Annotated in this window: 102 protein-coding genes, 2 tRNA genes and 1 rRNA gene (1 of these 105 running past the window's edge); 65 read left to right on the top strand and 40 right to left on the bottom strand. The window is 50.7% G+C overall.

The window, feature by feature from the left end; all coding sequences use genetic code 11:
* Positions 1 to 210, top strand: partial view of an Lpp/OprI family alanine-zipper lipoprotein gene (locus ELY33_RS04490; RefSeq protein ID WP_009723517.1) — the 3' portion only. Its footprint begins 54 nt before the window's first position; the window shows 210 of its 264 coding nt (coding positions 55–264); its start codon lies beyond the left edge, outside the window; the stop codon is at positions 208 to 210.
* A gap of 91 nt (positions 211 to 301) precedes the next feature.
* Here the strand turns inward: ELY33_RS04490 and ELY33_RS04485 are convergent, their stop codons facing one another.
* Positions 302 to 1,426: a L,D-transpeptidase family protein gene (locus ELY33_RS04485; protein WP_126944570.1), complete on the bottom strand. Its 1,125-nt coding sequence runs from the start codon at positions 1,424 to 1,426 to the stop codon at positions 302 to 304.
* 105 nt (positions 1,427 to 1,531) lie between these two features.
* Positions 1,532 to 4,981, bottom strand: a complete 3,450-nt coding sequence (gene mfd / locus ELY33_RS04480; RefSeq protein ID WP_208644201.1) for a transcription-repair coupling factor — start codon at positions 4,979 to 4,981, stop codon at positions 1,532 to 1,534.
* A gap of 287 nt (positions 4,982 to 5,268) precedes the next feature.
* On the opposite strand from mfd, the gene ELY33_RS04475 reads away from it, so the two are divergent.
* The 9 genes from ELY33_RS04475 to sthA all read left to right on the top strand — a co-directional run bounded on the left by ELY33_RS04475 (position 5,269) and on the right by sthA (position 14,973).
* The gene (locus tag ELY33_RS04475) at positions 5,269 to 6,732 is read left to right on the top strand and encodes a glyceraldehyde-3-phosphate dehydrogenase (protein ID WP_126944564.1); all 1,464 of its coding nucleotides are present in this window, start codon (positions 5,269 to 5,271) and stop codon (positions 6,730 to 6,732) included.
* A gap of 306 nt (positions 6,733 to 7,038) precedes the next feature.
* Positions 7,039 to 8,388 (top strand): Na(+)-translocating NADH-quinone reductase subunit A, encoded by a 1,350-nt coding sequence (locus tag ELY33_RS04470; RefSeq protein ID WP_126944561.1) that lies wholly within the window; start codon positions 7,039 to 7,041, stop codon positions 8,386 to 8,388.
* A complete protein-coding gene (locus tag ELY33_RS04465) occupies positions 8,388 to 9,614 on the top strand; it encodes an NADH:ubiquinone reductase (Na(+)-transporting) subunit B (protein ID WP_126944558.1) in 1,227 nt (408 codons plus the stop codon). Before ELY33_RS04470 ends, ELY33_RS04465 begins: the two co-directional genes overlap by 1 nt.
* On the top strand, positions 9,614 to 10,435 hold the full coding sequence (locus tag ELY33_RS04460) for a Na(+)-translocating NADH-quinone reductase subunit C (protein WP_126944555.1): 822 nt from the start codon (positions 9,614 to 9,616) through the stop codon (positions 10,433 to 10,435). The genes ELY33_RS04465 and ELY33_RS04460 overlap by 1 nt, the downstream gene beginning before the upstream one ends.
* A gap of 2 nt (positions 10,436 to 10,437) precedes the next feature.
* Complete coding sequence (locus ELY33_RS04455; RefSeq protein ID WP_126944552.1) at positions 10,438 to 11,106, top strand: NADH:ubiquinone reductase (Na(+)-transporting) subunit D; 669 nt, start codon at positions 10,438 to 10,440, stop codon at positions 11,104 to 11,106.
* 1 nt (position 11,107) lies between these two features.
* Positions 11,108 to 11,725 (top strand): NADH:ubiquinone reductase (Na(+)-transporting) subunit E, encoded by a 618-nt coding sequence (gene nqrE / locus ELY33_RS04450; RefSeq protein ID WP_126944549.1) that lies wholly within the window; start codon positions 11,108 to 11,110, stop codon positions 11,723 to 11,725.
* 68 nt (positions 11,726 to 11,793) lie between these two features.
* Positions 11,794 to 13,026: an NADH:ubiquinone reductase (Na(+)-transporting) subunit F gene (gene nqrF / locus ELY33_RS04445; protein WP_126944547.1), complete on the top strand. Its 1,233-nt coding sequence runs from the start codon at positions 11,794 to 11,796 to the stop codon at positions 13,024 to 13,026.
* A 205-nt stretch (positions 13,027 to 13,231) separates the two neighbouring features.
* On the top strand, positions 13,232 to 13,486 hold the full coding sequence (gene nqrM / locus ELY33_RS04440; RefSeq protein WP_009723507.1) for a (Na+)-NQR maturation NqrM: 255 nt from the start codon (positions 13,232 to 13,234) through the stop codon (positions 13,484 to 13,486).
* 95 nt (positions 13,487 to 13,581) lie between these two features.
* Entirely contained in the window at positions 13,582 to 14,973 is a 1,392-nt protein-coding gene (gene sthA / locus ELY33_RS04435; protein ID WP_126944544.1) for a Si-specific NAD(P)(+) transhydrogenase, read from the top strand.
* A 48-nt stretch (positions 14,974 to 15,021) separates the two neighbouring features.
* Here the strand turns inward: sthA and ELY33_RS04430 are convergent, their stop codons facing one another.
* The 5 genes from ELY33_RS04430 to leuS form a co-directional block, all read right to left on the bottom strand.
* Complete coding sequence (locus ELY33_RS04430; RefSeq protein WP_244208558.1) at positions 15,022 to 15,993, bottom strand: PA2778 family cysteine peptidase; 972 nt, start codon at positions 15,991 to 15,993, stop codon at positions 15,022 to 15,024.
* Positions 15,971 to 16,429, bottom strand: coding sequence for a PA2779 family protein (locus ELY33_RS04425; RefSeq protein WP_126944541.1), 459 nt, complete (start codon positions 16,427 to 16,429; stop codon positions 15,971 to 15,973). Before ELY33_RS04425 ends, ELY33_RS04430 begins: the two co-directional genes overlap by 23 nt.
* Before the next feature lie 100 nt (positions 16,430 to 16,529).
* A complete protein-coding gene (holA, locus tag ELY33_RS04420) occupies positions 16,530 to 17,597 on the bottom strand; it encodes a DNA polymerase III subunit delta (protein ID WP_126944538.1) in 1,068 nt (355 codons plus the stop codon).
* A complete protein-coding gene (locus tag ELY33_RS04415) occupies positions 17,594 to 18,106 on the bottom strand; it encodes an LPS-assembly lipoprotein LptE (protein ID WP_126944535.1) in 513 nt (170 codons plus the stop codon). The genes holA and ELY33_RS04415 overlap by 4 nt, the downstream gene beginning before the upstream one ends.
* Positions 18,103 to 20,688 carry a leucine--tRNA ligase gene (gene leuS / locus ELY33_RS04410; protein ID WP_126944532.1) on the bottom strand — a complete coding sequence of 862 codons (2,586 nt, stop codon included), beginning with the start codon at positions 20,686 to 20,688 and terminating at the stop codon, positions 18,103 to 18,105. The genes ELY33_RS04415 and leuS overlap by 4 nt, the downstream gene beginning before the upstream one ends.
* Positions 20,689 to 20,851: 163 nt before the next feature.
* Here leuS and ELY33_RS04405 point away from each other — a divergent pair, with 163 nt between their 5' ends.
* The gene (locus tag ELY33_RS04405) at positions 20,852 to 21,370 is read left to right on the top strand and encodes a zinc ribbon-containing protein (RefSeq protein ID WP_126944529.1); all 519 of its coding nucleotides are present in this window, start codon (positions 20,852 to 20,854) and stop codon (positions 21,368 to 21,370) included.
* Between the two features lie 20 nt (positions 21,371 to 21,390).
* On the opposite strand, the gene ELY33_RS04400 is transcribed toward ELY33_RS04405, so the two are convergent.
* The 3 genes from ELY33_RS04400 to ELY33_RS04390 all read right to left on the bottom strand — a co-directional run bounded on the left by ELY33_RS04400 (position 21,391) and on the right by ELY33_RS04390 (position 24,186).
* Positions 21,391 to 22,704, bottom strand: a complete 1,314-nt coding sequence (locus tag ELY33_RS04400; RefSeq protein WP_126944526.1) for a hypothetical protein — start codon at positions 22,702 to 22,704, stop codon at positions 21,391 to 21,393.
* A 257-nt stretch (positions 22,705 to 22,961) separates the two neighbouring features.
* A complete protein-coding gene (locus ELY33_RS17960; protein ID WP_126944523.1) occupies positions 22,962 to 23,186 on the bottom strand; it encodes a hypothetical protein in 225 nt (74 codons plus the stop codon).
* Between the two features lie 94 nt (positions 23,187 to 23,280).
* On the bottom strand, positions 23,281 to 24,186 hold the full coding sequence (locus ELY33_RS04390; protein WP_126944520.1) for a LysR family transcriptional regulator: 906 nt from the start codon (positions 24,184 to 24,186) through the stop codon (positions 23,281 to 23,283).
* A 158-nt stretch (positions 24,187 to 24,344) separates the two neighbouring features.
* Between ELY33_RS04390 and leuC the strand changes: the two genes are divergently transcribed.
* From leuC to ELY33_RS04300, 18 genes are all read left to right on the top strand, one after another.
* Complete coding sequence (gene leuC / locus ELY33_RS04385; protein ID WP_126944516.1) at positions 24,345 to 25,796, top strand: 3-isopropylmalate dehydratase large subunit; 1,452 nt, start codon at positions 24,345 to 24,347, stop codon at positions 25,794 to 25,796.
* A 3-nt stretch (positions 25,797 to 25,799) separates the two neighbouring features.
* A complete protein-coding gene (gene leuD / locus ELY33_RS04380) occupies positions 25,800 to 26,447 on the top strand; it encodes a 3-isopropylmalate dehydratase small subunit (protein ID WP_126944513.1) in 648 nt (215 codons plus the stop codon).
* Between the two features lie 42 nt (positions 26,448 to 26,489).
* A complete protein-coding gene (gene leuB, locus ELY33_RS04375; protein WP_126944510.1) occupies positions 26,490 to 27,569 on the top strand; it encodes a 3-isopropylmalate dehydrogenase in 1,080 nt (359 codons plus the stop codon).
* A 127-nt stretch (positions 27,570 to 27,696) separates the two neighbouring features.
* Positions 27,697 to 28,809 (top strand): aspartate-semialdehyde dehydrogenase, encoded by a 1,113-nt coding sequence (asd, locus tag ELY33_RS04370; protein ID WP_126944507.1) that lies wholly within the window; start codon positions 27,697 to 27,699, stop codon positions 28,807 to 28,809.
* A 226-nt stretch (positions 28,810 to 29,035) separates the two neighbouring features.
* On the top strand, positions 29,036 to 30,838 hold the full coding sequence (locus ELY33_RS04365; protein WP_126944499.1) for a type IV pilus assembly protein FimV: 1,803 nt from the start codon (positions 29,036 to 29,038) through the stop codon (positions 30,836 to 30,838).
* A gap of 24 nt (positions 30,839 to 30,862) precedes the next feature.
* On the top strand, positions 30,863 to 31,801 hold the full coding sequence (truA, locus tag ELY33_RS04360) for a tRNA pseudouridine(38-40) synthase TruA (RefSeq protein WP_126944496.1): 939 nt from the start codon (positions 30,863 to 30,865) through the stop codon (positions 31,799 to 31,801).
* Positions 31,798 to 32,433, top strand: coding sequence for a phosphoribosylanthranilate isomerase (locus tag ELY33_RS04355; RefSeq protein WP_126944493.1), 636 nt, complete (start codon positions 31,798 to 31,800; stop codon positions 32,431 to 32,433). Before truA ends, ELY33_RS04355 begins: the two co-directional genes overlap by 4 nt.
* An 84-nt stretch (positions 32,434 to 32,517) precedes the next feature.
* Positions 32,518 to 33,756, top strand: coding sequence for a tryptophan synthase subunit beta (trpB, locus tag ELY33_RS04350; RefSeq protein WP_126944490.1), 1,239 nt, complete (start codon positions 32,518 to 32,520; stop codon positions 33,754 to 33,756).
* Positions 33,757 to 33,764: 8 nt separating this feature from the next.
* Entirely contained in the window at positions 33,765 to 34,568 is an 804-nt protein-coding gene (gene trpA, locus ELY33_RS04345; protein ID WP_126944487.1) for a tryptophan synthase subunit alpha, read from the top strand.
* Positions 34,569 to 34,659: 91 nt separating this feature from the next.
* Entirely contained in the window at positions 34,660 to 35,682 is a 1,023-nt protein-coding gene (accD, locus tag ELY33_RS04340; RefSeq protein ID WP_126944484.1) for an acetyl-CoA carboxylase, carboxyltransferase subunit beta, read from the top strand.
* Positions 35,675 to 37,036, top strand: coding sequence for a bifunctional tetrahydrofolate synthase/dihydrofolate synthase (folC, locus tag ELY33_RS04335; RefSeq protein WP_126944481.1), 1,362 nt, complete (start codon positions 35,675 to 35,677; stop codon positions 37,034 to 37,036). Before accD ends, folC begins: the two co-directional genes overlap by 8 nt.
* Positions 37,037 to 37,078: 42 nt before the next feature.
* A complete protein-coding gene (locus ELY33_RS04330) occupies positions 37,079 to 37,717 on the top strand; it encodes an SPOR domain-containing protein (protein ID WP_126944478.1) in 639 nt (212 codons plus the stop codon).
* A 3-nt stretch (positions 37,718 to 37,720) separates the two neighbouring features.
* Positions 37,721 to 38,311, top strand: coding sequence for a CvpA family protein (locus ELY33_RS04325; protein ID WP_126944475.1), 591 nt, complete (start codon positions 37,721 to 37,723; stop codon positions 38,309 to 38,311).
* Between the two features lie 174 nt (positions 38,312 to 38,485).
* A complete protein-coding gene (gene purF / locus ELY33_RS04320; protein WP_126944472.1) occupies positions 38,486 to 40,009 on the top strand; it encodes an amidophosphoribosyltransferase in 1,524 nt (507 codons plus the stop codon).
* 61 nt (positions 40,010 to 40,070) lie between these two features.
* Positions 40,071 to 41,270 (top strand): O-succinylhomoserine sulfhydrylase, encoded by a 1,200-nt coding sequence (locus ELY33_RS04315; protein ID WP_126944469.1) that lies wholly within the window; start codon positions 40,071 to 40,073, stop codon positions 41,268 to 41,270.
* Positions 41,271 to 41,489: 219 nt separating this feature from the next.
* Positions 41,490 to 42,044 carry a cytochrome b gene (locus ELY33_RS04310; RefSeq protein WP_126944466.1) on the top strand — a complete coding sequence of 185 codons (555 nt, stop codon included), beginning with the start codon at positions 41,490 to 41,492 and terminating at the stop codon, positions 42,042 to 42,044.
* Between the two features lie 70 nt (positions 42,045 to 42,114).
* A complete protein-coding gene (locus ELY33_RS04305; protein WP_126944463.1) occupies positions 42,115 to 42,699 on the top strand; it encodes a YceI family protein in 585 nt (194 codons plus the stop codon).
* Between the two features lie 166 nt (positions 42,700 to 42,865).
* Positions 42,866 to 44,200, top strand: coding sequence for an MATE family efflux transporter (locus ELY33_RS04300; protein ID WP_126944796.1), 1,335 nt, complete (start codon positions 42,866 to 42,868; stop codon positions 44,198 to 44,200).
* Between the two features lie 6 nt (positions 44,201 to 44,206).
* Here the strand turns inward: ELY33_RS04300 and ELY33_RS04295 are convergent, their stop codons facing one another.
* The 4 genes from ELY33_RS04295 to ELY33_RS04280 form a co-directional block, all read right to left on the bottom strand.
* Positions 44,207 to 45,691 (bottom strand): NCS2 family permease, encoded by a 1,485-nt coding sequence (locus ELY33_RS04295; RefSeq protein ID WP_126944460.1) that lies wholly within the window; start codon positions 45,689 to 45,691, stop codon positions 44,207 to 44,209.
* 253 nt (positions 45,692 to 45,944) lie between these two features.
* Positions 45,945 to 47,135 (bottom strand): amino acid aminotransferase, encoded by a 1,191-nt coding sequence (locus ELY33_RS04290; RefSeq protein WP_126944457.1) that lies wholly within the window; start codon positions 47,133 to 47,135, stop codon positions 45,945 to 45,947.
* A complete protein-coding gene (locus ELY33_RS04285) occupies positions 47,136 to 47,474 on the bottom strand; it encodes a 4a-hydroxytetrahydrobiopterin dehydratase (protein ID WP_126944454.1) in 339 nt (112 codons plus the stop codon).
* A gap of 87 nt (positions 47,475 to 47,561) precedes the next feature.
* Positions 47,562 to 48,461, bottom strand: coding sequence for a GGDEF domain-containing protein (locus tag ELY33_RS04280; RefSeq protein WP_126944451.1), 900 nt, complete (start codon positions 48,459 to 48,461; stop codon positions 47,562 to 47,564).
* 327 nt (positions 48,462 to 48,788) lie between these two features.
* Between ELY33_RS04280 and cobA the strand changes: the two genes are divergently transcribed.
* The 4 genes from cobA to dcd all read left to right on the top strand — a co-directional run bounded on the left by cobA (position 48,789) and on the right by dcd (position 52,440).
* Positions 48,789 to 49,595, top strand: a complete 807-nt coding sequence (cobA, locus tag ELY33_RS04275; RefSeq protein ID WP_126944793.1) for a uroporphyrinogen-III C-methyltransferase — start codon at positions 48,789 to 48,791, stop codon at positions 49,593 to 49,595.
* 147 nt (positions 49,596 to 49,742) lie between these two features.
* Positions 49,743 to 50,909: a coiled-coil domain-containing protein gene (locus ELY33_RS04270; protein WP_126944447.1), complete on the top strand. Its 1,167-nt coding sequence runs from the start codon at positions 49,743 to 49,745 to the stop codon at positions 50,907 to 50,909.
* 152 nt (positions 50,910 to 51,061) lie between these two features.
* Positions 51,062 to 51,862, top strand: coding sequence for an iron-sulfur cluster carrier protein ApbC (apbC, locus tag ELY33_RS04265; RefSeq protein ID WP_126944444.1), 801 nt, complete (start codon positions 51,062 to 51,064; stop codon positions 51,860 to 51,862).
* A gap of 11 nt (positions 51,863 to 51,873) precedes the next feature.
* Complete coding sequence (gene dcd / locus ELY33_RS04260) at positions 51,874 to 52,440, top strand: dCTP deaminase (protein ID WP_009723443.1); 567 nt, start codon at positions 51,874 to 51,876, stop codon at positions 52,438 to 52,440.
* Between the two features lie 89 nt (positions 52,441 to 52,529).
* On the opposite strand, the gene purN is transcribed toward dcd, so the two are convergent.
* Both purN and purM read right to left on the bottom strand, forming a co-directional pair.
* Positions 52,530 to 53,303 (bottom strand): phosphoribosylglycinamide formyltransferase, encoded by a 774-nt coding sequence (purN, locus tag ELY33_RS04255; RefSeq protein ID WP_126944441.1) that lies wholly within the window; start codon positions 53,301 to 53,303, stop codon positions 52,530 to 52,532.
* Positions 53,300 to 54,367 carry a phosphoribosylformylglycinamidine cyclo-ligase gene (purM, locus tag ELY33_RS04250; RefSeq protein ID WP_126944438.1) on the bottom strand — a complete coding sequence of 356 codons (1,068 nt, stop codon included), beginning with the start codon at positions 54,365 to 54,367 and terminating at the stop codon, positions 53,300 to 53,302. Before purM ends, purN begins: the two co-directional genes overlap by 4 nt.
* 199 nt (positions 54,368 to 54,566) lie before the next feature.
* Between purM and ELY33_RS04245 the strand changes: the two genes are divergently transcribed.
* Together ELY33_RS04245 and hda are read left to right on the top strand one after the other, a co-directional pair.
* Complete coding sequence (locus ELY33_RS04245; RefSeq protein WP_126944435.1) at positions 54,567 to 55,679, top strand: AI-2E family transporter; 1,113 nt, start codon at positions 54,567 to 54,569, stop codon at positions 55,677 to 55,679.
* Positions 55,676 to 56,380, top strand: a complete 705-nt coding sequence (hda, locus tag ELY33_RS04240; protein ID WP_126944432.1) for a DnaA regulatory inactivator Hda — start codon at positions 55,676 to 55,678, stop codon at positions 56,378 to 56,380. Before ELY33_RS04245 ends, hda begins: the two co-directional genes overlap by 4 nt.
* A 79-nt stretch (positions 56,381 to 56,459) precedes the next feature.
* Here hda and ELY33_RS04235 read toward each other — a convergent pair whose 3' ends face one another.
* Entirely contained in the window at positions 56,460 to 56,834 is a 375-nt protein-coding gene (locus ELY33_RS04235) for a phasin family protein (protein WP_126944429.1), read from the bottom strand.
* Between the two features lie 382 nt (positions 56,835 to 57,216).
* Here ELY33_RS04235 and ELY33_RS04230 point away from each other — a divergent pair, with 382 nt between their 5' ends.
* A complete protein-coding gene (locus ELY33_RS04230) occupies positions 57,217 to 58,593 on the top strand; it encodes a class II fumarate hydratase (RefSeq protein WP_126944426.1) in 1,377 nt (458 codons plus the stop codon).
* 141 nt (positions 58,594 to 58,734) lie between these two features.
* Here the strand turns inward: ELY33_RS04230 and ELY33_RS04225 are convergent, their stop codons facing one another.
* On the bottom strand, positions 58,735 to 59,805 hold the full coding sequence (locus ELY33_RS04225; protein ID WP_126944423.1) for an endonuclease/exonuclease/phosphatase family protein: 1,071 nt from the start codon (positions 59,803 to 59,805) through the stop codon (positions 58,735 to 58,737).
* A gap of 182 nt (positions 59,806 to 59,987) precedes the next feature.
* Here ELY33_RS04225 and ELY33_RS04220 point away from each other — a divergent pair.
* Positions 59,988 to 60,064: transfer RNA gene (locus ELY33_RS04220), tRNA-Val, on the top strand.
* Between the two features lie 40 nt (positions 60,065 to 60,104).
* Positions 60,105 to 60,181, top strand: a tRNA-Val gene (locus ELY33_RS04215).
* A 38-nt stretch (positions 60,182 to 60,219) separates the two neighbouring features.
* Here ELY33_RS04215 and ELY33_RS04210 read toward each other — a convergent pair.
* From ELY33_RS04210 to ELY33_RS04195, 4 genes are all read right to left on the bottom strand, one after another.
* On the bottom strand, positions 60,220 to 60,696 hold the full coding sequence (locus tag ELY33_RS04210) for a GAF domain-containing protein (protein ID WP_126944420.1): 477 nt from the start codon (positions 60,694 to 60,696) through the stop codon (positions 60,220 to 60,222).
* 77 nt (positions 60,697 to 60,773) lie between these two features.
* Positions 60,774 to 61,565, bottom strand: a complete 792-nt coding sequence (locus tag ELY33_RS04205) for a MetQ/NlpA family ABC transporter substrate-binding protein (RefSeq protein ID WP_126944417.1) — start codon at positions 61,563 to 61,565, stop codon at positions 60,774 to 60,776.
* Positions 61,566 to 61,678: 113 nt separating this feature from the next.
* Positions 61,679 to 62,332: a methionine ABC transporter permease gene (locus ELY33_RS04200; RefSeq protein WP_126944414.1), complete on the bottom strand. Its 654-nt coding sequence runs from the start codon at positions 62,330 to 62,332 to the stop codon at positions 61,679 to 61,681.
* Positions 62,313 to 63,356, bottom strand: a complete 1,044-nt coding sequence (locus ELY33_RS04195) for a methionine ABC transporter ATP-binding protein (RefSeq protein ID WP_126944411.1) — start codon at positions 63,354 to 63,356, stop codon at positions 62,313 to 62,315. Before ELY33_RS04195 ends, ELY33_RS04200 begins: the two co-directional genes overlap by 20 nt.
* 461 nt (positions 63,357 to 63,817) lie before the next feature.
* Here ELY33_RS04195 and ELY33_RS04190 point away from each other — a divergent pair, with 461 nt between their 5' ends.
* The 10 genes from ELY33_RS04190 (at position 63,818) to moaE (ending at position 71,664) form a co-directional block, all read left to right on the top strand.
* Complete coding sequence (locus ELY33_RS04190) at positions 63,818 to 64,444, top strand: riboflavin synthase subunit alpha (RefSeq protein ID WP_126944408.1); 627 nt, start codon at positions 63,818 to 63,820, stop codon at positions 64,442 to 64,444.
* Positions 64,445 to 64,641: 197 nt separating this feature from the next.
* Entirely contained in the window at positions 64,642 to 65,940 is a 1,299-nt protein-coding gene (locus tag ELY33_RS04185; protein WP_126944405.1) for an NCS2 family permease, read from the top strand.
* A gap of 35 nt (positions 65,941 to 65,975) precedes the next feature.
* A complete protein-coding gene (locus ELY33_RS04180) occupies positions 65,976 to 66,521 on the top strand; it encodes an adenine phosphoribosyltransferase (RefSeq protein ID WP_126944402.1) in 546 nt (181 codons plus the stop codon).
* Between the two features lie 8 nt (positions 66,522 to 66,529).
* Positions 66,530 to 67,009, top strand: a complete 480-nt coding sequence (gpt, locus tag ELY33_RS04175; RefSeq protein ID WP_126944399.1) for a xanthine phosphoribosyltransferase — start codon at positions 66,530 to 66,532, stop codon at positions 67,007 to 67,009.
* A gap of 1 nt (position 67,010) precedes the next feature.
* Positions 67,011 to 67,694: a uracil-DNA glycosylase gene (gene ung, locus ELY33_RS04170; protein WP_126944396.1), complete on the top strand. Its 684-nt coding sequence runs from the start codon at positions 67,011 to 67,013 to the stop codon at positions 67,692 to 67,694.
* A 97-nt stretch (positions 67,695 to 67,791) separates the two neighbouring features.
* Positions 67,792 to 68,421 (top strand): uracil phosphoribosyltransferase, encoded by a 630-nt coding sequence (upp, locus tag ELY33_RS04165; RefSeq protein ID WP_126944393.1) that lies wholly within the window; start codon positions 67,792 to 67,794, stop codon positions 68,419 to 68,421.
* Positions 68,422 to 68,509: 88 nt separating this feature from the next.
* Positions 68,510 to 69,739 (top strand): uracil-xanthine permease family protein, encoded by a 1,230-nt coding sequence (locus ELY33_RS04160; RefSeq protein WP_126944390.1) that lies wholly within the window; start codon positions 68,510 to 68,512, stop codon positions 69,737 to 69,739.
* Between the two features lie 35 nt (positions 69,740 to 69,774).
* Positions 69,775 to 70,326 carry a molybdopterin-guanine dinucleotide biosynthesis protein B gene (mobB, locus tag ELY33_RS04155; RefSeq protein ID WP_126944387.1) on the top strand — a complete coding sequence of 184 codons (552 nt, stop codon included), beginning with the start codon at positions 69,775 to 69,777 and terminating at the stop codon, positions 70,324 to 70,326.
* Between the two features lie 62 nt (positions 70,327 to 70,388).
* Positions 70,389 to 71,183 (top strand): cyclic pyranopterin monophosphate synthase MoaC, encoded by a 795-nt coding sequence (gene moaC / locus ELY33_RS04150; RefSeq protein WP_126944384.1) that lies wholly within the window; start codon positions 70,389 to 70,391, stop codon positions 71,181 to 71,183.
* A 4-nt stretch (positions 71,184 to 71,187) separates the two neighbouring features.
* Positions 71,188 to 71,664: a molybdopterin synthase catalytic subunit MoaE gene (gene moaE, locus ELY33_RS04145; protein ID WP_126944381.1), complete on the top strand. Its 477-nt coding sequence runs from the start codon at positions 71,188 to 71,190 to the stop codon at positions 71,662 to 71,664.
* A 20-nt stretch (positions 71,665 to 71,684) separates the two neighbouring features.
* Here the strand turns inward: moaE and ELY33_RS04140 are convergent, their stop codons facing one another.
* A complete protein-coding gene (locus ELY33_RS04140) occupies positions 71,685 to 73,286 on the bottom strand; it encodes a ribonuclease J (RefSeq protein ID WP_126944790.1) in 1,602 nt (533 codons plus the stop codon).
* Between the two features lie 276 nt (positions 73,287 to 73,562).
* Between ELY33_RS04140 and purU the strand changes: the two genes are divergently transcribed.
* Together purU and ELY33_RS04130 are read left to right on the top strand one after the other, a co-directional pair.
* Complete coding sequence (gene purU / locus ELY33_RS04135; protein ID WP_126944378.1) at positions 73,563 to 74,417, top strand: formyltetrahydrofolate deformylase; 855 nt, start codon at positions 73,563 to 73,565, stop codon at positions 74,415 to 74,417.
* 59 nt (positions 74,418 to 74,476) lie between these two features.
* Entirely contained in the window at positions 74,477 to 75,148 is a 672-nt protein-coding gene (locus ELY33_RS04130) for an energy-coupling factor ABC transporter permease (RefSeq protein WP_126944375.1), read from the top strand.
* A gap of 74 nt (positions 75,149 to 75,222) precedes the next feature.
* On the opposite strand, the gene lexA is transcribed toward ELY33_RS04130, so the two are convergent.
* Entirely contained in the window at positions 75,223 to 75,900 is a 678-nt protein-coding gene (gene lexA / locus ELY33_RS04125; RefSeq protein WP_126944372.1) for a transcriptional repressor LexA, read from the bottom strand.
* A gap of 339 nt (positions 75,901 to 76,239) precedes the next feature.
* On the opposite strand from lexA, the gene ELY33_RS04120 reads away from it, so the two are divergent.
* From ELY33_RS04120 to ELY33_RS04105, 4 genes are all read left to right on the top strand, one after another.
* Positions 76,240 to 76,917 carry a TetR/AcrR family transcriptional regulator gene (locus tag ELY33_RS04120; protein WP_126944369.1) on the top strand — a complete coding sequence of 226 codons (678 nt, stop codon included), beginning with the start codon at positions 76,240 to 76,242 and terminating at the stop codon, positions 76,915 to 76,917.
* Positions 76,895 to 77,416, top strand: a complete 522-nt coding sequence (locus ELY33_RS04115; protein WP_126944366.1) for a L,D-transpeptidase — start codon at positions 76,895 to 76,897, stop codon at positions 77,414 to 77,416. Before ELY33_RS04120 ends, ELY33_RS04115 begins: the two co-directional genes overlap by 23 nt.
* Before the next feature lie 81 nt (positions 77,417 to 77,497).
* Positions 77,498 to 78,508: a beta-N-acetylhexosaminidase gene (nagZ, locus tag ELY33_RS04110; RefSeq protein WP_126944363.1), complete on the top strand. Its 1,011-nt coding sequence runs from the start codon at positions 77,498 to 77,500 to the stop codon at positions 78,506 to 78,508.
* A gap of 70 nt (positions 78,509 to 78,578) precedes the next feature.
* Complete coding sequence (locus ELY33_RS04105) at positions 78,579 to 79,157, top strand: hypoxanthine-guanine phosphoribosyltransferase (RefSeq protein ID WP_126944360.1); 579 nt, start codon at positions 78,579 to 78,581, stop codon at positions 79,155 to 79,157.
* 9 nt (positions 79,158 to 79,166) lie between these two features.
* Here ELY33_RS04105 and ppsR read toward each other — a convergent pair whose 3' ends face one another.
* Positions 79,167 to 80,000, bottom strand: coding sequence for a posphoenolpyruvate synthetase regulatory kinase/phosphorylase PpsR (ppsR, locus tag ELY33_RS04100; RefSeq protein ID WP_126944357.1), 834 nt, complete (start codon positions 79,998 to 80,000; stop codon positions 79,167 to 79,169).
* A 264-nt stretch (positions 80,001 to 80,264) separates the two neighbouring features.
* Here ppsR and ppsA point away from each other — a divergent pair, with 264 nt between their 5' ends.
* Together ppsA and ggt are read left to right on the top strand one after the other, a co-directional pair.
* A complete protein-coding gene (ppsA, locus tag ELY33_RS04095; RefSeq protein ID WP_126944354.1) occupies positions 80,265 to 82,649 on the top strand; it encodes a phosphoenolpyruvate synthase in 2,385 nt (794 codons plus the stop codon).
* A gap of 138 nt (positions 82,650 to 82,787) precedes the next feature.
* A complete protein-coding gene (gene ggt, locus ELY33_RS04090) occupies positions 82,788 to 84,575 on the top strand; it encodes a gamma-glutamyltransferase (protein ID WP_126944351.1) in 1,788 nt (595 codons plus the stop codon).
* A 19-nt stretch (positions 84,576 to 84,594) separates the two neighbouring features.
* Here ggt and ELY33_RS04085 read toward each other — a convergent pair whose 3' ends face one another.
* The 3 genes from ELY33_RS04085 to acnB form a co-directional block, all read right to left on the bottom strand.
* The gene (locus ELY33_RS04085) at positions 84,595 to 86,481 is read right to left on the bottom strand and encodes a glycerophosphodiester phosphodiesterase family protein (RefSeq protein ID WP_126944348.1); all 1,887 of its coding nucleotides are present in this window, start codon (positions 86,479 to 86,481) and stop codon (positions 84,595 to 84,597) included.
* A 103-nt stretch (positions 86,482 to 86,584) separates the two neighbouring features.
* The gene (gene rraA, locus ELY33_RS04080; protein ID WP_126944345.1) at positions 86,585 to 87,079 is read right to left on the bottom strand and encodes a ribonuclease E activity regulator RraA; all 495 of its coding nucleotides are present in this window, start codon (positions 87,077 to 87,079) and stop codon (positions 86,585 to 86,587) included.
* Between the two features lie 206 nt (positions 87,080 to 87,285).
* Positions 87,286 to 89,889, bottom strand: a complete 2,604-nt coding sequence (acnB, locus tag ELY33_RS04075) for a bifunctional aconitate hydratase 2/2-methylisocitrate dehydratase (protein ID WP_126944343.1) — start codon at positions 89,887 to 89,889, stop codon at positions 87,286 to 87,288.
* 519 nt (positions 89,890 to 90,408) lie between these two features.
* Here acnB and ELY33_RS04070 point away from each other — a divergent pair.
* Positions 90,409 to 91,065: a MiaE family protein gene (locus tag ELY33_RS04070; protein ID WP_126944340.1), complete on the top strand. Its 657-nt coding sequence runs from the start codon at positions 90,409 to 90,411 to the stop codon at positions 91,063 to 91,065.
* A gap of 30 nt (positions 91,066 to 91,095) precedes the next feature.
* A complete protein-coding gene (locus ELY33_RS04065) occupies positions 91,096 to 95,001 on the top strand; it encodes an ATP-binding protein (RefSeq protein WP_126944338.1) in 3,906 nt (1,301 codons plus the stop codon).
* 9 nt (positions 95,002 to 95,010) lie between these two features.
* On the opposite strand, the gene ELY33_RS04060 is transcribed toward ELY33_RS04065, so the two are convergent.
* The 4 genes from ELY33_RS04060 to queC are packed head-to-tail and all read right to left on the bottom strand — an operon-like array spanning position 95,011 to position 97,476.
* Complete coding sequence (locus tag ELY33_RS04060) at positions 95,011 to 95,292, bottom strand: YkgJ family cysteine cluster protein (RefSeq protein WP_126944336.1); 282 nt, start codon at positions 95,290 to 95,292, stop codon at positions 95,011 to 95,013.
* A complete protein-coding gene (locus ELY33_RS04055) occupies positions 95,289 to 96,122 on the bottom strand; it encodes a 6-pyruvoyl trahydropterin synthase family protein (protein ID WP_126944334.1) in 834 nt (277 codons plus the stop codon). Before ELY33_RS04055 ends, ELY33_RS04060 begins: the two co-directional genes overlap by 4 nt.
* The gene (gene queE, locus ELY33_RS04050) at positions 96,122 to 96,766 is read right to left on the bottom strand and encodes a 7-carboxy-7-deazaguanine synthase (protein ID WP_126944332.1); all 645 of its coding nucleotides are present in this window, start codon (positions 96,764 to 96,766) and stop codon (positions 96,122 to 96,124) included. The genes ELY33_RS04055 and queE overlap by 1 nt, the downstream gene beginning before the upstream one ends.
* Positions 96,766 to 97,476 carry a 7-cyano-7-deazaguanine synthase QueC gene (gene queC, locus ELY33_RS04045; protein WP_126944331.1) on the bottom strand — a complete coding sequence of 237 codons (711 nt, stop codon included), beginning with the start codon at positions 97,474 to 97,476 and terminating at the stop codon, positions 96,766 to 96,768. The genes queE and queC overlap by 1 nt, the downstream gene beginning before the upstream one ends.
* A 203-nt stretch (positions 97,477 to 97,679) precedes the next feature.
* Between queC and ELY33_RS04040 the strand changes: the two genes are divergently transcribed.
* Positions 97,680 to 98,096, top strand: coding sequence for an SRPBCC family protein (locus ELY33_RS04040; protein WP_126944329.1), 417 nt, complete (start codon positions 97,680 to 97,682; stop codon positions 98,094 to 98,096).
* On the top strand, positions 98,089 to 98,754 hold the full coding sequence (locus ELY33_RS04035; protein ID WP_126944326.1) for a TVP38/TMEM64 family protein: 666 nt from the start codon (positions 98,089 to 98,091) through the stop codon (positions 98,752 to 98,754). Before ELY33_RS04040 ends, ELY33_RS04035 begins: the two co-directional genes overlap by 8 nt.
* A 46-nt stretch (positions 98,755 to 98,800) precedes the next feature.
* Here ELY33_RS04035 and ELY33_RS04030 read toward each other — a convergent pair whose 3' ends face one another.
* The 8 genes from ELY33_RS04030 to ELY33_RS03995 form a co-directional block, all read right to left on the bottom strand.
* On the bottom strand, positions 98,801 to 99,040 hold the full coding sequence (locus ELY33_RS04030) for a DUF2789 domain-containing protein (RefSeq protein WP_126944324.1): 240 nt from the start codon (positions 99,038 to 99,040) through the stop codon (positions 98,801 to 98,803).
* A 90-nt stretch (positions 99,041 to 99,130) separates the two neighbouring features.
* On the bottom strand, positions 99,131 to 100,201 hold the full coding sequence (locus tag ELY33_RS04025; RefSeq protein WP_208644200.1) for an asparaginase: 1,071 nt from the start codon (positions 100,199 to 100,201) through the stop codon (positions 99,131 to 99,133).
* Between the two features lie 150 nt (positions 100,202 to 100,351).
* The gene (locus tag ELY33_RS04020; protein WP_126944319.1) at positions 100,352 to 101,551 is read right to left on the bottom strand and encodes an MFS transporter; all 1,200 of its coding nucleotides are present in this window, start codon (positions 101,549 to 101,551) and stop codon (positions 100,352 to 100,354) included.
* Between the two features lie 8 nt (positions 101,552 to 101,559).
* Positions 101,560 to 102,063: a hypothetical protein gene (locus ELY33_RS04015; RefSeq protein ID WP_126944316.1), complete on the bottom strand. Its 504-nt coding sequence runs from the start codon at positions 102,061 to 102,063 to the stop codon at positions 101,560 to 101,562.
* Positions 102,064 to 102,140: 77 nt separating this feature from the next.
* Positions 102,141 to 103,397, bottom strand: coding sequence for a DEAD/DEAH box helicase (locus ELY33_RS04010; protein ID WP_126944313.1), 1,257 nt, complete (start codon positions 103,395 to 103,397; stop codon positions 102,141 to 102,143).
* A gap of 292 nt (positions 103,398 to 103,689) precedes the next feature.
* Positions 103,690 to 104,277: a PqiC family protein gene (locus tag ELY33_RS04005; protein ID WP_126944310.1), complete on the bottom strand. Its 588-nt coding sequence runs from the start codon at positions 104,275 to 104,277 to the stop codon at positions 103,690 to 103,692.
* Between the two features lie 13 nt (positions 104,278 to 104,290).
* On the bottom strand, positions 104,291 to 105,973 hold the full coding sequence (gene pqiB, locus ELY33_RS04000; RefSeq protein ID WP_126944306.1) for an intermembrane transport protein PqiB: 1,683 nt from the start codon (positions 105,971 to 105,973) through the stop codon (positions 104,291 to 104,293).
* On the bottom strand, positions 105,966 to 107,312 hold the full coding sequence (locus ELY33_RS03995; RefSeq protein WP_422822282.1) for a PqiA/YebS family transporter subunit: 1,347 nt from the start codon (positions 107,310 to 107,312) through the stop codon (positions 105,966 to 105,968). Before ELY33_RS03995 ends, pqiB begins: the two co-directional genes overlap by 8 nt.
* 201 nt (positions 107,313 to 107,513) lie before the next feature.
* Here ELY33_RS03995 and ELY33_RS03990 point away from each other — a divergent pair, with 201 nt between their 5' ends.
* The 5 genes from ELY33_RS03990 (at position 107,514) to ELY33_RS03970 (ending at position 115,324) form a co-directional block, all read left to right on the top strand.
* Positions 107,514 to 108,491: a calcium/sodium antiporter gene (locus tag ELY33_RS03990; RefSeq protein ID WP_126944300.1), complete on the top strand. Its 978-nt coding sequence runs from the start codon at positions 107,514 to 107,516 to the stop codon at positions 108,489 to 108,491.
* Between the two features lie 586 nt (positions 108,492 to 109,077).
* On the top strand, positions 109,078 to 110,757 hold the full coding sequence (cydD, locus tag ELY33_RS03985) for a thiol reductant ABC exporter subunit CydD (protein WP_126944297.1): 1,680 nt from the start codon (positions 109,078 to 109,080) through the stop codon (positions 110,755 to 110,757).
* Positions 110,754 to 112,481, top strand: coding sequence for a thiol reductant ABC exporter subunit CydC (gene cydC, locus ELY33_RS03980; RefSeq protein ID WP_126944294.1), 1,728 nt, complete (start codon positions 110,754 to 110,756; stop codon positions 112,479 to 112,481). Before cydD ends, cydC begins: the two co-directional genes overlap by 4 nt.
* 15 nt (positions 112,482 to 112,496) lie before the next feature.
* Positions 112,497 to 113,489: an adenosine deaminase gene (locus ELY33_RS03975; protein ID WP_126944291.1), complete on the top strand. Its 993-nt coding sequence runs from the start codon at positions 112,497 to 112,499 to the stop codon at positions 113,487 to 113,489.
* Positions 113,490 to 113,791: 302 nt separating this feature from the next.
* Positions 113,792 to 115,324: ribosomal RNA gene (locus tag ELY33_RS03970) — 16S ribosomal RNA — on the top strand.
* Positions 115,325 to 115,343: the final 19 nt, after the last annotated feature.

The following is a 115,343-nucleotide window of genomic DNA, read 5'->3' as shown; positions in this document are numbered from 1 at the left end:
CTAGCTGGCTGTGCTTCTACCAGCGCTCTGGAAGAAGTTCGCATGACTGCTGAATCTGCACAGGCTGATGCCGCAGAAGCACGCAGCATGGCTTCACAAGCAATGAACACTGCTAACCAAGCTCAGCGCGACGCGCAAGCTGCTCTGCAGATGTCTCAGCAGAACCGTGAAGAAATGAACCGTATGTTCCAGCGTTCCATGCAGAAGTAATTCTGCTTGGGCTCTAAGTGTTAAAGCTTAGGGTTGCTGTTGATGTAAAAAAACCCCGCTTTGGCGGGGTTTTTTTATACCTTTGATTTGATTACGCCTTTTCCTCGGCCTGATCTGCTGTCGTCAACTCAATTTCTTCTAATAAACCATCAAGTTTTACAGGTTCTTCAGCGGGCGCTGGTGCCGGTGCTTGGGGGCCATAAAGCGCCACAAAGCGACCATTTGGATTTTCTACCGCTAGTTTCACCTGAGCATAGTCAACGTCTGCCTGATCTTCAGTGAGCTTGCTTACTCGCTCTATAGCGTTCAGCAATGGCTCGAAGTCGCCGACGTTCTCTTCAAGCTGAGGGTAAGATTGCACAAACAAGGTACCGTCAGCTGCCCAGCCTGCTTTAAATGGTGCATCCATCAAGTTGACCTGAGTGCCGCTAGGCAGACGCTCATAGAGTGATTCGATATCTTCCGGGTACATCCGGATGCAGCCACGGCTTACCCGCATGCCAACGCCTTCAGGGCGGTTGGTGCCATGAATCAGGTAACTAGGCATGGCGAGCAAAATAGCATGACGACCCAGGGGGTTATCGGGGCCAGCTGGCACAATAGAGGGCGCTGGCTCGCCACGTGCTGCTGCTTCACGACGCATAGAAGCCGGAGGCGCCCAGGCGGGATCTTTCACTTTCACTGTCGTGCGGGTTATGCCGATGGGCGTGGCAAATTCTTCACGCCCAACGCTGACAGGATAGGTTTCAACAATGCCGGGATTGTCAGCTGGGTAATAGTAAAGTCGTAATTCAGATAGATTAACGACCACTCCTTCACGTGGTGCAGGCGGAAGAATGTAGCGCGTAGGAATAACGACTTCTGTTCCTTCGCCAGGTACCCACAGGCTGACGTCTGGATTGGCCATGCGAATTTCTTCATAACCAATGTTGTGGCGTCGTGCTATGTCGATGAGTGTCTCTTCAGGATCTTCTACAACAACGGTGTAGTGTTCTCCAATAATGTCACCCGTCTCAGGAAGACGGAAATGACCGCGGGGCAATTCCTTTTGCTCTTCAAGCTGGTCAGCACTGGCTAGTGCTTCTTCGGCAAGGATGGCTGCGCCCTCAGCCGTGTCGGCTGACTGCTGTGCATAAACGGGGCTAGCAAGGCTTGCTGCCAGTAAGACAGCGAGGCTAGTCGGGCCCCAAACATTATAAAGCTGACGAATATTCATGAAGATTCCTAATTAAATGATGCGCTGATAACTGCAAGCTAGCGTTGCCATGGGCAGCGGTTAGAGGACCGAGTATTGGGTTTTCAAGCAAGTTTGCCCCAAGGTTCACGCCGCCGCTAGTTTTTGATTGAGTGTAGTCAGTAGCGCTTCGATCTTATCAAAACGCTGTTCGGCAGTTTCCATTGGAAATTCAAATCGTAAGGTGTCTGAGCCATCCAAGCGGTAATGCTGTGGCGATTTTTGAATGAGTGTCACCAGTGTTAATGGATCGACCTGAGTGGCGCTATTAAAAAGCACTCGTCCACGGCTTTCTCCAGCTTCAATGCGCGCCACACCCAGCTGTTCAGCGCGGTGTCGCAGCCTGGTTTGACGAATCAGGTTTTTCAAGGGTTGAGGCAGTAACCCAAAGCGATCGATAAGCTCGACTTGTAGCTCTTTAAGCTCAGCATCGCTTTGGGTGTTGGCGATGCGCTTGTACATAACGAGGCGCTGCTGTACGTCGTGAATATAGTCGTCCGGAATCAGCGCTGACAGGTTAAGACTGATTTCGACGCCGGTGTTGAACGGGGCATCGATGTTAGGCGTTTTGCCCGCCCGGATAGCTTTCACTGCGCGATCCAGCATTTCCATGTAAAGCGTGTAGCCGATGGTTTCCATTTGACCGCTTTGCTCGTCGCCTAACAGTTCGCCTGCGCCGCGAATCTCCATGTCGTGGCTTGCTAGGGTAAAACCGGCACCGAGGTCATCAGATGCGCTAATCGCTTCCAGGCGCTTGACTGCATCTCTTGTCATTGCTTTGGGTGGCGGTGTTAGCAGGTAAGCATATGCTTGATGGTGGCTGCGTCCAACACGCCCCCGTAGTTGGTGGAGCTGGGCCAAACCAAACTTGTCTGCGCGCTCAATTAAAATTGTATTGGCGCTAGGCACGTCAATGCCGGTTTCTATAATGGTTGAGCATACCAGCACGTTAAAGCGACGGTGGTAGAAGTTGGACATTACCCGCTCTAGGCTGCGCTCTGGTAACTGGCCATGGGCAACAGCTACCCGTGCTTCGGGCACCAGCTCGCGAATTTGTTCAGCAGCGTTTTCGATTGTTTTGACTTCATTATGCAAAAAATAGACTTGTCCGCCGCGCAATATTTCCCGTAGCAGCGCCTCTTTAATAATGCTGCTGTCTCTCTGTTGCACAAATGTTTTGACCGATAAGCGTCGCGCTGGTGGGGTGGCGATAATCGAAAGGTCTCGGATGCCACTCATGGCCATATTCAAGGTGCGGGGAATCGGCGTTGCCGTTAGCGTCAGAATATCGATTTCGGCACGCAGTGTTTTGAGTTTCTCTTTTTGCGCGACCCCGAAGCGATGTTCTTCATCGATAATTAAAAGCCCCATCTTAGGCAGCTCAACGCTTTTAGAAAGCAATTTATGGGTGCCGATCACGATGTCGGTTTGGCCATTTTTGATGCTTTCTAGAGTTTGCGTCATCTCTTTACCACTGGTGAAGCGTGAGATAAGGCTAATGTTGACAGCGGTGTCGGCAAAGCGGTCGCGGAAGTTTTCAAAATGCTGGCGAGCGAGCAGCGTCGTAGGCACAAGCACGACTACTTGGCGGCCTGTTTGCACGGCTAGGAATGCAGCACGCATGGCGACTTCGGTCTTGCCAAACCCTACATCCCCGCATACGACGCGATCCATTGGCTGTGGGGAAACCATGTCGTTAATAACCGCTTCAATGGCTGCCTGCTGGTCGGGGGTCTCTTCAAACGGGAAGCTGGCAGAGAAGCGAATGTACTCATCCCCAGGCGTGTCGTAGACAAATCCTTCCTGAGCCTCACGTCGTGCGTAGATGTCGAGTAGCTCGGCGGCAGTGTCGCGGATTTTCTCAGCCGCTTTGCGACGGGCTTTTTCCCACTGATCTGAGCCTAGTTTATGCAGTGGGGCTAGTTCGTCATCAGCGCCGCTATAACGCGAAATAAGATGCAGGCTATCCACAGGAACGTAAAGTTTAGCGCCGTCGGCATAGGAAAGAGCCAAGAATTCGTTTGCCTGACCGCCAGCTTCAAGGGTTTCTAACCCTAGGTAGCGGCCTACACCATGCGCTTGGTGTACAACCGGTGCGCCTTCTCGTAGCTCGGATAGATGACGCACGGCCAGTTCGTTGTCGTCGGTGGCTTTTTCCCGCCGACGACTTTGGCGCACCACATCCCCAAATAATTCGGTTTCGCTGATGACTGCAATATCAGGCTCGGTAAGCCATAAGCCGCTACCCACTAGGCTTTCAGTGATGGCAATGCGGTCGGTGCTGGTTAGAAAGTCTTGGAAGCTGTCGCTGTGAGGCAGTTTTAGCTTAAGCGGTGCCAATATTTCTTCTAATGCTTCTCTGCGCCCCCGTGACTCGGCAACAAACAGTATTCGAGTAGCTTGTTGGGCATCCAGAAAGGTAGCCAATTCGTTAAGGGGTTGCTTGGCGCGAGCGTTAATCGCAAGTGAAGGTAGAGCCTGGGCTTTTGGTGTCAAAGCATGTCGTTGCGTGTCATCTTCGGTTAGTTCAATGCGTGGACGAGCTTTAATTGCTGAGAAAACGTCATTGACGGGAATAAACGCCCGAAGAGGAGGTAATAGTGGGCGTGTTGGGTCAACACCCAAATTTTCGTAGCGTGATTCAATCGACTGCCAGTGTTGCTCTGCTGCTTCGTATACGCCAGGCAGCAGCGCCACGCGGGTGTCATCGGTAACGTGCTCAAATAACGAGGCGGTCTCGTCGAAGAATAGCGGTAGGTATTGTTCCAAGCCTGGTGAGGGTATTGCTTTCAGTGCGTCGTTATAGAGGGGGCATTGGCGTGGATCAACATCAAACAGCGTTTCAAACTGCTCTCGAAAGCAGGCAATGGCACTGCGACTTAGCGAGTACTCATGGGCGGGTAGTAGCTCAATTACATCGACTTTTTTAGTAGAGCGCTGATTGCCAGGATCGAAATGGCGCAGCGTATCAATCTCGTCATCAAATAAATCAATGCGGATGGGCTCATCCATGCCCATTGCAAAAAGATCGATGATGGCGCCGCGCATGGCGTATTCACCTGGCTCATAGACCGTCTCGACGGCGCGATAGCCCGCGCGGGATAGCGACTCGCGAAAGGCATCACGTTTAAGCGTGGCACCTGCTTTTAATGTCATGACGCGCCCGGCGATGTATGACACGGGAGGCAATCGCTGCATCAGCGTATTGATTGGTACCAGCACAATGCCGCGCACACCATCTTGCAACAGACGCAGCGTGCGCAGGCGTGATGAAATTATATCCTGATGGGGAGAAAAGCTGTCGTAAGGTAGCGTTTCCCAGTCCGGGAAAGGCAAAACGGGAACGTTGCTGTAGAACGCTAGATCCTGTTCCAGGCGCTGTGCGCTGGCAGTATTCGGCGTAATAACTAGTAATGGTGCGTTTGACGCAACCTGAGCCAGTGCCAGGGCAGTCGCACTGCCCGGCGGCGCTGTTAGGTAAAGCGTTTCGCGAATCCCTTTTGGTTGGGGCGGTTCGAGCAGAGAGAAAGAAGGCATAGTTACGGTATCGTTTTGTGCTGAAACGGAATCTGGATCATACACGATCAGTACTTTCAGGCAGAGGCCTGAGCAAAGCAACGATAGGTTAAGTCACTCGTTAAGGGGGCTGCTCCAACGTCAAAAGTGTTACTATATTACTTCGAGGCATTATTGCGGCTTGTAGTCAATCCGCTCTTTCTGTAATACCCCTACATGTAGTGCGACTATCCATTCATTGCGGCATGTGGGTAAGCTCAGGATAATGTTTCCAGTATTTTTTTCTTATCTACCCAATGAGGCCGCACGTGAGTCAGCAAGCTCTCGAAAACGTTTTTCAGGAATGGCAAAGCAATGAAGCTCTGGCTGAGCAAATAATTCCATTGGTGGGTCAGCTGTACCGCCAGAATAATGTGGTTGCCACCATGTTTGGTCGTTCCCTGATTAAGCGGTCAGTGATTCGCATCCTCAAAGATCACCGTTTTGTTCGCAAAATTGAAGGTACCGAGCTGTCCGTTGAAGACACGTTCCCCATCGTGAAAGCGATGAGTGAAATGAATCTCGGTCCAGCCCATGTTGACGTTGGGAAGCTGGCGGTTAACTTTAAGCGCCAGGGCGGTGGTTACCTTGATGCCTTCCTGCGTAAAGAGCTTGCTGAGATAATTGACGGCTTCCAGCCGAACGGCAGCAAAGGCGAGCCTCAAGACGTAGTGCTTTATGGTTTTGGCCGTATTGGTCGTTTGCTTGCGCGGGTAATGATCGAAAAAGCGGGCGGTGGTAACCTACTGCGTTTGCGAGCCATTGTTGTTCGTGGCCGTGGCGATGTTGCTAAAGACCTTGAAAAACGCGCCAGCCTACTGCGTCGTGATTCGGTGCACGGGCCTTTTGATGGCACGATTACCGTTGATGTTGAAGCGCGCACACTTATTGTTAACGGCAACGTAATTCAAGTTATTTACGCAGACTCTCCAAGTGAGATCGATTACACAGCCTATGGTATCGACAATGCCGTCATTGTTGATAATACCGGTATCTGGCGTGATGAAGCTGGTCTGGGGCAGCATCTGGAGTGTAAGGGTGCTAAGAAAGCACTGTTAACAGCGCCTGGTAAAGGTGATATCAAAAATATCGTGTTCGGCATTAATCATGAAACAATTGGTGATAATGACCGTATTGTGTCGGCAGCCTCCTGCACCACAAACGCTATTGTACCCGTGCTGAAAGCACTCAATGATGAATATGGCGTAGTAACAGGGCACGTAGAAACCGTACACGCCTACACCAACGACCAAAACCTTATCGATAATTACCATAAAGGCGACCGTCGTGGTCGTAGTGCGGCGCTAAATATGGTGCTGACCGAAACAGGCGCGGCAAAAGCTGTTGCAAAAGCGCTGCCCGAACTTGAGGGTAAGCTGACGGGTAATGCCATTCGCGTACCAACGCCGAACGTTTCCATGGCGATTTTGAACCTGACCTTGGAAAAAGCCACAGACGCCGAGGCGTTAAATGACTACCTGCGTCGCATGTCGATTGATTCTTCTAATCAGAAGCAGATTGATTTTGTAGACTCAGCAGAAGTTGTGTCCTCAGATTTTGTTGGAAATCGACATGCGGGTATTGTCGATGCCAAAGCTACCATCGCAAATGGCAAGCACGCGGTTGTTTATGTGTGGTATGACAATGAATTTGGCTACAGCTGCCAAGTTATTCGTATTCTTCAGCATATGTCTAATGTAAAGTTTTTGAAGCTGCCACATCAAACAATTTGAGCCTTAGTGGCATTTAAGCGGCCGTTAAAGCGCTTTTAAGCGCGAAGATGTACAGAAAAGCCACCTTCGGGTGGTTTTTTTGTTGAAAACAAGTGTGTCTAAAGCGCACATAGCACCTTAGGAGGCTGTTAGGGATGTGGTCATTGGCCGCGCTTGTCTTTATAATACGATAGATTTTTCGGGGTGGTTCAAGCTTGCTTGGGCCTGACTGGCAACAATCTGAACAGACAATAAAAATTCACTGAGCAGAAATAAGCATTCGAACCCCTTACCTTCGTATATCCGATCCATCAACTGGGCGAGACTATGATCGAAGTCAAAAAAGGCCTGGATCTCCCCATCACGGGAGCGCCCGAGCAGCGTATTGAAGATGCGCGACCTGTGCGCCACGTGGCAATCCTGGGCACCGACTACGTTGGCATGAAGCCAACGATGGAAGTTCAGGAAGGGGATAAGGTCAAACTGGGCCAATTACTTTTCACCGATAAGAAAATTGATGGTGTGCGTTTTACAGCGCCCGCTAGCGGTGAAATAGTTGCTATTAACCGTGGCGAAAAGCGACGCTTGTTGTCTGTCGTAATTAAAGTCGATGAAAATGAAGAAGCGATGACATTCGCTTCTCATGATCGTGGCGCTTTAGGGCAGCTCGAGCGCCAGTCTGTTGTCGATCAATTGCTAGAATCAGGCCTTTGGACTGCCTTGCGCACCCGACCTTTCTCTCGCACCCCAGCCATCGACAGTACTCCCACCGATATTTTTGTTACTGCCGTGGATACGCATCCACTTAGCGCTGACCCTGCGGTAGTGATCAACGAAAACCCACAAGCATTTGAAGACGGCCTCAAGGTGCTAACCCGCCTGACCGAGGGCAACGTTTTTCTATGTACGGGTGCTAATGCTTCCCTTCCTGGTGGTGACGTCGCTGGCGTAAAAACTGAGAGTTTTGCTGGCCCGCATCCAGCAGGTTTAGTAGGCACGCACATTCACTACCTTTCGCCGGTAGCCCTGCATAAAAAAGTGTGGCACATCGGTTATCAGGACGTGATTGCATTCGGTAAACTGTTTGTTGAAGGCAAACTTGATACGAGCCGTATCATTGCTGTAGGTGGCCCGCGTGCTGAGAATCCTCGTTTATTGCGTACCCGTGTTGGTGCCAGTACTGAGGAACTCTTAGCTGGTGAAGTCATCAAACCTGATGACACCCGTGTAATTTCAGGCTCTGTCTTCTGTGGCGCTTCTGCTGAAGGTAATCTTACCTATCTGGGGCGTTTCCATAATCAGGTGAGCTTGCTGGAAGAAGGCAATAAGCGCACCTTTATGGGGTGGCTGTCCACTGGCGCAAATCGCCACTCAATTATGGGCATCTACATTTCCAAGATTAAAGGCCTGAGTAACTACGCACCGACAACTTCTACTAATGGCTCTGAACGCGCCATGGTGCCGGTGGGTAATTACGAACGCATTATGCCGTTGGATGTAATGCCAACACAGCTGCTGCGTTCGCTGATTGTGGGCGACATTGAGGTTGCCATGCAGCTTGGGTGTCTTGAGCTGGACGAAGAGGATCTGGCGCTGTGTACCTATGTTTGCCCAGGCAAATATGAGTACGGTCCTATCCTGCGTGACAATCTCACCATGATCGAGAAAGAGGCCTGATGATGGGTATTCGACAAACACTCGATAATATCGAGCCGCACTTCCATAAAGGTGGTAGGTACGAAAAGTTCTATCCGCTCTACGAAGCGATAGATACCGTTTTTTATTCGCCGCCTAGCGTTGCGAAAACCACGTCCCACGTGCGTGATGGTGTTGACCTTAAGCGCATTATGATAACTGTGTGGATGTGTACCTTCCCTGCGATGTTATTCGGCATGTGGAATGCTGGTTGGCAAGCAAACACCGCGATCGAAGCGGGTTACGCTTCGATGAATGGCTGGCGTGAAGCAATCATGATGACTCTTGCGGGTGGTCATGATCCCAGCAGCCTATGGGCTAACTTCGTACTCGGTGCAACTTATTTCTTGCCAATCTATCTCGTTACGTTCGTGGTAGGTGGTTTTTGGGAAGTTATGTTTGCCATTAAGCGTGGGCATGAAGTCAACGAAGGCTTCTTCGTAACTTCTGTACTATTTGCTTTGATTCTTCCGGCAACTATTCCGCTATGGCAGGTTGCTTTAGGTATTACCTTCGGCGTTGTGATTGGTAAAGAAATCTTCGGTGGAACGGGTAAGAACTTCCTGAACCCCGCGTTGACTGGCCGAGCTTTCTTATACTTTGCTTATCCAGCACAAATTTCGGGTGACGCAGTATGGGTAGCCGCAGATGGTTATACAGGCGCAACGGCACTTTCTATGGCCTTCCAAGACGGCATGTCTGCGTTGACCAACACGTATAGCTGGTGGGATGCCTTTTTAGGCTTCGTACCGGGCTCAGTGGGTGAAGTATCAACGCTAGCAATCCTGATCGGTGCTGCCGTACTGCTGTGGACTAAGATCGCAAACTGGCGAATTATGCTGGGCGTTTTCTTGGGTATGGTCATTACCAGCACGCTGTTTAACCTAATCGGTTCTGACAGCAACCCGATGTTTGCAATGCCCTGGTACTGGCACTTAGTCATTGGTGGCTTCGCTTTCGGCATGGTGTTTATGGCAACGGACCCTGTGTCTGCCGCCATGACTAACCAAGGTCGCTTAGTGTTTGGTGCGCTAATTGGTGTGATGACCGTGCTGATTCGCGTAGTGAACCCGGCTTTCCCGGAAGGCATCATGTTGGCCATTTTGTTTGCCAACCTGTTTGCACCGCTGATTGATCACATGTTCGTCCAGGCCAATGTTAAACGCCGTCTCAAGCGGACTGGCGTACCGGCCGAGGAGACTGCCTAATGGCACAAGGTAACAACTCAATCAAAAAGGTCCTAATCGTAGCGTTCTCGCTGTGTATCGTGTGTTCGGTGATTGTGTCGACGGCCGCTGTAGCCCTTCGCCCCGCACAGCAGTTGAATCAGGAACTGGATCGTAAAACCAATATTCTTAACGTGGCAAATCTTTATGAGCCCGGTATGGATGTTGAGGAAGCGTTCCGCACCCAAATCACTGCACGTGTAGTAGAGCTTGATACCGGTGAGTATACCGATCAGTTCAACCCCGATACCTTCGATGGTTTCGAAGCGTCTCGCGATCCAGCAACGGGTCGTACACTTTCCGGCGACCGCGACATTGCAGGTTTGTCGCGGGTTGAGAATTTTGCGACTATCTATCTGATCGGCGACGAAGAGAACCCAGATCAAATTGTCCTGCCTATTCGTGGGCAAGGGCTTTGGGGTCGTATGATGGGCTTCTTAGCTGTTGAAGGTGACGGTAATACCATCGTTAGTATCACCTATTACGACCACAGCGAAACACCTGGTCTTGGTGCTGAGGTGAATAATCCGCGTTGGCAAGCCCAGTGGGAAGGTAAAAAGATTTACGAAGAAGAGGGTGATCTCTCTCCAGAAATCCACCTGACCAAGGGCGGTGCAAGCAACCAGTATGAAGTGGACGCTCTGTCTGGCGCAACGCTCACTAGTAACGGTGTTACCAACATGTTGCAGTTCTGGTTAAGTGAAGAGGCCTTTGCCCTTTACTTAGCCAGGTTCCGCAGCGGTACCGAGCCATCAGACGCCGAAGACACCGACACTAACTTCGACGACGTTGAGGGGGCCTGATCATGGCGGATGCAAATGCAAAAAGCGTCTTAACGGCGCCGATCTTTAAGAACAATCCTATTGCGCTACAGATTTTGGGAATTTGTTCGGCACTAGCGGTGACGACCAGCATGAGCGTTTCGCTGGTAATGGCGCTGGCAGTCATCTTCGTAACATCGTTCTCAAGCATGTTCGTATCGTTGATCCGTAATCAGATTCCATCTTCGATTCGTATTATTGTTCAGATGACGATCATCGCATCACTGGTTATCGTCGTCGACCAGATCCTTAAAGCCTATGCGTATGAAATGTCTAAGCAGCTATCGGTCTTCGTAGGCCTAATCATTACTAACTGTATCGTAATGGGCCGTGCGGAAGGCTTTGCTATGACCAATACACCGGGTATGTCGTTCCTTGACGGTATTGGTAACGGCCTTGGCTATGGCTTTGTCCTGATGGTGGTTGGCTTTTTCCGTGAGTTACTGGGTTCTGGGAGTGTTTTTGGCCTCACGATCCTGCCCACGGTCCAAAACGGTGGTTGGTATGTACCTAACGGTATGATGTTACTGCCGCCTTCTGCCTTCTTCATTATCGGTTTGCTGATTTGGGTACTGCGCTCAGTTAATCCTGAGCAGGTAGAAGAGAGTGAGTTCAAAATGAAGCACAACACCAAGCCGAAGGAGGCCGTGTAATATGGAACACTATCTAAGCCTATTCGTCGCTTCGGTATTCGTTGAGAACTTGGCATTAGCCTTCTTTTTAGGGATGTGTACGTTCCTGGCGGTATCTAAGAAGGTTTCTGCTGCATTTGGCCTTGGAATTGCTGTTATTGTCGTACTGACAATCTCGGTTCCGGTCAATAATCTTGTCTTCAACCTGCTGCTGGCTGAAGGCGCATTGTCCTGGACTGGCGTAAGCGGTACTGAAAACATCGATCTTTCATTCCTCGGGCTTCTGAGCTATATCGGCGTTATTGCCGCACTTGTTCAGATTCTGGAAATGTTTCTCGATAAATATGTTCCGGCGCTTTATAACGCACTGGGCGTATTCCTACCGCTGATTACTGTTAACTGCGCGATTCTCGGTGGCGTACTGTTTATGGTTGAGCGTAACTACAACTTTGGCGAATCCGTAATCTACGGATTTGGTTCTGGTGTCGGCTGGGCGCTCGCTATTACAGCACTGGCTGGTATCCGCGAGAAGCTGAAGTATAGCGACGTGCCTGGCGGCCTTCAGGGTCTTGGCATCACGTTTATTACCGTTGGCTTAATGTCGTTGGGCTTTATGTCCTTCTCAGGCATTCAGCTTTAATCGGAGCCGGTTTTCTCGGCAACTCAGGTTGCCGAGGTACAGAAAACCTTCAGCAATAGGAAACCGACATGGTTGATACATCTGTCATCTTGCTCGGTGTTGTCATGTTTACGATCATCGTTATTAGCTTAACGGCGATCATTCTGGCAGCGCGCAGCAAGCTAGTGAGTAGCGGGGACGTGACAATTGAAGTCAACGGTGACCCCGAGCATACCTTGCAGACTCAGGCTGGTGGTAAGTTGCTTAACACCTTAGCTGCAAACGGCATCTTCCTTTCTTCCGCCTGCGGCGGCGGCGGATCATGCGCACAGTGTAAATGCCGAGTAGAAGAGGGCGGCGGCTCTATTTTGCCGACGGAAGAATCTCACTTTACTATGCGCGAAAAGAAAGATGGCTGGCGTCTGTCTTGTCAGGTTCCTGTGAAACAGGACATGAAAGTAGAAGTGCCTGAAGAAGTCTTTGGTGTTAAAAAGTGGGAAACCGAGGTTACCGCAAACCCCAATGTGGCTACCTTTATTAAAGAGCTGAACTTGAAGTTGCCTGAAGGTGAAGAAGTTGCCTTCCGCGCAGGTGGCTATGTTCAGCTGGTCGCGCCGCCTTATGACATCAAATTCTCTGATTTCGATATTGATGAAGAGTACCGTGGTGACTGGGAAAAGTTTGGTCTATTCGATATCTCGCATAAGAATGAAGAAGAAATCATTCGTGCGTATTCGATGGCAAACTATCCTGATGAGAAAGGCTTGCTTAAGTTTAATATCCGCATTGCAACGCCACCTCCTGGTACCAGTCATCCCCCTGGCCTGATGTCTACCTATGTCTTCAGTCTTAAGCCCGGTGACAAGGTAACTGTGATGGGGCCGTTCGGTGAGTTCTTTGCCAGAGACACTGATGCGGAAATGGTCTTCGTAGGTGGTGGTGCGGGTATGGCACCCATGCGTAGCCACATTTTCGATCAGCTGAAACGCTTGAAGTCGGATCGTAAGATATCTTTCTGGTATGGCGCGCGCTCTTGGCGTGAAACCTTCTACAATGAAGAGTATGACAAGCTAGCGGAAGAATTCCCGAACTTTGAGTGGCACTTGGCGCTTTCTGATCCGCAGCCAGAAGATAACTGGGAAGGGCCGTCAGGCTTTATTCATAACGTACTGTATGAAAACTATCTGAAGGATCACCCTGCGCCTGAAGATTGTGAGTACTACATGTGTGGACCGCCCATGATGAATGCCTCTGTGATCAAGCTTCTGCTTGACCTGGGTGTTGAGCCGGAAAACATCCTATTAGATGACTTCGGCGGTTAATGACGTGGTTGTGTAAATTGCCTGCGGGTATGAGCGGGGCTGGCCTTTTGGTCAGCCCCGTTTTTTATGTAAACGCTTATAAAACGATGAGCAACCTGATCAATGGTGCAGTAGCTGAGGTACAATAGACATTAAAATTTTAGGGCACCTGACGACATGAATGTTGTCGGCAGGTGAGCAGCTAATGCAATGCTCGGAGGTGAATATGACAATCTGGCTACTGGTATTTGGTTTTATGGCGCTGGTGATGACCGCGATGGCTGTCGGCGTATTAATGGGCCGCAAGCCTATTGCTGGTTCCTGTGGTGGCTTAAATCAATTGGGGCTAAAAGAAGGCTGTGACATCTGCGGCGGCAAAGATGAGGTTTGCGAAGAAGAAAATCGCAAGCGTGGAAGTGTTCGCCGTCGTAGCGACGAGAGTCGTGGGGCTGACCTGGGTTATGACGCAACGCGTCGTTAATTTGGTTTTTTGCTTCGTAAACGCTCGCTAATGGCGAGCGTTTATGTAATGCCCTTGAAGCGCTTTTAAGTCAGGAATAAGGAGATACAAGTCGTATGGCAGTTCACAATTACGATGTCGTGGTGATAGGTACTGGCCCAGCTGGGGAAAGCGCTGCCATCAATGCTGCTAAGCACGGCAAACGAGTGGCGATTATTGAGAAGCAAGCCCAAGTAGGTGGCAACTGCACCCACTGGGGCACAATTCCTTCAAAAGCGCTGCGTCATCAGGTCAAACAGATCATGGCGTTCAATACCAACCGCATGTTCCGCGATATCGGTGAGCCTCGCTGGTTTTCTTTTCCTAAAGTAATGGAGCGTTCCCGTGGCACCATTGATAAACAGGTAGAAATGCGCACCACGTTCTACGCGCGGAACCGAATTGATCTGTTTCATGGTGTGGCTCGTTTCAAAGATGAGCATACGGTAGTGGTACGAGACCGACAGGAAGGCGTGGAAGAGCTGACAGCCAAGAAAATCGTCATTTCTACCGGCTCTCGGCCTTACCGTCCGGCGGATATTAACTTCCGTCATCCGCGCATCTACTGCTCTGATACGATTCTCAGCCTTTCCCACACCCCGCGGACATTGGTAATTTTTGGGGCGGGTGTTATCGGCTGCGAGTATGCCTCCATCTTTTCGGGCCTTGGCGTAAAGGTTGATTTGATTAATAACCGAGACAGCCTGCTATCGTTTCTGGATGATGAAATTAGCGATGCGCTTTCCTACCACCTACGTAAACATGGGGTGCTGATTCGTCATAACGAAGACTACGAAAGTGTTGAAGGTGACGATGCCGGGGTAGTTGTGAGCCTAAAATCGGGCAAAAAGATCCGCGCCGATGCATTTCTTTGGGCGAACGGGCGTACCGGCAACACCGACAGTCTTGGGCTTGAGAACATTGGTTTAGAACCGAATGATCGAGGTCAGCTCAGCGTTGATGAGCACTACCGCACCGCGATTCCGCACATTTATGCGGCAGGCGATGTGATTGGTTGGCCGAGTCTCGCCAGTGCCGCTTATGACCAGGGATTAAATTCTTGTAATGAGCTGCTGGACAAAGAGTACCGCTTTGTAAGCGATGTACCGACAGGGATCTATACCATTCCCGAAATCAGTTCTTTTGGCCCTAATGAACGTGAGCTAACTGAAGCTAAAGTGCCCTATGAAGTGGGTAAAGCCTTCTTTAAAGATACTGCTCGTGCGCAAATTACCGGCGATACAGTGGGAATGTTGAAGATCTTATTCCACCAAGACACGTTGGAAATATTAGGAATCCATTGTTTTGGTGACCAGGCTTCGGAAATTCTACACATTGGTCAGGCAATTATGCAGCAGGAAGGTAAAGCGAATACTGTGAAGTACTTTGTTAACACCACCTTCAACTATCCAACAATGGCAGAAGCGTACCGGGTAGCAGCGCAAAACGGTTTAAACCGGGTATTTTAAAACGCCACAAGTGGGGGGGGTAGAACCCCCTTATGTTTACCTCATACCTCACAAACCTTCCAGCAGTCGCTGAGCGCGAGGTTGCCAATCCCCGTTTAAAGTAACAGCTTGTGCGAGTGCTTCGCGGGCGCCGTCACTATTTTCTTGTTGTAGCCTCAAGATGGCTAAATTCAACCATGCGGCACCCATAGCAGGGTCAAGCTGTGTCGCTGACTCAAAGGCTTCCAACGCTGCTTGAGGTTGTTTATTGGCATAGTGCGCGTTCCCAAGCGCGAATTGGCCTAGTGCGTTGTCAGGAAAGCGATCTGCAAAGGCTTGCCAGCTGGAAAGCGTTGCTATAGAGCCATGCTGTTCCTCATAGGCGCTAATGGCCTCTAGCGCGTTGCGAATGGAAACACCTTCGGGCAGGCTGCCAGGTTCACTAACCACAAATCCCCAGCGTTCAGAGCGCGCCCACGTAGCATCAAAACGGCTAAAAGACATCGTATGTCGTTCGATTTCGCCGCTGCGCAAGATCAGCGTTTCGTTTGGAAGATCAAAGCCAATGGCCACTGCGTAATGCCACATTGGAAATGCCGGCAAGGAGAGGTTTTGCATTACTGCTACCGGGTCACCAGCTTCCAGGTGGCCAAGCAACGCATCCATGGTGCCGCGAATTGGAATTGCCAGCTGCTTATAACGGCGAACAGTGGCTAGCATTTCGGGTTGAACGCTACCTCCTCGTCCGGGTAAAAATACCTGAGGGATCAAATTGTTAAGCTCTGCATCTACTCCCTGATGGTTAAGCACCATCGCCAATGTCGCTGGACCACACTGGTACTCTGTCTGTGCGTAAAAAGGCACCTCTGTAAGCTCTGTTTGGGGTGCTAGGCTAGCTTTAGTGCTTTCTAGCAACACTGGGCTTCGAGCACAGCCACTAAGCATAGCGAACAGCAGAGTAAACAGTAAAACGCCCGCAAAGCGGGCATTTAGTAAGTATTTCATCACAGCAGACAAATCAGCGAGTGAACGGATAAACATCGGTCAGGCCAAGAATGTCAGTCACTAGTAGAATCACAAATACTGCAAACAGCGCGCCAATCACACCTGCACCGGCAGGCAGTTGTTCCAGTTGTTCGGCCATTTGCTGTGCTTCAGCGTCGCTTAGGGCTGCTACGCGGGCTTCGACCTCATCTAAACTCACACCCTGCTTGAGTAGCTGGTCTTGTACGTCTGCACTGGCAAGAATTTCATTGATACGCTCGCGGTCGGCACCAGCACGGTCACCTGCTAAAACAGATTGGGTAGAGACTAATTCTTTAGAAGCTAATTCTTTAGAAGCTAACTCTGTAGGAGTTAATTCTACAGAGGCCATGTCCATACCTTGCGAAGCTGTGGGCGCAGCAGCAACGGGGAGACTGGTAATGACTAACGCAGCGATTAGTAAGCTTGAGAGGTAAGCACGCACTTTTTTCATTGTCTTCATCCTTAGACGTCTTGGGGAGCAAGTTGATCAGTAACTTGATTTAATAGTATAGAAACAAACAGCGGCGGATTTAAGGGGCAAGCGCAAAGTGCTAATTGTTTGCACTAATGCGATAAGTCCATGGGCTTTCAGCCAAAAGACCTTTGCCACCGGCCATGGTCATGGCGAGGTCATGAAGTCCGGGCCATAAAGGCACTGTCGAAGCTCCTTTTACTGCAAGGTCTAAGCGTTGGGCCATTAATAGCAGTTTATGTAAACGTTTCATCGAGAGGCGGCTGATCGCCTTTTGGTAAGCGGGGCGGCGTTTATCAAAAATCATCGGTTTCTGGGTTTTGCAGGCGTGTTCAAAGCTTTGACCCTGATCGAGGTGTTGATGCAGTGATAGCAGGGTACGTAGCTCACGACTAAGTGCCCATAACACAATGGGCGCTTCAACACCTTCACTGCGCAGCCCATGGACGATACGCGAAGTCCGGCTTGGCTCACCTTTCAAGCAGGCATCAGCCAAATTAAACACATCAAATCGAGTGCTGTCTTCCACGCCTTGAGCAATGCTTTCGACATTAAGGCGGGTATTAGGTGGATGAATAAGCGCGAGTTTTTGTAGCTCTTGATCGGCAGCCAGTAAGTTACCCTCCGTGCGCTCGCCCAATAAACGTGCTGCTTCTAGGTCAATTTGCAACCCATGCAGCGATGCGCGATCCCGCAGCCAGTAGCCTAAGCGCGAGGCATCGACGGGCCATACGGGCACAAATACACCTTGTTTATCGAGCGCCTTGAACCATGCGCTCTTTTGTTGTTTGGCATCCAGTTTTCCCATACTAATCAGCAGCAGGTCATCGTTGCCAGCCATCATTTCAGCATATTGTGTCAGTGCTTTACTGCCATCTTGGCCCAGCTTGTGGGCACCTAGCCGTAGTTCCAAGAGCTTATTAGAGGCGAACAAAGAGAGGTTGCTGGCGGTTTCCAGAAGGCGTCCCCAAGCAAAGTTGGGCTCTACATCGAGCACTTCCCGTTCTTCGACGCCGGCTTGTCTAGCAGCCAAGCGGACGGCGTCGCAGGCATCGCGATGTTGCAGTGGTTCATCACCGGCTACAATCACAACCTTAGGCAACTTTTTTGCTAAAGCTGCAGGAAGCTGGTCCGAAAAGACTTTCACTGAATGGCCTCAAGATTCGCTAGCTTTTCAATAATGCGCTCTGCTAGCTGCCGCGTTAGCGTTTGTTCGGCTTCTTGAAAAATTGTTTCACGATTGAGCAGGTCATCGTCGCTGACTCGAATACGCGTATTGGTGGTTACTGTCGCATTATTAAGCACATAAGCGTTATTCTCTCGCTGTTGCACGGAGAGAGATGTGCTTAGCGTCAGTTCATGTTCTTGGCTGGCACGCCCTTCACTACCGATACGGTGCTGGCGAAGTACCGGCGAGCCTAGCGTGACCCGCCAGGGGGCGCCACCCGATACTTCTGTGCTTTGTTGCAACAACCTTATGCGAAGCTGTTGGGCCAAAGCGCTAGTGTCGTCACCCTCAAGGGAAAGGGCGGGCAAGCGTGGCATTGAATCAAGACCGCGCAGGCGAAACCCACAGCCACTGAGCAACATCGCCGCAGTCGCGGCGATGCTGTACGTAAGAAAACGACGGCGTGTAACGTGTTGGGATGGTTTCATCCACTCACCACAATGTTAACCAGCTTGCCGGGCACTACGATCACTTTACGCACCGTTTTACCTTCCAGATGGCGCTGGACGTTTTCGTTTTCCATCGCAAGCGTCTCGATGGCCGCTTTATCTGCACTGGCTGGAGCTTCCAGGCGCGCGCGCAGTTTACCGTTAACTTGCACCACTAGCTCAATACTGTCGCGGGCTAGCGCGGCTTCATCCACCTTCGGCCACTGGGCTTCAATGGCGGGCTGCTCATAGCCTAGCTGTTGCCATAGTGCGTGGCATAGGTGCGGTGTAATGGGCGCCAGCAGAAGGACACACGCCTCTAGGGCTTCGCGAGTGACTGCCAAGCCCAACTCAGACGTATCATCGAACTTAGCCACTGCATTAGAAAGCTCCATTACCGCGGCAATAGCGGTATTAAAGGTAGTGCGGCGACCGATGTCGTCACTGGCTTTTTTGATGGTTTCATGGGTTTTACGACGCAGTGCTTTTTGGTCGAGGTTTAATTCTTCAACGGCCAATTCGCAGGGTGTGCCTGCATCAAGATGCTCGGTGACCTGACGCCAAATCCGCTTCAAAAAACGATGGGCACCTTCAACACCAGAATCCGACCACTCCAACGACTGTTCAGGCGGGGCGGCAAACATCATAAACAGGCGGACGGTGTCGGCACCAAACTTGTCGATCATTGACTGAGGGTCGACACCGTTGTTTTTCGACTTAGACATCTTCTCGATGCCGCCCATCTCCACGGGCTGGCCGTCACTCATCAGCGTAGCGCTTAACGGGCGGCCTTTTTCATCGCGTTTTACTTCGACATCGACGGGGTTGAACCACTCCTTGCCGCCGTTATCTTTAAAGCGGTAGAACGTTTCTGCGATAACCATGCCCTGGGTTAGCAATTGCTGAAACGGCTCATCAGAATCCAGCATGCCGAAATCGCGCAGCAGCTTGTGGAAGAAGCGGGCATAAAGCAGGTGCAGAATCGCGTGCTCGATACCGCCAATGTACAAATCAACGGGTAGCCAGTAATTGGCACGCTCGTCCAGCATGGCATCGTGATTATCCGCACAGCAGAAGCGGGCGAAGTACCAGGAAGACTCCATAAAGGTGTCGAAGGTATCCGTTTCACGCACCCAGCCGTCTCCCAGTTCAGAAAATTCGGGCATTCTTTTCAGTGGTGAGCCGGATGCATCGACGGTCACTTCCATGGGTAGCGCCACGGGCAGTTCGTCATCAGATAGCGGCACGGTTTGGCCTTCGGGGCCATACTTCACGGGAATCGGCGCGCCCCAATAACGCTGACGAGCAATACCCCAGTCACGCAGGCGGTAGTTGGTTTTTACCTCGCCACGGCCAAGCTCAGCAAGCTTGGCGGCTATCGCATCAAACGCCGGTTGGAATTCTAGGCCATCAAACTCGCCAGAGTTAATCAGCGTGCCGTGCTCAACGTAAGCACCTTCGGTAATATCCGGCTGGTTGCCGTTGGCGTCGGCCACTACAGGCTTAAGCTCAATGCCGTACTTGGTCGCAAATTCCCAGTCACGTTGGTCGTGGGCAGGGACTGCCATCACCGCACCGGTACCAAACTCCATTAACACGAAGTTGGCCACAAATACGGGCACTTCATCCCCGGTTAACGGGTGAATCGCTTTGTGCCCAGTGAGCATGCCCAGCTTCTCTTTGGTGGCCATTTCGGCTTCCGACGTGCCACCTTTCGCACACTCGTCGCAGAATGCTGCCAACTCACTATTTTGTTTAGCGGCTTGCTTGGCCAGCGGGTGGCCAGCGGCAACCGCCATGTAGGTAACGCCCATCAGCGTATCCGGGCGCGTGGTGTATACCGCCAGCGGTTCGCAGGCGCTGCCATCTTGTGCCTGAATTTCAAAGGTCATTTCAACGCCACGGGATTTACCAATCCAGTTGCGCTGCATGGTTTTGACCTGCTCGGGCCACTCGACGTTTTCCAGGTCCGCCAACAACTCATCGGCGTAGTCGGTAATCTTCAAGAACCACAGTGGAATTTCTTTACGCTCTACCGGAGCGCCGGAACGCCAGCCACAACCGTCGATGACTTGCTCGTTGGCCAGTACAGTTTGATCAACCGGGTCCCAGTTCACCGTGGACATTTTCTTATAAACCAAACCTTTTTCGACTAGCTTGGTAAAGAACCACTGCTCCCAGCGGTAGTAGCTGGTATCACAGGTGGCGAATTCACGGCTCCAATCATAGGCAAAACCAAGCGCCTTCAACTGGTTGCGCATGTAATCAATATTTTGATAAGTCCACTTAGCGGGCGGCACTTGGTTTTGAATCGCAGCATTTTCCGCAGGCATGCCAAACGCATCCCACCCCATGGGCTGCATGACATTTTTACCTCGCATGCGTTGGAAACGAGACACAACGTCACCGATAGTGTAGTTACGCACGTGCCCCATATGCAGCTTGCCGCTGGGGTAAGGGAACATGGATAAGCAGTAGAACTTTTCGCGGTTAGCATCTTCTACTGCTTTGAAGCACTGGTGTTTGTCCCAGTACTGCTGAGCGTCACGTTCAATATCACGGGGGCTGTAATGTGCGTCCATCGGTGTTTTCAATGCCTTGGGGTAATTCGCCCAAAAAGGGCGCAAAGTGAATAGTGTATGACGGCTGTCAGATAAGTAACGTCGATTGTATCCTATGCAGGTGTATCCTTGAACGGTTAGCCGATGATAGGCCGCACCTTGGGTCGACAAAAGGAGAGGTACCATGGAACAAAATAACGATCACCGCTTGCGCGAAGGCTACGAGCGCCTGCTAGAACGCATGCAGGACGGGGCAAATGACCTTACTTGGGATAATCTACAAAAGGATTTGGACGACGCCGTTGCTTTCGAAGCGGAACTTGAAGAGTACACCAAAGACGAGCTAGCACTGCTGCGTGCCTGGGTAGAACGTGACCTGAAAGATATGCGCTACTACATGGCGGATACCGGTAAACAGTTGGCTAGCTGGTTGGGCATCGATATTGAAAACCTCTCGCGGCGGGTAGCAGAATCGCTGCTTTCAATCGCCGACCGCAGTGTGGTCGATCGAGAGCGCTTCGAAGATGATTTGGAAGCCGCTCGTGCAGACTACTGCGAAGGCGAAGTGGCTGCGCCAGGCTTGATGGCATGCGTTCACTGCGATGCCCAAGTCATGCTAGAAGGTGTCTCTCGCTTAGAGCCATGCCACCAGTGTGGCCACCGCTATTTCTATCGTTTTCCCAGTAAAATTATCGAGACCTGAGTGACTAACGCGCTAACGATTTAACTGACCCATATGCTGAGGCCTGCAATCGCACCAAGCGAGAGCAGGCTCATAATCGCCGCATACAACAAATTGTTTTTCATCATGCGATAACCGCTGACGCCATAACGCCCCTGCAGCGAAAGATTAATGCCGGATAACGGCCCGACGCTGGTACCCACCGCCCAAGCGCTCAGCGCGACAAAGGCAAATAGCGTTTGCTCACCACTGGTTAAATTTAAAATAGACGCCAGCACGGAAACGCCAATGATCGGGTGCAAGCCCACCAGCGCACTTAACGTAATGCCCGCAAAACTCACCATGGCCTGCCACATGCCGAAGGTAGCGAATAGCGTCCAGTCTTCACCAGCTGCGGACGTTACCAGGGTTGAAAGCCCCAGCGTTAATAAACCCGCCGCCAAAAATAGCGAAATTTCCCCACGCATAGCGGGTAGTCGTGTGGCGGTGTGCTGGCGAACGCGCCGCAGGGTATAGTGTGCACCTTCTCGCAGGTTGCTTAGCAACGCTACGCTCGGCAATAAAAAGGTAATAATGCTGACAATGGTGAGCGACGGCGTCAGCCAAAAATGAAACAGCATTACCAGCGCCGCCATGCCTGCCGGCATTAGCAGGCTGCGCGGTGAAAGCGAAAAGCCGTCCACCTCGGCTAAATCAAACCGCCGCCGAAGCTCTAAGGTGGTTAGCAGCCCTGACAGCATTGCCAGCGGAAAGCCAATTAACGCAATTTGCCCGTACTGCACCTCTGGCACTAGCGCAATCACCACCCCCATCGAGGCAAAGAAGGGCGACCACAACGCCGCACTACTCAAGCCACGGTTCAGCGCTAGCAGTTGGGGAGTGGTTAAAGGCGAGCGTCTGGCTAAACGGTCGCCCACCATAAATACTGTCGAAAGATTCAAAATCGTGCCGAGAAAGTGCACCCCTAGCCAGGTGCGCAGCACGCCATCGGCCCCGGTCACCCGTTTACCCGGCGGTCGCTTATTGCCTTGGGTGCCAATCAATGAAATAAAGCTAACGCCCACCAGCATTGTGGCCACAAACACATTGCCTTGTAGCATGGCAGGCCAATTTATATCGGCACTGTAAGCGACCTGCGCCACCACTAGCATCAGCACCCCAAGGGCAATCAATACCCCCGCCTGAATGCGTGAACGCCTTGGAATATCCCGCCACAGCAGCGCCACCGCCGCCCACAGTAAATAGCTCACCGCCTGTGCCGTTGGCACCACGCCGATAAAGCCAATAATTTGAGCAACCAGCCCAAGCAGTATCAAAAAACCCGCCAGCCGCTGCCGCGTCGTTGTTTCTTGCATCTCAATCCCTTACTGGTTGAGTTAGCAGGCTAATAGGATTTACGGAAGAAGGCCAGCGGAAGAGAAACGAGGAGGGCATTTGCCGAAAAAAAAGGGACATTTTTGTAGCGCGTGGTAACGAATCTTTGAGGAACGAGCAATGAGGCACTGCGAAAGGGTTCTGATATGTTGAAGAAAACTGAGTAATGTCAAAATGTATTTTCTGCTTAACGTAGCCCAGAAGAGGTATCCGAACTGGTTTGCTATGAGCAATGAATTTAACCAGGCGCACCACTACAACAAGACCAGGTACAGCGACGTCTAGCATCATACAGAGGAGCCAAGTGCGTTGGTTCAGAGAGAGGAAGGGCACTATTTTCAAAGAAAGCACGATAGTGTTGTTCTGAAGCGTGAACCTTGGGCACAATCGCTGAACTGAAGGCTACCGCCGCAGCCAATAGTAACTGCCAGCGCTTTATCCACTGTCGGGTCTTGTAACGCATTACTGCTCGTACTTTGGCTGACCTTAGGGATGGTGGCCTATCGACAACCACGAGCTAACTCTTTGTATTGCAGTGTATGACATTCTTGAAGTGTTCACTGTGAGGTAAGAGAATTTTCACGAGAACCTTCCAGCTCTTCAACCATTTTTTTAGCGGCATTGGAAAGCGTGCGGTTGGTGTGCACCAAGTAACCCAGCGGGCGGTGGATGGGGGCGGTGTCTACGTTGAGTTCGATCAGTTCGCCATCGATCATGTTTTCAGGTAACAGGCTCCAGCCGAGTCCCACGTTGCACATCATTTTCAACGTTTCTAAATAATTCGTTGCCATGCTAACCGGAAGCGTTAGGCCTGCTTCGGCAAAACGCTGGCCGATCAGCGTTCGGGTGAAGGTTTTTGCGCCTGGCAGTACACAATCGAATTTACATAATTCAGCTAAGCTGAGCAGGGTGCGGTTGTGACGGGGGCGCTGGGCCAGTGGGTGGTCGGTGGCGCACACAAAACACAGCCGGTCGCGCCATAGCTCTACCACGTGCAGCTGCCCAACGGGATGAGGGGCGAGGGTGACAATTGCCATTTCTAATGTGCCGTCGACGACACCTTGGTAAGCTAGCTCGGAATCCAGAAAGTGTAGGTCTAGCGCCACTTCTGGATGCCGCTTGGTGTACTGCTTTAATAACGGTGGCAGACGGTGCAGGCCAATGTGATGGCTGGTAGCCAGCGTCAGCTTGCCGCCTACTTGGCCGGAAAGGTTGGCTAATGCGCGGCGGCTGTCTTCCACGGTGAACAGTATGTGCTGGGCTTTGGGAAGCAATACATTTCCTGCCTCGGTGAGCGCGATTCGCCGCCCAATGCGGTCAAACAACCGCGTGCCAAGTTGATCTTCCAGAGTCGCAATGCGTTTGCTGACGGCGGGTTGCGTTAAATACAACTGCTCCGCCGCGCGTGAGAAACTTTGGGTTTCTGCCACAGCTAAAAAGGCTTGTAGGCTTTGGGTATCCACGGTCAGTTCTCTCGATTGCTATTCCATTTTGGAATTTAATCTATGAATAACATGAATTGCTTTTATGCGCGACTCGCGTGACACTGCTTGTATAGCCATATAAGCAGCACGCAGAGGCTGCCATACCGAACTAGCAGGGCAATGCCCAGGAGAGCAACATGTCAGGTCAAACGCTTTACGACAAACTCTGGAATCAGCACTTGGTGAAACAGCGTGACGACGGCACGGCGTTGATTTATATCGACCGCCAACTGCTGCACGAAGTCACCTCGCCCCAGGCGTTTGAAGGCCTACGCTTGGCTAACCGCAAGCCCTGGCGTTTAGATGCTAACCTGGCAACGCCTGACCACAACGTGCCCACGACGGTAAAAGAGCGCGCTGAAGGCAATAGCGGTATCAAAGACCCGGTGTCGTTAATCCAAGTGCAAACTCTGGACGATAATTGTCTTGAGTACGGTATTGAAGAGTTCAAAATTAACGACCCGCGCCAGGGCATCGTGCACGTGGTAGGCCCAGAGCAAGGCGCAACCTTGCCAGGTATGACCGTGGTATGTGGCGATTCACACACCGCGACCCACGGTGCCTTTGGTGCCTTGGCCCACGGTATTGGCACGTCAGAAGTCGAGCACGTTATGGCGACCCAGTGTTTGCTGGCGCAGAAAATGAAGAACATGCAGGTGCGCGTGGAAGGTGAACTTGGCCTGGGCGTGACCGCGAAAGACGTGGTGTTGGCAATAATTGGTCAGATTGGCACCGCTGGTGGCACGGGCTATGCCATTGAGTTTGCGGGCAGTGCGATTGAATCGCTCTCGATGGAAGGCCGCATGACCGTGTGTAATATGGCGATTGAAGCCGGTGCGCGCGTTGGCCTGATTGCCGTCGATGATACGACGATTAATTACCTTGCTGAGCGCCCGTTTGCGCCAACCGCTGAGCAGTGGGAAGGCGCCGTGGCTGACTGGCGCACGCTTGTTTCTGATGCAGATGCCCAGTTCGATAAAGTGGTTACGCTTGAGGCTGAAAAGATAGAGCCGCAGGTTAGTTGGGGTACCAGCCCTGAAATGGTCACCGGGATTTCTGGCCAAGTGCCAGACCCCCAAGCCGCGCTGGATGACACCGTGCAGCGCAGCTATATGCGGGCGCTTGAATACATGGGCTTGCAGGCGAACCAGAAAATTACCGATATCAAACTCGATAAAGTGTTTATCGGTTCCTGCACTAACTCGCGCATTGAAGATTTACGTGAAGCCGCCAAGGTCGCTAAAGGCAATAAAGTCGCTGACTCTATTAAGCTTGCCATGGTAGTGCCAGGTTCTGGCTTGGTGAAACGCCAAGCAGAAGCAGAAGGCTTAGATAAAATCTTTATTGAAGCAGGCTTTGAGTGGCGCGAGCCAGGTTGCTCGATGTGTTTGGCAATGAACGCCGACAAACTGGGTGCCGGTGAGCACTGTGCATCGACATCTAACCGCAATTTCGAAGGTCGTCAGGGTTACGGTGGTCGTACGCATTTGGTGAGCCCCGCAATGGCTGCGGCGGCCGCGATTGCTGGCAACTTTGTTGATGTACGTACCTTACCCGCTAACGATGCTAGCAACGCGCAGGAGGCCTAAGCCATGAAAAAGTTTGAACGTTTAGAAGGAATTGTAGCGCCGCTTGATCGTGCTAACGTCGATACCGATCTGATTATTCCTAAGCAGTTTTTGAAGTCGATAAAGCGCACTGGCTTTGGCGTAAACCTGTTTGATGAACTGCGCTATTTGGATGAAGGCCAGCCGGGACAAGACTGTTCGCAGCGCCCGCTGAACCCTGATTTTGTGTTGAACCAGCCGCGTTACCAAGGCGCTGAAGTGCTGCTGGCGCGCCGCAACTTTGGCTGTGGTAGTTCCCGCGAGCATGCCCCTTGGGCACTGGAAGATTTTGGTTTTAAAGCGGTGATCGCGCCAAGTTTTGCCGATATCTTTTACAATAACGCCTTCAAAAACGGCATCCTGCTCATTACGTTGGAAGAAAACGTCGTTGACCGTCTGTTTGCGGAAGTGGAAAGCCGTGAAGGCTATCAACTCGACATTGATCTTGAAAATCAGCGGGTGATCACGCCCGGTGGAGAAATCCTCGAGTTTGAGGTCGACGAGTTCCGTAAGCACTGCCTGCTGAATGGCTTGGACGATATTGGTATTACGCTGCAGGACGAAGATGCTATTCGCACGTTTGAAGAAAAGCATCGCCAGCAACGTCCGTGGTTGTTCCGTCAGCCTGCGTAAGTGTTAATTCACCTTTAACGTTTGAAATGCTAAGGATATTGCATGACTCATAAGGTATTACTGCTGCCGGGTGATGGTATTGGCCCTGAAATTGCGGCCCAGGCGGCTCGCCTGCTGAAGGCCTGCCAGGAAGCTGGTTTGGATATCGAGGTTGAAGAAGGTCTTGTTGGTGGCTCTGCCTACGATGTTCACGGTGAGCCATTACCTACTGAAACGCTTGAAAAAGCGAAAGCGGCCAGCGCTATTTTGCTGGGAGCCGTGGGTGGCCCTAAGTGGGACAAGCTTGAAGATCTTTCCAAGCGTCCAGAAAAAGGCCTGTTAGGTCTGCGTAAAAATTTGGGTTTGTTCGGTAACCTACGCCCGGCCATGCTTTATCCGCAGTTGGCTAGCGCCTCTAGCTTGAAGCCGGAGCTAGTTGCTGGGTTGGATATTATGATTGTCCGTGAGCTTACCGGTGGTATTTATTTCGGCCAACCGCGTGGTATTGAAGAGCGTAACGGCGAGCGGGTAGGCTTTAACACGTACATCTATTCTGAAAGCGAAATTGAGCGCATTGGCCGCGTCGCCTTTGAAATGGCCCAGAAGCGCAGCAAAAAGCTGTGCTCGGTCGATAAAGCCAACGTACTGGAAGTCACTATTTTGTGGCGTGAAGTGATGGAGCGTTTGGCACCGGAATATCCGGATGTTGAGCTTTCCCACATGTATGTGGATAACGCCGCCATGCAGCTGGTGCGTGCGCCGAAACAGTTTGATGTGGTAGTGACGGGCAACATGTTTGGCGATATTCTTTCTGATGCCGCTGCTATGCTTACTGGCTCTATTGGTATGTTGCCGTCAGCGTCACTAAACGAAAGCGGACAGGGCATGTACGAGCCTTGCCACGGCAGCGCGCCGGATATCGCTGGGCAAAATATTGCTAACCCGCTGGCGATGATGCTTTCTGTCGCGATGATGTTGCGCTATTCACTAAATGAAACCGCTATGGCTGAGCGCATTGAAGCTGCTGTGGGCAGCGTGTTGGATGATGGTTTGCGTACTGCTGATATCGCCTCAGAGGGAACGCGCCGCGTATCTACTGCTGAGATGGGCGATGCAGTGTTGGCAGCGTTCGCGAATTATTAAATTATGTATAGAGAACGCTAACTAACTGATGCTGAAAGGCATTAGCGGTCGGCCACCCTGGGGTGGCCGACGTCGTCTCTAATATTTGTGTATAATACGAATTCTATTCTTAGCTGGAGGACTATACATGTTGAAAGTCGGTTTCGTGGGATGGCGTGGCATGGTTGGCTCAGTGCTGATGCAGCGCATGCAGGAAGATGGTGATTTTAGCGGCATTGAGCCGGTATTTTTCACCACCTCCCAAGTTGGTCAGCCAGGCCCCGATATCGGCGTGGACGTGCCTCCGCTAAAAGATGCGTTCGACATCGATGCGTTGAAAGCACTGGACGTGGTAGTGACCTGTCAAGGCGGCGATTACACCAAGCCGGTTTACAAAGATTTGCGCGAGGCGGGCTGGAAAGGCTATTGGATCGATGCTGCCAGCACGCTGCGTATGGAAGACGACGCCACTATCGTGCTAGATCCGGTTAACCGCAAGGTGATTGATGCCCAGCTAGCGAAGGGTGCTAAAACCTTTGTTGGCGGTAACTGCACAGTCAGCTTAATGCTGATGGGCCTGGGTGGCTTGTTTGAAGCTGACATGGTCGAGTGGATGACTTCCATGACCTACCAAGCAGCTTCCGGTTCAGGCGCTAAACACATGCGCGAACTGCTGAACCAAATGGGTCAACTGCGCGACAGTGTGGGTGAGGAGCTTAAGGATACCTCTAGCGCGATTCTAGACATCGACCGTAAAGTGACTGCCGCCATGCGCAGCGGTGACTTCCCCACGGATAACTTCGGTGCACCGCTAGCGGGTAGCCTGTTGCCATGGATTGATACTAAACTTGATAACGGCCAAAGCCGGGAAGAGTGGAAAGGCAGCGTTGAGACCAACAAGATTTTAGGTCTTGAAAACAATCCGATTCCTATCGATGGCCTTTGCGTGCGCATTGGCGCAATGCGCTCTCACAGCCAAGCATTCACTATCAAGCTGAAGCAAGATGTGCCGCTTGATGAGATCGAAGATCGTATCGCCAAGCATAACGAGTGGGTCAAGCTGATCCCGAATGACAAGGACGCGACGATTGCTGGGCTAACGCCCTCTGCTGTGACTGGCACGCTGCAGGTACCGGTTGGTCGCTTACGCAAACTTAATATGGGCGGCGAGTATTTGTCTGCATTCAGTGTGGGCGATCAGTTGTTATGGGGGGCTGCCGAGCCGCTTAAGCGTATGTTGAAAATCCTGCGCGAGCAGTAAGCAAGCCTTGCATTTAGTATAAGCGTTGAAAATAAACGGGAAGCTGTCCGCAGCTTCCCGTTTTTGTATGCTCAAATTGACTCATGCGTTGTGATGAATTAGTGGAGATAGATCATTAGATAGATGGTGGTAGTCGGCATGTGGTAAAACGGACTACTCGATGATGTTGTGGCCTGATTCGTTTGTATGAACGTGACGCTAACAACAAAAGACAGCAGAGGCGTGAATGAAAAAGAAGTTGGCAGGGTTGTTGTGGCTACTGCTTAGTGCGGTTAGCCCGCCAGCGTTGGCTCTCAGCTTGGGCCAAGCAACGGTGAATTCCCCGTTAGATGCGCCGCTTGAAGCAACTGTGCCACTTCAGCAAAGCGAGCGTTTCGCGCTGAGTGACTTACGTGTTGATGTGGCAAGTGAATCGGCGTTTCAGGCGCTAGGTTTGGAGTGGACACCACTTACGGCAAGTGTCAATGTTCAGATTCAAGCGCAATCTGGCGGGCATCGGCTGGTGCTGCGCTCTTCTCAGGCAGTTCATGAGCCGTGGTTGGATTTGTTGCTAACGATCACCTCACCAGAGGGGCGTCAGACGCGCGCCTTGACGCTGCTGTTTGATCCGCCTGAATACGCGATGGGTGGCCCTGTTGAGGTCATTGGCACGCCTGAAGTGACCACTAGAACTTCTGGCGCTACTACACCAGCAGTGCGCGATATTGCCTACGTAGCCAGTGGCGATACGCTGTGGGGAGTTGCCGCAAGGGTGAAACCAGCCGACGTCACTATTCAACAAATGATGATGGCGCTCTTAGACGCTAATCCTGGCGCCTTTCCCACTGGCAATGTGAATGAACTCCGCGCGGGCCAGACGCTCAATGTCCCCAGTCTTCAGCAGATAACCTTACGTACGCCCAATAATGCCGCCCAGGCGATTCAGGTGATGCGTCAGCCCGCAAGTCGGCAGGTGGCTGAAGAACCCCAAGAAACATTTGAAATCCAAAGTGATTCGAGCCAGGAGCCCGCCATCGCGGATAATGATCAGGGTGTTAATCAATCCCAGGAAATGCCTGATGCTGGCACCGTTGTCGAAGAGCAAGCGCTAGCCGAACAGCTACTGGAGAGCCAGATTAGGTTGCAAGCTGCACTGGATGAGCGTGAGCAAATGCATGAAGAATTAGCCACGCTGCGTCAAGAGGTGGCTTCGCTAACGCAAGCATTGAGCGTTACTCAGCGTGAACTTCAGCAAGCCACTGAAATGTCTAAGATATTGGCGGGGAGTGCTGCGCTCACGGCTAGCAATGCAGGCAATTATGCATCTGGTGAGGTATCTAACCTTAATCGCTTACAGGGCGCCTCTGACACTATCGTAGAGCGCCTTGCGGCGTATCAATGGCCGCTTGCCAGCATCGTCCTGGCGCTTTTGTTAGGAGCGCTAGTATGGTCGCGCAAGCGGCGTGAACGGCAGTGGGAAGACGTTCCTCTAGCTTCTTCGTATACGCCTGCAGATACGCCTCGACCTGATGCCGCTGCTGACACCATTGAGCCTAGCGTACCACTTCAAACCTCAGAGCGAAGCGTCCCGGAACCAGAGACTGTTGAAACTGAGCCTGTTAAAAAGACTGAGCCCGTTGAACAAGACGAGTCAGCACCAGAATCGTTGACGCCGCTGAACGAGATGCAAAATCAAGAAAAACAAGAGCAAGATGAGCAAGACGCGACGGGGCAGGTTGATGATGAAGAGCAGGCGCTTGAAAACGCTTTTTTAGACTCGCCTGAACCCGTCGCAGAGCCTTTAAAAAGCGTCGAGGAGCCACAAACAGGTACGATTGATTATGAACCGCCTTCTATCGAACCTCATGAGCAGCCGGCAGAGACTCCCATGCAGCCAACGGTAGACTTTACCTGGGATTATGTTTCTTCTGAGCAAGAAGGTGAGGCGGCTAAAGCAGCTGCAGAGCAACAGCGAAAAGCGGCTGAAGATGAATGGGAAATCGAAGAGGTGGCATTCGAGCCGCGACGTCGGGATAATGGCGCTCATTAACTATCTTCTATGTGACGTGGCTTCATGACGCTGTTTTACCATTTTGACGAAACAAGGCCCCTAGTGGGACGCCTAGCAATGGGCATTGAATATGATGGTACGCGCTTTAGCGGCTTTCAGCGTTTGAAGCACGCCGCTTCTGTTCAACAAGCGGTGGAAGACGCTCTGGAGAAAGTGGCCAGTGCGCCAGTGCGTATTCATGCCAGTGGTCGAACCGACTCTGGCGTTCATGCCACGCGTCAGGTTATCCATTTTGATCCGCCTGTTCAGCGTTCTGAAAAAGCCTGGATTTTTGGCAGTAACACCTATCTTCCCAGAGATGTTGCTGTGCGCTGGGTGAAACCAGTGTCCGACGACTTCCATTCCCGCCTAGGTGCGCTCGGGCGTCGCTATCGTTATATTTTATTGAATCAAATCAGCCGTCCGGTGCTAGAACGCCACAACGTAACCTGGTGCCGAGACCCGTTAGATGCCGACGTCATGCACCGCGCGGCACAGGCCTTAGTGGGCGAGCATGACTTTAGCAGCTTTCGTGCAGCGGGCTGCCAGTCCAAAACGCCCTGGCGGCAAATGCACTTTGTAGAAGTGAAACGCTATGGGCCAATAGTGGTCATTGATATTCAGGGTAATGCTTTTTTGCACCATATGATTCGCAATATTGCAGGCGCTTTGGCTAGTGTAGGGCGCGGAGCCCAGGACGAAGGGCATATCGAACGTTTGCTTGCGCTGAGAAATCGCCGCAAAGGTGATGTCACCGCACCTGCGTGTGGCCTGCATTTTGTAGACTCACTTTATGATGAACGATTTGACCTGCCCAAAGAGCCGCTAGGCCCTAATCTGCTCGCATTTACCGGTGAATGGACCGGTGAGCGTGCGCTGCCGGATAACCCGCGCATTGCTGCTAGGCGCAAGTTAACATTTAAGAAGCCGGAACCTTTAGAGCAGAAGGAAGCGTCGTCATGAAGGTATATTCAGCCCGCACGCGAATCAAATTTTGTGGCTTAACCCGCCATGAGGACGTAGCGCTGGCGGCGTCGCTTGGCGTTGATGCGCTGGGCTTTGTGATGTGGCCCAAGAGCGCTCGCAGCATAACGCCAGAATTACTAAAAGAATTGGCTGTGCAAGTGCCAGCATTTGTAACACGGGTGGGGTTATTTGTTAATCAGCCCGCCGAACTTATTGAGCAGTGTTTGCCTTACTTGGATTTAATCCAGTTTCATGGTGATGAGGCACCGGCATTCTGCGAGCAGTTCGGGAGGCCTTGGATTAAAGCGCTGCGCATGCGTGACGATATCGATTTGCATCAGGCGGCGGTTGATTATTCACATGCTCAAGCATTGCTTTTAGATGCCTATCGACCTGGAACGCCTGGGGGGACGGGAGAGACCTTTGATTGGTCTAGAATCCCCGCAACTATTGAAAAACCTGTTATCCTGGCTGGTGGGTTGTCGGCTGATAATGTGGTTTCAGCGGTTAACCAAGTAATGCCTTATGCCGTTGATGTTTCTGGTGGTATAGAAATATCCCATGGCATTAAAGATGCCAAGTTAATGGCGTCTTTTGTTAAAAATGTGGCCTTAAGCAGCGCCCATTAAGCTCATTGCGTAGCATGCTCAGAAGCAACTACGCCACATTGTTTGTTCATTTATTGTTTGCCTGTTCTGGCGATCTTGTGAGGTATGACTGTGACTGTCTCAGCGACTGAAACCAAGTTCAGCGACCTGACCCGAATGCCGGATGCCCGTGGTCATTTTGGCCCCTACGGCGGCCGGTTTGTGTCGGAAACCCTGAGCTTTGCTCTGGAAGAGTTGGAGCAGACCTACCTGAGTCTGCGTGATGATCCCGCTTTCCAGGCAGAATTTGACCGTGATCTTGCCCATTATGTGGGGCGTCCATCGCCGCTTTATCATGCGGAGCGATGGTCTCAGTCGCTAGGTGGCGCGCAAATTTGGTTAAAGCGTGAGGACTTGAATCACACCGGCGCCCATAAGGTTAACAACACCATTGGCCAAGCGTTGCTAGCGAAAAAGACCGGCAAGCCCAGGGTTATTGCTGAAACCGGGGCAGGCCAGCATGGTGTTGCCACCGCGACAGTGGCTGCCCGCTTAGGTCTTGAATGCGACGTTTATATGGGCGCAGCAGACGTTCAGCGCCAGAAGCTCAATGTTTATCGTATGCGCCTGCTGGGTGCGCGAGTAATTCCAGTGGAATCGGGCACGCGTACGCTTAAAGACGCGATGAATGAAGCGTTGCGTGACTGGGTCACCAACGTTGATAACACGTTCTATATCATTGGTACTGTGGCTGGCCCGCACCCTTATCCGCAACTGGTGCGCGACTTCAATTCAGTGGTGGGGCGTGAAGCGCGTCAACAGTCATTAGCACAAATTGGGCGTCTGCCAGACGCGCTAATTGCCTGTGTGGGCGGTGGTTCTAACGCCCTAGGCCTATTTTACCCCTTTGTCGAAGATGATGCGGTGGCTATGTACGGTGTTGAAGCCGGTGGCGATGGTATCGAAACAGGCCGACATGCTGCGCCGCTTTCGACGAATGCGCCACGTGGTGTTTTACACGGCAACCGCACCTATTTGATGTCTGATGAAGCAGGGCAGGTGTCGGATACTCACTCGATTTCTGCTGGGCTTGACTACCCAGGTGTTGGCCCTGAGCACGCGCTATGGAAAGATGTTGGCCGCGTTAGCTATGTAGCAGCAAACGATAAAGAGGTGCTGGAAGCGTTCCGTGAGCTAACGCACATGGAGGGTATTATGCCAGCGTTGGAATCTGCCCATGCGCTTGCTCATGCGAAGGTGCTAGCACCTACCATGCGCCCGGACCAACATATCGTGGTCAACCTTTCTGGTCGTGGTGATAAAGATATCATGACCGTTGCGAACATTGATGGCATTGAGTTTTAAGGGCTAGCATGAACCGTATTGACCAGCGTTTTTCCGAACTAAAAGAGCAGGGTCGTAAGGCTCTGATTCCTTATATCACAGCCGGTGATCCAGCGCCTCAGTATACCGTGGGCTTTATGCATGCTCTGGTTGAAGCGGGTGCGGATATTATTGAACTTGGCGTGCCGTTCTCAGACCCGATGGCTGATGGCCCGGTAATTCAAAAAGCCTGTGAGCGTGCACTTAAGCAGGGCACTCGCTTGGTAGACCTGCTGGATATGGTTGCTGAGTTCCGCCAGGTGGATACTAAAACACCGATCGTGCTGATGGGGTACCTCAATCCGGTAGAACGGATTGGCTATGAAACGTTTGCTGATAAAGCAGCAAGCGTCGGCGTCGATGGAGTGCTGGTAGTCGATATGCCGCCTGAAGAGGCTGACGAATTCGGCCCGCTGTTAAAAGCCCGCGGTTTAGCGGCGATTTTCTTGGTTGCGCCTACCACTTCCAATGCTCGTGCAGCTACAATATGCGCCCACGGTGAGGGCTATCTCTACTATGTTTCGCTTAAAGGCGTCACCGGTGCTGCTACACTAAACGCTGACGATGTGGCTGAGCATCTCGCGCCATTGCGTGAAATGACCGATTTACCGCTTTGTGTTGGCTTTGGTATTCGCGATGGCGTAACCGCTGCCGAAGTAGCGAAAGTCGCTGATGGTGTGATTGTAGGAAGTGCGTTAGTCAACCGCATTGCAGAAAGCGTCGACGCGCCTGAGACCATTGCCGGTCAACTTAAAAGCGTGTTGGGCGAAATGCGCACCGCGATGGATGCCTAAGTGCATTCCCTCATCGTCTACACTGATTTGATTGACGACACTCATCAAGCTTGGCGTTGCTAAGCATTGACGTATACGGAAATTTTTTAATATGAGCTGGTTAGACAAGATTGTGCCCTCCATGGGGCGTATCCAGCGTAAAGACCGTCGCGCCAGCGTGCCCGATGGCCTCTGGCGTAAATGTCCCAAATGCGAAGCGGTTCTCTATCTCCCTGAGCTCGAGAAGCATCACAGTGTGTGTCCTAAGTGCGACCACCATTTGCGGTTGACCGCGCGAAAACGCTTGGACTGGTTTTTGGATAAGCAGGGTCGACAAGAAATCTCGGCTGAGCTTGAGCCTAACGATCGGTTGAAATTCCGCGACTCTAAAAAATACAAAGACCGCTTGACGGCTGCTCAAAAAGAAACCGGCGAGAAAGATGCACTTGTCGCTATGCGTGGTGAGCTAGACGGGCTGCCTGTTGTTGCTGTGGCCTTTGAATTTACCTTCATGGGCGGCTCAATGGGGGCAGTGGTGGGCGAGAAATTTGTCCGCGCCGCAGCTATTGCCCTTGAAGAGCGAGTTCCACTAATCTGCTTTGCCGCCTCTGGCGGTGCACGGATGCAGGAAGCGCTGTTTTCACTGATGCAAATGGCTAAAACGTCAGCAGCGCTTGAAAAGCTTAAACAGTCGGGCGTGCCTTACATCTCCGTTCTGACGGACCCGGTATTTGGTGGTGTATCAGCGTCGCTAGCGATGTTGGGCGATCTAAATATCGCCGAGCCCAATGCCTTAATTGGTTTTGCCGGCCCGCGTGTCATTGAGCAAACTGTGCGGGAAACGCTGCCGGAAGGCTTTCAGCGCAGTGAGTTTTTGCTTGAACACGGCACCGTAGACATGATCGTGCATCGCCATGATATGCGTAATCGCGTTGGTGGGATACTGCGTAAACTGACCCACAATATTGCTCTGCCTACCGAAGGTGGTGTCAGTGAAAACGCATCTGTTGACGAGCCGTTGGTTGATGAAGCGCCAATAGCAGATGCGGCAGACATGGCTACACCTGAAACTCTTAGTAACGACAATATTGGAACCAGCACCGTCAAGAGTGATGATTCTACCCGCAATGTCTAAGTCTTCAGCCCCTAAATCTCCGGCCTCTAGGTCTTCGGCACCCAGGTCTTCGGCACCCAGGTCTTTAGCCGAATGGTTGCACCATCTTGAAACCCTGCACCCTGTAGGGATTGATATGAGGCTTGAGCGAGTTTCAGAAGTCGCTAAGCGCATGGGGTTGCTAAACCGCCCGATTGCAACGCAGGTCATTACGGTGGCAGGTACCAATGGCAAGGGGTCCACTCTTGCCATGATGGATGCTGTCGCGCGGGCTCACGGTTTGCGTGTGGGTACTTATACTTCACCCCACTTAGTGCGCTACAACGAACGTGTCACTATCAATGGTGATGATGCCGACGACCAGCAGCTAGTAACGGGCTTTTCTCGTGTAGAGGACGCGCGGCTACAATTACCTGTTGTTAGTTTAACCTATTTCGAAGCAGGAACGCTGTGCGCCCTTTGGTGCCTAGCGCAGGAAAACCTTGACCTAGCGCTGCTCGAAGTTGGTCTTGGTGGGCGGTTAGATGCCGTTAATATCATTGATGCGGACGTTGCTATCGTCACCACCATCGCTCAGGACCACGCCAACTTTCTCGGAACTGATATTATGCAAATTGGTCGAGAGAAAGCGGGTGTCTTTCGTGCGGGAAAGCCCGCGGTGCTTGGCAGTCGATGTCTGCCTGTCAGCGTAGCAGAGTCTGCTAATGCAATTAACGCACCCGTTTACTGCCTTGGTGAAGCGTTTAGCCATTCTGTTGCTGATGACGCTGCCAACCCTTTATGCGGTAATACTCAGCCTGAATGGAATTGGAGCGGGCTGACCTGTCAAGCTGACGTTATTTCTTTGACAAATCTTCCTGATCCCGGCTTGCCGATTGATAATGCGGCAGCAGCCCTCCAGGCTCTGATACTTAGCGGGATGGCGGTAAATGAAGATGCCTGCCGTCGTGCTTTAAACAAGGTGCTCGTGCCAGGGCGTATGCAGTGGATCGGTCAGTGGTGCTTGGATGTCGGGCATAACCCACACGCAGCCGCTTATGTGGCCAAGCGACTCCCATGTGTGCCTGAGGGTGGTCGGCAGTGGGCATTAATCGGCATGTTAAACGACAAAGATGCTGATGGTGTTATTAGCGCTTTGTTACCACGCATTACTGATTGGGTGTGCGTGACACTGGAGGGTGAGCGTGGTCGGTCAGCAGCCGAGCTAGCGTCTCGTATTACGTCTCTCGGTGGGCATGTGCATCATTGCGCCAGTTCCCCAGAGGCCGGTGTGCAAACAATGGCTGAACAGCTGGCACCGACCGATCGAGTATTAGTAACCGGCTCGTTTTATACAGTTGCGGCCCTGTTGGAAATGACACTGCCGCAAGCTTAATCGGCCTAACCGTTGTGCTCGCTAAGCTTGATGGAGAGGGATATGAAATACGGAAAAACGGAACGCATCAGTGGTATTGTCATTCTACTCGCGCTGCTGGCGATTTTCGTGCCGTGGTTAATGAGTGATCCTGCTCCCCGAGAAGAGCGCCCTCAGCCAACGTTTGTTATAGAACAGCCCGTCGATGCAACGCGCCAGGATGTCCCGATTCCCGAAATGCCGCCATCTATCGCCACATCCTCATCTTCGAGTGAAGCGGGTACAGGAAATGGTTCGATTAATAGTGTGCCAATTGACGCCAATCCGAGACAGCCGCAAACAGATCAAGTCAGTAGTTCAAATGCTCAGAGCGGTGAAGTAAATGATCCGATCGCTGAGTTCATGGCTGCCAATAACCGTAACAGTTCTTCTAATGCATCGTCGAATGCCTCTACGCCTGCGTCTTCTTCGCAAGGCGAGTGGGCCGTTCAAGTGGGAAGCTTTGGTGAAGCGGGTAACGCTCAACGATTAAGTGATCGGCTAACCCAAGCAGGATTTAGCACTTATCTACGCGAACGTGACAACAACCTTACCTCTGTTTATGTTGGCCCTTATGCGACGTCTGAAGACGGCGAGTCTGCGATGGCGATTATTAAGCAACGTGTTAATGTTCAGGGTCTGTTAGTGCGGGTAAGAGATTAATCTATGGCGCTTACTTGGATAGATGCGTTGTTCCTGGCGGTGCTAGCACTTTCCATGCTAGCGGGTTTTACGCGTGGGTTTGTCAGGGAAGCACTGGGTCTGGCGGCGTGGGTAGTCGCGTTGATGGTGGCGCGCGTACTGGCAGAGCCGGTGGCGGATCTAATGAGCGGGGTCATCGACAGTTTCGATGCGCGTTTAGTGTTGGCATTTATTTTAGTGATTTTTGCTGTCATTTTACTTTGCGGGATTGTCATTCGCCTCGTACACGCAGCGGTAGAGTGGGTTGGTATGGGCTTGCTTAATCGCTTTGCCGGCGCAGCTTTTGGGCTTGCTCGCGGCGCCGTTATTTTATTGGTGGCAACTGTTCTTATCACGCTAACGCCCCTAGCTGAGCTACAGGCTTGGCAGGGAGCCCAGCTACGGCCAACATTTATTGAGCTGCGCGATTGGGCGGTAAGCCAGCTAGATCAGTGGGAGCGCGAGCTGCCGCAAGCGCCTGATTCGCTTCGCGACATATCGCTACCAGATTTCCGCGCTCAACAAGAGCCGGTTCCACAGCCTTTTACGCGAACATCTGAAAATGGTGGTCAGTGAGCAGCGTGCTGCTCAGGTTGGCTCAGCGCTACGTGATGTTTAGTTAACAATATGGTTAGCCGCTTTCTACTACTGCCCGCTCTTGCTGGCAAGAAATAGAGAGTGGCTCACTTTTTTTTGATGAACGTACGGGTTTGCTGCGGTAAACCATGGCACTAAAGCGAGGTAACTTGAATGTGCGGTATAGTGGGCCTTCTGGCCAAGCAGGCGGTAAATCAGGGAATCTATGATGCTCTGACCGTACTTCAGCATCGGGGCCAGGACGCTGCCGGCATGATGACTTGGAGCGAGGGACGCTTCCTACTGCGCAAGAGTAACGGGCTGGTTCGTGATGTATTTCATACCCGCCACATGGCTCGCCTAAAAGGTAACCTTGGCATTGGTCACGTACGTTATCCAACCGCAGGTTCTTCTAGTGAAGCTGAGTCTCAGCCGTTTTATGTCAACTCGCCCTACGGTATTGCGCTTGCTCACAATGGTAACCTGACGAATTCCGAGCAGTTAAAGCAAGAGCTTTTCTCGACGGACCTTCGTCACATCAACACCAGTTCTGACTCTGAAGTGCTGCTAAACGTATTTGCCCACGAGCTGGGTAAGCAGGGCCTTCACCTGGAAGCCGAGGATATTTTTGACGCCGTTCGTAGAGTGCACCGGCGCTGCAAAGGCGGCTACGCGGCGGTCGCGATCATTAACGGTTTTGGTATGGTAGCTTTTCGAGACCCGCATGGTATTCGTCCTGTTGTTTTTGGTACTCGCCAAGGCGACGAGGGCCAGGATGTGATGATTGCCTCGGAATCCGTTGCGCTAGATGTAGGTGGCTTTGAGCTGGAGCGCGATCTTTCACCAGGCGAAGCAATTTTTGTTGATATGCAGGGGCAGATTCATACCCAGGTGTGTGCCGATCGACCTGTGCTGCGCTCATGCATTTTCGAGCACGTCTACTTGGCTCGCCCTGATTCTATTCTCGATGGTGCCTATGTGTATGGCACGCGCATGCAAATGGGGCGCAAGCTTGGTGACCGCATTCTTAATGAGTGGCCTGATCACGATATTGATGTTGTTATTCCTATCCCCGATACGTCACGTACCTCTGCTCTTGAGATGGCGCAGCATTTGGGTGTGACCTATCGCGAAGGGTTTATGAAAAATCGCTATATAGGCCGCACGTTTATTATGCCGGGCCAGACGCAACGTAAAAAATCGGTGCGTCAAAAATTGAACGCCATTGATGTTGAGTTCAAAGGTAAGAATGTACTGCTGGTGGATGATTCGATTGTCCGCGGAACCACCTGTAAGCAGATTATTCAGATGGCTCGCGATGCGGGTGCTCGTAAAGTGTATTTTGCTTCTGCAGCGCCGCCCGTTCGTTACCCCAATGTTTATGGCATTGATATGCCAGCGGCGACTGAGCTGATCGCCCACGGCCGCACAGAAGAAGAGGTTGGTCAACTGATTGGTGCGGATCGAATTTTCTATCAAGATATAGAAGATTTGAAAGCGGCTTGCCGTGATGTGAACCCTGAAATGGAAGAGTTTGATTGCTCTGTATTCGACGGCAACTACGTGACTGGTGATATTGACGATGCCTATTTGGCGGTACTTGAAGCAAGCCGAAATGACGCGGCGAAAGACCAAAGTGCGGGCGACCATGCGTTAGTCGATATGCATAACCAGGATGATGACGATCTTGATGACTAGCGCCGCGTATTGACGGCTTGTATTACGATTTATATTGACGTTTTCAACAAGGTGCTCAGCCATGCATGATGATAGTCACCAGGATGAGTGGTCGTTAGAGACCCTTGCTATTCGCGCGGGCCATCACCGTACGTTTGAGCAAGAGCACGCCGAGCCCATTTTTCCCACCTCAAGCTTTGTTTACGAAAGCGCGGCTGAGGCCGCACGCAAGTTTGGGGGACAAGAGCCGGGCAATGTCTACTCGCGCTTTACTAACCCCACCGTTCATACATTCGAGCGACGTTTGGCGGCGCTTGAAGGTGGCGAACGGTGTGTGGCGACGAGTTCGGGTATGTCGGCTATTTTGTCGACGGCATTGGGGCTGTTAAGTGCTGGCGATGAAATCGTTGCATCACGCTCGCTATTTGGTTCTACCGTTAGTTTGTTTGACAAGTACTTGGGCAAATTTGGCATCACGACTCGCTATGTCGAGTTGTCTAATGTTTCTGCCTGGGAACAGGCTATCGGCCCAAACACTAAACTGCTGTTTGCGGAGACGCCTTCCAACCCATTATCGGAAGTTGCCGATATTCCAGCATTAGCCGAACTGGCTAAACGGAGCGGCGCATTTTTAGCGATTGATAACTGCTTTTTAACACCCGCGCTTCAGCGGCCAATTGCACTAGGGGCCGATTTGGTCATCCATTCCGCAACGAAGTATTTGGATGGCCAGGGACGTGCTGTTGGCGGAGCAGTTGTTGGTAAACACGATGTGTTAGAAGAAGTGTTTGGGGTGGTGCGCACCTGTGGGCCTTGCCTTAGCCCTTTCAATGCGTGGATTTTTACCAAGGGTCTTGAAACCTTATCGCTGCGTATGAAAGCCCATTGCGAAAATGCGCTGACCTTAGCACGTTGGCTAGATCAGCATCCAGCTGTTAATAAAGTGTACTATAGTGGCCTGGAAACGCACCCGCAGCATGCGCTTGCCAAGCATCAGCAACAAGGGTTTGGTGCCGTGCTAGGCTTCGAAGTGAAAGGTGGCCAAACGGGCGCTTGGCAGGTGATTGATGCCACCAAGATGTTGTCTATTACGGGTAACTTAGGGGATGTTAAAACTACGATTACCCATCCTGCCACCACAACGCATGGGCGTCTTTCGGATGCGCAGAAAGAAGCCGCGGGCATAACACCAGGGTTAATCCGCGTCGCGGTAGGACTGGAAAGCCAAGCTGATATTCAGCGCGATCTTGCCTGTGGGTTAGATACTTTGGCGGCTAGCTGAACGATTAAGCTGTCATTTGACAAGCCGGCCATCCGTGGCCGGTTTTTTGTTGCCTGTTTGGATGGCGGTGATCTAACGAAACTCCTACCACAAACGATTATTACGAATGGTGTGTCCTGCTTTTTTCAGCGGTGTTTCGATCATTTAGGCGGTATGCTCTATAGGAAGATTGCTTACGGTAGACATGTTCTATCGCCGTAAAGAATGAGGAAATCAAGGATGTGGCGGAACACTCGGAGTGGTTGGGGAGTCATTAGTATCGCGCTTCACTGGTTAAGTGCACTAACGATTGTTGGGCTGTTTGTTTTAGGCTGGTGGATGACAGATCTTGGCTACTACGATACTTGGTATAACCAAGCGCCATGGGTGCATCGATCCATAGGTATCTTGCTGTTAATTGTTACCTTTGCTCGTTTAGGATGGCGGCTTATTCAGCCGACCCCCGATGCGCAAGGGAGTCGCTTTGAACGTTTAGCCGCCCATGCTGGCCATTTAATGTTTTATGTTTTGTTGTTGTTGGTTCTTGTGAGTGGCTATTTGATTTCTACCGCCAACGGGCGCGGTATTAGCGTATTCGGTTGGTTTGAAGTGCCTGCGCTGCTGCACGGGCTTCCCAACCAAGCCAGTCTAGCGGGCGATGTTCACTGGTATAGTGCTTTGACACTTATCGTATTGGCCGCTGGGCACGCCCTAGCCGCGATGAAGCATCATTGGTGGGATCGTCATTCAACGCTCGTGCGAATGGTTAATCCTGCTCATAGCCAAAAGCGATAACGGAATTTTTTGTCCACTGCGTAGGTAGTTTAATCGCAGTGTTTTTAGGAAAAGAAAGGAGATTTCCACGATGTTAAAGAAAACCGCTTTTGCTACTGCAATCGCCGCCGCTTCGCTAGTAACGTTCAGCCAAGCGCAAGCAGCAGACTATCAAATTGATATTGAAGGTCAGCATTCCTTTGTTCAATTTAAAATTAGTCACCTTGGTTTCTCTTATATTTTAGGTGCTTTCGAAGAATTTGATGGTCAATTCTCTTATGACCCAGAAGATTTAGAAGCCTCTTCTGTCGAAATGGAAGTGCAGGTGAGTAGCCTGAACACAAACCATGCCGAGCGGGATCGTCACTTCTTGAGCAGCGACTTTCTTGATGCCAGCGAGTATCCTACGGCAACGTTTACTTCAACGGGTTTTGAACCAACTGGTGATAATCAAGGTGTCGTAACCGGCGAGTTAACGCTTCACGGTGAGACACAAGAAATTGAAATGCCTGTTACTTTAATGGGCGAAGGCGACGACCCCTGGGGCAACTACCGTGCAGGCTTTGAAGGTAGTGCTATGCTGACGCTGGGTGACTTCGGTATCGATATGAGTGATTTCCCAGAATCCATGCATGAGCTGGAGCTTTACGTGACGTTTGAAGGCATTCGTCAGTAAACTAGCGCATTCAGGAAAGCGCCATCATCTTTTCACGGGTGATGGCGCTTTTGCGTTGGGACTTATTGCAGGCTGCACCCATCTAGTCGAATAGAAGGTTTCCTTAATGACGTAGCGTGTAGCGCTACACACTTTTTCTGAGAGGTTTTCTTTGGCAGTAGTCGTTATGCAGCAACGCGAGTTGGCAATAACCTTATGGCGTCAAACGTGGCCAATGGCCATTGGGGTGCTGGCGTTATTGGGTTTTCAGCTTGTAGATAGTGCTTTTATAGCCCGTTTGGGAACAGCGCCCTTGGCCGCCCAATCATTCACTTTTCCTTTGTCATTTCTAATTATTGGCATTCAGGTGGGAATGGGGATCGCGATTGCGGCGCTCATTTCACGCGCGTTAGGGGCTGGAGAGGACGTTAGAGCAAAGCGGCTAAGCAGCTTGGTGCTGATTGCTGGTGGGCTTGTTATTGGTGTGTTGGTAGTAGCACTTTGGTTTCTTCAAGTGCCAATATTTAGCCTAATAGGCGCCGATGATAATGCGTTGGTCTATATTCGCGCCTATTGGGGGCCTCAGCTATTGTCAGCTTGGCTCGGCGCGCTGCTCTATTTTATCTATAGCGTGTTTCGCGCCCACGGCGATACACGGTTGCCAGGCAAGATGATGGTGCTCAGCAGCCTTATCAACTTAGGCTTGGACCCGCTGTTTATTTTTGGTGTTGGTTCTTGGCAAGGGTGGGGGCTGCCCGGCGCGGCGTGGGCGACCGCCATTGCTTTTTCGGTCGGGCTTTTATTCAGCAGTATTAAACTAACGCGTCGACAATGGACGACGAATACCGCAATTTGGCAAGAAGCCGGACGCTCATGGCGGCCTTTTGCTGGTATTGCCGCTCCCGCGATGGTTAGCCAATTGATGCCGCCATTGGCCGCGATGCTAGCAATTACGGCTGTTGCTGGTTTGGGGGACACCCAAGTCGCGGCATGGGGGCTTGCCAGCCGTCTTGAAACACTATCATTGATGGTGATATTGGCGTTGACGATGTCACTGCCACCATGGCTTGGACGTTGCTATGGTGCAGGTGACTGGGGGCAGATTCAGCAGTTAGTGCGCTTGGCAGTAAGCGTCGCGGTGATATGGCAGCTCAGTTTGGGTGTGTTGCTGGCACTGGCTTCACCGTGGGTAGCCATGGCGTTGGCCGGGAACCAGGAGGTGCAAAGTGAACTTGCACTTCTTATTCGTTTTTTGTTGCCTAGTTATGCCGCGCTGGGTGTCTGTATGCTGGTGGTTTCTGCAGGTAACGCGCTTGGCTGGCCCCTAAGGGCTATGCTGCTTTCGAGTGCGCGATTGTTTATTTGTTATCTACCTTGCTTGTGGTTGGGAGCGCATCTATTTGGCTGGACGGGTTTAGCCGCTGGCGCAGCCGTGGGTAACGTGTTGGCGGGCATTTTTGCATGGGTAGTGCTTAGGCGCATTTTGTCCCGCCCACATCGGCAGGCGGGGTTTAGTAAGTAATGCAGCTTAATGTTTCTTTGGGGCTTCCTGGAAGGAGAAATACATAAACAGTAGCGCCATGCCCAAATAGCCCATGACAAATTCAGGCGCTGCGTTTAAGGCGAGCTTAGGAGCGTGCATCAGTCCCACGAAAGAGAAGCCTGCGGCGATAGCGGCAAACGCGGCTGCCCGCCGGAACTGATGATCGATCACCGACACGGTCATTGCGCCTAGAAAAATGGCCATAAACATCGCACCTTGCCCCATGACAACAATGGCACTGGAAATATCGCTGACGACATCACCGGCGCCTCGGTTGAAGCGCGTCATCACATAGTTGGCGAAGTAGGGTAGCATCGCCAGCGCAATGGCCGGATAGTAGCGGGTGTCGTTTGCTTGAAACGCAGTGGCAATCATCGACATGCCGACAAATACCAAGATAGGGGCTACTACCGATACCGGAATAATAGCCGCTAAGGCAGCGATCAGACCAAACATAGTGGCGAGCGCATAAACCGCCCCGTTTAGAATGCTGTAGCCTCTACCTGCGCCCATCCATTTCGCGCCTACTGTTGCGATATAGACCGTTGTTGGAAATACGCCGCCAAACAGGGCGCCGATCATGGTGCCTGCCCCATCCACTGCTTGGCATTCGCGTACATCGTACTTATCGCCAGCGGCTTCCATCGCTTCGACGTTGTTCATTGTTTCAATGGCGTTATACAGTGTGATGGGAAGCACCACGGTAAGCACAGCCAACATGCCGGTAAATAGTAAGCCGAGCCCTTCATACCATGCCAAATTAGGTAGCAAAGGATAGAACCCTAGATGCGTAAATGCATCGCTAAAGCGCTCGCTGCCCGCATCGCCAATCAAATAAGCCATAGCAGTACCAATCACAATGGCAAACAGCGATGTCGGGAGCTTAAATGGCATGCTGACGCGTGCGACTAAGCCAACAATGATGATGCCTAATACTAGGAGGCCTACCACCGGCATTTCTAAGGTTTTAAACAACATTTCACCGGCAATAAAGGTCAGCGCTACGCCCGCAACGGCACCGAGCATTGCGGCGCGTGGAAGGTGATACTGAACCCAGCGACCAATAACACTAATCAATGCTTCAATCGCACCGCTGATAAAGCAGGCGGCCACAGCAACTTTCCAGGCTAATTCTGCATCACCGGTCAACTGCTTGGCGGGAAGCAATACGCCGAATAGAAATACGAACATAACTGGGGTAGAAATGCCGTAGGAGAGTGCGGTGACATCACTGCGGTTTTCTTTCCGCGCGAGCCTTGCAGCACTCCATGCGTAATAAAAGTTGCCTGCCATAACAGCCACCGCAGCACCAGGTAACACCTGCCCGTAGACAATGGAGGTGGGGAACCCCATACCAAGCATGGTGATTGCGATAATGACAAAGTTGGCAATATTGTTTTGAAACAACGCGAAAAACGCGTCGGTATCTTCTTTTTTGTACCACGGGTAGTGAGTGCCGGCAGCCGCCATGATAGGCCTCTTAGTTATGGTGTGTTGTATACAAGGCGATGCTGAGTGTGCCGAATATTTGACTAATCGGTCAAGCGTCGCGTTGCAGCGAACGCCGCACGGGCGCCCCAGGCTCTGGCGGCAAGCGCGTAATTGTACATAACAATTGCTTGTGTGTTCAGTTGCTTAACATCAATCCATCAACAAAAACGCCCAGACGATATGTCTGGGCGTTTTTGCAGTTAACACTAATAACATCATTAACTGTTTGGCATTATTCGTTGACGGCAGCGATGGCTTTAGCCAGATATGGGAGATTCTCATGGGAGAAGCCAGCAACGTTAGCGCGGCCAGAGCGCACCATATAAATACCAAACTCGTCACGTAGGCGATCAACTTGCTCCGGTGTTAAGCCGGTGTAAGAGAACATGCCACGCTGTTCTGCTACGCATGCGTACTTTTGGTCAAGGCCATACGGCTTGAGGGCCTCAACAAAATCGCGGCGCAGTGTGTTGATGCGATCACGCATTTCGGTTAGCTCTTCATGCCACATCGCAGACAGTTCGGCGTCGTGAAGAATTTCGCTGACAATTGCACCGCCGTGGGCAGGAGGATTAGAGTAGTTCTCACGGGCAACAATCGCCGCTTGAGAGCGTACGTTTTCCATCTGCTCGGCGTCTTTTGCAATCAGGATCAAGCAGCCAGTGCGTTCGCAGTAGATGCCAAAGTTTTTCGAGCAGGAACTGGTAATGATGACTTCATCAAGGTTCTCGGCCAGCAGACGAACACCATAGGCGTCTTCGTCTAAACCTTCCCCGAAGCCCTGATAGGCGAAGTCAACCAGGGGCAGCAGTTTGCGTTCGCTTAGTACCGCCATCACTTCTTGCCATTGATCTTTAGATAGATCAAAACCTGTCGGGTTGTGGCAGCAGGCGTGAAGCACAACGACGTCGCCTTCAGGAATCTTTTTCAGGGCTGCTAACATGCCATCGAAATCAAGGCGGTTGTCAGCATCAACGTAGGGGTATTTGTGTAGCTCCACGCCGGCAGCAGTGAAAATGCCGTGATGGTTTGGCCAAGTAGGATCAGAGACCCAGATTCCTTTTCCAGGAAGCTGGTTGGCAATGAAGTCAGCTGCTAAGCGCAGTGCACCAGTTCCACCGGGAGACTGGGTAGCGCTCGCTCGGTTAGCTTTAAGTACGGAAGAATCTGCACCTAATACCATAGGCAGTAAAGCTTCACCGTAAGCAGGGGCACCGTGAGAGCCAATATAAGTCTTGGTGGTTTCATTCTTGAGCAGACGAGCTTCTGCTTCCTTGACAGCGCGCATGATCGGCGTATTGCCATTTGCATCGCGGTATACACCAACCCCTAAATCGACTTTCTGGGGATTGGTGTCTTTTTTGAAAGCTTCGATCAGCCCGAGAATGGCATCTCCTGGGACTCGCTCAATTTGCTCAAACATTTATTCGGCTACCTCGTCGGTTCTGGCGGCTAGAATGAAATCGTTAAGATGCAGGCCCTTTATTGAATGGGACCACCACGTCACAGTGGTTTTACCCCATTCTGTAACAATGACGGGGTGGTGCCCAGCCTGCTCTGCTATATTGCCAACGCGCTGGGTAAATGCCAAGGCATCGACAAAATTGCGAAACGTAAATTGTCTCGTCAGCTTCATAATGCCATCGTGGTCGACAATCTGCCACTCTGAAAGCGCTTCAAGATGAGGTTTGCATGCACTATAAGTCAGCGGTATGGCATTGCTACTGCAGGGTTCGCAGACTGTTTGAGCAAGCGTTGTCATGGATTGTCTCCTTTTAATATTGCTTTTATAAACATACTCTTATAGACATTGTTCTTATAGACATCGCTTTTATAAACATCGCTCTTATCAGGGTAGATGGCATACACAGTCGCGACCAATTTCTTTCGCACCGTATAGCGCTTGATCAGCACGTTTAATTAAGCTGACTAGTGGCTCGCCGCAGCGAAACTCGGCGATACCGATACTTATAGTCACGTTGCCTGTACCAATTCCAAAATCGTAGTTTGCGATGGCATGCCGGAGCCGGTCAGCAAGTTTATGGCATTGTTGCAGCGGTGTAAGCGGCAACACGACCATAAACTCTTCTCCGCCAAGCCTTGCCACCATATCTTCGCAGCGCAAGAGCTTCTGAGTGTGAACAGCAAGTTGTTCGAGTACGCTATCGCCCTGTAAATGCCCCCAGCGATCATTGAGTTGTTTAAAATGATCAATATCTACCATCATGATAGACAGCGGTGTCCCGTGCCGGGTGCTTAGCGAGGTTAGATGCGTTAAATGCATCATAAGTTTGCGGCGGTTGGGTAATCCCGTCAAAGGGTCGGTGTTGCTGAGCTTTCTTAGGCGTTCTTCTTCAGCGACTTGATCAGAGATATCCATCATGATGCCGTCCCAGCGTACACCATTGGGTAATGGGGAGGGGTTAGCGCTCACCGCAATCCAGTGTGGGTTTCCTTTTGGGAAGGGGAGTCGGAAGCGGGTGGTCAGCGGTAGCATCCAGCGTGCAGAGCGCTCAATGGAAGACATTATTTTGGGATAATCACAACCGGTTAAATGTTCAATGAGTTGACCAGCATCATGCGCTAGTTGTTGCCTGTCGATGTGCACTAGCGCTTCGCCTCCTCCTTCAAGATAAGGAAAGTGCATACGGCCGCAATGTGTTCGATAGAATTGAAAAATAACCCCGGGTATTCGGGATATAAGGCTGTCAGCACTCTGCAGTACTGGGACTATATTATTCACGGGCATGCGTGAAGCTCCAAAGGATATGCCAAATAAAAATTAATCGTAAAGATTAGCCTTAAAAGCGTCACTAATATGTAAGCTATCGCTTACAAATCGAGTTTTTTTCAAATTAAATAGTATTTATATATAGCTTAGAGTTATTAAAGCGTTTGAGAAACTCCTGTTGAAATATTGGCCCTAAACAGGCGGAAGCTATTGCTTTCGGCATATTGAATTGTTTTCTATTATTGAGGTATTTTTTTGAACGCAACAAAAGAGGTCACTGCAAAGGAGGCCACTATTTCTTCGCCGGACTCTTCGGCTAGTGCTCACGAATTGAGTGGGGGTTTAGTGAGTTTGGTTGGTGCCGGCCCAGGTGACCCAGAGTTATTGACGTTGAAAGCTTACAAGCGACTTCTGACAGCAGACGTGGTGCTCTACGATCGGCTCGTTAGTGATGAAGTGTTAGCCTTGATTGGGCCACAGGCCGAACGATTTTATGTTGGTAAGGCGAAGTCGTCACACAGTGTTCCTCAAACTGAAATCAATCAAACGCTGGTTACTTGGGCTAAGCAAGGTAAGCGAGTTGTGCGCCTCAAGGGGGGAGACCCTTTTATCTTTGGCCGTGGAGGGGAAGAACTCGAGACCCTGGTAGCTGAAAAAGTGGTGGTAGAAGTCATTCCAGGTATTACTGCGGCATCTGGCTGTGCAGCCTATGCGGGCATACCGCTAACACACCGAGATCATGCGCAGTCGGTTCGCTTTGTAACGGGCCACTTGCAGCATGGAGAGTGCAAACTTGACTGGCAAGCGTTAACTTGCTCTGGCCAAACCTTAGTGTTTTATATGGGGTTGAGTAATTTAGAGGCCATTTGTCAGGCGTTGATAGACCACGGACTTGCACCCAACACACCTTTGGCGCTGATTGAGCAGGGGACAACACAGCACCAACGTACGCATATTGGTTCTTTGCAACAGTTGCCCGAGGCATTTCGACAGGGTGTGATTAAGCCACCTTCATTAGTGATTATTGGCAGTGTTGTGTCGCTCCACGCTACGCTATCTTGGTTTGAGGCGAACGGTGCGGATGCGGTAGGCTTTGATGAAGGTAAACATCAACTTCACCAAGATGCGAAAGCATCAAAAAGCCGAGAATAGTACGAATCAATAGTACGAATCGTTTGCTATAACGTTGATTGCTGGCTAGATGTAGCTGAATGTGTATGCTAGTAAAATAATGTCATGTAATGAATACTGATTAACGCTGCTGATATCGGTAGCCTAAAAAAAAGAGAGGGACGCAGTATGTCAGAAGCAAACCACTCGAATAATCAAACGCCGGCAAGCAAGCCGGATATGAAAACGCTTTTCAAAGATAACCGTGTCAAAGGCATTGCTGGTATTGCTGCTATCGCCGTTATCTGGGCAATCATGGCGCAATCTAATTCAGGCACTCGGCAAGAGCGGGTCGAAACATTAGAAAGTCAGCTAGCCAGCGTTGAGCAAGATAATAGTCAGCTCAGCCAACGAATTGCAGAAGTGGAGCAAGCTGAGAGCGACTTGAGTGCAATGCGTGATGAAATGGCGACACTGGAAGAGCAACAAGCCCAAGCGGTGAGTGAGCTTGAGTCAGCCCAGCGCGATACAAGTGCAATTCAGGCGCGCCTTGGCGAGTTAGAAACCCAGCGCGATACCCTTCAGCAAGAAGTTGATACGTTAAGCGAGCAAGTAGCCAGCGCTGAAACCGCCTTGCAGGCGCTTAAAGAAGAACGTGACCAAGTCGCAAGCGCGCGCGACGAGGCTGAGTCTGCTCGCCAAGAAGCAGAAGAAGCCCGTCAAAGTGCAGAAGAGGCTCGCCAAGAAGCTGAGTCAGCACGTCAGCAAGCTGAACAAGAGCGCCAGGAGGCCGTCGAAGAGCTTAACGCTGCGCAAGAAGCGTTGTCTGGTCTAGAGACTCAGGTGAGTGACGCTAACGAACAGCTATCAGGTATCGAGGAAGAAATCTCATCTGTTCAAAGTGAACTGGATAATTTAAACAGCGAACGCGATTCACTCATTAGTGAGCGAGATGAGTTACAGAACGAGGTTGATTCGTTAACGCAATTGCGCGAAGAAGAACAGCAGAGCCTCGATCAAGTGCGCACTGAAATGGACGATCTCATGGTCGCGCTTGATATTGGCCGTGAAGAAGTCGCTAATGTTGAAAGCGATATTGAAACTCGTGAAGAGCAACTTGCGCGCCTGGAAACCCAGCTTAGTGAGTGGCGTGATGAGCTATCTTCGTTGGAGACTCGTTTACATGTAAACGATGCGGCGAATGACGAAGTTCCATCTTTGATAGATGAGCAGAGTGTTAACGCGACGTCTGGCTCTGATTCCGACGCTTCCGATTCTGACGGTTCTGATTCTGACAGCGCTGAGCAAGCCGAAGAAGCTAGCTCTGAAGACCAAGATCAACAAAACAGCAACTGATTGAGACACCTTTAAGCGCTGATTGATTGCGTAAGGAAGCGGATGTAGGCAGCCCCTGCATCCGCTTTTTACGTGTCGGTTTAGAAATAGGCCGCCGAGGAGTATCATTCAAGCCACGTAAAAATTGGTCGCAAAAGACAGGAGTGCCATTGATGGACGGTGTAAAACATATAGTAGCAGTGGCATCTGGGAAAGGTGGGGTCGGTAAATCGACCGTTACAGTTAATCTGGCACTAGCGCTTTCTGCCCAAGGGTATCGTGTGGGCGTACTGGACGCCGATATTTACGGCCCCAGCCAAGCGCAAATGTTGGGTGTTAAAGAAGGTGTAAGGCCTCAGGCGACGGGCGACAACAAGTTTCTGCCGCTAGAGGCGCACGGCCTTCAAGCGATGTCGATGGCCTTTATGGTTAATACCCGTGAGGCGATGGTTTGGCGTGGCCCGATGGTGGTGGGTGCGTTTCAGCAAATGTTGACACAAACTCAATGGGATAATTTGGATTTTCTGTTGATTGATATGCCGCCAGGTACTGGTGATATCCAACTGACGCTGGCGCAAAAAGTGCCCGTCTCAGGTGCCGTGATTGTCACTACCCCCCAGGATATTGCGTTACTAGATGCCCGCAAAGGCATAGAGATGTTCCGTAAGGTTAATGTTCCAGTGCTGGGTGTGGTAGAAAACATGAGCCTTTACCATTGTGAAAACTGCGGCCATGAAGCGTCAATTTTTGGTACCGGCGGCGGTGACCGCATCGCAGAGGAGTACGATACGACAGTTCTCGGGAGGTTACCGTTAACGCTATCTATTCGTGAGCTAGCTGATTCTGGTCGTCCCAGCGTAATTTCCGAGCCAGATAGCTCAGTAAGCCGCACGTTTGCAGAGATTGCCAGCCAAGTGGCGCAATCGGTAAATGCTAGCCAAAGCGACGGCCCAACTATTTCTTTTAGCGAGTGATGACGTAACAAATGAGCATTAAATCTGACAAGTGGATTCGTCGCATGGCACAAAGCGATGCCATGATTGAACCGTTTGAAGCTGAGCAGGTGCGCTATGTGAATGACCAGCGCGTGATTTCTTATGGCACGTCGAGCTACGGTTACGATGTTCGTTGTGCCGATGAATTTAAAGTGTTTACCAACATACATTCCGCTATTGTCGATCCTAAAGCGTTTGACGACAAAAGCTTTGTCGATATTAAGGGCGATGTGTGTATTATTCCGCCAAATTCCTTCGCATTAGCTCGTACGGTTGAGTATTTTCGTATTCCGCGCAGTGTTCTGACGATTTGTCTTGGTAAATCCACCTACGCGCGCTGCGGTATTATTGTCAACGTAACGCCCCTTGAGCCAGAGTGGGAAGGGCACGTGACTCTCGAGTTCTCGAATACCACGAATCTGCCGGCCAAGATTTATGCTCACGAAGGGGTAGCTCAGATGTTGTTCCTTGAATCTGATGAGGTGTGTGAAACATCTTATAAAGATCGCGGTGGCAAATATATGGGGCAGCGAGGAGTCACGCTGCCTCGCACTTAATATCTGCAAGCTAAGAAAAAACGCCCTACACATCAAACGCCCTAAACATTAATGGCGGTAGGGCGTTTTTTTTGATCAGATCATTTTAGTCAAAACGATGGTGTTTGTGGGTTTTCGTCGATCTCTTCGTCTAATTCTTCCGCAGCATCAGTGTGAGAGAGCCGCATACCATGGGGAGGCAGAGGATGGCCATCCATGGTGGCGCTTTCAGTGCTATATTTTAGACGGCCTTGTAAGAACCACTGAACGGCGATGGGGTAGATGAGGTGTTCGCGAGCGTGAACTTTTTCTTTAAGCGTATCAACGGTATCGTCGCTGGAGACGTTCAGCTCGGCCTGTAGCACAACGGGGCCGCCATCTAGCTCTTCAGTCACAAAGTGCACGCTACAGCCATGTTGTTTGACACCATCTGCTAGCGCCCGAGCGTGAGTATTTAAACCTTGGTAAGCCGGTAGTAGTGAGGGATGAATATTGAGCATTTTGCCTAAAAAGCGCTGCACAAAGCGCGGCGTAAGAATGCGCATAAACCCTGCTAAGACAATCAAATCAGGCTCATGACGATCGATGACTTTGATGAGCGCTCCGTCGTAGGCATCGCGGCTATCGTATTCGCGATGAGGTAGCGCGACGGCTTCAATGTCTGCTTCTAAAGCGCGCTTCAAACCATAAGCATCTGGCTCATTGGAAATAACAGCGACGATTTCCCCGCAAAGTCGATCATGGCGTTGTGCATCAATCAGCGCCTGTAAATTACTGCCACTGCCAGATATCAACACCACAATCCGCCGTGCCGCTGCTGGTTCTGGCGCCATGTCGTTTATGGTGTCGTTAAAAGGGCCGCTATTGAAGTCAGTGCTGCTCATGCGCGAAGGTTCTCCAAAACGACCGCTTCCTCCTGGCGCTGAATAATCTGACCAATTTGATAAACGGTCTCTCCCTGAGCTTTTAGATGCGTCATGGCCCTATCGGCATGGGCCTGAGGTACTACGACAACCATGCCGATACCGCAATTCAACACGCGGTGCATTTCAGTTTCACTGACGTTGCCCTGGGCTTGTAGCCAGTTAAATACCTCTGGGCGCTGCCAAGTAGAAAGGTCAACGTGGGCAGCAAGCGTGTCGGGTAGCACACGGGGAATATTTTCCAGTAAACCGCCACCTGTGATATGAGAAAGCGCATGCACAGGAATATCAGTACCGCGCATCATCGATAGCAGTGATTTTACGTAAATACGCGTTGGCGCCATTAATGCGTCGCCAAGCGGCTGGCCATCCACGCTATCGTTGAGGGATGCGTTGCTGACTTCTAGGATTTTGCGAATCAGCGAGTAGCCATTGGAATGTGGACCAGAAGAAGCCAGACCTAGCAGTACGTCGCCCTCGGCTACTTTGCTGCCGTCTAAAATCTCGGCTTTTTCAACAATGCCAACGCAGAAGCCTGCCAAATCGTAATCATTGCCTTCATACATGCCAGGCATTTCTGCTGTTTCGCCGCCTACTAGTGCGCAACCTGCCTGCTCGCAACCAGCACCAATGCCTGTTACAACATCAGTAGCGATATCCACATCTAGCTTACCCGTGGCATAGTAGTCCAGGAATAACAGTGGCTCGGCGCCTGCAACGATCAAATCGTTGACACACATAGCGACAAGGTCAATGCCAATGGTGTCATGCTTACCAAGGTCCATGGCAAGCCGTAGTTTCGTGCCGACACCATCCGTGCCGGATACCAGGACAGGCTGTTTATAACCTGCGGGAAGCTCACACAGTGCGCCAAATCCGCCAAGGCCACCCAGGACTTCAGGGCGTGTCGTGCGTTTGGCAACGTGTTTGATGCGGTTAACCAGCGCGTTGCCGGCATCAATGTCGACACCTGCGTCTTTATAGCTGAGTGAAGGAGTGGCCTGAGAAGTGGAGGTATCGGTCATGACAGATCCTGTGAAGCCTATAGCAGTACGGGTAGTGCTGGCGAATTGGCCAGTGCTGGGGCAATAACGGGATGGATTGTAACACCCAGAGACGTAAGTCGCATCGATGTGCGGCGTTAACCGATGTTCATTACGCTACTTTTGTTACTATTCAGTACGCTAATGCGCTAACCATCTTTCCAGGAGGGATATAGAAAGCATGCGACATTCATGGTGGGGCGTTGTGTTTTTGGTATTGCTGGTGGGCTGCCTCTACTTATTAGATGCGGTATTGATGCCATTTATTGCTGGTTTAATTTTGGCTTATTTGGCTGACCCGCTTACCAATTATTTCCAGCGTTTGGGCATGAAACGAACCTGGGCAGTCAGCAGCGTATTTTTAGTCCTGTTGCTGATACTTATCTTAAGCCTGCTTATTTTAATCCCGCTGGTTGTTCAGCAGACAAAACAGCTGGGAGAGGCGTTGCCGAGTGTTTTTAACTGGGTTGAAAACATATTGGCACCGCAAGTCCAAGAGTGGACGGGTTACGACCTAGGGGCGGAGTTAACGAACGTTAGAGAAACATTGATTGAAAATTGGCGGGATGCTGGTAGCTATGCAGCTCAGGCGCTAAGTCAAATTGGCCGTTCTGGGATGGCATTTGTTTCTTGGGTTACCTACGTTGCACTGATTCCTGTGGTGACGTTTTATTTATTACTTGATTGGGACAGGCTGATTTCTAGCCTTGCTGACTTGGTTCCTCGCCAATGGACAAACGATGTTTCCCGATTGGCTGCGCGCTGTGATGAGGTTCTTTCAGCTTTCTTACGTGGGCAGCTACTGGTCATGTTGTGTTTGGGCATTATTTATGCAGCTGGCTTAACAATAATGGGGTTAAATTTTGGCTTACTGATTGGTGTTGTATCTGGGTTTGTCAGTATTGTGCCGTTTCTTGGGTTTATTGTGGGATTAGTAATAGCGCTCATCGTGGCGTTATTCCAATTTGATACGTGGTGGGCGGTGCTGGGTGTGGTCGCGGTATTCGGTATCGGCCAAGCGGCAGAAAGTGTCATACTCCAGCCTAAATTATTAGGCGATAAGATCGGTCTACATCCCGTTGCCGTTATTTTTGCGGTACTTGCCGGGGGCAATCTTTTCGGCTTAACGGGCGTATTATTAGCACTGCCGGCCGCAGCGGTTATTATGGTGCTTTTAAGGGAAATTAAAGACCGTTATAAAGACAGTGCTCTCTATGATGATGAGCAACGTCCAACAGAACAGCAACATCACAGTGAAGGGCAGGGTCGTCACGACGAAAGGGAGTCACCATGAGCCGATTACCGGCACAGCTACCGCTTGGGGTAGGGTTGCGAGACGACGCGACGTTTAATAATTACTATGCCACACAAGCAAATGCGCCACTGACAGAGTCATTAAGCCGACAGCTCAAGTCTGATGCTGAGCCGTTCTTATATTTATGGGGCGCGCCGGGCAGTGGTCGTAGCCACCTTTTACAGGCGGCGTGTCACGCTGCTTCAGATGCAGACAAGCGGGCACTTTATCTTCCTCTGGCAGATCTAGGTCATTTTCCGCCGCTGATGCTGGAGGACGTTGAACGCCTGGATCTCGTTGCTATTGATGATCTTGAATATGTAATAGGGCGTAAGCGTTGGGAAGAAGCGCTGTTTCACGCTTTTAATCGGCTGCGTGATGCGGGTAAAGCATTGGTAATCGCCGCCAACACATCTCCGCGCCAATTAGGCGTTGCATTACCCGACTTAGCATCACGATTATCCTGGGGGGTGACGTTTCATCTGCACCCGTTAGATGATGATGAGCGACTAGCGGCGTTAAAGCTTCGCGCCAATGTAAGAGGAATGCAGCTGCCTGATGACGTAGGGCGCTACATATTGCATCGCGGGCCGCGGGAGTTGGGGGATTTGTGTCGTGCAATTGAGACGCTTGATCAAGCGTCACTATCTGCTAAGCGAAAACTAACGATTCCTTTCGTCAAGTCTGCGCTCAACTGGTAAGACACAGCAAAAAAACGCCCCTGCCAGTGTTTAACCGGCAGGGGCGTTTTAACGTAAGCAAATCAATAACTGTTACAAATTAAGCAGTTTTGCTCATTTTGCTAGCAGCAGTTTGTGCTTGCTTAACATTATCTTCAGTTAGCTTTTGGCCTTTCTGAAGAAAGTCCTGCTGAAGAGCAACGACTTTATCAGCATCGCCTTTTACACGCTCAGCAAATTCTTTAGCAACTTTCTGCTGGTCTTCCATGTAGCTGCGAAGGCCAGTAGCGTCTTTAACGCTCATCAGCTCACGCATTTGGGCAATGCCAGTGTCTACGTAAGATTTGTTGGCATCAAGCTGTGCATTAAGCATCTTCTCAGAATAGTCGATGCTTAATGTCATGTATGCACGCATAGGCGCAACAAACATGTTGTCAAATTGCTGAGTCATTTCGTTGGTGTTAAATGTTTGCATGGTAAAAACTCCTGTTCCATTGCCCACTGATCGGCCCATCAATTGGCGGTGCCGTCAGTGTTGGTTGATCAGCAACGGTTTCGTTAAGCATTCACCGCGGCTGATATCTGATATCTAGTTATCTTGCGTTGCAGCATAACAGGGCTTTTTGTGCAGTGCAACATCAAAGTTGAATGAATTTAACGTCCGTGTTTGTTGGATGAAGGGATAGGTGGCGCAAAGATAATCGAAGAGATAGATGATATGCGCAGATTTACCTAATGCGTCGGCGGGGCTAGGCTTAAACGTATAGATAACGTTCATCACTAAAGTAACGAGTGGGAAACGTGACGTTAGAGGTGTTAGCGGCGTTAGCTAAGTCGTTTTAAAAAGGAGAGTAAGAATGGACACACGTATTGAGCGGGATAGCATGGGTGAGCTTGAGGTGCCTGCAAGTGCGCTCTATGGCGCTCAAACCCAACGAGCTATCAACAACTTTCCTGTTTCGCACACACCAATGCCTGTGGCATTTATTCATGCTGTCGCGCGAATAAAGCTTGCCGCCGCGCGAAGTAATCATGCGTTAGGTTTGCTAGATAAGCCCCGTGCAGAGGCGATTGAAAATGCGGCTCAGGCGGTAATTGATGGCCACCATGATGGGCATTTTCCAATCGATGTCTTTCAAACAGGGTCGGGTACGTCGACAAATATGAACGTCAATGAAGTGCTGGCGACACTTGCGAGTCGTGAAGGCGTTGAAGTGGCGCCAAACGACCACGTCAATATGGGGCAGTCGAGTAATGACGTTATCCCCACGGCCATTCATCTGTCGGCGGCGATTGCTGTTAATGAAATGCTTCGTCCTGCATTGGTTGCGCTGCAGGCAACCATTGACCACAGGGCTAGTGAGTTGGCCCACGTAGTTAAAACTGGCCGTACACACCTGATGGATGCCATGCCGCTGCGTATGGATCAAGAGCTAGGGGCGTGGTCAAGCCAAGTAGGGCAAGCTATTGAGCGTTTCGATAGTGCTATGTCACGACTTTGTCGATTGGCGCAAGGTGGCACGGCGGTGGGAACCGGCATTAACGCGCCCGAGGGGTTTGCTGAGCTAATTGCCCGTGACTTAAGTCACCAAACGGGTCTTCCTTTTGTACCAAACGATAGCTTTTTTGCCAGTTTGGCATCCCAGGATGCGGCCGTAGAGTTATCGGGTCAGTTAAAGGGGTTGGCATGTGTTGTTATGAAGATCGCTAACGATTTGCGTTGGATGAATTCAGGGCCGTTGGCAGGGTTGGGTGAGATAGAGCTTGAGGCGCTACAACCTGGTAGTTCCATTATGCCGGGTAAGGTAAATCCAGTGATTCCTGAGTCGGCCGCTCAAGCGGCTGCTCAAGTCATCGGCCTGGATACCGCAGTAACGGTGGCTGGACAGAGTGGTAATTTCCAGCTCAATGTGATGTTGCCGTTGGTGGCCTCGAACCTTCTCACCTCTATTACATTAATGAGCAACACTGCTGTTTTGCTGGGTGAGCGCGCTATCGCCACCTTTAAAGTGCGTGATGATAATTTGCAGGGACCTCTCGCTCGCAATCCTATCTTAGTCACTGCCCTCAATAGTGTGATTGGCTATAACGCCGCTGCTGCGGTGGCTAAAAAGGCTTATCAAACTGGGCGCCCCATCATCGAAGTCGCAGAAGAAGAAACGAATCTAGATCGCTCAACGCTTGAGCGATTGCTAGACCCTGTTGTGCTAACACAAGGAGGGATACCAGAGTAGCCTCGATAGGTTTATGACGATCAGCGCTTCCTAGCGATGTGTGACTTTTAACAATTAGCGGTTGTTAATAAGCGCGACTGTTAAAATAGGGTTGCTAAAAAAGAGGTTGCTAAAAAAAGGGTTGTTAAGAAAGGCAGGCAGTTACGTTTCTTGCTTTTCCGTTTTGCCTTTCTGAATGGTTTCGCTCGCCTCTTGGCGTTCTTCCGCACTGGCGTCGGGCGTTTCGTGTTCATCTTGGCGAGAAGGCCGATAGCAGAACGTTGCTAATATAGGAAAGTGATCCGACCCGAATGCGCCTAAGCGCTGCATGTTTACGAGCGTGAAATGCTCGCTTACAAACACGTGATCGAGAGGCCAGCGTAGGATGGGGTAGTTAGCATGAAAGGTACTGAACAGGCCGCGACCCCGTCGTGGGTCGAGCATCCCCCCTATGTGACAAAAACGTCGCGTTGTACGTGACCAAGCGACATCATTTAGATCTCCGGCAACGAGAGTGGCCTTGGGGTTTCGGTGAATTTCTTTTCCAATCCATAAAAGTTCTGCGTCTCGCCATAGAGATTTTTCACTTTCACTGGGTGCTGGCGGTCTTGGATGAACAGCAAATAAGCGGATGTGCTGACCGCTTTTAAGTTCTACCTGGGTGTGAATCGAAGGTATGTCGTCCTGAATAAGCCACTTAACCTCTGTGTTTTTCAGTGCTAGGCGAGAATAGAGGTGCATACCATAAAGGTTATCGAGAGGGATCTTAACGCTATGGGGCCACTGTTCGTCCAGTGCAGGGTCAAGTTGATCTTGCCACCATTGATCGGATTCCAACGTGAGAACCATATCGGGCTGGTGGCGCGTTATTAACCTTAGGAGCTTGTTTGATTGACGGTTTGGTGTCAAAACGTTGGCGATTAACAGCGTAATCATTTGGTCTTCAGGTGCGTTATGTGCGGTTTTTACCTGTACAGGCCATAGTTTTGTCCACGGCAAGATGTAGCGGAGTTGAAGCGCTAGCGTGACGAGTGAGATAAGTACCGCTGTAACGCGCCAAGGCCCCGGGGCTAATAACCACAGGCTTACTGAGCCACACGCTAACGCCAATACGGCAATTTGCAGGCGGGGAAATTCAAAACTTCGCACCCACCACCAGCGTAAAGGCACGCGGGCAATGAATGTGGCGAGTAACAATGAGATGGCGATGCATCCTAGCAAAGGCCCAAGCAAGGTTTACCTCCTGGTCTAACCGTCAATAGGTATTAATCTGTGATCAGCTTAGCGGCAAGGAGGGATAAGTGTCGATCTCACTTTGCAATTGAGATGAGTTGGTTCATTTGCTCTATTTCAACGAGCTAAAAACTGCTTGCAATTCAGCTATGAAAACGTAAAATACGCATCCGTTGCACAGTAGGACCATAGCTCAGTTGGTTAGAGCGCCACGTTGACATCGTGGAGGTCGGCGGTTCAAATCCGCCTGGTCCTACCATCTCATTTGTGTGCAGCTAGTTATTTATATACTTCTATTTAGGACCATAGCTCAGTTGGTTAGAGCGCCACGTTGACATCGTGGAGGTCGGCGGTTCAAATCCGCCTGGTCCTACCAGATACTTAAAAGCCCCATGCTTGCATGGGGCTTTTTTATTATTGGTCGATTAGGTGGGGGAGATCTGTTTGGCGAATAAACGTTGCGACGAGTGTCTCAATGCCATTCTGATCTTCTTGGCTAAAGCGTGCATGCTGTGGGCTGTCCAAGTCGAGTACTCCCCAGAGGTGGCCGTCGATAACAATGGGAGCGACGAGCTCTGAGCGCGAGTCAGTATCACAGGCGATATGGTCAGCAATAGTGTGAACGTCATCAACGCGTTGGGTTGCTTGTTGGCGAGCAGCAGCCCCGCAAACACCTTTGTTGAAGGGGATTGGATGGCAGGCAGGCTTGCCCTGAAATGGTCCAAGGCAGAGCTGATTGAGCTGGCGCTGCAAATAGAACCCCACCCAGTTGATGTCGTACAGTGCGTGCTGAATAAAGGCACAGGTTTGTGCGCTGTTAGTTAGCCAGTCACGTGTGTCTAGCAGTGCCTCTAGCTGGCGGTTTAGTAGCGCATAATCAACGCTATGCATACGAATTCCTCATGGGGTTAAACACAACAGGCCAGCCCTAAGGCTGGCCTGATTGAATTGATAGAAAGCCGTTCTGCTTATTCAATCCAGCCGGGTACTGCTGCACCCTTAAACAGTTCTTCTGCTTTTTCGATGACTTCGTCACGCTGGTAAGCGTCAACCAGTTGGCGAATTTCTTCGCGATCTTCATCGCCGCCGCGCACTGCAATTAAATTGACGTAAGGAGATTCAGGGCCTTCTTTAATTAGTGCGTCATTCAGGCTCAAACCAGCCGGTTGGGCGAACGTGTTGTTAATGAACGCCATATCAACGTCGGGTAGCACGCGGGGTAGCTGTGCTGCTTCAATTTCGCGAAAACGGAAGTTGCGCGGATTTTCAGCAATGTCGATGGGGGTGGCTTCTAGGTTGCTCGGGTCATTAAGTGTAATGAGGCCCTGGTTGTGCATCAGAATGAGCGCACGCCCTTCATTGGATGGGTCGTTGGGCAGTGCGATTAGAGCGTCTTCGGGCAGCTCGTCGATGCTGTCGTATTTCTCAGAGTAGGCGCCAATCGGGTAAACAAAGGTGTAACCGGCAATGGCAAGATCATAGCCACGATCGTTAACCATGGCTTGTAGGTAGGGTTCATGCTGGTAAGCGTTAGCATCTAAGCTGCCATCGGCGAGGGCAGCGTTCGGGGTGACGTAGTCAGTGAACTCAATAATCTCGACGATTAGATCGTACTCATCTTTGGCAATTCGAGCCGCCACTTCCATGACTTCGGTTTCCGGGCCTGCTACGGTGCCCATTTTGATGGTGCGTGTTTCTGCGTTGGCAACATTAACGGCCAGTGCTAGGGCAGTCAGGCTGCCGATTAGTAGTTTTTGCATGGTGTCACTCCTGTGGCACAGTAACGATTGGATGTAATTATGAAGCAATAAAAAACAAAATTATAATGCGTTTTAGTTATATTAAGATATGCCGATAACAGGCGCAACTATCATCACTTGCGATCACTTTTACGCACCAAATAGTCACCCAGGCTCTGGAAGCCTTGAACCATCACCACCAGAATAACGACAGTAATCAGCATAATGGTGGGGTTAAAGCGGTTATAACCATAGCGAATTCCTAAATCTCCCAGACCACCGCCGCCTACGGCTCCCGCCATGGCTGAGTAACTTACCAGCGTCACTAATGTAATCGTTAGCCCTGTGATGATGCCGCCCCTGGCTTCAGGAATCAGTACTTTGGTAATGACTTGCCAGGGCGTGGCGCCCATGGATTGCGCGGATTCAATTAGTCCAGGTGAAATCTCGTTGAGCGCACCTTCGATCAAACGGGCTACAAATGGAATAGCGGCAATGGTTAACGGCACTGAAGCGGCATTAATGCCAATAGAAGTACCCACTAGCATGCGCGTGAACGGAATGATTGCCACCATTAAGATGATAAAGGGGATTGAACGGCCAACATTGGTAACAATGCCGAGCACTTGGTTGAGTACGGGCATCGCTAATATTTGGCGAGGGCGTGTCACGTAAAGCATTACGCCAAGTGGCAAGCCAAGCAGGGTGGCAATTACACCTGAAACCGCCACCATGTAAAGCGTATCCAGCGTGGCTTGTAAAACAAGATCAAACATTGCGCTGGACATGACCAAGTACCTCTACCTGTAGTTGATGTGCTTCTAAATAAGCCATTGCTTCCTGGGTTTGAGCAGGGCTGCCGAGCAACTCGGCAATCATTAATCCAAGTGTGCGGTCTTGAATCGACTCTACCTTTGCCTGAAGTATGCTGACGTCAACGCTGCATTTCCGCGCTAGTCGGGAAATAAGGGGTGTGGAGACGGCATCGCCAGAGAAGGTTAACCGAACAACGGGATGAGTATGCTCGCTCGGCGTTTCGCTCAAGCGCTCTATCAGCTCTTTAGGCGGCGTTAGTTGCAAAAAGTCATTCAGAAATTCTCTGCCAAGTTGCGTGTTAGGCGCGGTGAAAAAATCACCGACCTCAGCGTCTTCAACCAGCTCTCCATCGGAAATGAGGCTGACTCGGTGGCAAATAGATTTCACGACTTCCATTTCGTGAGTAATCAATAAAATGGTGATACCAAGCTGATGATTAATTTCTCTCAGCAGCTCAAGGATGGAGCTAGTAGTCTGTGGGTCCAGCGCTGAAGTGGCTTCATCGCAAAGCAAAACGTTGGGTTTGCTGGCCAATGCCCGGGCGATGGCGACACGTTGTTTTTGACCGCCAGAAAGCTGAGCTGGGTATTGTTTGGCTTTATCAGATAAACCCACCAGCTCCAGCAGCGGTATTACGCGATCCTTTATAGCACGGCGATCTTCGCCCATTAACTCAAGGGGGAGCGCCACGTTATCAAATACTGTGCGGGTGGTGAGCAGATTAAAATGCTGGAAAATCATTCCAATGCGGTGTCTGGCGCGGTTTAACTCCCCGCGACTAAGGCGGGTCATTTCCTGGCCATCAACCGATACGCTGCCAGTGCTTGGCCGTTCTAATAGGTTGACACACCGTATAAGGGTCGATTTACCTGCGCCTGAAAGACCAATAACGCCGTGGATAGTGCCTTTGGGGATCGTTAAATTAACGTCTTTTAGGGCATGAACAGCATTACTGCCGGTGCCATAGGTTTTACTAACGTTGCTAATTTCAATCATAGCGTCTGCCTTAATGGTAGGCCGAAGACGGAGTGCGGGGGGAGCAAGCGTAGGGCGCGAAATAAAAAAAGGCCACCCTCGCGGGTGGCCATCAACGCTGGACACACCCTTTTAGCTGCACTTCACCAAACAATCAGCTTGGTGGACGCCCGCAATCTGGGTACAAATCGGCGTCATTACATTTGCGGCGAAAGTCTAAAGAGTGGCGAGTGCTATGTCAATTAGAACCACTCTATTTCATGTTTTAATGCAAAGAATTAGGGTTATTTGCTGATTTAGTAATGTTTGGCGGTGATTAATTCTAATGAGTTAAATTTCAACCGATCAATATTAGAAAAAAACCGTTTCAACGCTTATATCAAGCCGTTTGGCTGCACAAGGCCTGGGCATTAGTAGTAAGCTTGCACAAAATTTTAGATCCTGTTTTGGCTTTAATACGTAAAGAAAGAGGGCGTAGCAATATGTTTACAGGCATCGTGCAAGGCGTCGCTAAAGTCGTCGCTGTTAGAGAATTGGAAGAGTTTCGCACCCATGTAGTCGCATTGCCGGAGGGGTTGCGCCAAGGGCTTACTATTGGCGCGTCGGTAGCCCATAACGGTGTTTGCCTAACGGTAACGGCGATCGAGGGTGAAAATGTCAGCTTTGACCTGATGCGTGAAACGTTGCGTTTGACGAATCTTGGTGCAATTGCGACAGGGCAGTGCGTCAATATAGAGCGTGCGGCGCGCTTTGGTGACGAAATTGGCGGGCACTCCATGTCAGGCCACATTATTTGTATGGCCAAAGTGGTGGCGATAGAAGAAGCACCCAACAATCGTCGGCTGTGGTTTTCACTGCCAGAGAAAGTCGCTAAGTTTGTATTCGAGAAGGGTTACATTGGCGTTGATGGTATTAGCTTAACGGTAGGCAGCGTGCGTTCTGCGGGGGATGGGGCAGGTGTTGAGTTTAGTGTCAATCTAATACCAGAGACACTGGCGCGCACGGTTTTAAAAGATCGGCCACTAGGCGACTGGGTTAATATCGAGATTGACCCACAAACTCAGGTAATTGTTGAAACAGTCGAAAGGGTATTAGAGAGTCGTCTTTAGGTGTGATTGGTCTTATCGTTGACCGATCGGTTAGCTTATGGCCTGAAGTTTGCTATTGATAATAGATAGGTGGGTGACTTCTCACCAACGCTAGCAGCACAGGGGCACTCGCAACGCGTAGAGCCTTTCGGTAGTATGTGCGGCTTTTCTCGCATCAAGGGACGCATTCAGCGTAAGCGCGAAGGATAAAAAACGACATGAAACTTCTGGACAATTACTTCAAGCTCACTGAGCAGAAGACCAATGTAAAGACCGAGGTGATCGCTGGATTCACCACGTTCCTTACGATGGCTTATATTATTTTCGTTAACCCGAGCATCCTCTCGGAAGCGGGAATGGATTACGGCGCGGTGTTCGTTGCTACCTGTCTCGCAGCTGCCATCGGCTGTTTTGTTATGGGGCTTTGGGCAAATTATCCGATCGCGCAAGCACCAGGCATGGGGCTGAATGCCTTCTTTACTTACGGTGTTGTACTGGGGATGGGCTATACCTGGGAAGCGGCATTGGGTGCCGTCTTCTTTTCTGGCTTGACGTTTTTTTTGTTAAGTATTTTTAAAATCCGTGAGTGGATTATCAACTCAATACCGCTGTCGCTGCGCTTGGGCATTGCTGCGGGTATTGGCTTGTTTCTTGCGATGATTGCACTTAAAAATGCCGGTATTGTTGTCGCAAATCCAGCTACTTATGTAGCGCTTGGTGATTTGTCTCAGCCTCCCGCACTTTACGCGTTGCTGGGCTTTTTCGTTATTACAGCGCTTTCTTACCTGCGCGTGACCGGCGCAGTAATGATTGGCATTTTGGGTGTCACTATCCTAGCGATGCTGTTCGGTCATAATCAGTATGGCGGTATTATGTCGATGCCTCCTTCTATTGCGCCTACCTTCATGGCGATGGATCTGATGGGGGCGCTGGATGTGGCGATGCTAAGCGTTATTTTTGCCTTCTTGTTTGTGGACCTGTTTGATACCTCAGGCACGTTGGTAGGTGTAGCGCATCGTGGCAAACTGCTGGATGAAAATGGCAAGCTGCCACGCATTGGTCGCGCCATGATGGCCGATAGTACCGCTTCCATGGCGGGTGCCGCATTGGGTACTTCGACAACAACCAGCTATATCGAATCAACCGCAGGTATCGCTGCAGGCGGTCGTACCGGTTTAACAGCTGTTGTGGTCGGTTTGTTGTTTTTGATTAGCCTTTTCTTTGCGCCGTTAGCGGGGTCTATTCCTGCTTACGCAACAGCAGGGGCGCTGCTGTACGTGGCTGTTTTGATGGCAGGTAGCTTGGCTCACGCGAATTGGGATGACCCAACCGACGCGGCACCAGTGCTGATCGCTGCTTTGGCTATGCCGCTAACTTTCTCAATTGCTGAGGGAATTGCGCTTGGTTTTATTAGCTATGTGGCGATCAAGGCACTTTCAGGACGGTTCGGCGATTTGAACCCTGCTGTCATAACGCTGGCACTGTTATTTGCAGCAAAGTTTCTTTTCCTGGGTTAATTACCCGCTTTATTTTTTAATCAATGAGAGACGCGATGAGCATCTACGGCGACTATATTAAGTCCGTTATTCGCACGGTTCCTGACTGGCCAGAGAAGGGCGTGAATTTTCGTGATATCACCCCACTACTGCAAAATAGTGCTGCCTTTCGTAAGCTGATTGACAGCTTCGTGCACCGCTACCAGGAAATGAACTTAGATGCCATCGCGGCTATCGACGCGCGTGGCTTCATCATTGGTGCGCCGTTGGCCTACGAGTTAGGCTGCAGCTTTGTTCCTGTTCGTAAGAAAGGCAAATTGCCCTTCAAGACGATCAGTGAGACCTACACGCTTGAATACGGTCATTCTGAAGTTGAGCTTCACTCTGATGCTTTTCAGAAAGACGATCGTATCCTGTTGATGGATGACTTGATTGCTACGGGTGGCACTATGCTTGCCGCAGCAAATTTGATTCAACGCTCTGGTGGGCGCGTGGTGGAAACTGCGACTATTATTGACCTGCCTGAGCTGGGCGGCTCCCAGAAAATTCGCGATGCTGGCTATAGCGTATTCGCGGTATGTTCATTCACCGAAAACGAGTAACGCCTCTTATGAGCAGCGAACGCTATCATCAGCACTTCACTATTTCCTGGGATCAATTGCACCGCGATGCGCGTCAGCTGTGCCATCAGCTAATCGAACGGGATTTTAAAGGCATCGTGGCCATTACCCGCGGTGGACTGATACCTGCTGCGCTTATCGCCCGTGAACTGAATATCCGCCTGATCGATACCGTTTGTATCAAAAGTTATGATCATATGGATCAAGGCGGCTTAGACATCATGAAAGGCGTTGATCACGATGGTGATGGCTGGCTGCTGGTAGACGACTTGGTGGATACCGGTAAAACAGCGCGTGCCGTTCGTGAAATGCTGCCTAAGGCGCACTTTGTGACGATGTATGCTAAGCCAGAAGGGCGCCCCCTGGTTGACCAATACCTTACCGAAGTGGCTCAGCAGTGTTGGATCCAGTTTCCGTGGGATATGGGCATTGCTTATGTTGAGCCGTTGGCGGATCAACTGAAGAAGTAATATGGCTAACCCACTCCCCGACGATTGGAATCAATGGCTTGGGCAAGAATTTCAGGCTGACTATATGTCAGCCCTGAAAGCTTTTTTGGCCCAAGAAAAATCAGCTAAAAAAGTGATTTACCCGCACTCATCTCACTGGTTTCGCGCTTTTGAGTTGACACCTCTCACTTCTGTGAAGGTGGTTATTTTAGGGCAAGACCCTTATCACGGTCCTAATCAGGCTCACGGGTTGTGCTTCTCGGTGCAGCCGGGTATCCAGGTGCCACCCTCTTTGGTCAATATTTATAAAGAGTTAGCGACAGATGTGGGGTTTACGCCCGTGCGTCACGGTTTTTTGGAATCGTGGGCAACGCAGGGTGTGCTGCTGCTGAACACCGCATTAACAGTTGAGCAGGGTAATGCCGCTTCTCACCGTGGTAAGGGGTGGGAGCACTTTACCGATTGTGCGATTGAAGCCGTTAGTCAACATGTGGAGCCATGTGTTTTCTTGTTATGGGGCAGTCATGCACGTCAGAAGAAAGCCCTGATTGATCAATCGCGCCACATGGTGCTGGAGTCTCCGCATCCTTCGCCGCTATCCGCGCATCGTGGCTTTTTTGGTAATCACCATTTTTCCCGGGCAAATCAGTTTTTAACCGAACATGGGCGCTCACCTATTGAGTGGCAATTACCGGAAACCCCTTAACCTAATGGTCAGTTGCGGGTAGAATGGCGCGCAATTTTGTAAGCTAGTCGATGCGGCTTAGGTCGCCATCTTGAATCCCCTGCAGTGAGGAAGTCCCATGAGTGTTTACGCCATTAACCATCCGCTTGTTCAACATAAGCTGGGACTAATGCGCGAAGCTGACTTGAGCACTAAGAGCTTCCGCGAGCTAGCAGGTGAAGTGGCTAAGCTTTTGACCTATGAAGCAACAAAGGGGTTAGAGCTTGAGGATCATGAGATTCAAGGCTGGAACAACGAGCCTATCGCGACACGTCGTCTGAAAGGCAAAAAGGTAACGGTTGTGCCCATTCTGCGAGCTGGATTAGGGATGCTAGAAGGCGTAACTGACCTGATTCCCAGCGCCCGCGTCAGCGTAGTGGGTCTTTATCGTGATGAAGAAACACTTCAGCCAGTGCCTTATTTCGCCAAGTTTGCCAATGATATCGAAGAGCGCATGGCGATTGTCATCGACCCGATGCTTGCGACGGGTGGTTCTATGGTCGCGACGCTAGATATGTTGCGCGAACGCGGTTGTGAAAATATGAAAGTCATTGTGCTTGTCGCTGCCCCTGAGGGTATCAAGCGGGTTCAAGACGCATACCCCGATGTTGAGATTTACACAGCATCAGTAGATGACCGGCTAGATGAACACGGTTACATCGTGCCTGGCTTGGGAGATGCTGGCGATAAGATCTTCGGGACGCGCTAAGTATTCCGACAAACAATGCCCCTTACGCTTTGCGTTGGGGGCATTTTTTTGGCTATCCACCGACAACGAAAATACTGGAAGCGTTTAGATGAGACATTCAGCAAGTCATGAGTCGTGGCCCAAAATGCTGCTGACAGGTGCACAAATGCTATTTGTAGCCTTTGGTGCACTGGTATTGGTTCCGTTGTTAACTGGGCTAGACCCCAGTGTCGCACTGTTTACCGCAGGTATTGGTACACTGGTGTTCCACGGAATTACCAAATTGACGGTGCCGGTTTTCTTGGCGTCGTCGTTTGCCTTCATTGCACCTATTCAAGGCTCAATTGCAAGCTTTGGCGTGTCGGCTACGCTTGGTGGCTTAATGGCAGCAGGGGTTGTGTATGTTGCCATTTCACAAGCAGTGCGTCTCAAAGGCACTGCATGGCTGCACAGACTGTTACCGCCTGTCGTGGTTGGGCCAGTGATTATGGTGATTGGTTTAGCGTTGGCGCCAGTAGCTGTCAGTATGGCAACAGGAGAGACAAGCGATAATATTGGGTATGGTCGAGCTATCTTTCTTTCTATGGCAAGTTTGCTAGTGACGCTTATATTGGCCGTTTTCGGGCGTGGAATTTTACGCCTGGTGCCAATCATGGGGGGCATTGCAGTGGGGTATGGCTTAGCGCTGGTGATGGGCGTTGTCGATTTCAGTGCTGTGCGTGACGCTGCTTGGCTGTCTGTGCCCAGCTTTACCGCGCCTAGCTTTCACTGGGCGGCTATTTTATTCATGATTCCCGTTGCGATTGCGCCCGCCGTTGAGCATATCGGCGACATGGTGGCGATAGGCTCAGTGACACGCAAAAACTATTTAGAGAAACCAGGCCTTCATCGCACTTTGCTAGGCGATGGGGTGGCAACAATGGCGGCAGCTCTGTTTGGCGGCCCTCCCAATACGACTTATTCAGAAGTAACGGGGGCGGTGACGTTGACCAAGGCATTCAACCCCATGTACATGGTTATCGCTGCGGTGATTGCAATTGTACTGGCTTTTGTCGGGAAGCTAGGTGCGCTACTGCAAACCATTCCAGGCCCTGTCATGGGGGGGATTATGACCCTGCTATTCGGGTCAATTGCGGTGATTGGTATGAATACCCTGGTGCGTGCTGGTCAGTCATTAACGGCGGCGCGTAATCTTGTGGTTGTCTCGTTAATTTTAGTGTTTGGGATCGGTGGAATGCAGTTTGGTGGCGGCCAGTTTACTCTCCAAGGCGTGAGCTTAGCGGCGTTAGTCGGCATTGCGCTAAACTGGCTCTTACCTGTTGAGAAAGAAGGTGAGTAGCGACTTGATCACCGGTACGTCATTAGGAGTCGTTAATGGAAGAGGCAATTGATAGTCCGTTTCCTGTGTTGGGCATTGCCGCGTGGAGCGGTACCGGTAAGACGACGCTGTTAGCACAACTTTTGCCTCGTTTGCGTGAAGCGGGGCTGAAGGTGGGGGTAATAAAGCATGCCCACCACAGCTTTGATGTCGATCAGCCAGGAAAAGATAGCTATAAACTTCGTCAAGCTGGCGCTGCACCGATGTTGATTGCATCTCGAGAGCGTTTTGCCATGATGCAAGAAACACCGAACCAAGAAGAGCCAGATTTGGCTTACCTGTTGTCACTGATGACCATCCAGGCACCAAACCTAGTCATTGTTGAGGGCTTTAAAGCGTGGCCAATTCCTAAGCTAGTCCTGTACCGTGCGGGTATTGGAGATGATTCCATTGTCAGTGGCGATTGGGTGCAAGCAGTGGCGTTAAGTGGCTCGGCCCCCGTGTCAATTCCCCCGAAAGTCAAGCGCCTTGACCTTAATGATATTGACGCGATCACCGATTGGATAATCGAATGGATGAATGCTCAACCTAGCGCTGCCGCTCTATAAATTAGCAGCTTCCATAAATCAGCGGCTTTATAACACCGTGGCTTGATTAAAAAGGTAACGATATGCAGCTAACTCACCTCAATACACACGGCGAAGCCAACATGGTTGATGTCGGCGATAAGCGAGAGACCCGCCGCGAGGCGGTAGCGTCTGGACGTATCGTTATGCAGCCTAAAACGCTGCAACTGCTCAGTGATGGCGAGTTACCTAAAGGCGATGTGCTGGCGACCGCTCGCATTGCTGGTATTCAGGCGGCTAAGCGAACGCATGAGCTGATCCCTTTGTGCCATTCATTAGCGCTTTCAAAGGTTTCCGTTGACTTTGATGTTGACCATGCTAACAGTTGTGTTCATGTTTCTGCGCTGTGCCGTTTGAACGGACGCACAGGGGTGGAGATGGAAGCCTTGACGGCTGTGTCAGTGGCTTGTCTAACGCTCTATGATATGTGTAAAGCGGTCGACAAAGACATGTGCATTGAAGCCGTTCAGCTTGACAGTAAAAGGGGCGGTGTCCGTGGCGATTACCAACGGGGTGTTCCTGAACCGATTGTGACAGGCGGTGGCGTTACTGGAGAAGTTAGCTTAGGTGAGCGCTGCGCATCCCCTTGTGTTCGAGTTAAGTTTCTTGCTGAACTACGTGAACGAGTTGAAGAAAGCGATCTTTCTATTGAGCTTGATCAGCTGCCAAGCCGGGATGTCGCTGGGTTGAAAGCGGCATTAAGCGCAAGGGATGCACGCTTTAATGTGCTGTCTGAGCAGCGCACGATGTGTGCCATTAACCAAGTGATGGCAAACGATAATGCGCGTCTTACCGATGAGGATGAAGTGGCTTTCTTTCCGCCAGTAACCGGGGGCTAATTTGATGACTGACATCACGGAGACTGAATTAGACATTGCTGTCAAGGTTCAAGAAGAGCCGTTTAAAATGGATGACGGCTATGAAAGTACGCTTCGCAAACGTACGGATATCGGCGCTATTGTCACTTTTACGGGGTTTGTGCGTGACTTTAATGAAACCCCAGACGTCATCGGGCTTACTCTTGAGCACTACCCTGGGATGACCGAGCGGACATTAACGCAGATTGGTGAGCAGGCTTGTCAGCGGTGGGCGTTACAAGCCGTACGTATTATTCATCGCATTGGTGATTTGACGCCGGGAGATCCTATCGTGCGCGTTCTGGTGGCCAGTGCGCATCGTCGCGATGCTTTTCAGGCCTGTGACTTTATTATGGATTTTTTAAAAACCCAGGCGCCATTTTGGAAGAAGGAGCACTCCCGTCAGGGCGCTTACTGGGTGAAAGAACGTCATACTGACCAGCAAGCTGCAGAACGTTGGTAGGCAATAAGACCGCTAATGGCTTAAAAATCGCTGCCAATCGCTTCTGAGGAAGGCATTTCGGTTGCCATTATTTGCAGATGTACGTCTGGCATATGTTGAAGATGGTTGGCTAACCAATGAATGAGTCTTGGTTGTAGCGCTTGGCGCAAATCAGCCAAGGTCTCTGCAGCTATTTCCTCTAGTTGGTCATCCAACCATTCACTGAAACTGTCTTCGTCTAATGGGCTCGTGCCACCGGCATCTAGCATTAAGCGGCCAATGCGGCACCAGCCTGTTTCGGTAGCCGTAACGGGAAGCGCTAAGAACAGACTTCCGCGCCGCGTTGAGTGAGAGCCAGTATCAAGTCCTGGGTGAGGCACAACGCTGTTTTGATTGACAATACAGGGCGGCTGGGGATAACGGGCTTCACAGCGCAGCCCTAGATTATCGAATATCAACATGTCGCCATTTACTGGAGCGAGTGGGGCGTTAATATCGAGGCTTGTGGCAATTTCCTGATGGGCCGCTTGGTGGCGCGCCTCCCCGTGCACGGGCAGCAATGTTTTTGGACGAATCCATTGATACAGCTTTCTTAGCTCATCTTCAGCGGGATGACCGGTGGCATGTAGTTCTGGATGGTTCATTTCGTCGAAAATTGATACGCCGAGTTGTGCTAAGCGTTTTTTAAGCTGTTCAATGGGGCGCTCGTTACCTGGTATAGCTTTGGCAGAAAAAATAATGCTGTCACCTGGCTCCAGATCCACAAACGGATGTCTGCGCTGTGCTAAGCGTTGTAAGGCGGCACGTGGTTCGCCTTGGCTGCCAGTGGCAATAATCACCACTTCTTCTGGTGGCAAGTAGCCTAAATCGTGGGGCGGTACTAGCGGTGGAAAATCGTCTAAATACCCTAGACCCTTCGCCACACTCACCATGCGCTCCATTGAGCGACCCATGAGGCTAACGCGTCGACCACACTGTTGGGCCGCAAACCCAATCGCTAAAACGCGTGCAAGATTACTGGCAAAACACGATACAACCACGCGGCCAGTGCACTGTTTTAACGTGTAGGCGAGTGCTTTTGCGACGTCTCCTTCGCTGCCCGAATGGCCGGGCATCGGGGCGTTTGTGGAGTCGCCTACGACTAAATCAATGGGGGCAATAGCGCGAAATTGAGCAGCGTTGATGGGCGAGCCAATTAACGGATTAGGATCAAGTTTCCAGTCCCCTGTGTGCAGTACGCGATAGCCGCCTGCCTGCATTAAGATAGAGCAACTTTCAGGTATCGAGTGGGTGACCTGAAGGTAGCGCAGCGTGAAAGGGCCTATCTCCATTGCATCGCCCGGTTTCACGACGATTATTGCGGCGCTACTAAGCTGGTGCTCAGCAAACTTATGGCGCAGTAATCCCGCTGCTAACGGCGTTGCATAAATAGGGCAACCCCACCTGGGCCAGAGCCACGCCACCGCGCCGATGTGGTCTTCATGGCCGTGGGTGATATAGATTGCCTTGGGGGTAATACCTAGCGCTGTTAACGTGTCCGTATTGGGCACCTGCAGCGGGGAGTTAGGTAAATCTTGGCGAATCATCATGCCGCAGTCGACGGCGATCCACTCATCGTCGTATCCATACAGCGTAAGATTCATTCCAATTTCACCACATCCACCTAGCGGCAGCAGGCGCAGGGGTGGACGACGGCGGGGACGAAGTTGAACGCGTGGTGGATGCATCAGTAATGAAAAGCCTAGAAAGTAAGACCTTAACTATACGGGAAGGCGGGGGCGGGTAACAATCATCGTGGCATTCGGCTGCGGTGCTTCCTTACTGTGCATAAGGTACACTGTTCTACCAAAATACTGTTTTCCTACCGATGGTAGGTAGTTGTTGAACGTGCTGTTAAATTATGTCAAGAGTGTTTATTTATGTCTCATTATTACCGTTTGGTGGTTTCTTGCCCTGATCAGGTGGGCATTGTGGCGCGTGTCTCAAGTTTTATTGCCCAGCAAGGTGGTTCTATCACTGAAGCAAGCCAGCATTCTGATCTTGAGACTGGCCGATTCTTTATGCGATACGAAATTTTGGCGGATTCTCTGGGCATGTCGGCAGAGGCATTACGTAGTGCGTTTGAGCCAGTCGCAGAGGCGTTCAATATGCAGTGGTCGCTCGTCGATACACAGAAGCGCCGGCGTGTCGTGCTAATGGTGTCGCGAGAGTCTCACTGTTTGGTTGATCTGCTTTATCGTTGGCAAGCAGGCGAGCTTGACTGCGATATTGTCGGGGTTATTTCAAACCATGAAGATATGCGGGCACTTACTGAGTGGTATGGCATTTCTTACTATCATGTGCCTGTAGACCCCAATAACAAGCAAGCTTCTTTTGAGCAGGTTCAAACACAAATCGATAGTGTACGGGCTGATTGCGTTGTGCTGGCACGTTATATGCAAATTTTACCGCCTTCACTCTGTGAACGTTACGCGGGGCGAGTGATTAATATTCACCACAGTTTCCTGCCCTCTTTTGCCGGTGCTAAGCCCTATCATCAAGCTTACCAGCGTGGGGTTAAGCTTATTGGTGCAACGTGCCACTATGTTACTGAAGAACTCGATGCTGGGCCTATTATTGAACAAGATATCCATCGTGTAAGCCATTGTCATACGCCGACAGATCTGGTGCGTTTTGGACGCGATGTTGAAAAAGCAGTGTTGGCACGTGGATTGCGATGGCATTTAGAAGATCGGGTGCTAATTCATGGTAATAAGACCGTAGTGTTCAGTTAAAGAGGATGTTTAGCTGACCAGTAAAATAGCTGACTTGTGACTTGTAAATTGAGGCTGCCATGTCTTTCGCACAAAGTATTTTAGCTTCCTGGGCATTGGTGCTGACGTGGCTGGTATCGTTGAGCGTAATTGCGTGGGTGCTTTGGTTACGCCCTTGGCAGGCGCTTATGGATGATGTGGCTCTTCAGCATCGGTGGCTAGCCGCGACGCTTGCCGTAGTATTGATGTGGCAGCTACGGGCTCAGGCAGTTGATTGGTTAACTCTGCACTTGGTGTTCACTGTCCTGATGGTTTTGGTATTTAAAGTACCTCTCGCGTTAATCAGCAATGTGTTAATTAACATCGCAATGTCAGCGATTGGTCGCAATGAATGGGTGCTATTAGGTGCTAATGTACTAGTAACTGGCATTGTACCTGCGGTTATTACCGGGCTGGTATGGCGATGGGTAGATCGCCGTTTACCAGATAACTTGATGGTTTTTCTATTCGCATGCGGCTTTTTTGGCGCTGCGCTGGCAACATTAGGAGGGGGGTTGTCGGCGGTTTTGTTAATAATCGTGGCGGGTACTGACCCTGAGGCCATCTACTTAGCTCAGGAATATGCGCGCTTTTTACCCCTGCTAATGCCATCAGAGGCCTTTATCACAGGCATGCTATTAAGCATTTTGCTGGTGTACCACCCAAGCTGGGTGGCCACGTTTAATGATCATCGCTACATAGATTCTCAGTAACTAGACTCTCAGTAATACTGTAATAGCCGGTGGGGCATTGAACAGTTACCTCACCGGCATTCTTACTGGCTTGTTTAGCCCAGCGCTTGGCCGTTACCGCCTCGTATCACACCAACACCCACCCCTTCGATATCCAGATGCTGCGTGCGCAGATCAATTTCTATCGGCGCGAACTCGCTGTTTTCAGCAATTAGCGTCACCGTATGGCCTTGTCGTTTAAAGCGTTTGACCGTCACTTCATCTTCTAGCCTTGCTACCACAATCTGGCCATCACGAACTCGGTCGGTGCGATGCACGGCAAGCAGATCACCTTCCAGTATGCCTACATCTTTCATTGATAGACCGCGCACTCGAAGTAGGTAATCCGCTTTGGGGGTAAAGTATTCAGCGGGTAGCGGGCAATAACGATCAATATGTTCCGCTGCTAGAATTGGGCTTCCTGCCGCTACTTCTCCAATGACCGGCAAGCCATTTGGAAGTGGTTCTACGTTGGCGGCAGGTGTTGTTGCTGAGACGTCACTCACGTCCTGCGGTTCCTGATTCGGCAGTCGGATTCCACGCGAAGTATTACGAATAATACGGATAGCACCTTTGCGCTCAAGCGCTCGTAAATGCTCTTCGGCGGCGTTAGGGGAACGAAACCCCAGTGCTTTGGCGATTTCTGCGCGGGTTGGCGGATAGCCAAAATCACCCATGGTTTTAACAATAAAATCAAAAACATGCTGCTGACGGGCAGTGAGTGGGCGCGACATAACAAACTCCAAAAAATTGAACAAGACAGTAGCTACATGTCGGTTTAAACAGTATGTGGTTAAGTATACAGTATGTTGCTCTGTCCAGTACATGCAAGAGCGTCTTGTGGCACCAGTCGCTTTAGTGATGAGAGCAAAATAGAAAGAAGGGTTATGAACGTTGGAGCGTTGCTATCTAGCTAGAGGGCAAATTCGATAGCGTTTTGCAGCAAGTGATTGAATATGCAACCCAGGTGCATTTAAGCGATGATTGAAATGCAAGAGATAAGTGATTGAGCCAAATAGCGTTATGGCATAGTATTTAATGATGTTTTAAACACTCGTTTTCTGGAGGGCGCTATGGCGCAATCTGATACGGTAACGCGTATCCTCGATACCGCTGAGGTGTTGTTTGCCGAGCGTGGTTTTGCTGAAACATCGCTGCGAAATATCACCAGTAAAGCGCGGGTTAACTTGGCTGCTGTCAATTACCACTTTGGCTCTAAAAAGGCGCTTATCCAAGCAGTATTTGCGCGTTACTTAGATCCATTTTCGCAACGCTTTCATACGGCGCTTGATGAGCTTGAAGTAAAGTACAAAGGTGATGTGATTCCCCTAGAAGTGCTGTTGGAAACAATGGCTGGTACGGTGCTGGCAGTCCCTGCTGAGCGTAATAGCCTTAAGGTGTTTATGCGCCTACTAGGGTTGGCGTATAGCCAAGCACAAGGGCATCTGCGTCGTTATATCCAACAGCAGTATGGTGATGTCTTTACCCGCTTTACTGAGCTGGTGCGCCAAGCAACACCAGAATTACCTGATGCTGAGCGTTTCTGGCGACTTCATTTTATGCTTGGCACCGTGATTTTTACGCTGTCTGGCTTAGATGCGCTTCGAGACATAGCCGCGAAAGACTATAATGAACAAGTAACAGTAAGAGATTTAGTAAAACGATTACGCCCGGTGGTAGTTGCAGGCATGAATGCGCCTTTGCCGTCTGCTGTTGATGAAGGACATTATGCGAACGCCTGCGCTAGCTAAGTTGCCCCCAGAAAACGAAGGGTGGATAGAAATCAATACAAAGCACCAGCAGCTATGCTGGTGGCAGGGTCGCACGCTGCAGTATACGTGCGCAGTGTCAACCGGCGAGAAAGGCGTAGGGCAGCAAGAGGGGAGTGGTCAGACCCCGCTAGGGTGGCATTATATTCGCGCATCGATAGGTCGCGACTTGCCTGATAACGCCGTTTTTCGGGGGCGTCGATGGACGGGGGAGGTGTTTTCGTCGATGCTTGCAGCAGATTTTCCCCACCGTGACTGGATATTAACGCGCATTTTATGGCTTTGTGGGTTAGAGAAAGGCGTGAACCGAGGCGGGTGTGTCGATTCGCAGCGTCGTTACATCTATCTTCACGGCACACCGCCTGATCAACCGATGGGCATTGCTGCTTCACACGGCTGTATTCGGTTACGAAATAGTGATTTGCTTTACCTTTTTGATCATGCGCAGCCCGGCACGCCTGTTTGGCTTCACGATGGTTAGCCCTAGGCAGCGTATTAATGATTTTTTGACACCCGAGACTGATCAACTAAAATTGACGGCCTTTTTGTTGGATCCATCACAATGACTCAATTTTTAGGCCCGGTCATGCTCGACCTTGAAGGGCAGCGATTAACCAAAGCTGAAAAACATCTTTTGATGGACCCCGCGGTGGGTGGTGTCATTTTATTTGCTAGAAACGTCGAAAATGCTTACCAGGTTCGAAAGCTTTGCACTGATATTCGTCGTGTGCGCAGCGATCTTTTACTTGGTATCGATCAAGAAGGTGGTCGGGTTCAGCGAATCAAAGAAGGTGTTACTCGCATGCCTGCCATGGCACGCATTGGCGATCAATTTGCTGGGGACCCATCATCCGGCCTTACATTAGCAAAAGACGCGGGTTGGTTATTGGGCATGGAAATGGCCGCTTGTGGTCTCGATATCAGCTTTGCTCCTGTATTAGATGTTGAAAGTGGTATATCCAGCGTTATCGGTGATCGTAGCTTTAGCACTGATCCAGCAAGCGTTGCTGCGCTGGGACAAAGCTTTATCAACGGTTTGCATGAGGCGGGTATGGCGGCGGTAGGCAAGCATTTTCCTGGTCACGGTGGCGTTGCCGCTGACTCCCATGTGGCGTTACCCGTGGATGATCGCCCCTTGGCACTTATTAAGCAGCGTGATCTAGTTCCGTTTACCCAACTTGCAACCCAGCTTGATGGTGTTATGCCTGCCCACGTTATCTACAGCGCATTTGACTCGCGTCCTGCCGGTTTTTCTCCTAATTGGTTGGGAATGTTAAGAGAGTCCCTGGGCTTTAAAGGCTGTATTTTTTCAGACGATTTAAGCATGACGGGTGCTCATGAAGCGGGCGACCCAAAAGCGCGCGCCAGCGCTGCTCTTGCAGCCGGATGCGACATGCTGCTGGTTTGTAATGATCGTGCTGCAGCATTAGAAATCGTGGAAGCATGCCAAGGGCTGCAAAGTAAACGACCAGCCAAACTTCGCTATGGGCGGGCCCGCCCTGATGTCGATGCGCTAACGGCGCTAGGCCGCTGGCGGCGCACCCACGCCAAATTAGAAGCGTTGGCGAATTAAGCCCTTCCTTTCTTAAGTTATTTCTCGTTTTTAAGTCATTGACGAGTTAACCCCTTCTTGGAGTAACCCAATGTCCAAACTGGATAAAGAGGCGCTTGAGTCGCTTGACTCAATGCGTGAGCTCATGGATAACGCTGACTGCTTAATTTCTCAAGAACAGGTTGAGCGGGCGTTAGACCGCATGGCTGCCGCGATTAGCAAAGATCTAGGGGATAAGTTACCGGTTTTTTACTGCGTTATGAATGGCGGTTTAATTACCACAGGACATCTGCTAACTCGGTTAGGTTTCCCTCTCGAAGTTGATTATCTGCATGCGACCCGTTACCGAAACGAGTTGCGCGGTGGCGAACTTTTTTGGCGCGTATCCCCGGAAATTCCCATGGCGGGTCGCCACGTAGTCATCGTCGATGACATTCTTGATGAGGGGTCTACATTGGCGGCCATTCTTGCCTACTGCAAGGAAGCTCAGGCAGCGAGCGTTACAACGGCCGTGCTAGTGGACAAGCAACACGACCGTAAAGCGGTGCCTGGCTTAAAAGCCGATTACTGCAGTCTAGAAGTCGCAGATCGTTACGTTTTCGGCTTTGGTATGGATTACAAAGGCTATTGGCGAAACGCTCCAGGAATATTTGCCCCCAAGGGAATGTAATGGTTTAGCTTAGCGGGGAGAAAAGCGTCTCGCTAAGCCTGTCTCTGCGATCATTCGGGTTGATATTTCTTCTACTGAAAAACGCGTCGTATCGATAAACGGAATGTGCATTGAGCGATAAAGTGATTCAGCCTGTTCAACTTCTTGCAAACACTGATCCATTGAACTGTAGCGGCTGTTTGGGCGGCGTTCATTGCGTATGGCCGCCAGCCTGCGAGCATCAATCGTTAAACCAAACAGCTTTTGCCTATGGGGTGCTAAGGCTTTAGGCAGTTTTAAACTGCCATCTTCATCCAAGTCATCTTCAGTCAGCGGATAGTTAGCTGCTCGAATGCCGAATTGAAGGGCTAGATAAAGCGAGGTCGGGGTTTTTCCACAGCGTGAAACGCCCACTAGAATAATATCGGCTTTGTCGTATTGGTGAGTCCGTGCGCCGTCATCATTATCCAGTGCAAAATGGACGGAGTGAATACGATCCATATAGACGTCATCGCTACCAATCGAGTGTGTCCTACCGACGCTGTAAGAAGAGTGCGTTTCTAATTCTTGCTCTAAAGGCTCTAAAAAGGTCGAGAATATATCCACCTTAAAGCCGGAGGCCTGCCGAATGACGTTGCGAATATCCTCATCCACGATGGTGTCAATGATAATTGGGCGCTGGCCGTCTCGGTTGGCGGTAGACTCGATTATTTCGGCTAATGCTTGGGCTTTCTCCACGGTATCAATGTAGGGCTTTGTCAGCATGTCAATTTCAACATCACTAAATTGAGCTAGCAGACTACGCCCAAGGCTTTCTGCTGTAATGCCAGTACCATCAGAAATAAAAAAGGCTGTTCGCTTCATCTCAAAATCCGTCAATAAGTAAAGCAGCTATTGTGGGTTGAGCCATGGATTAGCACAATCGTTGTCAAGCAATTCACATGGCGATAGGCAGAAAGTTACATAATAAAAACTACATAAAAAGCTATTTACTAAGGTTTGTTGTAAAAATCCTCCACTTCGTTCGCTATTAGACCAATGGCGAATGAGGCGCGTCGATGCTAGTGTACAAAGTCAATTAGCGTCGGCCTTTTGGGTCGCAAAGCAGTTTAAAAGCGAGGGGGTTGCGTGGAAGAGTACATTCTATGGTTCGATCAGCTAGGAATGGCAGATGTCGAACGCGTGGGTGGTAAAAACGCTTCGCTTGGCGAAATGATCTCAAACTTGTCAGGTGTAGGCGTGACCGTGCCAGGTGGATTTGCCACGACGGCCCTTGCCTATCGAGAGTTTCTCTCTCACGAAGGATTAAACGATCGTATTAATGCCACCCTCGCTCGCCTTGATGTTGATGATGTTAAAGCGCTGGCTGAGGCAGGCAAGACTATCCGCCAGTGGATTATCGACACGCCACTTCCCCCCGCATTTGAAAATGCTTTACGCGATGCCTACAAGCAGCTTCAGGTCAAGCATCCCAGTTTAAAAGTTGCTGTACGTAGCTCGGCAACGGCAGAAGATCTGCCCGATGCGTCTTTTGCAGGTCAGCAGGAAACGTTTCTTAATATTGAAGGTTTCGACAATATTAAGCAGGCGGTGCATGAAGTGTTTGCATCGCTATTTAACGACCGCGCTATTTCTTACCGAGTACATCGTGGTTACGCTCATGAAAACGTCGCGCTGTCTGCTGGCGTGCAAAAGATGGTTCGTTCTGAGACAGGCGCTTCCGGGGTTATGTTTACTCTGGATACTGAGTCTGGTTACCGTGACGCCGTGTTCGTTACTGCTTCGTGGGGGCTTGGTGAAACCGTTGTCCAAGGGGCTGTCAATCCTGATGAGTTTTATGTTCATAAGCCCACGCTTGCAGCGGGCCGTCCTGCCGTCCTACGCCGGACACTGGGCTCTAAGCTGATCAAAATGGTTTACGGGAAAGATACCAGCGCCGGTAAGTCAGTTGAAACCGTTGATGTGCCTCTTAAAGACCGTGGTCGGTTCTGTATTAACGATGAGCAGATCATGGATCTTGCACGGCAAGCCATGACCATTGAAAACCACTATCAGCGTCCGATGGATATTGAATGGGCACTGGATGGTGATGATGGCAAGCTTTACATCGTTCAAGCGCGACCTGAAACCGTTGTTTCACAACAGGAAGGAGGCAAGTTGGAACGCTTCCACCTGCGTGAGAAAGGACGCACGTTGATTACTGGGCGAGCGATTGGTCAGCGGATTGGTAGTGGCACGGTAAAAACAGTGTTCAGCCCTGAAGAAATGGACAAGGTTCAAGAGGGTGACATCCTGGTGACCGACATGACCGACCCGGATTGGGAGCCGATCATGAAGCGTGCCTCCGCGATTGTTACTAACCGTGGCGGCCGAACCTGCCACGCAGCCATTATTGCCAGGGAACTTGGTATTCCGGCGGTAGTGGGTTGTGGGGATGCTACCACCCAACTTAAAGAAGGCATTGATGTCACAGTGTCCTGTGCTGAAGGTGATACGGGTCACGTATATGAAGGTCTTCTGGCATTTGATTGCAAGGTATCAAGCGTCGACGCGATGCCTGAGATTCCTTTTAAGATAATGATGAACGTGGGTAACCCGGATCGCGCGTTTGGCTTTGCGGGCTTACCTCATGCTGGGGTTGGCCTTGCGAGGTTGGAATTCATCATTAACCGTATGATCGGTGTGCATCCCAAGGCGCTGTTGGATTATGATACGCTCCCCGCTGATCTTCGGCAGGTCATTGATTTGCGTACTGCCGGTTATGATGATCCCGTTAGTTTTTATGTTGATAAGTTGGTCGAAGGTATCTCAACACTAGCTGCTGCTTTCCATCCTGAGCGAGTGATTGTGCGGCTCTCTGATTTTAAATCGAATGAGTACGAGAACCTTATCGGTGGCAAGCTTTATGAACCCGGTGAAGAGAACCCAATGCTTGGTTTCAGGGGAGCTTCGCGTTATATCTCGGATGCTTTTAGGCCTTGTTTTGAGCTTGAGTGTCGAGCACTTAAGCGCGTTCGTGAAGAAATGGGCTTTGATAATGTTGAAATCATGGTGCCCTTCGTTCGCACTACCGATGAAGCACGTGAGGTAGTAAAGTTGCTTGCGGCTAACGGCTTGCCGCGAGGTGGCGAGTCTAATCCTGATGGCTTAAAAGTCATCATGATGTGTGAGCTGCCTGCCAATGCGCTATTGGCCGATGAGTTCCTTGAATACTTTGATGGTTTCTCTATTGGCTCCAACGATCTGACACAGCTTACGCTTGGTCTCGATCGGGACTCAGGTATCGTTGCGCACTTGTTTGATGAGCGAAATCCAGCGGTGAAAAAACTCTTGGCCATGGCCATCAAAGCATGTAAAGCTAAAGGGAAGTATGTTGGCATTTGTGGACAAGGCCCTTCCGATCATCCGGACCTGGCAAAATGGTTAATGGAACAGGGAATTGACTCGGTCTCTTTAAACCCAGATGCAGTGTTGGAAACCTGGTTTATGTTGGCGGGTGAAACCATCGAATAAATAATCGGCTGCTTTTCTGATCTCGCCCGGCCATTGTGTCGGGCGACTGCGTTTTATAGGCTACGCTTTGGTTGAGTTAATGAATGTTGAAGCGCCGTGAAAAACACGTGCGCTAGTCATCGTCGTTGGAGAGAAAGCATGCTGCCAAAACGGTTTTTAATGCTAACAGGCTTAATGTTAGTGCCTCTGTATAGCTGGGGATTTAGTTATGAAGTGCCCTCTATTACTCCTGAGGTGGGGTCAGGCTTTGAAGAAAAACCTGGCTGGGAAGCTTCAACATTTGCGGTAGCGGCGGCAAATCCGTTGGCAACCGATGCGGGTTATCAGGTGTTAAAAGCAGGTGGCAATGCTATTGATGCTGCCGTCGCTGTGCAAATGGTGCTGGCACTTGTGGAGCCACAATCAAGTGGTATTGGCGGTGGTGCCTTTTTAATGCATTACGATGGTCGTGATGTCCAGGCATACGATGGCCGCGAGACGGCACCAGCCGCGGCAACGGGTGAGTTATTTACTGAGAACGGTGAGCCGCTTGATTTTGCGGATGCCGTAGCAAGTGGTTTATCCGTTGGGGTGCCGGGCACGGTGCGTATGCTTGAAATGGCTCATGCAGAGCACGGTCTGTTGTCTTGGAAATCATTGTTAATGCCTGCCATTACACTCGCTGAAGAAGGCTTTGCCGTTAGTCAACGCTTGCACACAAGCTTAGCCAATGACACGGCCCTGCGTGAAAATGCCCTAGCGAGTGACTTTTACTACACTGATGATGGGAACCCGCTAGCGGTAGGTGACACACTCAAAAATCCTGCATTGGCTGTTATTTTGCGTCGAATTGCCGAAGAGGGCAGTTTAGCGCTGTATGAGGGTGATATTGCGCTGGATCTTGTGGAGCGCGTGCAATCGCATCCCGTGCGGCCAGGTGAGTTATCGGTTGACGACCTGAGTGGCTATGCTGCCTTAGAAAGAGATCCGCTATGTACACCGTGGCAGCAATGGGAAGTTTGCGGCTTTCCACCCCCTTCTTCGGGCCACCTAACGGTGATGCAAATTTTGGGCATGTTGGATCAGCAGCCTTTGCTTGAAGCGCCGTTAGAGAATGGCGTGAGCAGTAGTGGTTGGTTACACCAGTTCTTAGAGGCTTCTCGCTTGGCGTTTGCTGACCGCGGCCGCTATATTGGCGATCCCGACTTTGTTGAGGCACCGGGGGGAGATTGGACACTCATGCTGGCGCCAGAATATTTAGCGAAGCGAAGTGCATTGATCGGTGATAAAAGTATGGGGGGTAACGCTAAACCAGGTAACCCCGGCGAACTATCCGTTAGCTTAGCAAGCCAACCTGAACAGCCTGAATATGGTACTAGCCACATTAGTATTGTGGATGAAGAGGGCAATGCAGTTGCGATGACAACAACCATTGAGCAAGCCTTTGGTTCACGTATTTTGGCTGATGGTGGAACCGGGTTGGCGGGTGGTTACTTGCTGAATAATGAGCTGACCGATTTCTCGTTTGTTCCAGAAATTGATGGCGAGCCCGTCGCCAACCGCGTTGAACCTGGCAAGCGTCCCCGTTCAAGTATGAGCCCAACCTTGGTATTTGATCAGGAAAGTGGCGAGCTAGTGGCGAGTTTAGGCTCCCCAGGTGGAGCCGCCATTATCCATTACACTGCCCGTACACTGCTGGCCATGCGCGATTGGGGGTTAAATGCACAAGAAGCCCTGAGCCTACCTCACGCTATTACACTGGGGGGCGATGTGTTTGTTGAGGAAGGGCGCTTCCCAGATGACACCATTGAGGCGCTCCGCGAGCGGGGGCACAGCGTCAGCGAACGTGAGCTTACCAGCGGGCTGCAGGCTATTATGCGTCTGGATGACGGCAGCTTATATGGTGGTGCCGACCCGCGTCGTGAAGGAATTGTGATGGGCGACTAAGTCATATAAAAATAGCTTTTTACTGGCGTAACCAGTTGCGCAATTTTACCAACATTAGGCCGCCGTCGCTCAGCGCACGGCGGTCTTCTATTAGCTCACTCAAGCGGTCTGGATAGTCGGTGATTATCGCGTCTACTCCAAGGTCGATAAGCGTCGACATGCGCGTTCGATCATTAACTGTCCAGGCATGTATTTCATAATTATAAAGCGCAGCCAAACGAATTTCCTGAGGCGTGATGCGATTATGGCGAAGGCCTAAAGCATCGAATTGGTGTCGATCTAATGTGCCTGCCAAGATGAGTTGGGCAAGTAGGGTAACGCGCAATTCAGGCGCTTGCTGTTTTAAATAGGAAACCATACTGGGTGACATCGTTGCCATTCGCATTTCTAAGAACACATTCGGAAAACCGCAAGTTGCGTTAGCATTAAGCGCATTATCCTGAGTTGCCCAGCAGCGGTATCGTATGTCACTTTCTGCCTCAAGAGTTGCTAATACGGCGCGGGCGAGCTTTTCTTCGCCGCCCGGTGACGGCTTCATGTCAATCATCAGGCCCGCACGTCCTCGCACTAACGCCAGTGCATCATCCAATCCAGCAATTCTTTCATTTTGAAAGGCATCGCCAAACCAGCTACCTACATCAACTTCGCTCAATTCTGCCCGGGTAAGCGTGTCAAATTCTCGACGATCGCCGGTCAGGCGCGTCAAGCTGCGATCATGATAAAGAAGCACTTGATTGTCAGCACTGAGCCGTACGTCCAATTCTACGGCATCAGCACCGTCCTCAAGCGCTTGCCTTATCGCGGATAAGGTGTTCTCTGGCGCTCTCATTGAGCTTCCACGATGGGCGATGACCGTTACGTTATCGCGTATTTCAAAGCTGTTAAGTATCCACCAGGCCTGTAGCCCGGCTAGTAGCAGCACGCTTAGCTCAATAGCCCAAGCAAGGCGCCCCGGGTGAACGTTTTCTGAACGAGGAGAAGGGCGCGCTTCGCGATACGCTAACTGCAAATAAAGGCAGGCGGATAGTAGGGCGTTGGTAGCAATACCTAAAAACGTAATGGTTAACGTGACAAGTACGTAGCTGGTTAAATACGCCAGCATCGCTGGAATCAGCACAGCATTATGTTCGGGTAGCCCCCATAAAAGAGGCGTTACGAGACTATCAAATATCCATGTAGAGATAATCGGCAGGCTAATAATTACGATCAGCAGTGTCAAAACCGCCACGCCAATCGAGCGATGCCAGCCACGAGTTAAATGCACGCTACGCTTGAGGGCTTGGAATGGGGAGTAGTTGTCTAACGCTACTAAGGGCAGCGCCAGTAGCCAGCGAAGGTAGAGCCGTGCGGCTAGCCAAAGCCAAGCCACCAATAAAGGCAGGGCGCAAGCAATAAAATACCAAAGCGAAGCAGGGCGGGTTCGTTGTAAATAGTAAGGATCTATACTGCTTAACCACACATCATAAAGCCACGCTAAACCCATCATAAAAGGGGCTAGAAGCAGCAAGTGGGAGCCTACCTGAAGGATCACCAGACCTGCGAGTGCTGGTAGGCGACGGGTGCTCAACCAGAGTGCTTCAAAAGCGAGCCGGTAGTGGTTGTCTTTTGGTCTAACAGCAACCAGCAGCATGCCTGCTTGTTGCCAATAAATAAGTAAAAATGCAAAACCGAGGCCCACCAGCATTGCCATTAAGCCAAGTGGGCTAAATAGCAATGAGATCAGTGCATCGTTGGTTACCACTGTTCGGTTGAGCTGCGCTAGCAAGGCGCGATAGATCCACGCGATCATCGGCACTAGAAGGGCAGAGGCCAACAGTGTAAAGAGTAGGTGATAGGCAATGAGAGGACGAAGATGATCGCGCAGGGTGCGAAGTAGCGAGTAGCCCAATTGGTTTAGCGGCTGCATAGTCAAAGTTTTTCAGAGTTGTTGTCAGGAATGTTGCCAGGGTTGCTGCCAGAGATGAATTGCCAGGGTGGCATTAAGCAACCGCCCCTGGCAAGCACTTGATTTAGTTAAGCTCAAGGGGTTTATCAGCAATGATAATGCCGTTGTTATCTGCGTAAAGCCATTGTCCAGCGCTTATCGTAGCGCCTGCAAATGTAATTGGAATATCGCGCTGCCCTTCACCGCGCTTTTCGCTTTTGCGCGGATGGCTGCCTAATGCTTGAACGCCAAGCGGCAGTGTGACGAGGATGTCGACATCCCTTACGCAACCGTACATCACCACACCCGCCCAACCATTTTTAGCGGCTTGTTCGGCGAGCATGTCGCCCAGCATAGCGCAGCGGTGTGAGCCGCCAGCATCCACAACCAGTACTGCGCCATCACCTGGTTCAGCAACGGCCTGCTTAACCATTGAGTTGTCTTCGAAACATTTTACGGTACGAATAGGGCCGAAAAAGCTGTCGACGCCGCCATAGTTAGCAAACATCGGCTCAAGCACTGTCACGTCAGGATATGCATCACATAAATCCGGGGTGACAACGGGGGTTGCGTTTGTCATTTCACGCTCCTGTTCAGCATTGTTATTAGAAATCAGTCTATTAAGGCCAGTTTATAAAAAACCAGTTTATAAAAACGAGACACTATAAAAAAACGCCCCAACCTGTAAACAGATTGGGGCGTTCGGTCATCGGCTCAAGAAAGCAACAGTGTCACCTTTCTTGCGATGTTGCGAGCATCGGCGATAGGTCCGGTACTGCAAGAGCGTTAAGCTTCTTGAGCAATCGGAATCACGTTCGAGGCGATTTTTTGATACTCCTCGATTTCGTGGAAGTTCATGTAACGATATATTTCTCCAGCGAGTGCGTCAAATTCACTCATGTAACGCTGGTATTCTTCAACGGTTGGAAGGCGGCCTTCCACGGCGGCAACCGCTGCGAGCTCCGCTGAGGCGAGGTATACATTTGCACCATCACCCAAACGGTTCGGGAAGTTACGTGTAGACGTAGACACGACCGTGCTTTTTGCAGCAACGCGTGCCTGGTTACCCATACACAGAGAACACCCCGGCATTTCCATGCGGGCACCAGCACGGCCATAAATGCCGTAATAGCCTTCTTCGGTAAGCTGGTGCTGATCCATCTTGGTCGGCGGTGCGAGCCAAAGACGCGTTTTCAGACTACCCGCAGGCTGTTTTTCAAGTAATTTACCCGCTGCACGGAAATGACCAATATTGGTCATGCATGAGCCGATAAATACTTCGTCAATTTTCTGGCCAGCAACGTCAGACAGCAGGCGAGCATCATCTGGGTCGTTAGGCGCGCAGAGAACGGGCTCTTTAATTTCGCTAAGATCGATTTCGATAATTTCGGCATATTCTGCGTCTTTGTCAGCACGCATTAAGCTTGGGTTATCAAGCCATGCTTCCATACCTTCGATACGACGGCTAATAGTGCGCTCGTCACCATACCCATTCGCCATCATCCACTTTAACAGCGTGATGTTGGATTTAAGGTATTCGGTGACGCTTTCTTCTGACAGGGTGATTGTACAGCCGGCTGCACTGCGCTCTGCTGAGGCGTCGGAAAGCTCGAAAGCTTGCTCGACGGTCAGTTCTTCAAGGCCTTCAATTTCCAACACGCGACCAGAGAAAGCGTTCTTCTTACCTGATTTCTCAACAGTTAGCAGGCCTTTCTTGATGGCGTAGAGCGGAATAGCGTGTACCAGGTCGCGCAGTGTTACGCCCGGCTGGCGCTCGCCTTTAAAGCGAACCAAGACGGATTCAGGCATGTCCAGTGGCATAACACCCGTCGCGGCAGCGAACGCTACTAGGCCAGAACCTGCTGGGAACGAGATACCCAGCGGAAAACGAGTGTGAGAGTCACCGCCGGTACCCACTGTATCGGGCAGCAGCATGCGGTTCAGCCAGCTGTGAATGATACCGTCGCCGGGGCGAAGAGAAACGCCACCACGGTTCATGATGAAATCAGGCAGTGTATGATGCGTATCAACATCGACAGGTTTTGGATAGGCTGCCGTGTGACAGAATGACTGCATGACTAAGTCGGCCTGGAAGCCAAGACAAGCTAGGTCCTTTAACTCGTCGCGGGTCATCGGGCCGGTTGTGTCCTGGGAACCAACGGTCGTCATCCTTGGCTCGCAGTACATGCCGGGACGCACGCCATTCATGCCGCAGGCTTTGCCCACCATTTTTTGAGCAAGGGTAAAACCTTTGCCAGTGTCAACCGGCTGGTCTGGTAAGCGGAACACATTAGAAGGCTCAAGGCCCAGCGATTCACGTGCTTTACCTGTTAGGCCGCGACCGATAATCAACGGAATACGTCCACCGGCGCGCACTTCATCGAGAATCAGTTGGGTTTTTAATTCGAAGGTTGTCAATACCTCGTCAGTATCGTGTTTGCACACTTTACCTTCGTAAGGGTAAACATCAATGACGTCGCCCATTTCCAGTTTGGAAACATCCATTTCAACCGGCAGAGCTCCAGAATCTTCCATCGTATTGAAGAAGATAGGCGCGATTTTAGCACCGAAACAGAAGCCACCAGCGCGCTTGTTAGGCACGTAAGGAATGTCGTCACCAAAGTACCACAGGACAGAGTTAGTGGCAGACTTGCGTGAAGAGCCGGTGCCGACAACGTCACCCACATAGGCAACGGGGAAACCTTTCGATTTCACATCTTCAATTTGTTTCAGTGGTCCAGTTGTGCCTTGCACTTCAGGCTCAATGCCTTCGCGCTCATTTTTGAGCATGGCGTTGGCATGTAGCGGGATATCGGGGCGCGACCATGCGTCAGGTGCAGGCGATAGGTCATCAGTATTGGTTTCACCAGGCACCTTGAAAACCGTTAATGTGATTTTCTCTTCCAACGCGGGTTTTGAGAGGAACCATTCTGCTTCAGCCCAAGACTGGATAACGTCCTTAGCAACGGCATTACCATTTTTGGCGCGCTCTTCAACGTCATGGAACGCATCAAACATCAGAAGAGTGTGCTTAAGCTGTTCACCAGCCTCACGAGCAAGCTCTTCATTATCTAATAATTCAACCATGGAGACGATATTATATCCGCCTTGCATGGTGCCCAAGAGTTTGACGGCATGAATCTTATCGATTAGCGGAGAGGTGGCCTCACCTTTAGCAATCGCGGTCAAGAAACCTGCTTTCACATAAGCAGCTTCATCAACGCCTGGTGGGACTCGGTTGGTGATTAGATCAAGGACAAACTCTTCTTCACCTGCCGGCGGATTTTTAAGTAGCTCAAGTAAAGCAGCAACTTGTTCAGCGTTCAGGGGCTTGGGCGGTACGCCCTCTGCAGCGCGTTCCTCGACATGTTGGCGGTAAGCTTCAAGCACGTTGGGGCCCTCTCATCTTCTTAATGGTGACGAGCGCATACTTACACGGTATTGAGTATGTGCCCGGACACGTGACATACGCTTGACAAACAGCGTCTGGTGGATGAATTAGATTCTACGGGAAACTGTCGACAATGTTAAGACGGCAGGCTCTTGAGGGTCTTGTACTTTATGTTGAGGAGGTGGCAAAGGGTTTCTTAATAGAGAGATTTTTTTCTTATTTGCTCTGCTTAGGTGGCAGTTTTTTACCAAACAGGCGTAATCGAGGGTGAGGGTACGTGTGATTATTGTGATGCCGCGTTACCATACTGTTTGATTACCTCGTCGTATTATTATCATACGACAGTAAAATCGCGGACATTGAGGTGTGGAGCTTCAATATTTGCGTTTTTATATTAGTAATGTGCTATATGAAAATGCTGTTACGGCGCTTTTAATGACAAGCGTAATGGTAGGGAACAAACGCCAAGGGCGTTTATATGTTGTACAATAGTGAGATAAGCGCTTGGTAATGGTGTTATGTCGATACAATTAAATATACTGCAACCCGAAGGTCATTCGCTTCAAGCAGATGACTTGTTACCGGAGTGTCTTCATCAGTTTCTTGCTTGTCCAACCCCGGATGCTTGGCTGCAATGGGCACTTGATAATCCTGAGATACTTCTTATTGACCACGCTCAGTGTGAAAAAAAGGCTGCTTCAACGGCAATGAGCTTGCTCTACCGTTACGTTGACCAGCCGTTATTGTTAAGCAAAATGTCGCAATTGGCTCGAGAAGAATTGCTGCATTTCGAGCAGGTAGTTGGCTTAATGGAAAAGCGTGGTGTGGCATATGCTCACCTTACTGCTTCACGCTATGCCGAAGGTTTACGTAAGCATCTACGTAGTAACGATCCTGACCGCCTGATTGATGTGTTAATTATTGGTGCGCTCATCGAAGCACGCAGCTGCGAACGCTTTGCGCGACTAATACCTTATTTAGATGAAGAGCTTGCAAAGTTCTATCGCACGTTAGTGAAGTCAGAAGGTCGTCACTTTGAAGACTATCTGCTGCTTGCCAAGCAGCAAACAGCGGCATCGATTGATGACAGAATCGCCTTTTTTGTGGCGCGTGAAGCGGAGTTGATTACGTCGCCAGATACGACTTTTCGTTTTCATAGCGGTGTGCCTTCTTAAGTCACCGCTAGTCTAAGTAGGATATGTATCATGCGCGATGCTCGTGAGACAGACCAACTGACCCTGTTTGGCCATTTCTCTTTATCACTAGGAGAAGATGTGCTGACGCACTTCAGTTATGACAAAGTAAAAGCGCTGCTTGTTTATTTGCTGCTGCATCGACAGCCCGTCAATCGAGCTTCCCTTGCAGAGTTACTTTGGCCAGACCAGGGGCTGTCATCGGGCAGAACCAACCTACGTCATGCGCTTCACTGTCTGCGTCAGTCGATGGGGGACAATGCCGATCAAGTGTTGAACGTATCCCGTCAAACTATCGCTTTTCAATTGCCCGCCCACTGGCGAGTGGACTTGCACGAATTACAGCAATTGCTGGAAGGACCTCGAGATTTAGCAAATCTTGAAGATGTGATGTCGTGTTACCAGGGTGATTTGATAGAAGAACTTCAACTTGCTAGCTGTAGTGAATTTCAACGGTGGTTGGTTCAGGTGCGAAATGAGTGGCGCCAACGAGTTATTCGTTTCGCGGAGCAGGTGCTGGATGCCCACGCGGATGTACCTGACAATTTACTGGAAGGATTAGTCAGCCGCTTTTCTGGTTACGGCCCATTTCATGAACGATTGGTACGTCAGTTGGCCGAGAAAAATCAGATGGCAGCTGCTCACGAGCAGTATAACAGCTACCTACAGCTGTTAGCGCTTTCAGGCCAGCAGCCTGAGCCTAGCTTTCTACAGTTAGCTAACTATTGGTCAGATGGCCACCATGACCCGCGCGTAATGAGCCCGCAAGGTGCTTTTTCTCGCGTGCTGGCGGCAGATAGTAAACCCCTTCGTGAAGATGAGATTGAGCTTCGTCAGCTATCGGTGATGGCTATTCGGCTTAAGTTGCAAGGCGATTGGCAAGATCGTGCGGCTACCCGAAATTGTTTGGCGCTTCAATTAGAGTTACTGCGCTGGTTAGAACAGCAGTGTCATCATTTAGGTGGCTTCTGGCTGCCTGGTGCGACGGGTGGGCTCGGCTTGGCCTGCTTTGGTACTCATGGTCCAGCCCATCAGTTGGCAGAGTTGGTTGCGCTTTACGAACACTGCCGTCTGGCGTTGCCTCTAGAGTCTCAGCGTCACTGGATAGGTGATGGTGAACCCCCCAAATTTGAGCTCGCCGCTGGGCTTAATAGTGGACGGGTGGTTTATCTTCCTGAGCGTCAGTTAGCTGACCCGCTCGGCCAAGTAACTCAAGTGTCACTGGAATTAATGAGCGCGGCAGAGGGTAGCGAACTGGTGATCTCTCAAGAAGCCAGTCAGCACATGCCTCCTGCGCTTGATTTGCAGCCGCGGCTTGTATCTCGCTTGGTGGCCAGCGATGGCCGTGTGCGTTTGAGAGCGTTAGTGCTAGGAGTAAATGAAGGCGGTAGGGATGCATTACCTCCCAGTTTAGTGGGTCGAGAAACATCACTGCGCACGCTAAGAGACGCGTTGGCAAGGGCCGGCATCGGTTTGCGCCAAAGCGTTTTAGTACGCGGGGCCTCAGGAATGGGGAAATCTGCTTTGATGGTAGGTTTTCGTCAGTTAGAACTTAGCCGTGATGCTGCCATTTGTTGGCAGCCAACGACGCGGTTATCGGTGCTAGAACCCTACGGAGTAGCACGTACTCTGCTTGCTTGGTATTTAGAAGCAACACCAACCTGTGAAACTGTTCGTCTGCTACAAGAGACCCTTTCATTGGAACCTCTCGATGATGAGCGTCAGCAGTTGCTTGAGGAAGCGCTCGGTGTTCGTGATGTTCAAGAAGTTGCCCAGTTGACCCAGAATGGCGAGGCCAATGAGTTAGTCGTAAAACTCTTACACCGCTTAATTGAGCATCAAGCCAGTTCTCGCACGCTGGTACTGATGATTGATGATCTGCAATGGCTTGATGAACCCTCGTTCAAGGTGTTGGGAGGACTACAAGCGCGGTTGCCGATCAATACCGCCTTCATGCTGGTGGCCAGCCACCATGGACGCGAGTCACTTCCGGTGAAGCTGCACTGGGATCAGCAAATTACGCTTGGAAAACTGGATGCACTGCAGTCTTCTCGTTTACTTTCTCAGCTATCCCGTCGGTATCGCATTCATTTAAGCCCACGGCTACGTAACCAAATTATTGAGCGTTGCGATGGAGTGCCGTTGTATCTGCAAGAGATTTGTCGGCGTTTGGATATGGATCGCCGCGAAGGCCGTACTGTGCAGTTTGATGAGTTACCGAAAGGGTTGCTGGGGCTGTTGGCCAGTCGTATTGACCAGCTGGAAGGTGATCGGGAAATTGCTCATATAGCGGCGGTGCTGGGCAAGCGTTTCCGTCTTGATTTTCTTCAAGAGTGCAGTGGTTGGGAAAAGCCGCGCTTATCTCAGGCGATTGAGCACATGCGCCAGTTGGAAATTATTGAGCCAGTGGATAAAGAAGGAGGTGAGCCTGAGTATCAGTTTAGCCACCAGTTGCTTCAAGAAGCCGCTTATCTTTCATGCCCGAGGGATGTGCGCGTTAAGCTTCATCAGCAGGTAGTCACGCTGATTGAGGAGCGCTTCCCGGTATGGATTAGCCGTCACCCAGGTGATTTTGCAACCCACCTACGCCGCAGTGGCCACTACGCCAGGGGGGCTCGTTACTTTGAACTGGCTGCCCGAGAAGCCCTTAAGGTTAGCGCCAACCGTACGGCACTTCGCATGGCAGGCTTTGGCCTTGCTAGTCTGCGTCATGTTGATCATGAAGTTGAGCGCGAAGTGAGTTTGCTCACCGTGCGGGGTCAAGCCGCTTTCGCCCTAGAGGGACATGGTTCTCCAACTGCGCATGAAAGCTTCGTGCGTGCAAGAGAGTTGCTTCGCACATCAAGGAGCGCTGCCACGGAAGACCCTGAAGACCTTGAACAAATATTCTTGGTCAAGTGGGGCTTATGGGTTGGCCGCAGCCAGCGTTATGCTCACGCGGATGCCTTCGCGCTAGCCTCGACGCTTGCCGACATCGCCGGGCGTTTAGAAGATCCGCGCTATCAACGATTGGCCGACTACGCGCGAGCGCATTGCGAATATTGGGCTGGCCGAATTCAGCAGGCGCATGATCACCTAGATGAAATTGATCCTCTCAATGCGCAAATGATGATTGAATGGCTGCCTTTCTCTGATCACCCACAAGTAACCGCTGCTTCTTTCCAAGGCTGGGCGCTGTGCTTACGTGGTGATTACCAGCGCGCTGAGCGGCATATATCTTCCGCCATTCGGTTAGCTGAAAAAATTGGCCATCCAGGTACGCTTGCCATGGCGTTGATGTTTGCCGCTGCTCTATATCGGCAGCTTGGTCATGTGCATTTAGCCACACGACATGCTGAGCGTGCTGCTGCAATGACGGGAACGCCCGATTTGCAGCTTTGGCAAATTTCTGCACAGGGTATTCTTGGCTGGCAGCGCGCTCTAGCAGGCGATCAGGGGGGCTTAGTGCAGGTGAGGAACAGTCTAGACCAGATGGCAGAGCTGAATGGGCGCGATCGCTATCAGCGTCCGGTACTGTGGTATTCAGATGCGTGTATTGAGCTTGGAGAGCTGAAAGCGGCTGAAGACTACCTGGATCAATGTCTTGTCATTGCGAAAGAACGTACAACGCTCTTTTTGCCTGAGCTGGCAACCCAGCTAGCTAAAGTGCGCAATTTGCTCGGGCACCCTGCGAATGAAGTGAAAGCCCTTGCTGAAATGGCAATAAATCAGGCTCGGGAGCATGGAAACCGCCATCAGGAGCTTGCAGCGCTTGAGCTTTGGCTGACCCGTATTTCACCAAACGACCTTCAGGCTAAAGAAGCATTTAGGCACTTATTGAGTGAAGTGAGCCATAGCGATGCACCCGTGTTAGTACGTTGGGTCAGCCTGCTCGATAGGCGGTTGCCCCACGCGGTGAGTGTTGAAAACGAAACCTGAGGCCGTCTGTTAACCCGTTGTTGATTCCAGCCAGTTAAGAGTGGCGAGTGCCTCATCCCGGTGCTCGCCGCATATCTCTGAATCATAATCGAATTGCTCACACACGGCAGGGCGACTTGGGTCACCAAATAACCTGCATAAATTGTCATCGCTCAACTGCACGCATCGAATCCCCGCCGGCTTGCCATTGGGCATGTCGGGTATATAAGAGGTGATAGACGGTGCAATACAGCAAGCACCGCAGCCTGCCCTGCAGGCGGCAGTGTCTGTTGCAAATACGTGATTACTCATGGCATGGCTTCAGCCGTTGCACCTTTGTCAATCCCTTCAAACGCCTGAACCAGCGTTTTATGACCACTGTGCTCTGCAATGCTTTTGGCAAGCCATAAAGCAATATTCTCGACAGTCGTCGGCTTAGGCAATACACAGCAGCGCTCTTGCGGCAATGTGATCGAAAAAGCACCTTGTGCAGACTGATATCGGCACGTCAGCTTTCCGTCAATCTGGCTTTCAATGTCATCTTTTTCAAGCAAGTATCGATTGTCCAGCCATGCTGCCCAGTGTTCTTCAAGTGCTGGTTGACGTGCTTGCTGTTGCCATATGAATAAGCGCGAGCGGTGGCCGTGAGCAATACGTTGACAGTTACCGAGATGTCGCTTTAAACCATGGGTATAACCGTAGGCGGCACCCACTATAGGCTCGTCACTGAGCGTTAATGTAACGCTGTGCACGTTGGCAGGACGTTGTTCTGTTAGCTGTGCACTTAAATAGTTGGTAATACATTCAAGAGTGATGGCGCCCCAGGGGAGTAAGGTAAATGCTTGGGCCGGGCCGCGAACTTCCATTTCGAAGGGAGACGCTGTCCTAATGCAGATGCCTTCATTGCAGTCAGTCACTTCAATGCCGGGCGCATTGATAGGGACGAGCAGCGTATGGTCTAAGCCACTATCGAGGGTGCGTTTGATCCAGGGCTTTACTTCTCCGAAGTCAAAAAGCATGCCATCTTCGCCTAACTCCCCATCCAACTGAGCATCTACTTGCCAGCTACAGCCCACCAACCCTTTTGTAGGGCACCACAGTGAAACATCAATATGACTGAGACGGTTTACAAATAACGCCATTACTCAAATCCTGCAATTTTGTGCGTTTGAAGCGATAGTCGCCACTGGGGATTAGCCATGCAATAAGCGGTAGTTGCCTGCACAGTTTCGTGATTCTTCTGTGCTATGCCATGGTCCATGGGTTGCAAAAAAAAGTGTTTGAAGTCTAGATTGGCGAATTGAGTGGGCGGCGCCGAAGATTGTGGGAAAACCAGCTTTAACTCATCGCCGCAGGTGACCACTAATGGGTTTGTGCTCTTGGGACTGACACATAGCCAGTCAATTCCTGGCGGTGGTACCACCGTGCCATTCGTTTCAACGGCCACTTCAAATCCATCGCTATGTAACAATGCGATCAGCGGGGTATCCAGTTGGAGTAATGGCTCGCCGCCAGTAAACACAACGTAAGGAGTGGCTTTTTCTGCAGGCGTTGGCCAAAGGGCTTTAATGTGCTCAGCGAGTTCACTTGGTGTATTAAAGCGTCCACCGTTAATGCCATCCGTGCCGATAAAGTCGGTGTCGCAAAAGGAACATTTTGCACTAGCGCGATCAGCCTCACGCCCGGACCAAAGATTGCAGCCGCTAAAACGGCAAAAAACGCTGGCACGGCCTGCCTGAGCACCTTCGCCTTGCAATGTATAAAAGGCTTCTTTGACGTGATACATCAGTCGGTAACCTTTGCCGGAACAAATTCGTACGCCAATGGGTCTTCGACATTGTTAGCTGCAAATGCCGCCAAACGCTCATGGCAGCTACCACATTTACCGCAAGCCAGTTCGCGTCCCTCGTAGCAGGTCCAGGTATCACGGTAGTCTAGGCCCATCGCTAAACCATCGCGCAAGATATCGGCTTTGCTCGATGTTAGATAAGGTGCATGTAGCATCACAGGTTGAAAATTAGCGATACCCGCGACCTGGTTCATTGCGTGAACAAATTCAGGACGGCAGTCTGGGTAGAGAATATGATCACCGCCGTGGGCGCCATAATCAACGCGCGCCGCACCACTATTTACCGCTTTGGCAATGGCTAACGAAAGCAAAATCATGTTGCGATTAGGAACAACGGTGGTGTGAAGATTATCAGCAGCGTAGTTGCCTTCAGGCATTGATACATCTGGATTGGTCAGCGCTGAGTTATCTATTAAGCTGTGAATAGCGCGTATATCAATGACTTGATGAGGAATGTTGTGCAGCTTACAAACCGCCTTAGCTACGTCCAGTTCTTTTGCGTGTCGCTGGCCATAATCGAATGAAAGCGCGTGAACGACGAGTCCTTCTTTAATTGCGCGGTGAAGAACGGTATAGGAGTCCATGCCGCCGGAATAAATCACAACGGTGGACGACGCATTTGCGCCAAGTATAGGAGATGACGACATAACAATTACTCATTGGCCGGAGAATTTATTGAGAGATTTAGCGACGCGCTAAATGAGATTCCGGGATCCGGTCCGGAAGGGCGGAAGTTTACGCAATACGGGGTTATCTGGCCAGTGATAGCGTCAATTGGTACTATTTTCTGTTCGGTATGTGCATAGACCAACATGCTAAGCTGATCCTTCCAGTCGTAAGGGATGAATCCATGGCCACCATAGAACATAGCGAAATTATCAACGCTGAACCTGCAAGAGTGTTTGAATTGCTACGTCGAGTTGAAGATTTTGCTGACTATTCTGATCTCATCAGATCAATCGATACCTTAGGCGATAACCGTTATCGCTGGCACGTTCGCGCGGTGGGTATGGATTGGTCATTTGATGTGGTTGTAACAGAGATAAAGCCACCTTATGAGCTGGCGTGGGAATCATTAGAAGGCGTGAAGAACCAAGGTCGTTATCAATTGCGTGAAGTGCCGGAGGGTACAGAGGTATCGCTAACGCTAAGTTATGAAATTCGTAACCGATTAATGGAAAAAGCAGTAAATCGTGCTGCAAAACCATTAGTAGGAAAAGTCAGCAGGCAAATTCTTGAGCGTGTTGAAGCGCGGCTAAATGAATAATTTATTTAAACACTCGTGGCGTTGGGCCGCCGGTTTTTCTATTGCGGCAATGCTTGCCTATGTGTGGTTATGGTATTCGCCGGACTTAATGGCCGTAAAACGCTGGGCGGCTACCATGTCACACCATCCTCTTGTTGTGATCGCTGTGATGAGCACCATGACAATCACCTTGGCAATTGGTTTGCCGGGCAGTATCGGGTTATGGCTAATTGCGCCATTCTATCCCCCGTTAGTTGCCACGTTAATGTTAACGCTTAGTAGCGTTGCCGGGGCTTGGGGAGCCTATTTGCTAGCAGCGCGTGCTGGGGGGCGTTGGCAACCAAAAGGGTTGACACTTAAGGTTATGGAAACACTTAAGCAGAGAAGCGACTTATTAACCCAATGTGCGTTGCGGGTTTTACCAGGTTTCCCGCATTCAGTGATTAATTTTGCCGCTGGATTAGGGCGTATCCCGCTAACGCGGTACTTGATGGCGGCAGCCATTGGGCTCTCGGCGAAATGGGCGGTTTACAGTAGTGCTATTTATGGTGCACTTGAAGCGGTTGAAGAGAAAAATGCGCTGCAATTTGATGTGATATTGCCACTTGTTTTACTCACGGTGCTCCTTTTGGCGGGTGGCTGGTATAGGCGCCGCGTTGAAGCGGCGCGTCAGCTTTAAAACAGGTTGCCTGGCTAATTTTTACCGTCTGATAGTGACGCTGTTATCAGTTGTCTTTGTGCATCGAGGCATCAAGATGGTCTACCACTTCGGCCCAATCAGCATCTTCTTCCACGGCTTCACGGAGAAATTCTGCTTGGCCTTCGTTCCAGCAGGGAGCCTCTGCAAGTGGCATTTCTTTTGGCAAGGGAGAATAGCGTTGAATAAATTGCTCAATGGACTCTGCATCCGAGCGTAGTCCGAGTTGCTCAAATAGTTCGCTAAAATGGTGTACAGGCTGTTCCATACGCTGCATTTCCTCTTAGGTGATTAACGTATGTTTAAACATAGCGTGTATAAGCGACTATGCCAGTGCAGATTGCTCGGAGTTAACTGTTCAACGCTCGCCGACCAGGGATGTTAAAAATCGCTGGCGCTGATCTTCCATAGACAGTGGTTGAGCTAACAGATGAACAAGCTTGGTGAACGCCGCCTCAGGGGTCATGTCATCCCCCGACAGTAGGCCCGCTTCTGCTAAGCCGTAGCCCGCTGCATAGGCGCCCAAGTGAATACTGCCCTGTGGACATTGACTAACAGCAGCCAGTAGTTTTCCTTCTCCACTGGCGTTAGCGATAACATCAAGCAGTGCAGGATTGCTGGGTATATTACCTGCACCCCAAAGCTGGAGCAGAGCGCCCTTTACCCGTGAGTCACCCAGCAGGGCGTCCAATTGCCAGGGTGATATACCTGGCCACAATGCCAGCCTAATAACGTTGCCATTGGAAACGGCCTGATAGTCAGAAAGCTCAAAGCGGGGTGCGCCCCGTTGCTGAAGCCCTAAGCCTCTACTTGGGTAATAAATGAAGTCGTCGCCAACGCGTTCGCCAATGCATGGATAACTTGGCGAGATAAAGGCATCTAAGGCTTCAGTGTGCTGTTTGATGGCGCGCGAACCCCTCAGAAGACGATTTGAAAAATAGATCGCCACTTCCTGCAATTCAGTGCTGGCAGCAAATCGTAGTGCTCCATGGAGATTGTCGATTGCATCGCTGTTTACCGTTTCAAGAGGATGCATAGAGCCGGTTAAAACAACAGGGCGATCAATTCCTTGTAGCTGGTAGGCAAGGCTCGAAGCGGTCCAGCTTAGGGTATCGGTTCCGTGGATGACAACAAATCCACGATAGGTGGCTAGGCGGGTAGCAATATCTTGGGCTATTTGTTGCCACGTTAGAGGCGTCGCTGCACTTGAGTCGATCAATGATGCATAGCTTAGAACGTCATAGGCAGGAAGAGCATGCTGATGCAGTAAAGGAAGTTGGCTTAATGCGTCTGCCATACGCTCTTGAAAGTTTTCCCCTGGGGTTAACCCATTCACCTTTGGCTGCATGCCAATGGTACCGCCAGTATAAATGACCAAGATGCGTTCTTGAGTGGGAGCGGCGTTTACCAGCGGAGAAGTGATGCTCATAGCCATTTCCTGAATTGGGCGAATCTAAATAGTTTTATTTAAATGTTTTACTTAAATGTTTTGCTTACATAATGGTGTTTAAGTGGTCTTATTTCACAACGGTAGCGATGCAGCTCGTCAAGCTGAAGCAGGTGCTGATAAGGATGGCTGCTAACTGCGATAAACTAATAACTCGCCACTTTTATCGTCCAGGCGACGGTTGCGCCCAGCTAATAATGCGAATCCGCAACAAAGTGCAATCAGTAAAATAAGCAGCCATGCTATATGCGTTAACGTTGCTCCGGATTGCAGCATCAGCCCAACTCCGAATGGCCCTAAGGCGGCCAACGTATAGCCTCCACCCTGCACTAAGCCAGAAAGCTGTCCGGCAAGGTGCGAGTTAGCCGTTCGTAACACCAGTAGGCCCAGTGCTAGGCTAAAGCTGCCGCCTTGACCAATGCCAAGCAAAATGGCACCTGGCCATTTCCACGCTAGCGGTGCAATAAGCAACATCCAAAGGCCCAATGCAGTGCTGAAAAGTACCAGCAGTAAGGCGGGCCGCTGGTCGCGGGTTAGCCGGGCCAGCCAAGGTGCACCCAACGCCGAACCCAGTTGACACATAATTGAGATGGCCATTGTCCAGCCAGCCGCTGCTTCATCATAGCCTCTGTAGACTAATAACGTGGGCAGCCACCCAAAGACGATGTAAGCCATGGAAGACTGAATGCCCATGAACAGCATGACATGCCATGTCAATGGTTTGCGTATTAACTGGGTAAGCGAAGACGACGTGCCTGGGTTGGGCTGTGTGCTTTGAGTCGCTGGAATGTTAATCAACCAGAGTGCCAGCGCAACAAGTGCTAACAGTGACCAACTCATTAGGCTCAGCTGCCAACTGCCTAGCCATTGCATTAATGGAACACTAAGACCTGCGCCTAGTGCACCGCCGAAACATAACGCCATGGTGTATAAGCCGGTTATAAGATCGGCGCTTTGAGGTAGTTCACGTTTAACTAGCGCTGGAAGAAGGGTGCCGCCTAGGCCAATTGCGCTGCCTGCCATTGCCGAGCCAATGAAAAGCGCGCCAGGAATTGGCAGCCCTCTTAATAGTAATCCGCAGGTTAGTAGAAACAGTGCCGTGCTGAGGGCGCGCTCGCTGCCTATGTGCTTAGCCAACAGCGGGGCAAGTGGAGCAGATAATCCTAAAAAAAGTACGGGTAAAGTAGTTAAAATGCCCGCTGAGGCAGGGCTTAACCCCGCCATTTCTTGTAGTCGGGCAAGTAACGGCGCAACTGATGACATGGCAGGGCGTAAATTAAGCCCTACCACGAACATCATAATAACAAAGGTACATGCGCGACGAGATGCCATGCTTACACTTATTTGAGGTGGGGTCGTAAGTCGCCGCGAACTGCATCAAGCAGAGTAATGAAATGATAATCTTGCTGCGTGTCTAGGCAGTCTACGCGCACCTCGGTACGCATTCCCTTATTAATATCTAACTTGTCGTAGATTTCGAGGGTTAATTTACGCGCAGGTTTGTCACCCGGTGTGATAATGCCATCTTCTAGGGTAAATGTTTCAAGTAGGGTTACTCGTACCCGCGTGCTGCTCTCTTCGCTGAGTACTCGGCGCACAAATAACCACCCCTCACAGGGTAGTGATTCGTTATCATTCCGTTCCCGTAGGAAAAGCGTGCGATAGCAGGCACCTTCTGTAGAGGCTTTTTCTGCCATGCTGCGATAAGCTTGAAGCACCTGCCCAGCCGATGCGCGTGCATCTTCTAGTCGCTGTGAAATACCTTTATGCTCGCGGCTTAGCTGCTCCTGGTGCTGAAAGGTAAGCCATTGGCGGTAATCGTTCATAAGTTGAGATGACGCCATAATCACTCCATGAAAAAATTAAGCTGTACCAGTGGAATACGCGAATCGCCAACCTTCGCATATTCCTGGGCTGAGGGCTAGCGACGGGCGCGGCGGCGACGTTCACCACCTGTGTTCGCTGCTTGTCCTTCCGGTTTACGTTTGGCGCGGGGTTGTTTCTGGCCGCGGCGGCCGTTTTCGATAGGTTCAGGCTTGGCGTTGGGATCCGGTTCAAAGCCAGGCTCGATACGTTTAGGCAGATTTTGCTTGATGAGCCGCTCAATCCCGCTCAGCAAGCCGTGTTCGTCGACACATACGAGGGAAACCGCTTCTCCATCGCTACCCGCTCGGCCAGTTCGTCCTATGCGGTGAACATAGTCCTCTGCCACATTCGGTAAGTCGAAATTAACGACATGGGGGAGTTCGTTGATATCCAACCCGCGTGCGGCAATGTCAGTGGCGACAAGTACTTGTAAATCACCGCTTTTGAAAGCGCCCAATGCGCGCGTCCTAGCACCTTGGCTTTTATTACCATGAATGGCCATGGCGGGTATGTCTTGCTTAGAAAGCTGCTCTGCTAAGCGATTTGCGCCATGCTTGGTGCGAGTGAAAACGAGTACTTGAAACCAGCCATGTTGTTGAATCAAATGCGCCAGTAGCTCGCGTTTTTTATCTCGATCAACGCGATAAATGGTTTGCTCAATTTTTTCTGCTGTTGTGTTGCGAGGCGCAACTTCAATCAACGCCGGATTGTTGAGAAGTTGTTGCGCAAGAATTTGAATTTCATTAGAAAACGTTGCAGAAAAAAGTAGATTTTGACGTTGCTTCGGTACTAAACGTAACAACCGCTTAATATCATGGATGAATCCCATGTCGAGCATGCGGTCAGCTTCATCGAGCACAAGGATTTCAACGGCAGACAGATCTACGTGGCCTTGCTGATGCAAATCTAGCAGTCTGCCAGGGGTGGCTACCAACACATCAAGCCCCGCTTTGAGCGCATCAACTTGTGGCTGTTGGCCAACGCCGCCAAAAATAATATGCGAGCGTAAAGAGAGATGCTTTCCGTAAGCGGTCACGCTCTCGCCTACCTGGGCAGCAAGCTCACGTGTAGGGGTGAGCACTAACGCGCGAACTTGGCGCTTGCCAGGACGTTTGCCATCCGCCAACCGCTGCAACATGGGTAACGTAAAGCCAGCGGTTTTGCCAGTGCCCGTCTGCGCACTGGCAAGCATATCGCGACCTTCAAGTACAATGGGGATAGCTTTTTGTTGAATAGGGGTAGGCTGTGTATAGCCCTGCGCGGTAACCGCGCGTAATAAATCGTCGTGCAGACCAAGTTCAGAAAAGCTCATGCGTTCTCCGCAATCGCTTAGTAAATGACGTCGATTGGCGTCGTCGTTACTGAGCGTAATGTTCATAAAGCGAGGATGGTAAACCGTCGCGGCAGCGAAGTTTGCCAGATAATGTGCGATGCCGCGATGGTCATTTTTTTGCCGATCAAGACGGTGAAATAGACATTGGTCTGAATCGGAGGTGACGTTTTAGCGCTAAGGAATAACCTCTTAGTATATCACGGATCCTTCATTTCAGCGTTCAGCATAGAAACGAGGCGCATAGAAATGAGGCATTTTATCAATGTCACCTCTAAAAATAATTTCCTTTGCGTATCTCGTTGGCAATATGCAGAGCTACCTTATCCCAGCTTTCGCCAAGCGAGCGAACCAGTGCGGGGTAACCATCCTGTTGTAGCTCTGTTTCAGCAGAAAAGCTTTTTAGCGCAAGCAGTTTGTTATCGGCACTGCGTAACTGCCATTGGCCGCTGGTCACCGCCCGCCCGTCGTGTCGTCCTTGGAATTGATCAACTTCAAGCAGTAGCGTAAGCGCTTCAGGCGCATTGCCGTCAGCGTGAACAACCTGAACGAACATAAGCTCTTGTGATAGTTGGGCGCGCAATGCGCGTTCTAATTGGCGTCCAATACTTTCGGCCCATTGGTGGTCGCGGGCTTCATTGAGGGTAATGTCATCGAGTTGCATGACAATACCGTCCACATCCAAATAGTGCGCTAAACGTGGTGAACGAACCTGCAGTGTGCCAATGACCTGGCTTGGTGCACTCACAGCATTTTCACTCGGTAACATGTAGCGAGAGGGTGGTGTGACACTGCTAGCGCAAGCGCTTAGCAGCATGCAAAGGCTAAATAGTGACATATAGCGGATGGCCTTACAGCGCATAGTAAGCTCCTTCTTAACGTGGTGCGCGAGGCACGGGATCTTGGGTGTCAAGATTATCGAATAAAAGTGCCCTTGGGTTTTCATTTAATGTGCGAGTGAGCGGCTGTAAGTCGCGCATTAGTCGATCCAGCCGTTGGATAGCTGTTGTCAATTCTTGATAGGCTGGGGATGACGGCGATACACCTTGCAAAGTGTTACGTAGTTCTTCAAGAGTGGCATTTACGTTTCCACCGACTGCTTGAGTGTCTGGGTCGTTAAGTAACTGGTTCATGGAAGTGGTTACTTGGCGTATCTCGTTGAGTACACGTTCAGATGCTTCTAAGTTTCGGTCTAAACCGGCGAGTAGTGGCTCAACTTCCAATGCGTTTAATTTCTCAAGTAAGCTGGTTATTTGTGCTTGAATTTGTGCAAAACCACCAGTGACCGTAGGAAATACGGTACGTTCGGAAAACATTTCCGCGACATACTCATCAGCCAATTCGCGTTGAAAGTTAAGATCAACGAAAAGTGCGCCCGTTAATAAGCTGCCATTTTTGAGCGATGCCCGTAGCCCCAGCCCGAAAAGGCGCTTAAAGCGCGAGTCCCACTCTTCAACGTCGATATTTATATTTTCAATACCTAGCCGCTGTGGCTCAATTCGAATCAGCACTGGGATAGCAAACTGAGAACGTGAATCAGGCTGTGGAGCGGTAAAGTTCCAGGGTACAGACGCAACCGTACCGATTCTTACGCCGCGAAATTCGACGGGTGCGCCTTTTGATAGTCCGCGAACGGTGTCATCGACCAGCAACACGTATTCTAGATACCGATTAAAGGTACCCTCTCGAGCAGTATTTTCATCTGCATAGAGATTAAAGCGCGCATTAGGCTCCACGGGTTGCCCCATCGGCAAGTCTTCTGGCACGCCAAAGGTAACGCCGCCCCCTAACAACGCTTCAAGGGATTCAACATTGACACGTACACCGTCGGCATCTAACTGGAAATCAATACCGCTGGATGTCCAAAAACGCGTGCTATCTGTCACCAGCTGGCCATAGGGTTCTTCAATAAATACTTGGTGGTGCATTGTGCGAGCGTCAGCATCAAACCGAGTATCCTCAACGCGTCCTACGGTATAGCCTTGATAGGAAACAGGGTCGCCGATGCGAAGTGAGTTACCAAGTTGGCTTACCAAGCTGATTTGCAAGCCTGCCTGTCCAGCCGGTGCAACAGGCGGTGTATCACTTACTGTAAACTCGCGTTCAGGCTCATCAGATTGACCTGCCTCCAGCTGAATATAGGCCCCAGAAAGTACAGTCCCCAATCCACTGATGCCTTCGCGGCCGATGCGCGGCTTCACTACCCAGAACCGACTATCTTCTCTCAGCATAGCTTCCGCTTCTGGCTGAATACGAGCGGTCATAACAGCATGTGAAAGGTCATCAGACAGGCGAACATTTTGGACTCTGCCTATTTCTACATTCCGGCTACGTATAAGTGTACTGCCCGCTTCGATACCTTCTGCGCTGTCCATCGTTAACGTCACAAGCGTGCCTCGGCTGGTGTAGTTGTCGTAGACAAGCCATAGCCCAATGACAACAGCAACGATTGGCACGATCCAAATCGGAGAGAGCCGCGTTTGGGGTGAGGATTTTGCACGATGTAAATCGTTGTTGTCGTTAGTATCGGGTTTGTTTGGTGTTGAATCATTAGCCATCAACAGTTTCCTTGGTGGCCGTTTTACGGCGAGTAGAGCGTGGGGGGGGAGTATCCCAAATTAAACGTGGATCAAATGTCATAGCCGCTAACATCGTCAACACAACAACAGCAGCAAATGCTAATGCTGCGGGCCCTGGGTTAATTGACATTAAAGAACCAGCGCGAATCAAAGCGACCAATATGGCAACCACAAATACGTCGACCATCGACCATCGGCCTATAAATTCAGTGAGCCGGTAAAGCCGTGTGCGGGTTTGTGCATTAAGCTCGTTACTATGGTTTATAACGACGCAGAGCCATATCAATGCGACCAGCTTGCCAACGGGAACAATGACACTCGCGACGAAGATAATCGCAGCGACTGGCCAAGAGCCCATTTGCATAAGCTGGACGACCCCCCCGATGATTGTCGAGGGTGACGAGTGCCCTAAGCTGGTGGTCGTCATAATAGGGTATATGTTCGCGGGTATATACATCACCGCTGATGCAAAAAGCAGTGCCCAGGTGCGCTGCAAGCTATGAGGAAGCCTTGGGTGGAGTTTTTCATGGCAGCGCAAACAGCGTCCCTTGCCGTGCTCAGAAAGCCGGTTAATTAACCCGCAGGTTGAGCACCCGGCTACCCCTTGGCTAGCAGCTGTCACCCCTGTACGGGTGCCTTCAGGGGCAAGGGGCTCTTTTTCTAATGAGAACCACATCCAGTCCGAATCAACCGATTGTGTTGTTAACAGTAAAAGGATGGCGAACACACTGAATGCCCAAAAGGAGATGCCCAGCTCAATTTGTGCCATGCCCGCTATTTTTATCAAACTCACCAATGCACCAACGATGAAGACATCGGCCATCATCCATGGATTAAGCCTTGCTAGTGAACGGGCAATATCTCGACTAAACGGCATCGGATGGCCGCGAAGCAAACCAAACTGAAGCCAGATAACACCCACCAGATAAATTGCGGGTAGCACAACAATGGTCATAATCACCGCGATGGCGACAATGGGCTGATGGAAAGCGATCAAGGTTGTAGCGGTCTGAGAAAGCTCTATGCGATTACCAATGCCACTGACACTAAAACTCACGAAGGGAAATGAAACTGCTGCAAGCAGCGCTATCAGGGATGATAGAGCGAGCGCCATACTTCGCTGAGCAGGGTAGCGATGACGCTTTACCAGCACATGTGAGCAGCGTGGACAGGATGCTTTCTCTCCAGATCTGAGTGGAGGTAGCGCAGAAACCCAGTCGCACTCATGACAGGCGCGTAAGCGTCTGCGCTGAATGCGTGACTCGGGAGGATGGCAGTCAACCTGTGGTGAGTTCACCCTAAAAGAAGGTCGTTTGATAAACTGATAGTGAGGCAACAGCTAATTCTCAATATGTTGAGGAATACAAATTAGTACGGCGGGGAGATACAACCGCCAAATCGAGGCGTATGTTCACTTCACTAAAACAGTATTTGACATGATCAATTAGTTGGACAAGGATGCCTCGGCAATGGTGCCCAATAATAGTGCCTAATATTACGTTATTAAGGAAATGAAATAATGTTGCTCCCTTTATTTGCAGTGGTAGTGGGGTTAGTGCTCCTTGTATGGAGCGCCGAGAAATTTATCGATGGTGCTGCAGCTACCTCACGATGGTTAGGGTTATCGCCATTATTAATCGGCATGCTAGTTATTGGCTTTGGTACCTCGGCACCAGAAATGATGGTATCGGTGTTAGCCGCTATACAAGGAAATCCTGGCTTAGCGTTGGGCAATGCTTATGGTTCAAATATTGCGAATATTGGCCTTGTATTAGGTTTTGTTGCGCTGCTGGCACCTCTGGCTGTCCATTCTGGTGTGATTCGTAAAGAGATGCCTCTCTTAATAGTCGTCATGCTGCTAACGGGTTACATGCTTTACGACGGTTGGATTTCTCGCTGGGAGGCAATCGTATTGTTAGGTGCGCTGGCGCTTTTTATCGGGGTCAGTATTGTTCGTTCACGAGGACAGCAAGACGACCCGCTAGTGGGTGAAGTAGCAGAAGCACTTGATAGTAAAGCAATGTCGCGTGGCAAGGCGCTTATGTGGACACTCATTGGGCTGGTGGTGCTGGTCGCAAGTTCTCGTATATTAGTGTGGGGAGCAGTCGAAATAGCGGTAGCTTTTGGGGTTAGCGACTTAATTATTGGGCTGACCGTTGTAGCAATAGGCACGTCTTTACCAGAGCTTGCTTCCTCTATTAGTGCTTTGCGTCGCAATGAGCATGATATGGTGTTAGGTAATGTAGTAGGTTCTAATTTATTTAACAGTTTGGCAGTGGTAGGCCTTGCAGGTGTTATTACCCCGATTGAAGTGGGGCGCGAGGTGCTAATTCGTGACTGGAGCGTCATGACATTTATGACCCTAATGATGGTATTTTTTGCTTTTTCCTGGCGGGGCCGCACACGACGCATAAATCGTATAGAGGGTGGTGTACTGTTCTCTATGTTCATCGCCTACACGGGCTACATGGTTAGCATCGTAGTGATGTCTCAGTAGTGATGTCTCAGTAGTGATGTCTCAGTAGTGATGTTTTAGCTGCGTCAATGCGACTCAGTCCTTAATAATAACTGGTAGTGTATAACTTCTGTTAATTTTTAAATCTGTGAATTTCCGAAGATTAAGCTGAGTCGTTGCGTAGCTATATCTTACTTAGAACTAAAATGCAGGCACTAGTAAGGCTTCACTGAGCTTGTGTGGCCCACTAATGGGATGCTTTTCCAGGTTTTGGGAGAGCATGAAGAATCTTAGCCCTCTGTTACTGTCACAAGTTTAGTTGGCTTTCGTGGTATCGCTTCACGCTGTTTTCCAGTTTTCACCATTAAGCTGGCATCTTACATATCGCTACTCTATGTGCTTTCCCTTTAAAATCGAAATCCTGCTTGCGTCCGCTTATGTTAGTAAGCGGCCGGTAGTAGTACCGCCGAGCCATACGCTTTGGAATGCTGCTTTAGCTCCTAGATCTCAGCTTTTTTTATCGATAGGCGTGCTGCCTGTGACCCTTATTACATTGACCTACACGGCTTGGACTCATCGGTTTTTTTTTGCGGGAATGTGCGAGTAGGCGAGGGAGATCACTAACCTTATGGCCACCTCTAAAACACATCAGGTAATGCCCTTGACCTCACGCTCATGGCTGAAGTCCCTTGCTCGACTTGAGCAAAAAAAGCTCACGTTATCAGCAATATGGGGAGTGCTTGCAGGGGGGCATACGGTTTTATTAGTGGTGGGACTTGCATGGGTCATTGATCAGCTGGTAATTCATGGCCGCTCACCGATATCGCTGACAGTTTTTTTCTTCGGATTGATGGCAGTGGTGCTGCTTCGCTCAATATTTCAAGCGATGCAAGAAGCCAGTAGTGCGGAGGCAAGTCTTCGTATTCGCCAGCATGCGCGAGAGGTGTTGCTAAATAAAGTAGCCACACTTGGGCCAGTTTGGCTTACTCGTCAGCAAAGTGGTGCGATAGCAACCCAGGCGGTAGAGCATATCGAAGCGCTGGACGGTTATTTCGCGCGTTTTTATCCGCAGATGAGGATCGTCGTCGCACTACCGTTATTGATTCTTTGTATCGTTGGATGGTTGGATTACCTTGTCGCCATCTTTTTGTTGCTTTCAGCGCCGCTTATTCCGCTTTTTATGGCGTTGGTTGGTATGGGCGCTGAGCGTTTAAATCGTGATCAATTTATGGCTGTGTCGCGTTTGTCAGCTCACTTTGTAGATCGGGTTAGAGGAATGACGACCCTCCAGCTTTTTGGTCATACTAAGTCAGCACAAAAAGAGGTTTGGCATGCTACTGACGAATATCGGCGACTAAGCATGCGCACGCTGCGATTAGCATTTTTATCATCAGCAGTACTTGAATTTTTCTCATCAGTGGCGATTGCTGTTGTGGCAATGTACGTCGGTTTTGGTCTACTGGGTTACATCGACTACGGGCCATCGCCTTCACTAACCCTCTTCAGTGGGTTGGCCGTTTTGCTCTTGGCACCAGAGTTTTTTCAACCTTTACGAACGCTATCACAGCATTACCATGATCGCGCCGCAGCATTAGGGGCGGCAGAAAGTGTTGTAGCAATACTTAACGAGCCAGACCTAGTCCCTTCAGCCTCTTCAATGCCTCATGTTGATAATGCAGTCATTGAGCTTCATCGGGCTGACGTCGGTTATGAGGGGCGTGCCACGGTATTGGCCGCCGTGGACGCTACCATCCATAGTGGTGATGTGGTTGCCATCACTGGTGAGTCGGGTAGCGGTAAATCATCTCTTCTAGCTTTGATGGCAGGTTTTATGAAGCCCAAAAGTGGCGAGTGTCGTTATCGCCACGGAGGTCAAGTCGCTTGGCTGGACCAAACGCCTTGTATTATTCAGGGAAGTCTTGCTGATAACTTGCGCTTAGCCGCCCCTGAAACAGGTCAAGCGTCAATGATTCGTGCGTTGCAACGTGCGGGGCTTGGTGAGCTGTTGTCCCAGTTGCCTAATGGCCTGGAGAGCGTTGTAGGCGAGCGTGGTGTAGGCCTTTCTGGTGGCCAAGCGCAACGCCTCACACTTGCGCGTGTATACCTTAGTGAGGCGAAACTAGTTTTGTTAGACGAGCCAACGGCAAGCTTAGACGCTTTTACTGAGAAGGCTGTCATTCAGGCGCTGTTAGATTGGGCAAAGGAAGGCCGTACGCTGATCATTGCAACGCATCATCCTGCCGTGGTAGCCGTCGCTAATCGCCACTTTACCTGTGAAGCAGGTCAGCTCATTGAGGCGGCCTCATGAAGCAGTTTTATCGCGTTATGAAGCCTTGGCTGCTGATTCTGCTGCGCCGTCGTCAGCGTTTTTTGGTGGGAGCGTTGTTGGTGTGGGTAACGCTTCTGGCAGGCCTTGCTCTGTTAGGGCTATCAGGTTGGTTTATTGCCGCGTGCGCGCTGGCCGGCATTTTGTTGGCAGCTGGCTTGCCCTCCAATCTAGATATTTATGTTCCCGGTGGTGGCATTCGTTTTTTTGCACTGCTGAGAACAGTAGCACGTTACGCAGAGCGTCTTTATAACCACAATACCGTACTGACATTGTTAGCTGATTTGCGCTATCGCGTGTTCGGCAATTTAACCAGGTTAGATGAAGCAACGCTCAAGCGTCGCCGTGCTAGCGAATGGCTAAGCCGCTTAACGTCGGATATTGATACGCTTGATAACCTGTATCTTCGGTTGTTGATCCCACCGTTTGTAGGGCTCTTAAGCATATTGGTGGTGTCTGGCTTTATCGCACTCTGGCTGCCTGTTTTGGGTGGTTTGATAGCGGCTGTGCTGAGCATGTTATGGCTTGTGGTGACGCTTGGCTTTGCGTGGTTTGGTTTTAGTAATAGCTATCAGCAAGTTGATGATCAAGAAGAGTTACGCCGTCTGGTGCTTGATCAAGTACAAGCTTCAGCTGAGCTAATGAGCTATCAAACCAACCATTGGTATCGTACACGGGTCAATCGGCATGAAGCCCAAGCGCTCAGCAATCAGCGCCGACTTGCCTATAAGTCATCCATTGGTAACGCGCTTGTATTAGCAGTAACCGGCGTGTTGTTGGTAAGCGTGTTATGGCTAGGCAGCTTTGCGGTGGCGGCGGGTCAAGTGGCCGGGCCTATCGTTGTAATGGCGGTTATTGCGGTACTGGGTATAAATGAAATATTCACTACGCTGCCTGCCGCCTTTCTTAAAACAGGAGCCAGCTATGGGGCTGCTCAGCGTTTAAATACATTGGCCGATACCTCGAGCGAGACGCCGTCGTTAACATTTCCTAATGCTTACCGCGGGCATCCAGTGACATTCAATCATGTTTCCTTTCGTTATCCCGAGACGGCACACTCTGTATTGTCTGATATTGCATTTACCTTGCCTGCCGGAGAGCGAGCGGTGATGACGGGTATCTCGGGGTCCGGCAAGTCAACGTTGGCTAGCCTAATCATGGGGAGAATATCGCCTTCTCAGGGGAAGGTTTACGTTGCTAACTGCACACCTTCTCATGTTACTGAGGAGAGTCGCGCCGATCACTTTGCCTTGCTTACTCAACACGTTGATCTTTTTGATGGATCATTGGCTGCAAATCTTCGTATTGCGAACACCGAGGCAAGCGATCAACAGCTGATGGAAGTTCTCTCTCAGGTTGCCCTAGATGATTGGGTAATGCAGCAGCCAAAACAGCTCAATACTCAAGTCGGTGAAAAAGGACAGCAACTTTCAGGAGGTCAGGCGCGTAGAGTGGCTCTGGCTCGCGTTCTCTTGCGCGATCCCGCCGTGGTCCTTTTAGACGAACCCTTTGCCGGGGTGGATGCATTAACTGCTATGCATATTGCTAAATCCCTTGATCACTGGCTCGTCGGTCGAACAGTGATCTATTTTGTTCACCAAGTGGAAGAGCCAGCGTTGTTGCCCAACGTTAACTATCACTGGCGACTTGCTGAAGGTAAGTTAAATACGGATACTTTTGATAATGTTGGAAATAATCCATCCTAACGTCAGGAGTCTCATATGCATGACTTTCTTCTTCAGCTCCCTAAGGTAGAGCTTCACTTGCACATTGAAGGCTCTCTAGAGCCTGAATTAATGTTTGAACTTGCCAAGCGAAATGGCATTGAGCTTCCTTACGCAACCGTTGACGAGGCAAAGGCAGCCTATGAGTTTGATGACCTTCAGGGATTCTTGAATCTTTACTTCCAAGGCATGAATGTGCTTCGCACAGAGCAAGATTTTTATGACCTGGCGATGGATTACTTTCAACGTGCTCGAAGAGAAGGGGTAGTGCATATTGATATGCATTTTGACCCTCAGGCCCACCTGCAGCGTGGCATTCCACTTGAGGTAGTGATGGCTGGCCTGCTCCGTGCCAAACAAGAGGCAGAGGCAACGCTTGATTTGTCGGTCGGAATGATTATGGCTTTCTTACGTGATCGTCCGGCTGAAGAAGCACTTGGTGTGCTTGAAAATGCTGCACCGTATTGGAAGTTTTTAGATGCGATTGGTTTAGACAGTGCAGAGCGTGACAACCCCCCATTAAAGTTCCAGGCGCTTTTTGCGCGAGCCAAAGAGCTTGGCTTAGTGCGTGTAGCTCATGCGGGAGAAGAGGGCCCTGCGGAATATATTGCTGAAGCGCTGGATCTTCTCGATGTTCAGCGAATTGACCATGGGGTTCGCTGTCTCGAAAGTGACTCAGTGGTTAAGCGGCTCAGAGAGCGTCAAATCGTACTAACGGTTTGCCCGCTCTCTAATGTCAGTCTAAAGGTGGTTGATAATCTTCGAGATCACCCTCTCCCTCAGCTATTGAAAGAAAACCTCAAGGTGACTATAAGCTCTGACGACCCGGCTTATTTTGGTGGTGGTTTGCTGACAAATCATGTTGCTTGTGCTGAAGCGTTTGGCTGGGATATGGAGATTTTTCGTATGCTAAATCGTAATGCTATTGAAGAAGCTTTTGTTGATGAGTCCCGCCGCCAAGAACTTTTGCAGCGTCTTGAGCTAGCATGAAAGAACCGCCGACTTTTTGTCGGCGGTGGCTTTTTAAGATAAAAAAGTGTTGACGAATAAGCAGAAATGAGTAGAATACGCCCCACATCGAACGGCGACGCCCTTCGATAGCTCTTTAACAATTTGATCAGGTAATTCATGTGGGCGCTTGCCGATGAGGGTGATAAATCACCAAATATCAAGGCAAGCGGTCATGACAATGTAAATTGAAATGAATTCGTTTGAACCTTGAGCCAAGATTGATGCGCTTTTGCTGCCTACGGCCAGTCCTTAGGTTAGCAAGTAAGTATCACAATGATTGTAAACTGAAGAGTTTGATCATGGCTCAGATTGAACGCTGGCGGCAGGCCTAACACATGCAAGTCGAGCGGTAGCAGATCTAGCTTGCTAGATGCTGACGAGCGGCGGACGGGTGAGTAATGCATAGGAATCTGCCCGGTAGTGGGGGATAACCTGGGGAAACCCAGGCTAATACCGCATACGTCCTACGGGAGAAAGGGGGCTTCGGCTCCCGCTATTGGATGAGCCTATGTCGGATTAGCTAGTTGGTGAGGTAATGGCTCACCAAGGCAACGATCCGTAGCTGGTCTGAGAGGATGATCAGCCACATCGGGACTGAGACACGGCCCGAACTCCTACGGGAGGCAGCAGTGGGGAATATTGGACAATGGGGGCAACCCTGATCCAGCCATGCCGCGTGTGTGAAGAAGGCCTTCGGGTTGTAAAGCACTTTCAGCGAGGAAGAACGCCTGGTGGTTAATACCCACCAGGAAAGACATCACTCGCAGAAGAAGCACCGGCTAACTCCGTGCCAGCAGCCGCGGTAATACGGAGGGTGCAAGCGTTAATCGGAATTACTGGGCGTAAAGCGCGCGTAGGTGGCTTGATAAGCCGGTTGTGAAAGCCCCGGGCTCAACCTGGGAACGGCATCCGGAACTGTCAAGCTAGAGTGCAGGAGAGGAAGGTAGAATTCCCGGTGTAGCGGTGAAATGCGTAGAGATCGGGAGGAATACCAGTGGCGAAGGCGGCCTTCTGGACTGACACTGACACTGAGGTGCGAAAGCGTGGGTAGCAAACAGGATTAGATACCCTGGTAGTCCACGCCGTAAACGATGTCGACCAGCCGTTGGGTGCCTAGCGCACTTTGTGGCGAAGTTAACGCGATAAGTCGACCGCCTGGGGAGTACGGCCGCAAGGTTAAAACTCAAATGAATTGACGGGGGCCCGCACAAGCGGTGGAGCATGTGGTTTAATTCGATGCAACGCGAAGAACCTTACCTACTCTTGACATCCTGCGAATTTGGTAGAGATACCTTAGTGCCTTCGGGAACGCAGAGACAGGTGCTGCATGGCTGTCGTCAGCTCGTGTTGTGAAATGTTGGGTTAAGTCCCGTAACGAGCGCAACCCTTGTCCTTATTTGCCAGCGGGTAATGCCGGGAACTCTAAGGAGACTGCCGGTGACAAACCGGAGGAAGGTGGGGACGACGTCAAGTCATCATGGCCCTTACGAGTAGGGCTACACACGTGCTACAATGGCCGGTACAAAGGGTTGCGAGCTCGCGAGAGTCAGCTAATCCCGAAAAGCCGGTCTCAGTCCGGATCGGAGTCTGCAACTCGACTCCGTGAAGTCGGAATCGCTAGTAATCGTGAATCAGAATGTCACGGTGAATACGTTCCCGGGCCTTGTACACACCGCCCGTCACACCATGGGAGTGGACTGCACCAGAAGTGGTTAGCCTAACGCAAGAGGGCGATCACCACGGTGTGGTTCATGACTGGGGTGAAGTCGTAACAAGGTAGCCGTAGGGGAACCTGCGGCTGGATCACCTCCTTAAACGATGCATCATCCTCGC

It is taken from the genome of Vreelandella andesensis, assembly GCF_003989795.1.
In the GTDB taxonomy this organism is placed as follows: domain Bacteria; phylum Pseudomonadota; class Gammaproteobacteria; order Pseudomonadales; family Halomonadaceae; genus Vreelandella; species Vreelandella andesensis.
The sequence above is the reverse complement of the archived record's forward strand: the minus strand, read 5'-3'. Positions and strand labels throughout refer to the sequence as shown.

Excerpts from the sequence above, each read along its gene's own strand:
- ELY33_RS04245 (WP_126944435.1), top strand. The coding sequence starts at position 54,567 with ATGCGACATTCATGGTGGGGCGTTGTGTTTTTGGTATTGCTGGTGGGC.
- ELY33_RS04460 (WP_126944555.1), top strand. The coding sequence starts at position 9,614 with ATGGCACAAGGTAACAACTCAATCAAAAAGGTCCTAATCGTAGCGTTC.
- ELY33_RS04290 (WP_126944457.1), bottom strand. The coding sequence starts at position 47,135 with ATGTTTGAGCAAATTGAGCGAGTCCCAGGAGATGCCATTCTCGGGCTG.
- leuD (WP_126944513.1), top strand. The coding sequence starts at position 25,800 with ATGAAAAAGTTTGAACGTTTAGAAGGAATTGTAGCGCCGCTTGATCGT.
- ELY33_RS04115 (WP_126944366.1), top strand. The coding sequence starts at position 76,895 with ATGCGAACGCCTGCGCTAGCTAAGTTGCCCCCAGAAAACGAAGGGTGG.
- ELY33_RS04430 (WP_244208558.1), bottom strand. The coding sequence starts at position 15,993 with ATGTTTATCCGTTCACTCGCTGATTTGTCTGCTGTGATGAAATACTTA.
- ELY33_RS04105 (WP_126944360.1), top strand. The coding sequence starts at position 78,579 with ATGTCCAAACTGGATAAAGAGGCGCTTGAGTCGCTTGACTCAATGCGT.
- leuB (WP_126944510.1), top strand. The coding sequence starts at position 26,490 with ATGACTCATAAGGTATTACTGCTGCCGGGTGATGGTATTGGCCCTGAA.
- ELY33_RS04055 (WP_126944334.1), bottom strand. The coding sequence starts at position 96,122 with ATGGCGTTATTTGTAAACCGTCTCAGTCATATTGATGTTTCACTGTGG.
- ELY33_RS04425 (WP_126944541.1), bottom strand. The coding sequence starts at position 16,429 with ATGAAAAAAGTGCGTGCTTACCTCTCAAGCTTACTAATCGCTGCGTTA.
- ELY33_RS04035 (WP_126944326.1), top strand. The coding sequence starts at position 98,089 with ATGAATAATTTATTTAAACACTCGTGGCGTTGGGCCGCCGGTTTTTCT.
- ung (WP_126944396.1), top strand. The coding sequence starts at position 67,011 with ATGGCTAACCCACTCCCCGACGATTGGAATCAATGGCTTGGGCAAGAA.
- trpA (WP_126944487.1), top strand. The coding sequence starts at position 33,765 with ATGAACCGTATTGACCAGCGTTTTTCCGAACTAAAAGAGCAGGGTCGT.
- ELY33_RS04060 (WP_126944336.1), bottom strand. The coding sequence starts at position 95,292 with ATGAGTAATCACGTATTTGCAACAGACACTGCCGCCTGCAGGGCAGGC.
- ELY33_RS04130 (WP_126944375.1), top strand. The coding sequence starts at position 74,477 with ATGTCTTTCGCACAAAGTATTTTAGCTTCCTGGGCATTGGTGCTGACG.
- leuS (WP_126944532.1), bottom strand. The coding sequence starts at position 20,688 with ATGGACGCACATTACAGCCCCCGTGATATTGAACGTGACGCTCAGCAG.
- ELY33_RS04160 (WP_126944390.1), top strand. The coding sequence starts at position 68,510 with ATGAGACATTCAGCAAGTCATGAGTCGTGGCCCAAAATGCTGCTGACA.
- ELY33_RS04465 (WP_126944558.1), top strand. The coding sequence starts at position 8,388 with ATGATGGGTATTCGACAAACACTCGATAATATCGAGCCGCACTTCCAT.
- ELY33_RS04365 (WP_126944499.1), top strand. The coding sequence starts at position 29,036 with ATGAAAAAGAAGTTGGCAGGGTTGTTGTGGCTACTGCTTAGTGCGGTT.
- ELY33_RS04355 (WP_126944493.1), top strand. The coding sequence starts at position 31,798 with ATGAAGGTATATTCAGCCCGCACGCGAATCAAATTTTGTGGCTTAACC.
- ELY33_RS04010 (WP_126944313.1), bottom strand. The coding sequence starts at position 103,397 with ATGAGCTTTTCTGAACTTGGTCTGCACGACGATTTATTACGCGCGGTT.
- ELY33_RS04025 (WP_208644200.1), bottom strand. The coding sequence starts at position 100,201 with ATGAGCATCACTTCTCCGCTGGTAAACGCCGCTCCCACTCAAGAACGC.
- moaE (WP_126944381.1), top strand. The coding sequence starts at position 71,188 with ATGACTGACATCACGGAGACTGAATTAGACATTGCTGTCAAGGTTCAA.
- upp (WP_126944393.1), top strand. The coding sequence starts at position 67,792 with ATGAGTGTTTACGCCATTAACCATCCGCTTGTTCAACATAAGCTGGGA.
- ELY33_RS04020 (WP_126944319.1), bottom strand. The coding sequence starts at position 101,551 with ATGGCATCTCGTCGCGCATGTACCTTTGTTATTATGATGTTCGTGGTA.
- ELY33_RS04200 (WP_126944414.1), bottom strand. The coding sequence starts at position 62,332 with ATGTCCAGCGCAATGTTTGATCTTGTTTTACAAGCCACGCTGGATACG.
- ELY33_RS04315 (WP_126944469.1), top strand. The coding sequence starts at position 40,071 with ATGCATGATGATAGTCACCAGGATGAGTGGTCGTTAGAGACCCTTGCT.
- ELY33_RS03990 (WP_126944300.1), top strand. The coding sequence starts at position 107,514 with ATGTTGCTCCCTTTATTTGCAGTGGTAGTGGGGTTAGTGCTCCTTGTA.
- ELY33_RS04205 (WP_126944417.1), bottom strand. The coding sequence starts at position 61,565 with ATGCAAAAACTACTAATCGGCAGCCTGACTGCCCTAGCACTGGCCGTT.
- sthA (WP_126944544.1), top strand. The coding sequence starts at position 13,582 with ATGGCAGTTCACAATTACGATGTCGTGGTGATAGGTACTGGCCCAGCT.
- ELY33_RS04295 (WP_126944460.1), bottom strand. The coding sequence starts at position 45,691 with ATGGCGGCTGCCGGCACTCACTACCCGTGGTACAAAAAAGAAGATACC.
- mfd (WP_208644201.1), bottom strand. The coding sequence starts at position 4,981 with ATGCCTTCTTTCTCTCTGCTCGAACCGCCCCAACCAAAAGGGATTCGC.
- cydC (WP_126944294.1), top strand. The coding sequence starts at position 110,754 with ATGAAGCAGTTTTATCGCGTTATGAAGCCTTGGCTGCTGATTCTGCTG.
- ELY33_RS04030 (WP_126944324.1), bottom strand. The coding sequence starts at position 99,040 with ATGGAACAGCCTGTACACCATTTTAGCGAACTATTTGAGCAACTCGGA.
- ELY33_RS04455 (WP_126944552.1), top strand. The coding sequence starts at position 10,438 with ATGGCGGATGCAAATGCAAAAAGCGTCTTAACGGCGCCGATCTTTAAG.
- queC (WP_126944331.1), bottom strand. The coding sequence starts at position 97,476 with ATGTCGTCATCTCCTATACTTGGCGCAAATGCGTCGTCCACCGTTGTG.
- ELY33_RS04305 (WP_126944463.1), top strand. The coding sequence starts at position 42,115 with ATGTTAAAGAAAACCGCTTTTGCTACTGCAATCGCCGCCGCTTCGCTA.
- asd (WP_126944507.1), top strand. The coding sequence starts at position 27,697 with ATGTTGAAAGTCGGTTTCGTGGGATGGCGTGGCATGGTTGGCTCAGTG.
- ELY33_RS04140 (WP_126944790.1), bottom strand. The coding sequence starts at position 73,286 with ATGAATCTTACGCTGTATGGATACGACGATGAGTGGATCGCCGTCGAC.
- folC (WP_126944481.1), top strand. The coding sequence starts at position 35,675 with ATGTCTAAGTCTTCAGCCCCTAAATCTCCGGCCTCTAGGTCTTCGGCA.
- ELY33_RS04300 (WP_126944796.1), top strand. The coding sequence starts at position 42,866 with ATGCAGCAACGCGAGTTGGCAATAACCTTATGGCGTCAAACGTGGCCA.
- moaC (WP_126944384.1), top strand. The coding sequence starts at position 70,389 with ATGCAGCTAACTCACCTCAATACACACGGCGAAGCCAACATGGTTGAT.
- ELY33_RS04285 (WP_126944454.1), bottom strand. The coding sequence starts at position 47,474 with ATGACAACGCTTGCTCAAACAGTCTGCGAACCCTGCAGTAGCAATGCC.
- ELY33_RS04040 (WP_126944329.1), top strand. The coding sequence starts at position 97,680 with ATGGCCACCATAGAACATAGCGAAATTATCAACGCTGAACCTGCAAGA.
- ELY33_RS04065 (WP_126944338.1), top strand. The coding sequence starts at position 91,096 with ATGCGCGATGCTCGTGAGACAGACCAACTGACCCTGTTTGGCCATTTC.
- pqiB (WP_126944306.1), bottom strand. The coding sequence starts at position 105,973 with ATGGCTAATGATTCAACACCAAACAAACCCGATACTAACGACAACAAC.
- ELY33_RS04210 (WP_126944420.1), bottom strand. The coding sequence starts at position 60,696 with ATGCATAGCGTTGATTATGCGCTACTAAACCGCCAGCTAGAGGCACTG.
- ELY33_RS04270 (WP_126944447.1), top strand. The coding sequence starts at position 49,743 with ATGTCAGAAGCAAACCACTCGAATAATCAAACGCCGGCAAGCAAGCCG.
- ELY33_RS17960 (WP_126944523.1), bottom strand. The coding sequence starts at position 23,186 with ATGCGTTACAAGACCCGACAGTGGATAAAGCGCTGGCAGTTACTATTG.
- ELY33_RS04400 (WP_126944526.1), bottom strand. The coding sequence starts at position 22,704 with ATGCAAGAAACAACGACGCGGCAGCGGCTGGCGGGTTTTTTGATACTG.
- ELY33_RS04120 (WP_126944369.1), top strand. The coding sequence starts at position 76,240 with ATGGCGCAATCTGATACGGTAACGCGTATCCTCGATACCGCTGAGGTG.
- trpB (WP_126944490.1), top strand. The coding sequence starts at position 32,518 with ATGACTGTGACTGTCTCAGCGACTGAAACCAAGTTCAGCGACCTGACC.
- rraA (WP_126944345.1), bottom strand. The coding sequence starts at position 87,079 with ATGACAAACGCAACCCCCGTTGTCACCCCGGATTTATGTGATGCATAT.
- queE (WP_126944332.1), bottom strand. The coding sequence starts at position 96,766 with ATGTATCACGTCAAAGAAGCCTTTTATACATTGCAAGGCGAAGGTGCT.
- lexA (WP_126944372.1), bottom strand. The coding sequence starts at position 75,900 with ATGTCGCGCCCACTCACTGCCCGTCAGCAGCATGTTTTTGATTTTATT.
- dcd (WP_009723443.1), top strand. The coding sequence starts at position 51,874 with ATGAGCATTAAATCTGACAAGTGGATTCGTCGCATGGCACAAAGCGAT.
- ELY33_RS04230 (WP_126944426.1), top strand. The coding sequence starts at position 57,217 with ATGGACACACGTATTGAGCGGGATAGCATGGGTGAGCTTGAGGTGCCT.
- ELY33_RS04195 (WP_126944411.1), bottom strand. The coding sequence starts at position 63,356 with ATGATTGAAATTAGCAACGTTAGTAAAACCTATGGCACCGGCAGTAAT.
- ELY33_RS04070 (WP_126944340.1), top strand. The coding sequence starts at position 90,409 with ATGTCGATACAATTAAATATACTGCAACCCGAAGGTCATTCGCTTCAA.
- ELY33_RS04470 (WP_126944561.1), top strand. The coding sequence starts at position 7,039 with ATGATCGAAGTCAAAAAAGGCCTGGATCTCCCCATCACGGGAGCGCCC.
- ELY33_RS04330 (WP_126944478.1), top strand. The coding sequence starts at position 37,079 with ATGAAATACGGAAAAACGGAACGCATCAGTGGTATTGTCATTCTACTC.
- ELY33_RS04405 (WP_126944529.1), top strand. The coding sequence starts at position 20,852 with ATGGAACAAAATAACGATCACCGCTTGCGCGAAGGCTACGAGCGCCTG.
- nqrF (WP_126944547.1), top strand. The coding sequence starts at position 11,794 with ATGGTTGATACATCTGTCATCTTGCTCGGTGTTGTCATGTTTACGATC.
- ppsR (WP_126944357.1), bottom strand. The coding sequence starts at position 80,000 with ATGAAGCGAACAGCCTTTTTTATTTCTGATGGTACTGGCATTACAGCA.
- mobB (WP_126944387.1), top strand. The coding sequence starts at position 69,775 with ATGGAAGAGGCAATTGATAGTCCGTTTCCTGTGTTGGGCATTGCCGCG.
- ELY33_RS04235 (WP_126944429.1), bottom strand. The coding sequence starts at position 56,834 with ATGCAAACATTTAACACCAACGAAATGACTCAGCAATTTGACAACATG.
- nagZ (WP_126944363.1), top strand. The coding sequence starts at position 77,498 with ATGACTCAATTTTTAGGCCCGGTCATGCTCGACCTTGAAGGGCAGCGA.
- ELY33_RS04085 (WP_126944348.1), bottom strand. The coding sequence starts at position 86,481 with ATGCAGCCGCTAAACCAATTGGGCTACTCGCTACTTCGCACCCTGCGC.
- purM (WP_126944438.1), bottom strand. The coding sequence starts at position 54,367 with ATGACCGATACCTCCACTTCTCAGGCCACTCCTTCACTCAGCTATAAA.
- nqrM (WP_009723507.1), top strand. The coding sequence starts at position 13,232 with ATGACAATCTGGCTACTGGTATTTGGTTTTATGGCGCTGGTGATGACC.
- ELY33_RS04325 (WP_126944475.1), top strand. The coding sequence starts at position 37,721 with ATGGCGCTTACTTGGATAGATGCGTTGTTCCTGGCGGTGCTAGCACTT.
- leuC (WP_126944516.1), top strand. The coding sequence starts at position 24,345 with ATGTCAGGTCAAACGCTTTACGACAAACTCTGGAATCAGCACTTGGTG.
- ELY33_RS04180 (WP_126944402.1), top strand. The coding sequence starts at position 65,976 with ATGAGCATCTACGGCGACTATATTAAGTCCGTTATTCGCACGGTTCCT.
- hda (WP_126944432.1), top strand. The coding sequence starts at position 55,676 with ATGAGCCGATTACCGGCACAGCTACCGCTTGGGGTAGGGTTGCGAGAC.
- accD (WP_126944484.1), top strand. The coding sequence starts at position 34,660 with ATGAGCTGGTTAGACAAGATTGTGCCCTCCATGGGGCGTATCCAGCGT.
- cydD (WP_126944297.1), top strand. The coding sequence starts at position 109,078 with ATGGCCACCTCTAAAACACATCAGGTAATGCCCTTGACCTCACGCTCA.
- ELY33_RS04415 (WP_126944535.1), bottom strand. The coding sequence starts at position 18,106 with ATGAAACCATCCCAACACGTTACACGCCGTCGTTTTCTTACGTACAGC.
- truA (WP_126944496.1), top strand. The coding sequence starts at position 30,863 with ATGACGCTGTTTTACCATTTTGACGAAACAAGGCCCCTAGTGGGACGC.
- gpt (WP_126944399.1), top strand. The coding sequence starts at position 66,530 with ATGAGCAGCGAACGCTATCATCAGCACTTCACTATTTCCTGGGATCAA.
- purN (WP_126944441.1), bottom strand. The coding sequence starts at position 53,303 with ATGAGCAGCACTGACTTCAATAGCGGCCCTTTTAACGACACCATAAAC.
- ggt (WP_126944351.1), top strand. The coding sequence starts at position 82,788 with ATGCTGCCAAAACGGTTTTTAATGCTAACAGGCTTAATGTTAGTGCCT.
- ELY33_RS04485 (WP_126944570.1), bottom strand. The coding sequence starts at position 1,426 with ATGAATATTCGTCAGCTTTATAATGTTTGGGGCCCGACTAGCCTCGCT.
- ELY33_RS04280 (WP_126944451.1), bottom strand. The coding sequence starts at position 48,461 with ATGCCCGTGAATAATATAGTCCCAGTACTGCAGAGTGCTGACAGCCTT.
- ELY33_RS04005 (WP_126944310.1), bottom strand. The coding sequence starts at position 104,277 with ATGCGCTGTAAGGCCATCCGCTATATGTCACTATTTAGCCTTTGCATG.
- ELY33_RS04015 (WP_126944316.1), bottom strand. The coding sequence starts at position 102,063 with ATGGCGTCATCTCAACTTATGAACGATTACCGCCAATGGCTTACCTTT.
- apbC (WP_126944444.1), top strand. The coding sequence starts at position 51,062 with ATGGACGGTGTAAAACATATAGTAGCAGTGGCATCTGGGAAAGGTGGG.
- ELY33_RS04310 (WP_126944466.1), top strand. The coding sequence starts at position 41,490 with ATGTGGCGGAACACTCGGAGTGGTTGGGGAGTCATTAGTATCGCGCTT.
- purU (WP_126944378.1), top strand. The coding sequence starts at position 73,563 with ATGTCTCATTATTACCGTTTGGTGGTTTCTTGCCCTGATCAGGTGGGC.
- ELY33_RS04190 (WP_126944408.1), top strand. The coding sequence starts at position 63,818 with ATGTTTACAGGCATCGTGCAAGGCGTCGCTAAAGTCGTCGCTGTTAGA.
- nqrE (WP_126944549.1), top strand. The coding sequence starts at position 11,108 with ATGGAACACTATCTAAGCCTATTCGTCGCTTCGGTATTCGTTGAGAAC.
- ELY33_RS04185 (WP_126944405.1), top strand. The coding sequence starts at position 64,642 with ATGAAACTTCTGGACAATTACTTCAAGCTCACTGAGCAGAAGACCAAT.
- purF (WP_126944472.1), top strand. The coding sequence starts at position 38,486 with ATGTGCGGTATAGTGGGCCTTCTGGCCAAGCAGGCGGTAAATCAGGGA.
- ELY33_RS03975 (WP_126944291.1), top strand. The coding sequence starts at position 112,497 with ATGCATGACTTTCTTCTTCAGCTCCCTAAGGTAGAGCTTCACTTGCAC.